Here is a 112,162-nt window from a genome sequence, read left to right as displayed (position 1 = left end):
ATGCCGAAACCAACATGATCTATGCGGGCAAATACCTGCGCGGCGCCTGGCTCGTGGCGCGCGGCAACCATGACCGCGCCCATATGTGGTATCGCCGGGGCTATTATTACGAAGCCAAGCGCATGGGCCTTCTGGAAGAGACCGGCCTGCGGTCCTAATACCACATATCGGCCATCTCGACCTTCTTCCGGGCGACGAACGCCTCCAGCGCCTCGCGCATCCCCGCCTCCATCGGCGGCGCCTCATACTCCGCCAGCCGCTGCTTCCAGGCCCGGTTGGCGCGGGTCGCGGCATCCGTCGCCCCCGCCGCCTCCCATTTCTCGAAGGGTTCGTTGTCCGACAACTCGCTGTCCCAGAAGGCCGTCTCGTAATGCGCCATCGTATGGGAACAGCCGAAGAAATGGTTGCCCGGCCCCACCTCGGCAAAGGCCTCCACCGCCAATTGGTCGTCGTCGATCTTCACCCCGTCGAGATAGGAATGAAGCGCGCCGCAAAGATCGGCATCCAGCATGAACTTCTCATAGGACATGGACAGAAGCCCATCCAGGAACCCCGCCGAATGCAGGATGAAATTCGCCCCGCACTGTACGGCGGCCAGCATGGACATCGTCCCTTCCATCATCGCCTGCCCATCCGGCAGTTTCGAGGTGGTGAAATTCCCCGAACAGCGCAACGGCAGGTTCAACCGGCGGCAAAGCTGCCCGATCACCATGGACCCGATCGCCGGTTCCGGCGTGCCAAAGGTCGGTGACCCCGACCGCAGGCTCATAGAGGACAGGAAGTTGCCGAATATCACCGGCGCGCCCTTCCGCTCCAGCTGCGTCAGCGCGCAGCCCGCCATCGTCTCGGCCAGCGATTGCGCAATGGCCCCGGCATTGGTCACTGGCCCCATCGCGCCGCCAAGGATGAAGGGCACCACCACCGCCGCCTGATTTGCCCGCGCATAGGCGCGCAAGGACCGCGTCATCGTCCCGTCCCAGACCAGCGGCGAATTGACGTTCACATTGCCAAGGATCACGCAATTGCCATCGACAAAATCCCGCCCGAACACGATCCGCGCCATGTCGATGCTGTCTTCAGCCCGCTCCTCCGCCGTGACCGATCCCATGAAGGGCCGGTCCGACAGCGTCAGATGCGCCATCACCATGTCCAGATGCCGCTTGTTCACCGCGATATCCGTCGGCTCGCAGATCGTGCCGCCCGAATGGTGGAAATTGGGCGAAGCCTGCGCCAGCTTGATGAAATTCCGGAAATCCTCCAGCGTCCCGAAGCGCCGCCCCTTGTCGAGGTCCATGACAAAAGGGCTGCCATAGGCCGGCGCAAAGACGACCGACTTCCCCCCGATCACCACCGACCGCGCCGGATTGCGCGCATGCTGCACGAATTCCGCAGGGGCGGACCGCAACACCTCGCGCAGCATCCCCGGCGGGAACTTCACCAAAAGCCCCTCGACCTCCGCCCCCGCGCGCCGCCAATGGTCCAGCGCGACGGGATCATCCCGGAACTCGATCCCCGTCTCGGCCAATATCCGATCCGCCGCCCGCTCGATCCGGATCAGGTTCTCTTCCGACAGCACGTCATAGGTGGGAATGTTCCGCAAGATATAGGGCCGCCCGACCCGCGCGCCCTTGCGCGACCGCTCCGCCGTCCGCGCCGCCCGTCCCGCCCGCTGATGCCGAACCTCGTCCATCGCCGCCTCCCTTGTCCCGTTCCCGCAGCAGACGCCCCTCCGCCGCGCCCTGCCCCCAGAAACGCGACACAGGCAGGACGATTTCCGCCCCTTCACTTTCTGTCTGCAAATATCCTCGGGGGGTGTGGGGGGCGAAGCGCCCCCAGCTATGCCTGCGCGGCGGAACGCCGCGCAGGCGAGGCAAAAGGAACGCGCCGCGCCCTTCGCGCGGCGCTCCGCTTGAAAACCGCGGCCTCAGGTCACCACGTCGGGCGATTTGCGCCCCGTGAAATCCGCGATCCGCGCGATGCCATGCGCGGCACGGATCACCGGGGCCAGCGCCGCCTGCGGATCAAGGTCCAATCCCCCCGGCCCCGGCGCGTAGCGTTCCAGATACATCCGCAGCGTGGCGCCTTCCGTCCCCGTCCCCGAGAGGCGCAGAACGAAACGCGACCCGTCCTCGAACAGCACCCGCACGCCCTGTTTCGTGCTGACCGATCCATCCACCGGATCGGTATAGGCAAAGTCATCCGCCGCCGCGATCACCATGCCCTCCACCGCCTGCCCCTTCAGCCCCGGAAGCGCGCCCCGCAGCGCGCCCATCATCGCATCGGCCTTGTCACTGGCAATCGCCTCGAAATCATGCCGGCTGTAATAGTTCCGCCCGAACCGCGCCCAATGCTCTGCCAGAATCTCCGCCACCGTCTGCTTGCGCACCGCCAATATGTTCAGCCACAACAGCACCGCCCAAAGCCCGTCCTTCTCGCGCACATGGTCGGACCCCGTGCCGAAGCTTTCCTCGCCGCAGATCGTCGCGCGGCCCGCATCCAGCAGGTTGCCGAAGAACTTCCACCCCGTCGGCGTCTCGTAACTCCCGATGCCCAGCGCCGCCGCCACCCGGTCGGCCGCCGCCGAGGTGGGCATGGACCGCGCCACCCCCTTCAGCCCCTTCGCATAGCCCGGCGCGAGATGCGCGTTCGCCGCCAGCACGGCAAGGCTGTCGGACGGAGAGACGTAAATCCCCCGCCCCACCACCATGTTGCGATCCCCGTCGCCATCCGAGGCCGCGCCGAAATCCGGCGCGCTCTCCCCGAACATCTCATCCATAAGCGTCTTGGCCCAGGTCGGGTTCGGATCGGGATGCATCCCCCCGAAATCCGGCAGCGGCACGGCATTGACGCAGGTCCCCGGCGCCGCGCCCAGACGCCGCTCCAGTATCTCCACCGCATAAGGCCCGGTCACCGCGCACATGCTGTCCATCCGCATCCGGAACCCGGACGCGAACATCGCCCGGATCGCCCCGAAATCGAACAGGCTCTCCATCAGCGCGGCGTAATCCGCCACCGGGTCCACCACATCGACCACCATGCCCGCCAGCGAGGTCCGCCCGACGCGGCCAAGGTCCACATCCTGCGCCTCGACGATCCGGTATTCCGTGATCTCGGTCGTGCGCTTGTACATCGCCTCGGTCACGCCTTCGGGGGCAGGCCCGCCATTGGGCATGTTGAACTTGACCCCGAAATCCTCCTCTGGCCCGCCGGGGTTATGCGACGCCGACATGATGATCCCGCCATCCGTCTTGTTCAGCCGGATCAGATGGCTCGCCGCCGGGGTGGAGAGGATCGCCCCCTGCCCCACGATCACCCGCGCCGCCCCGTTCGCCGCCGCCATCCGCAGGATGACCTGCGCCGCCCGGTCGTTGAAATAGCGCCCGTCGCCGCCCAGGATGAAGGTCTTTCCCTGCGCGCCGACCACGTCAAAGATGCTCTGGACGAAATTCTCCAGATAGTGATGCCCCATGAAGACCGGGGTCTTCTTCCTCAGCCCCGACGTGCCGGGCTTCTGCCCCGCGATGGGTGTCGTGGCGATGGTGCGGATCGTCATGGTCTTCCTCCCGTGGAAATCTTGGCCTTGGTCGTCACCGACCGGAACACGAGCACGGATTGCGGCGGGGCGCGGGTCCCCGGCCCGCCCGGCGCGACCTCCAGATCGGGCCGCGTGGTATCCAGGATCAACTCCCAGCCCGGCGCCGTATCGGGCAGGCGCAGCACGCATTCCCCGCCCGTGTTGAAGACGGCATAGATCGCCCCCTCCCCCGCATCCGCCCCTTCGGCCGCCATCCGCAGCTCCACACCCAGGCAGCGGAAGCCCGGATCGTGCCAATCCCCCGGGCTGGGCTTCTGCCCGTCCGCCCGCCGCCAGATCACATCCGGCACCCCGTCGGAAGGCCGCTCCTTCGCATGCAGGAACCGCCGCTGCCGCAGCACGGGATGGGCGCGGCGCAGCGCCGCCAGCCGCGCCACGAAAGCCGCCAGCCCCGCATCGCCCTTCGCCCAGTCGATCCAGGTCGTCTCATTGTCCTGCGCATAGGCATTGTTGTTGCCGCCCTGCGTATGGCCGACCTCGTCGCCTGCCAGCAGCATGGGCACCCCCTGCGCCAGCATCAGCGTCGCCAGCAGGTTGCGCTTGCGCAGATCGCGCGCCGCCCGCACCTTTGGGTCCTCCGACGGCCCCTCCACCCCCATATTGTCGGAATGGTTCTCGTGATGCCCGTCGCGGTTCTCCTCGCCATTGGCCCAGTTCCGCTTCAACGTGAAGGACACGACATCCTCCAGATTGAACCCGTCATGCGCGGTCACGAAATTGACCGAAGACGTCGCCGCCCGCCCGTGATGGTCGAACCGCTCCGCGCTGCCCAAAAGGCGGCTGGCAAGGTCCGCCGCCATCCCCGGATCGCCCTTCCACCAGCGCCGCACCCCATCGCGGAACTTGTCGTTCCATTCCAGGAAGGGATGCGGATAGGACCCAAGCTGATACCCCCCCGGCCCGATATCCCAGGGCTCGGCAATCAGCTTCACCCGCGCCAGCACCGGGTCCTGCCGGATCGCATCGAAAAAGCCGCCACTGGGATCAAACCCATGCGCCTCGCGCCCCAGCACGGTGGCAAGGTCGAACCGGAATCCGTCCACATGCATCACCTCCACCCAATGGCGCAGGCTGTCCATCACCATGCGCAGCACCATCGGATGGGTCAGGTTCAGCGTGTTCCCCGTGCCCGTGTCATTCACGTAATGCCGCCCGCCATGCATCAGGCGGTAATAGCTGGCATTGTCGAGGCCCCGGAAAGACAGGGTCGGCCCGAACTCATCCCCCTCGCCGGAATGGTTATAGACGACGTCCAGGATCACCTCGATCCCCGCCGCATGGAACCGCCGCACCATGGACTGGAATTCCCAGACCTGCCCCTTGGTCAGATAGCGCGGCTCCGGCGCGAAGAAGGCGATGGTCTGGTATCCCCAATAGTTGCGCAGCCCCTTGGCCACCAGAAACCGCTCATCCGCAAAGGCCTGCACGGGCAGCAGTTCGACACTCGTCACCCCCAGCTTCACCAGATGCTCGATCACCGCATCGGAGGCGAGGCCGAGGAAGGACCCCCGCACCCCTTTCTCCACGCCGGGATGCAGCATGGTCATGCCCCGCACATGCGCCTCATAGACCACCGTCTCGGTCAGCGGCACGCGCGGCGGCGCATCTTCCCCCCACATGAAGGAGGTATCCGCCACCACCGATTTCGGCACGGCAAAGGCGCTGTCGCGCGTGTCATAGGACATGTCCCCGCGCGGGCTGCCCACCTTGTAGCCCATCAGCGCATCCGACCATTTCAACCGCCCCTCCAGCGCGCGGGCATAAGGGTCGATCAGCAGCTTGTGGGGGTTGAACCGGTGCCCCTGTTCCGGCGCATAGGGCCCATGCACGCGGAAGCCGTAAAGCGTGCCGGGCACCAGCCCGCCCACATGCCCGTGCCAGATATCCCCGTCCCGTTCCGGCAGCGCGATCCGCGCCAGTTCCTTGCGCCCGTCCGGCGAGAAGAGGCAGAGTTCCACCTTCTCCGCATGGGCGGAAAAGACGGCGAAATTGACGCCCTCGCCGTCATAGGTCGCCCCCATCGGCCAGGGCCGCCCCGCCGTCACCGAATGCCCCACCAGTCGCGGCGGCAAAAGCGCGCGCTGCGGTGTCACCGGGCCAGCCCCTCATAAAGCGCGGCATATTCCGCCGCACTCGTCTCCCAGCCCACGGGATGGGCCATCGCATTCTTCTGCACCCGCGCCCATTGCTTCGGATCGGCATGCAGCGCCACCAACTGCCGCAGCGCCTGACCAAAGGCCACGGCATCGGTGGGGTGGAACTGCACCCCCGTCGCCACCCCGGCGGCCAGCGCGGCGGGCGAGGCATGGATCACCGTATCCGCCAGCCCCCCGACCGAGGCCACCACCGGGATCGTCCCATAGCGCAGCCCATACATCTGCGTCAGCCCGCAAGGCTCGAACCGCGACGGAACCAGCACCGCATCCGCCCCCGCAAACAGCCGATGCGACAGCGCCTCGTCATAGCCGATCCGCACCGCCACCCGGCCGGGGAAGCGTTGCTCCAGCCCCCGCATCGCCGCTTCCAGCGCCGGATCGCCCGATCCCAGCACGATCAGCCCACCCCCGGCCGCGATGAAATCCGGGATCACGGCAGGCAGCAGGTCAATCCCCTTCTGATCGGTCAGGCGGCTCACAACGATGGCCAGCGGCCCCTCCGGCTCGGCAATCCCGAATTCCGCACAAAGCGCCGCGCGGTTCGCGGCCTTCCCCTTCATCGCTTTCACGGAATAGGGCAGCGGCTCCGCCTCGGGCGACCAGACGCCGGTATCCACCCCGTTCAGGATCCCCGACACCACCGCCCCCCGCGCCGTGATGACCCCCTGCAAGCCCATCCCGAATTCCGGCCGCATCAGTTCGGCCGCATAAGAGGGCGAGACGGTCGTGATCCGGTCCGCCGTCACCAGCCCGGCCTTCAGGCTGCTCAAGCCCCCGTAATACTCCAACTGCCCCGGATGGAACGCCTCGCGCGGCAGGCGCAGCGCGTCGATCATCCCGGCATCGGCCCAGCCCTGAAAGGCGATGTTGTGGACGGTGATCACCGATCCCGTGCCGCCGGACCCGCCATAGGCCAGATAGGCCGGTGCCAGCCCCGCCTGCCAGTCATGGGCATGGAGCACATCGGCCTTCCAGCCGTCGAACCCCTCGCGCGCCATCCGCGCCGCGACCCAGGACAGCGCGGCAAAGCGCTGCGGATTGTCCGGCCAGTCGCCCGCGGCGGAATTGTAAGGCCCCCCCTCGCGGTCAAAAAGATGCGGCGCGTCAAGGAGCAGCACATCCACCCCCGCCACCTCGCCCGCATAGACCACGCCCTCGCCGCCCCACAGCCCCGGCTCGTGCCAGACCGGGCGCAGGGCCGCCAGATGGTCGCGCAGCCGCCGATAGGCCGGCAGCAGAACCCGCATCTCCCATCCGAAGGGCCGCAGCGCGGCGGGCAGCGCGCCCACCACATCGGCAAGGCCCCCCGTCTTGACCAGGGGGACACATTCCGATGCCACCGACAGCACCCGCCCCTTGATCTGCATGACCTGCCCCTTCATCTGTTCTCAAATATCCTCGGGGGGTCCGGGGGGCAGACAGCCCCCCGGGGTATCCACCGGGAGCCCTCTCAGGACAATTTCCGCGCCCGCGCGTCAAGCATGTCCTGCGTGATCAACACGATGCCCCCTTCGCTGCGCCGGAACCATTTCGCATCCTCCTCCGGGTCCTGCCCGACGACAAGGCCCTCCGGGATCACCACGCCGCTGTCGATCACAACGTTCTTCAACTCCGCCTTGCGGTTCACCACCACGCGCGGCAGGGCCACCACATATTCCAGACTGGAATAGGAATGCGTCCTGACCCCGGTGAAGAGCAGCGAATTGCGCACCTCCGACCCCGACACGATGCAATCGCCCGACACCAGCGAGGAAATCGCCATCCCCCGCCGCCCATCCTCGTCATGGATGAACTTCGCGGGCGGCACGATCTCGGAATAGGTCCAGATCGGCCAGGAATTGTCATAGATGTCCAGTTTCGGCACGAAATCCGTCAGGTCGATATTGGCCTGCCAGAAGGCGTCGATCGTTCCCACATCGCGCCAGTAGGGTTCATCCTCCAGCCCCGATTTCACGCAGGAATCCGCGAATTTATGCGCCATGGCCTTGCCGTTCTTCACGATGGCCGGGATCAGGTCATTGCCGAAATCATGGGAGGAATTCGGGTCTTCCATATCCCGGATCAGCAGATCGCGCAGGAAGGCCCAGTCAAAGACATAGATGCCCATCGAGGCCAGCGCATGATCCGGATCGCCCGGAATGCCCGGCGGGTCCTTCGGCTTTTCAAGGAAGGAGGTGATGCGCATCTCCTTGTCCACCGCCATCACGCCAAAGGCCGTGGCCTCCATCCGTGGCACGGTCAGGCAGCCGATGGTCACATCGGCCCCGGTGGAGACATGCTGTTGCAGCATGATCTCGTAATCCATCTTGTAGATATGGTCGCCCGCCAGCACGACGACATATTTGATGCCATAGCTGTCCACGATGTCGATGTTCTGCGCCACGGCATCCGCCGTCCCCAGATACCATTTCGTTTCATCCACCCGCTGCGACGCGGGCAGGATGTCCAGATATTCGTTCCGCTCCGCCCGGAAGAAGTTCCATCCCCGCTGGCAATGCCGGATCAGGCTATGCGCCTTGTATTGCGTGGCAATCGCCATCTTCCGGATGCCGGAATTCAGCGCGTTGGACAGGGCAAAGTCGATGATCCGCGTCTTGCCGCCGAAATAGACCGCAGGCTTCGCCCGCCTGTCCGTCAACTCCTTCAACCGGCTCCCCCGCCCCCCGGCAAGGACGAAGGCCATCGCCTGGCTAGACAGGCGCGCATTCGGTCTCGGTTTCAACATGGCCTTCCCCTCCCTGATGCGGCTTCGCCGCTTATGTCGTCATCCTCACGCCTGACGGAACCAGACTGCCGACAAGGGCGGCAAGGTGACAAGCGCCGATTGCGCCTGCCCGTGCCATGCCACCGCCTCGGCCGTCACCCCGCCCAGATTGCCCCGGTTGCCACCGCCATAGACGCCCGCATCCGTGTTCAGGATCTCGTCCCAATGGCCCGCCGCAGGCAGGCCTAGCCGGTAACGCCGCTCCACCGGCGTCATGTTCACCACCGCCACGACCATCGGATCGCTCGCCCCCCCCTTGCGGACCCAGGCATAGACCGAGGCCCCCGCATCATTGCTTTCGATCCAGGCAAACCCTTCCGGCCGCGTGTCATTCACATGCAGCGCCGGGTTCTCCCGATAGGCGCGGTTCAGATCGCGCACCAGCGCCTGCACCCCGCGATGTTCGGCAATCTCCAACTGATGCCAGTCGAGGCTCTGGTTATGGTTCCACTCCCGCCCTTGGGCAAACTCGCATCCCATGAACAAAAGCTTCTTGCCCGGATGCGCCCACATGAACCCGTAATAGGCGCGCAGATTGGCGAATTTCTCGGGGCCATCCCCCGGCATCTTCTCCAGCATGCTGCCCTTGCCATGCACCACCTCGTCATGGCTGATCGGCAGGATGTAATTCTCCGACCAGGCGTAATGCAGGCCAAAGGTCATCTGGTGGTGGTGATACTGCCGATAGATCGGGTCCTTCTCCATGTAGGACAGGGTGTCGTTCATCCAGCCCATGTTCCACTTGAAGCCAAAGCCAAGGCCGCCATGATCCACCGGCCGCGACACGCCGGGAAAGGCCGTGCTTTCCTCGGCCACCGTCATCACCCCCGGCACCTCGCCATAGACGGTGACATTCATCCGCCGCAGCAGGGCCGCCGCCTCGTAATTCTCGCGCCCGCCATCCTTGTTGGGGATCCACTCGCCCTCTTTCCGGCTGTAATCGCGGTAGAGCATCGAGGCCACGGCATCCACCCGCAGCCCGTCCACATGATATTCCTCCAGCCAATAGAGGGCGTTGGAGACGAGGTAATTCGCCACCTCCACCCGCCCGTAATTGTAGATCAAGGTGTTCCAATCCTGATGGAACCCCTCGCGCGGGTCGGCATGTTCATAAAGCGCCGTCCCGTCGAACCGGCCCAACCCGTGCGGATCGGTCGGGAAATGCCCGGGCACCCAATCCAGAAGCACCCCCAGCCCCTTCGTGTGCGCCGCATCCACCAGCGCGCGGAACTCGCCCGGCGTGCCGTGGCGGATGGTCGGGGCGAACATCCCCACCGGCTGATAGCCCCAGCTTCCGTCAAAGGGAAATTCGCTGATCGGCATCAGCTCGATATGGGTAAAGCCCATATCGGCCACGTAATCCACCAGTTGCTCGGCCAGTTCCAGATAGGACAGCATCCTGTCCCCCGGCGCGCGCCGCCACGATCCCAGATGCACCTCATAGACCGATATGGGGGCGTCGATGGAATGCCGCGCCGCCCGCGTCGCCATCCAGTCGGCATCGTGGAATGCCCCGTCGATCCGCCGCACGACCGAGGCATTTGCCGGCGGATGCTCCGACCCGAATCCCACCGGATCGGCCTTCAGCGGGCCGGGCGCGCCATGTTTGCCGAGGATTTCATACTTGTAGGTCGCGCCCTCGCCCAGACCGGGGATGAAGGTCTCCCACACCCCCGTCGCACCGCGCCGCCGCATCGGATGGCGCCGCCCGTCCCAGATGTTGAAATCCCCAACCACCGAGACGCGCTCCGCATTCGGCGCCCAGACGGCGAAATGCGTGCCCTCCACGCCCTCATGGGTGATCACATGCGCGCCCAGCACCTGCCAGAGCCGCTTATGCGTGCCCTCCCCCAGCAGATATTCATCCATCTCGCCCAGCACCGGGCCAAAGCGGAAGGGATCGTCGAACTCCCACACCGCCCCATGCCCTTCGGCGCGCAGCCGGTACTCGGCCTTGCGCGCCAGCCGCGCGCAGAACAGACCGTCGCAGCCCGGCACCGCCTCCGCCTCAACGGCCTTCGCCGCCTTGCCCGTCAGCAGCCACAGCCGCTCTGCCCCCGGCACAAAGGCGGTAACGACCCAGGCCCCGTCCCGCTTGTGCAGGCCCAGCACGGAAAAGGGATCGCCATGCCGCCCTTCGACAATGGCCTTGGCCGCCCCGTGGTCGATCAGGTTTTCGCCCATGGCCGCCCCCCTCCCAAAGGGCGCCACCCAGACCCGTCACAGGGCCGAGGTGACCCCCCAAATCTCGTCCATATAGCTGCGGATCGTGCGATCCGACGAAAAGAACCCGCTGCGCGCCGTGTTCATCGCCGCCATCGAAACCCAGCGGTCGCGGTCCTTGTAGGCCCGGTCCACCTCGGCCTGCGCGGCGTGATAGGCGTCGAAATCCGATGCCACGAGGAAATAGTCATGATGCCAGACCCGATGCACCAGCCCGTGATAGCGGTCGGTATTGTCGGGGCTGAACCGCCCTTCGGCGATCATCTGCAAGACATCCTGAAGCGCCTGGCTCGCCTCGATGGCCTTGCGGGCATGTTCCGGGTCTTCGCGGCGCTTCATCACCTCTTCCGCCGTCAGGCCGAAGAGGAAGAAGTTCTCCGCCCCCACCTCTTCCAGAATTTCCACATTGGCCCCGTCCAGCGTGCCGATGGTCGGCGCGCCGTTCATCATGAACTTCATGTTGCCGGTGCCGCTGGCCTCTTTCCCGGCGGTGGAAATCTGTTCCGACAGATCGGCAGCGGGGATCAGCCGCTCCGCCATGCTGACATTGTAATTCGCCGGATAGATGATCTTCAGAAGATCGCCTGTGACCGGATCGTTGTTCACCACCTGCGCCACGTCATTGATCAGGTGGATGATCTCCTTCGCCACCGCATAGCCCGGCGCCGACTTGCCGCCAAAGATCTTCACCCGCGGCACCCAGCCCGCCTTGGGGTTGGACCGGATCTGGTGCCAATGCGCGATGGTTTCCAGGATGTTCAGAAGCTGGCGCTTGTATTCATGGATGCGCTTGATCTGCACGTCGAACAGCGCGTCGGGCGATACCTTCACCCCGCATTCCGCCGCGATCCAGTTCGACAGCGCCACCTTGTTGGCCCGCTTCGCCGCGCCAAAGGCCTCGCGGAAGGCCTTGCCCTTCACATGCGGCTCCAGCCCCTTCAGACGATCCAGATCGTCCTCCCAGCCCTCGCCGATCGTGTCGGTGATCAGCTTGGCCAAAGGCCGGTTCGCCATCTTCAGCCAGCGCCGCGGCGTCACGCCATTGGTCTGGTTGATGATCCGCCCCGGATGCAGGCGCTCCAGTTCCGGAAACAGGTTCTTCTTCACCAGATCGGAATGCAGCGCCGAAACCCCGTTCACCTTATGCGCCATGATGAAGGCCAGTTCCCCCATCCGAACCTCGTGATGCTTCACGATCCCCACGTAATGGGGCCGCGACGGATAGGTGCGGCGGTGCCAACTGTCGATCCGCTCCACGATCTGCATATGGCGCGGCAGCACATTACCGAAGGTGAAGGTCGCCCAGCGTTCCAGCGCCTCGGGCAGCAGCGTGTGGTTGGTATAGCCCAGACAGCCCCGCGCCGTCTCCAGCGCATCGTCAAAGCCCATCCCGTGATCATCCATCAGAAGGCGCACGAGTTCCGGCCCCGCAATGGCCGGATGGGTGTCGTTCATCTGGATCGCCACATGTTTCGGCAGCGCCTTCAGATCGGAATGCCGCGCCAGATAGCGGCGCAGAATGTCCTGCAAGGCGGCAGAGGTCAGGAAGAATTCCTGCTTCAGCCGCAACTCCTTGCCCTGATAGGTCGTGTCATCGGGATAGAGCACGCGGCTCAGCGTCCGCGCCAGCGCCTCGGGCTCCGCCGCGGCCGCATAATCCCCCCGGTTGAACCGGTCGAGGTCAAACAGCGTCGTCGGCTTCGCCGCCCAGAGCCGCAACGTATTGGCCCATTTCCCCTGCCAGCCGATCACCGGCGTGTCATGCGCCTCGGCCAGCACGGTTTCACCCGGAACCCAGACCTCGCGCCCGTCATGTGTCTCCACATGGCCCTTGAAGGGAATGGTATAGGCGCTTTCGGGACGGGCGAATTCCCAGGGATGCGCCTGGGTCAGCCAATCCTCCGGCGTCTCCACCTGCTGGCCGCCCTCGAAACGCTGGCGGAACAGACCATGCTCATAGCGGATGCCATAGCCATAGGCGGGGCAACCCAGCGTCGCCATGCTTTCCATGAAACAGGCGGCAAGGCGGCCAAGGCCGCCATTGCCCAGCGCGGCATCGGGTTCATTCTCCACGATGGCGCGGAAATCCTGCCCGAAGCCCGCCATCGCCTCTTCCGCAATGTCGCGCAGGCCAAGATTGATCGTGGCATCCTCCAGAAGACGCCCGATCAGGAATTCCATCGACAGGTAATAGACGCGCTTGCGATCCTCCGCCCAGGTCCGGCGGGTGGAGGCGAACCAGGGCTCCACGATCCGGTCGCGGATCGCGAAGGACAGCGCCATCCGCCAGTCATAGACCGAGGCGTTCGGGGCATCCTTGCCAAGGGTAAAGGTCAGATGCCGCGCAATATCGGCTTGCAGCAGATTGGGGGTCAGGCTCAGATCATTCACGTCACTGCATCCATCTCTTGGCACCACGCCTCAACCCTATGCCCCCCATTGCGCGGGTCAAGGCCAAGAAGATGCCCCGAGCCAAGGATCGGCCCTTTCAAACCGCTTTAAATGTTACCGCAAACATCCGCAAGTTTCTTGTTCCATCGCGCAGCATTTTTGCTTTTCCGGACGATCAAAACGCTTTGAACAACAGGGCGGCGCCCCACAGGCAACAGCCCCTTCCCCCCCGCCCGCCACCGATTTTCCACCAGCAACGGCTTTTCCACCGATCTGATCTGGATCATGTCGCAGAAGCTCTGCCCTGCATAAATCTTTGGCGACAGCAACCTGCCACAGCCTGTGCAAGGCCCGGAGCCCGCGCCATGAGACTCACCACCCGCACCAACCTCGCCATGCGCACCCTGATGTTCTGCGCCGTCAATCCCGGCCGGATCGTCCGCAAGCACGAGGTCGCCGAAGCCTGCGCCGCCTCGGAGAACCACCTCGCGCAGGTGATCCACCTGCTCGCCCAGAAGGGCTTTCTGCGCACCATCCGCGGCCGCTCGGGCGGGCTGATGCTGGGGCGCAGCCCCGAGCAGATCACCGTCGGCCAGGTCTTCCGCGACTTCGAATCCGTCCTGCCCTTCACCGAATGCTTCGCCGAGGGCGAGAACACCTGCCCCCTCGTCGCCGCCTGCCGGCTGAAATGCGTCATCTCGGATGCGCTCATCGCCTTCTACGCCGAACTGGATCGCGTCACCCTCGCCGATCTCGTGACCGGAAACGGTGATCTCCAGACCCTCCTGCGCGTCGCCTGACCCGGCCCGCCGAAGAAAAGTTTTCTCCGAAAACTTTTCCCCCGGGCGCCTCAAGGCGCCCCGAAAATTCTTCGTCGAAGAATTTTCCCCCTCGGCCTTGCCGAAAATTCTTCGGAGAAGAATTTTCGGCAGCGCCGCTCACTCTCCCCAGGTGCGGCGCAGCACCGACAGCCAGTTGCCCCAGGCCAGCTTGCCGATCAGCGCTTCGCCATAGCCGTGCGCCCGCAGCGCCGCGATCAGGCGCGGCAGGCCAGTGACATCGGTGATGCCCTCAGGCACCGTCGCGCCGTCAAAGTCCGACCCGAATCCGACATGATCCTCGCCCAGCCGGTCGATCAGATGGTCCAGATGGCGCAGCACCGGCTCCCATCCCATCGCCGGATCGCGCCGCCCGTCGGGCCGCAGGAAGACCGTGGCGAAGTTCAACCCCACAATGCCGCCGCTTGCGCGGATCATGTCCAGTTGCCGGTCGGTCAGGTTGCGGGAGGACGGCGTCACCGCATGCGCGTTGGAATGGGTGGCCACCAGCGGCGCGTCGGACAGGCGGGCCACCTCGTCAAAGCCCTTCTCGTTCAGATGGCTCAGGTCGATCAGGATGCGCAGGGCGTTGCAGTCCCGCACCAGCCGCCGCCCCGCCTCGGTCAGCCCCGGCCCGGTATCGGGGCCTGACGGAAAGGCGAAGGGCACGCCATGGCCGAAAATGGTCGGGCGGCTCCAGACCGGGCCGAGCGAGCGCAGCCCCATCGCATGGAAGGCATGCAGCGCATCGCAGCCCGCGTCGATCGCCTCCGCCCCCTCCATATGCATCACGCCCGCGATCACACCCGCCGCCCGGGCCGCCTCGATCTCACCCGCCGTGCGGCACAGCCGGAACGCGCCGCCCGAGGCGCGCTCCATCCACATGAGTTGCGCCACCAGGTCCAGCGCCACCGCCTGGCTGTCGCGCAAAGGCAGGGGCGCGGGCAGGTCCAGCTCATAGGGCGGCTGGTCCATCAGGGCCTCGACCGACGCATCCTCGTCGTCCGAGGGCGAGGGGATGTAGATCGCGAACATCCCCCCGGCAAAGCCGCCCGCCTGCATCCGCGGCAGGTCCAGATGCCCCCGCCCCTCGCCCGTCAGCCAGATCGCCTCGCGCGCCTCGGGCTGCATCAGGATGCGGTAGAGGATGTCGTTATGGCCGTCGAAGACGGGGATCAGGTCGGCGATCGGATCGGACATGGGCACCTCCATCTGCCCGCGCAGACTGGCATGCCCCGCCTGCGGCTTGAAGCCCCCTCAGTGGCAGGGCTTCGTCCCGCCGCGCCCGGCGGCCGTGCCCTCGGCCAATCCGGCCAGGATGGGGCAATCGGGCCGCTGGTCGCCGGCACAGCCCGCCACCAGATCGCGCAGCGTCGCCTGCATCGCGCGCAACTCGGCGATCTTGCGCTCCATATCGTCCAGATGCGCCTCGGCCAGCGCCTTCACATCCGCACTGGCCCGCCCGCGATCCTCATAAAGCGCCAGCAGCCTGCGGCATTCCTCGATGGTGAAGCCCAGACCCCGCGCCCGCGCCAGGAAGGCCAACTTGTGCAGATCGCTCTCGCGGAAGGCGCGATAGCCATTCGCCCCGCGCAGGGGCCGGATCAGCCCGATCTCCTCGTAATAGCGGATTGTCTTTGCCGGCAGCCCCGCGCGATCCGCCACTTCCTTGATGTTCATGCCCTGCCCTCCCCGGCCCGCACACCCGGCACCGCCCGCAACCGCAAGGCATTGCCCAGAACGAAGACCGAAGACAGCGCCATCGCTCCCGCCGCCAGCATCGGCGAAAGCTGCGGCCCGCCGAAAGGCACCAGCATCCCCGCCGCCACCGGGATCAGCGCGGCGTTGTAACCGAAGGCCCAGGTCAGGTTCTGCCGGATGTTGCGCATCGTGGCCCGGCTGACCCGGACCGCATCCACCACCGCCAGCGGATCGCCCGCCATCAGCACCACATCCCCCGCCTCGATCGCCACATCCGTCCCCGTCCCCATGGCCAGCCCCACCTCTGCCGCCGCCAGCGCGGGCGCGTCATTGATCCCGTCGCCCACGAAGGCCACCCCGGCCCCCATCGCGCGCACCGCCGCCCCCTTGCCCTCGGGCAGCACCCCCGCCTGCACATCATCCATCCCCAGCCGCGCCGCGATGGCCCCCGCCGTCACCGCATTGTCCCCGGTCACCATGGCAAGCCGCAGCCCCATCCCGCGCAGGGCCCCCAGCGCCGCCAGGGCAGAGGGCTTCACCGGATCGGCCACCGCGATCAGGCCGCGCGCCACCGTCCCGTCCCCGACATAGAGCAGCCCCTTCCCCGCCGCCGCCAGCCGCGCCCCCTCGACCGCCAGATCGCCCGGCACCTCGGCAAACATCCGCGCCGATCCGACCGCCACCAGCCGCCCCCCGACATGTGCCCGCGCGCCCAAGCCCGGCACCGCCTCGAACCCCTCTGCCCCCGGCAGGACGATCCCCCGCGCCGCCGCCTCGGCCAGCACCGCCCCTGCCAGCGGATGTTCCGATCCCGCCTCCACCGCCGCCGCCTCGGCCAACAGATCCTCGCCCACCAGATCCGTCACCACAGGCCGCCCCGCCGTCAGCGTCCCGGTCTTGTCGAAGGCCACGACCCGCACCTCCGACAGCCGCTGCAAGGCCTCGCCCCGCCGGAACAGCACGCCCAGTTCCGCCGCCCGCCCCGTTCCCACCAGAATCGACACCGGCGTCGCCAGCCCCATCGCGCAGGGACAGGCGATGATCAGCACCGACACCCCCGCCACCAGCGCCGCCGCCACCCCCTGCCCCGCAATCATCCAGCCCGCGAAGGCCAGCGCCGCGATCCCCATCACCACCGGCACGAACCACAGCGTCACCCGGTCCACCACCGCCTGCACCGGCAGCTTCGTCCCCTGCGCCTCTTCCACCAGCGCCACGATGCGCGCCAGCACCGTGGCCGCGCCCACCGCCCGCACCTCCACGATCAGCGCGCCAGTCCCGTTCACCGTGCCGCCCGTCACTGCGTCGCCCGCGCCCTTGGCCACCGGCACAGGCTCGCCCGTCAGCATCGCCTCATCCACCGCCGAGGCCCCCGAAACCACCACAGCATCCACCGGCACCCGCTCGCCGGGCCGGATCTGCACCCGCATCCCCGGCACGAGCGAGGCCACCGGCACCTCCGTCCCATCCTCCAGCCGCGCCGCCTTGGGCTGCATCCCCACCAGCCGCGCGATGGCCGCCCCCGCCTGCCCGCGCGCCCGCGCCTCGAGGAACCGCCCCAGCAGGATCAGCACCACGATCACCGCCGCCGCCTCGAAATAGACGGCGCGCGACGGCGCAGGCACCAGCGCGGGCGCAAAGGTCACCACTGTCGAATAGGCCCAGGCCGCGCCCGTCCCCATCGCCACAAGCGCATTCATGTCCGGGCTCCCGCGCAGCAGCGCGGGGATGCCCTTGAAGAAGAACCGCCGCCCCGGCCCGGCCAGAACCAGCGTCACCAGCAGGAATTGCGCCAGCCACAGCGCCTGCATCGGCACCACGCCCATCAGCCAGTGATGGAAGGCCGGCACCAGATGCCCGCCCATCTCCACCACGAAGACCGGCAGGGTCAGCGCCGCCGCAACCCCCGTCTCGCGCGCCAGGCGCCGCTGCTCGGCCGCCGGGTCATGCGCCGCCGCCGCCTCCAGGGGCGCCGCCGCATAGCCCGCCTTGCTCACCGCCGCGGCCAGCGCCTCGGCCTCCGCGCCGCCCTCGAACAGCGTCACCGTCGCCCGCCGCAAGGCCAGATTGGCCACCGCCTCCTTCACGCCCGGCTGGCCGCGCAGCACCCGCTCCACCCGGCCCGTGCAGGCGGCGCAGGTCATTCCCTCCACCCCCAGCACCACCACCGTCTCCCGCGCCGGATAGCCCGCCCTGGCCAGCGCCGCCGCCAATCCCGCCGGGGTGGCCGGGGCCTGCCATGTCACATCCGCCGTCTCCGTCGAAAGATTCACCACCGCCCGCACCACCCCCGGCTGGGCCAGCAGCAGCCGCTCCACCCGCAGCACACAGGAGGCGCAGGTCATCCCCTCCAGCCGGAACCGCGCATGGCGCTCCGGCGACATGCCTGACTGGGGGGCGGGATGGGCAGGGGCAGGCATGAGGGCGGCTTCGGTCATCTGACATCTCCTTCCGCATCCACACCTAATCCTTCCTGTCACGGGAAGGTCAAGCCCCGCGCTCTACCCCGATTTTTGATCTTCCCGCCCCCCTTGACCTTCCCGCAGGGGAAAGCCCCATATCCCGGCAAAAGCTGAAAGGACGCCTGCCATGACCACCCTCGCCATCCCCGACATGACCTGCGGCCATTGCAAGGCCTCGGTCGAATCCGCCCTCGCCGCGCTTGGCGACGCAGGCACCGTCACCGTGGACCTCGCCGCCAGGACCGCCACCGCCAGCGGTTCCGCCAGCCCCGACCGCCTGCTCCGCGCGCTTGACGAGGTCGGCTTTCCCGCAACCGTGATCGGCTGAAACGGTTTCCATACCTTTGGACCTGTTGCATCTGTCGCACAGTGTGGATAACTCGTCGCAAATTCGTCATGGCCTTGTCTTGCCGCAGCCGATTTCCGCGCTCAGATAAGAACCGAGGCGAATACCTGAGCAGAACAGGACACGAGCAGGACCATGGCAAAGAAACCCACGCCGACGCAGCAGCAGGGCGGCAGCACTTCCCCCCAGCCGCAACAGGACCAATCGCAGGGCACGACCCAGCAGCAAGGGTCCACCCCGATCTTCAAGGACTGGGCCTCGATCTGACCCAAGACGGAACGAAGGCCTTCTCTTCTCACGGGGTCAGCCGCTAGGCTGGCCCCGTTTCGATTCCGGCGGTCCGCCCATGCCCACACCCGTCTCGTCCATCCGCAATCTCGGCCCCGCGACCGAGGCCGCCTTCGCCAAGGCGGGCATCCATTCCGCCGAAGAGGTGCAGGCCCTCGGCCCGGACGAGGCCTATCGCCGCCTCATCCAATCCGGCACGGCCCCGCATTTCATCGGCTATTACGTGCTGGTGATGGGCCTGCAAGGCCGCCCCTGGAATGATTGCCAGGGTGAAGAGAAAAAGGCGCTGCGCGCCCGCTTTGACGCGATCAAGGCCACGACCACGCAAAAGGGCCGCTCCGAACTGGAAGCGGCCCTCGATATGCTGGGCGTCATCGACCGACGCCGCTGACCAAATTTCTTCGAAGAAGTTTGCAAAAATCTTCGAAGATTTTTGGCCCCTTCCGCCGATCAGCCTCAGCCGACCAGTTCAAGGCCCGAGAAGAAGAAGGCGATCTCGCGCGCGGCCGAGGCCTCGCTGTCCGACCCGTGGACCGAATTCTCGCCCTTCGACAGCGCGAATTCCTTGCGGATCGTGCCATCGGCGGCGGCGGCCGGATCGGTCGCGCCCATCACTTCGCGGTTCTTCGCGATGGCATTGTCGCCTTCCAGAACCTGCACCACCACCGGCTCGGAAGCCATGAACTCGCACAGCTCGCCATAGAAGCCGCGCTCCTTGTGCTCGGCATAGAAGGCGCCAGCCTGCGCCGTGGTCAGGTGGATGCGCTTCGAGGCGACGACGCGCAGCCCCGCCTCTTCGAACTTGGCAACGATCTTGCCGGTCAGGTTGCGCTTTGTCGCATCGGGCTTGATGATCGACAGGGTGCGTTCGATGGCCATGTCAGGCGTCTCCGTTTCTGGGGCGCGCGGACTGCCCGCCGCGCCGGAATTCTCTTGCGCGGCGCTCCTAGCACGCGTCCATGACGAAGGAAAGTCGCCGCGATCAGGGCCAGCCCCACCCCCGCTCTGCCGTTGCGCAAGGCCACCCCCGACCGTTCGCTGCGTGCCCACAGTTTGCGGCACAAAAGACGGCACGGAATGCGGCACAGCCCCGTTGACGCCCCGCCCCCCATCGGGCAAGCGATCAGGCATCATGCTGAAGATCGAAGACATCACCTATTCCGTCGAAGGCCGCCCCCTGTTCGAAGGCGCCTCCGCCACCATTCCCACCGGCCACAAGGTCGGGCTCGTGGGCCGCAACGGCACGGGAAAGACCACGCTTTTCAGGCTGATACGGGGCGAGCTTGCGCTGGAGGGCGGGTCGATCACCCTCCCCTCCCGCGCCCGCATCGGCGGCGTCGCGCAAGAGGTGCCCTCGTCGGAAACCTCGCTTCTCGACACCGTCCTTCAGGCCGATGAGGAACGTACCGCGCTCCTCGCCGAATCCCTTATCGCCACCGACCCCACCCGCATCGCCGATATCCAGTCCCGCCTCGCCGATATCGACGCCTGGTCGGCAGAGGGTCGCGCCTCCAGCATTCTCAAGGGCTTAGGCTTCGACACGGATCAGCAGCGGATGCCCTGCTCCGCCTTCTCGGGGGGCTGGCGGATGCGCGTGGCGCTGGCCGGCGTCCTCTTTTCGCAGCCCGACCTCCTGCTGCTGGACGAACCGACCAACTACCTCGATCTCGAAGGCGCGCTCTGGCTGGAAAGCTATCTCCAGAAATACCCCCATACCGTCCTTATCATCAGCCACGACCGCGGCCTCCTGAACCGCGCCGTGGGCGGCATCCTGCATCTGGACAACCGGAAACTCACTTACTGGTCAGGGCCTTACGATCAATTCGCCCGCCAGATGGCCGAACGCCGCGCCGTGCAGGCCGCCGAGGCGAAAAAGCAGGAGGCCCGCCGCGCGCATCTGCAATCCTTCGTTGACCGCTTCAAGGCAAAAGCCTCGAAGGCCACGCAGGCGCAAAGCCGGGTGAAGATGCTGGAAAAAATGACCCCCATCACCGCCCCGGAAGAGGCAAAGCGCGTGGCCTTCACCTTCCCCGCGCCCGAAGAACTCGCCCCGCCCATCGTCAATCTGGAAGGCGCGGCGGTCGGCTATGGCGGCCCTCCCGTCCTGCGCAAGCTTTCCCTGCGCATCGACCAGGACGACCGCATCGCCCTTCTGGGCCGCAACGGCGAAGGCAAATCCACCCTGTCGAAACTGCTCGCCGGGAAACTCGCCGCGCAGGATGGCCGCGTCCATCGCTCGTCCAAGCTGCGCATCGGCTATTTCGCCCAGCATCAGGTCGATGAACTCCGTATCGACGAAACACCGCTCCAGCATGTCCAGCGCCTGCGCCCCGATGAAGGGCAGGCCAAGAACCGCGCCCGGCTGGCGGGATTCGGCCTGATGGCCGAACAGGCCGAAACCGTGGTCGGCCGCCTCTCGGGCGGGCAGAAGGCGCGGCTCTCACTCCTTCTCGCCACCATCGACGCGCCGCATCTTCTGATCCTCGACGAACCCACCAACCACCTCGACATCGAAAGCCGCGAGGCGCTGGTCGAGGCGCTGACCGAATATTCCGGTGCCGTCATCCTCGTCAGCCATGACATGCACCTTCTGTCGCTGGTGGCAGATCGGCTCTGGCTCGTGAAAGGCGGCGCGGTCACACCGTTCACCGAGGATCTGGAAGCCTATCGCAAACTCCTCCTCTCCGGCGAGGATGAGGTGAAGATCGCCGCGAAACCCTCTGAAAAACCAAAGAAAGCCAGCCGCGACGAAATCCTCGCCCTGCGCGCCGACCTGCGCAAATGCGAAGATCGCATCGCCAAGCTGGAAGAAATGCATGCCAAGCTTTCGGCCCGGCTGGCCGACCCGGCCCTCTATGACGAGGCGAAGATTCACGAACTGGAAAGCTGGAACCGCAAATTCGCCGAATGCGAAGAGGCGATGGCGCGGGCTGAAACCCTCTGGATGGAGGCGCAGGAAAGGCTCGATGCCGCCGAGGCGGGCTGACCGGTGCCAGTCCTGAACAGCCAGTCCTAAACATATTGTGAACTGCCAACTGCCTGCCAAACCGCTATGCGGCGAACTGACCACCGTGACAACGGCCACCCCTGCGGGACGACAAGATGCTCACCAGACGCCACTTCATCCTCACCTCCGCCGCGCTCTTCTCGCCCGCGATCACCGCGCCCTTCGCCACCCCGGCCAGCGCCCAGCAATCGCAATGGGCCGCCTGGGATGCCGAGGTGACGCCGCCGAATTACGACCCCGCCACCTCCAACCCCTGGGGTCTGCATCCCCGGCTCCTGCCCACGCGGGTCGAGGCGAAGGACGGGCTCAAGCCCGGCGACATCCATGTCGATGCCATCGCCCGCTACCTCTACCATATCCAGCCCGACGGCACCGCGATGCGCTATGGCGTGGCCATCGGGCGTGGCGGCCTGTACGAACCCGGCCTCTTCACCATCCAGCGCAAGGCGAAATGGCCCCGCTGGACGCCCACTGCCAACATGATCGCCCGCGAACCCGAGATCTACGCGCAATATGCCGACGGGATGCCCCCCGGTCCGGCCAATGCGCTGGGGGCCAGGGCGCTCTACCTCTACAAGGGCGGGCGCGACACGATGCTGCGCATCCATGGCACGCCCTTCCCCCGCTCCATCGGCTGGCGCGCCTCCTCCGGCTGCGTGCGGATGGTGATGGCCCATATCATCGGGCTTTATGAAAATGTCGATGTCGGCGTAAATGCCTGGCTCTACCCGGCCGAGGACAGCATCACCGCCGCCACCTGAGGCGCGGGCTCAGCCTTCCGCCGCCGCGCAGATCGGCCGCCCCTCGGGCGTCCGCAACGGCAGCAGTGTGCGCTCCACCTGCCCGTCATGTTCATACCAATAGCAATTGTCCTCAGGCAGCAGCCGCGCCGTCGCAAGGTTCTGCCAGGGGGCCGCCACGGCCACCACCTGCTCGGGCAGCGGCGGCAGTTCCCCCTCGGCCCCCGGCGTGGTCACGCAACCCGCAAGGGCAAGGGCAACAGGCAGGCACAGGATCGGCTTCATCGCGGCTCTCTTCCATCGGCAATTCCAACCCGACGCAATCTGACAGCCCTTCCCGCCGGGTTCAATCGCCCCCGGCACTGCCCTACACGGCGCCGTGATCGCCCCCGTGCCGCCCCGGTGACATTTGCACCGGCTTCGCCTAACCTTCCCCTCCCGCATCCAGAACCGCAGGCATCCGGCATGGCCATCACGCTCAGGGAAGTCGCAGAACGCGCCGGGGTCTCGCGCGCCGCCGTCTCGCGCAGCTTCACCGAAGGCGCCTCCGTCTCGGCCAAGACCCGCGCCAAGGTGATGAAGGCCGCCACCGAACTGGGCTACAGCCCCAACATGCTTGCCCGCAGCCTGACCACGCGGCGCACGCAGCTCGTCGGGCTGGTGTCCAACAACTTCCGCAACCCGGCCTTCCTGCAAATCTTCGACCTCTTCACCCGCGCCCTTCAGGATCGCGGCCTGCGCCCGCTGCTGGTGAACCTGTCCGATGAGAACGATCCCGACCGCTCGGTCCAGCTTCTGCGGCAATATTCCGTGGATGGCGTCATCGTCGCCTCCTCGCATCTGCCCGACGCCTTTGCCACCGGCTTCCGCGCGGCGGGCATCCCGCTGGTGCAGGCTTTCGGCCGCGCCACCACCCCCCCGGCCGTCGATGTCGTCGCCATCGACAACATCGCTGCGGGGCGCATGGTGGCCGAAACCCTGATCTCACGGGGCTATCGCCGCCTCGGCTTTCTCGGCGGCCCGGCAACGGCCTCCACCACCGAGGATCGCCTCGCCGGTTTCACCGAAGTCGCCCGCGCCGCCGGGGCCGAGGTGAGCGTCCATTTCGCCGGGGCCTACAGCTTTGCCGCAGGCCGCGCTGCCATGCAGTCCCTCCTGCCCGGCACCCGCGCCGAAGCCTGGTTCTGCGCCGATGACGTCCTCTCCATCGGCGCAATGTCCGCCATCACCGATGCGGGCCTCCGCATCCCCGAGGATATCGGCCTCATCGGCCTGAATGACATGGAGATGGCGGGCTGGGCCAACATCGCCCTAACCACCATCCACCAGCCTTTCGAGGATATCGTGACCGCCTCGGTCGATCTGATCGCCGAACGCTTCACCGATGCCGACCGCGCCCCCGACCTGCGGCTCTTCCCCTGCCACATCGTGGAAAGAAAGACCCTGCGCCCGCTCCCCTAGCGGAACAGCGCGGGTCGCGCATCCACCCAGGCCCCCTCGGCCTTGGCCGAAGCCACCGCCGCATGGATCGCCGCGATGGACCGCAGCCCATCCTCCGCCCGCGGAAACAGCGTCACCGCCGGGTCCGGCACCCGCCCCTCTGCCGCTGCCAGCAGGCTTTCGGCCAGATCGCGGTAGATATTGCCAAAGGCAAGCGGCATCCCCTCTGCATGGCCCACCGTCACCCGGCTGGCCCGATCCGCCTCGGGCGACAGGTTCCCTTCGCCCCGCTCGATCACCTGTAACCGCTGGCCCAGCGGCATGTGGTAAAGCTGGTTCGGCTGCTCCTGCGCCCAGCGCAGCCCCCCCGTCTCGCCAAAGACCTGGATCGTCAGCCCGTGCTGCCGCCCGATGGCCACCGAGGATGTCCAGAGCCGCCCCACCGCGCCGCCCTCCATGCGGAAGTTGACCATGGCGTCATCCTCCAGCACCCGCGACGGCAGGCAGGAGGCGAAATCCGACGACAGCCGCGCCACCTCCTGCCCCGTCACGAAAGACGCCATGTGCAGCGCATGGATGCCGCAGTCGGCGAATTGCGCCGATACCCCCGCCTGCGCCGGGTCATAGCGCCAGCGCACACGCGGATTGTCGGCATCCGCCGCATTGGCATGGTGGCCATGGGCAAATTCCGCCACCACCAGCCGCACCTTGCCGATATCGCCCCGCGCCACCATCGCCCGCATGTGGCGCACCAGCGCATAGCCCGTATAGCCGTAATTCACCGCGCAGATGCGCCCCATCCGGCGGGCGGTCAGTACAAGGTCCTCCGCCTCGGCCTCCGTCACCGTCATGGGCTTTTCGCACAACACGTTGATGCCAGCTTCCAGAAAGGCCTTGGAAATCTCGTAATGCGTGGCATTGGGCGTCGCCACCGTGACAAGGTCGATCCTGTCCGCCCGGCCCCGCTCCCCCTCCAGCATCTCGCGCCAGTCGCCATAGGCGCGGTCCGCCGCCACGCCCAATTCCTGCGCGAAGGCCCGGCCCGCCGCAGGATCGGCGTCCAGCGCGCCGGCCACAAAGGCGAAATGCCCGTCCAGCCCCGCCGCGATGCGATGCGCAGGCCCGATCTGGCTGCCCTTGCCGCCGCCGATCATCCCCCAGTTCAAGCGCTTCATCCTGCCTGCTCCCTCAAAACCCGATCGACGCCAGATAGTCCCGGTTCGCCCGCGCGTCATCGACAGGCGAAGTCGGCCCCGCCGGATCGCAATCCTGCTCCACCGTGCACCACCCTACGAAACCGGCCTCCAGCAGGATCTGCCGCACCGCCGGGAAATCCACATCGCCCTTGCCCAGATTGCAGAAGATGCCTTCCGCGCAGGCCTCATAGAACCCCGTCCGCGCCGCCACGGCCCGCGCCTTCACCACAGGGTCGATATCCTTGAAATGCATGTAGGAAATCCGCCCCACATGCCGCTTCATGAAGGCCACGGGGTCGTATCCCGCATAGGAATGGTGCCCCGTGTCGAAACAGATCTTCAACAGGCCTTCATCCACCTCATCCAGCAGCCGCTCCAGCTCCGGCTCGAAATCAATGAACCCCGCCGCATGGGCATGGATGCCCACGGTCAGCCCCTGATCCGCCCCCAGTTCGGCCACCCGGCGGATGCGGTCCACGAACCCGGCCCATTCCTCCGCCCCCATCTGCTCGGCCTCTGCCGCCCGCCCCGCCGTCGGCGCCCGGCGCGGCGAGATGGAATCGATCAGCACCAGATGCCGCGCCCCATGCGCCACCAGCGCCTTGCAGGTCCGGACCGAGGCATCCCAGACCTCTTCCCACTTCCCCGGATCGTGGAAGGGCCGGAACACCACCCCGCCGATCAGCGTCAGCCCATGTTCCGCCAGCCCGTCTCCCAGGGCGACCGGGTCCTCCGGCATGAACCCGATGGGGCCAAGCTCGATCCCCCGATAGCCCGCCGCCGCCGCCTCGGCCAGCACGCGCCGCCATGGCGGGTTGCGCGGGTCATCCGCGAATTCCACACCCCAGGAACAGGGTGCATTGCCGATCCGGATCATTCCATTCCCCTCACAGTTCCACCCAGGCGCCCGAGGCCGCCGAGTCCCACGCCGCCGCGATCACGCGATTGACCTCCATCCCGTCGCGGAAGGTGGGCCAGACCGCCTCCCCCGTCTCGATGGCCCGCAGGAAATCCCGCGCCTCGATGATGATCTGGTCCTGATAGCCCGTCCCATGCCCCGGCCCCTGACAGAAAGCCCGGTAATCCGGATGCTCCGGCCCCGTCAGGATCCTGCGGAACCCGCGCAAGGCTTCGGGACCCTCGGCCTTGTAAAGCCAGAGCGCATTCTGATCCTCCTGATCGAACCGGATCGCGCCCTTTGTTCCAACGATTTCATAGGCATAGCCCATCTTCCGCCCCTGCGCGACGCGGGAAAAGGACAGATGCCCCATCGCCCCATTCGCGAAACGGCACATGAACTGCCCGATATCATCGTTGATCGCCCGCCCCTCCCGGCCGGGCCGATCCGGATACACCGTCCCCACATCCGCCGAGAGCCGCGCGATGGGGCCAATCAGCGCGAGTGCCGCGTTGATCATATGCGGCGCAAGGTCCCCCATCGTCCCATTCGCCGCCCCGAAATTCCGCCATGTCGCGGGGCGGCTGCCGTCGGCATCGAAATCCTCGGTATGTTCCCCGCGAAACCAGGTCACCTCCCCGATCTCGCCGCCTGCCACCAACGCCCGGGCGAATTGCGAGGCGGGCGTGCGGATATAGTTGAACCCCACCATATTGGGCAGCCCGGCCGCCTCTGCCGCCGCCACCATCGCGCGGCTATCGGCAAGGTCCGCCCCCAGGGGCTTTTCGCAGAACACGGGCTTGCCCGCCGCAAAGGCCGCCTCGGCAATCGCCCGATGCGTTTCCTGCGGCGAGGCGATCACCACCGCCTCCACCCGTGCATCCGCCACCAGCACGCGCCAATCCGCCGTCGCCCGCGCGAATCCATATTCCGCCCGATACCGCTCCGCCGAGGCGTCCGAGGTCGCGCAGACCATCTCAAGCCTTGGCCGCAGCGCCGAGGCAAAGACCGCGCCCACCGCCGCCATCGCCACCGCATGGGCCTTGCCCATATAGCCGCCGCCGATGATCCCGATGCCGATATCCCGCATCGCGCCCTCCCTCCCGGAACTATTTGCAACCGGTTGCAAAATGCGTATCCTGAACCCCGAACCCGCGTCAATCGCAATCCGCGCCGCATCCATAGCCTAGCAGAAAGCCCGCCGATGCAACGCCTCTGGCACCGCATGTCGCTCAATCGCTTTGCCGTCCTCGGCCGCGTCGGCATGGACCTGAACGCCGATCCTCCCGGCACGCGCATCGAAGAGGCCCGCGCCTTCACCACCTCCATCGGCGGCTCGGCCGGCAATATCGCGGCGGCGCTGGCCCGCCAAGGCGCAGAGGCCATGCTGATCTCCTGCGTCTCCGACGATGCCATTGGCCGCTTCTGCGCCGCCGAACTCTCCCGCTATGGGGTGGACACCACCCATCTCCGCGCCGTCTCCGGCGAGGCACGCACGTCCCTCGCCCTCACCGAAACCCGCGCCGAAGGCTGCCAGACCGTCCTCTACCGCAACGGTGCCGCCGATTTCGCGCTCTCGCCCGAAGACATCGCGCAGGTGGACTTCGCCCCCTGCGCCGCCCTCGTCGTCACCGGCACGGCGCTGGCCCGCGATCCCTCGCGCAGCGCCGCCTTTGCCGCCCTGGCCCGCGCCCGCGCCGCGGGCGCCATCACCGTCCTCGACGTGGATTATCGCGCCTATAGCTGGGCCTCCCGCGACGAGGCCGCCACGACCTGCCTCACCGCCGCGCAGGCCTGCGACATCACCATCGGCAATGACGACGAATGGGGTCTCCTGGCCGGAAGCCATGCCGAAGGCCCCGCCCTTGCCCGCCACCTCGCCCGGCAGGGCGCGCTCTTCACCATCTACAAGCGCGGGCCGCAGGGCAGCACCACCCATACCGCCGATTACAGCTTCGACACGCCCATCTTCCCCGTCGCCGCCCTGAAACCCACGGGCGCGGGCGACGGCTTCATGGGCGGCCTGCTCGCCGCCCTCGCCCAGGGCGCCCCCCTCGATACCGCCGTGAAACGCGGCGCGGCCACCGCCGCTATCATCGTCTCCGGCGTGGGCTGCGCCCCGGCCTCGCCGGATACCGCCAGGCTTGACGCCTTCCTCCGCCGCCATCAGGGATAACCCATGCATATCGCCCCGCACGACAACCATAACCAGCCCATAATCGGGGCCGACCACCCGCTGGTGCCGCTGTGTTATTTCAACATCGTCCATCTGACGAAGGGAGAGGTCTTCACCTCCCACGTCCCCGGCTACGAAACCTGCCTCGTCCCCGCCACCGGCACCATCGACGTGGCCGTAGGGGCGGAAACCTTCCCAACCATCGGCCTCCGCCGCGCCAATGTCTGGGATGGCGAACCCGAAGGCGTCTATGTCCCCACCGGAACCCCCGCCACGATCACCTGCCAATCCGACCGGGCCGAGGTCTTCATCGCCGGCGCCCGCTCGGATGAGGTGCATACCCCCTTCGCCATCCGCGCCGCCGATATCGACCCCGTGCAATATGGGTCCGACGACACCAAGACTCACCGCAAGATCAAGCATATCCTCGGCACCAAATACCACGGCCGCGTGGGCCGCCTCTTGGTCTCGGAACTCTACACCGTCGGCGCGGGCGGCTGGTCCGGCTTTCCCAGCCACAAGCATGACACGACCCGCCTGCCGCTCGAAACAAGACATGACGAGGTCTACAACTTCCGCTTCAACCCGCCCCACGGCTCGGGCCTCCAGATGCTGCAACGCGAGGATGGGCAACCCGGCGACGCCTTCCATATCGTGGACGGCTCCACCATCGCCATCGACAAGGGCTATCACCCCTGCTGCGTCCTGCCGGGATATGAGATGTATTATTTCACCATCCTCGCCGGCGAAACGCAGCGCTCGCTCGTGCAGTTCTTCCAGCCCAGCCATGCCCATCAGATCGACACGATCCCCGGCATCAAGGACATGATCGCCAAGTTCAAATGACCCTTGCCACCCTCCGCGACGTCCTCACCCCCTGCCTGACCGACGGCACCGCCGTCGCGGGCCTTGTCGTGCTGGGCTGGGAAGATGCCGTCGCCTTCACCCGCGCGGCCGAGGCCGAGGGTCGCCCCGTCATCCTTCAGGCCGGCCCCGGCTGCCGCGCCCATACGCCGCTTTCCGTTCTCGGGCCCATGTTCCGCACCTTGGCGGAAGGCGCCTCCGTCCCCGTCGTCGCCCATCTGGATCACGGCGAGGACCTTGCCACCTGCGCCCGCGCCATCGACTGCGGCTTCACCTCCGTCATGTATGACGGCTCTGCCCTGCCGCTGTCGGAAAACATCGCCCGCACCGCCGAAATCGTGGCGCTGGCCCATGCCGCAGGCATCTCGGTCGAGGCGGAACTGGGCTATGTCGGCTATGCCGAAGGCGCCGCCTCGCAGGGCACCGATCCCGCCGAGGTGGCCCGTTTCGCCGCCGAGACGGGCATCGACGCTCTCGCCATCTCCATCGGCAACACCCATCTGATGACCGAGGCACGGGCCGAGATCGACGATGCCCGCCTCGCCGCCATCATGGCCGCCGCGCCGGGGCTTCCTCTCGTCCTGCATGGCGGGTCGGGCCTTCCCCTGCCGCTGCGCCGCCGCCTCGCCCGCGAAACCACCCTCGCCAAGGTGAATATCGGCACCGAATTGCGCATGGCCTTCGGGGCCGCCCTGCGCGCCGCCCTCGCCGCCGACCCTGCCGCCTTCGACCGAATCCGCCTCCTTGGCGCCACGCTCGGCCCGATGGAAGTGGCCGCCCGCGCCGCCATCGCCAGCCTCTGCCGCGCCTGACGCACCCCCCGAGGCACCGCCCGCCAAGCGGCCTGCGCAACGACTCTCCGCGAATCGCCACGGCTGCGAAACGCAGCGTCAACCGGGCCGGAACAACCCACAACCCATGATTGTGTCCCATGCGACCCCGGCACGGCATCCATGCAACAGTCGCGGCAGCAATCGCCAATTATGGTCAAAATGAGGCCGGAACAGACCATTTACATGGCCGGAATTTGACCGCCATAAGGCTATTAACCATTCTTAAGAATGTGACCCCCTCCCGCGCCTCCGGCGCATACCTGTTGATGGAGTTTTTCGATGCCCCTTGCCCAGCCTCCCTTTGCCCGGAACCTGGCCCTTCTGGCCGTCCTCGGCCTCTCCGCGATCCCGGTTGCGGCCCAGGCCGAACTGCGCCCGGCCCTTCTGCCGGCCGAAATCTGCCTCGTGCTCGCCAACGGCCCCTTCGATGCCGATATCGCCGCCCGCATCCAGGCCCGCGACGACTTCGCCGATATCCTGCTGGAAGCCGAAGCCACCTGCCCGGATCTGGCCGGCAACCTTGTCGGCGCCACGGCCACCATTCCCGCCACCGTCCCGAACAGCGATACGGACGGCCCGAGCAACCCGCCGGTGGTGACGGCCACCCCTCCGGTGGACACGCCCGTCCCGACCGAGGAAGAGCCCGTCGATGAAACCCCGGTCGATGAAGAACCCGGCGGCGGCACCGACCCGTCCGATTTCCTCACCCGCGCCGAATGATCCCGCGTCGCCACCCGGCGACCATCACCTGAGATATGGCGGAGGGCAGCCCTGCCCTCCGGTCACACCGTCTCGGCGGCCAGCCGTGCCTCCAGATGCGCCGCCAGATGCGCCGCATCATGCCAGACCCCCCAGATGAAGGGCGAGGCCCGCCGCGTCAGCCAGGGCAGGCCCAGAAAGCACAGCCCCGGCACTTCGGTGATCCCCTGCTGATGCCGGGGCCGCCCCTGCGCATCGAAGATGTCAAAGCCGATCCAGCCGAAATCAAGCTGATAGCCCGTCGCCCAGATCACCGCCGAAATCCCCGCCGCCTTCAGGTCCAGCGACAGGACCGGCTCGGTCACGCAGGCGGGCATGGGCTGCATCACCCGCGCCTCCGGCTCTTCCGGCAGGTCCAGCCTCTCGCGCGCCACATGGGCATCCGCCTCGTCCAGCACAGAGAGGTAATTCGCATCCCCCCGCGCAATCGTTTCGGCCAGATCGGGGGCAAAGGACAGCCGCCCCTCGGCAAAGCCCGCCGTCCGCCCCACCAGCCGCATCCCCCGATTGCCCAGGTCCCGGAAATCCACCGTATGGCCGCCCTGCGCCCCGCTGACGGCGATGGTCACATGCTCCATCCCCGGTGTCTGCGCCCGCGCATCCCATTTGCCCAGCGCGCCCAGCCACCAGACGAAATCGCGCCCCCGATAGGCGCGCGGCGGCCGGTCATGCGGGCCGACCGACAGCCAGACCTCGCGCCCCGACCGCAGCAGCTCATCCGCGATCTGGCTGCCCGACGATCCCGCCCCGATCACCAGCACCGCGCCCTCCGGCAATTGCCCCGGATTGCGGTAATGGTTGGAATGGATCTGCATCACCCCCGCGCTCTCGGGGATCATCGCCGGAAAGACCGGCTTCTGGAACGGCCCCGTGGCCACAACCACATTCCGCGCCTCGATCACGCCGTCCTGCGTCACGGCGCGGAACCCCGCGCCCCCGGCCCCGCGCGTCAGCGACGTCACCTCCACCCCACAGCGGATCGGCGCCGCGATCTGCGCTGCGAATTCCTCGAAATAGCGGACGATCCGGTCCTTCCCGGCAAAGCTGTCGGGGTCGATATCGGCAAAGGTCGCATCGGGAAAGCGGTCATGCCAGGCCGGCCCGTTCGCCACCAGCGAATCCCACCGCTCCGTGCGCCAGCGTTCGGCGATCCGCGCGCGTTCCACCACCAGATGCGGGCGCCCCGCCTTGGCCAGATGCGCACTCATGGCAAGCCCCGCCTGCCCGCCCCCGATCACCAGCGTCTCGACCGACTCGACCGCCATCGCGCATCCTCCTGTCTGCCCCGGCCTCACCGGCCCTTCCCCTGCTTAGGCGACCGCGCGGCGCGCAGAAACACGCGATTTCTTGGCCAGTGCTTAGGCCCCGCCTAAGCAGCCCCCGACAGGTCGCCCCCGCCGGGCGGCCGCAGCGCGGCTCAGCGCTCCCCGCGCCGATAGGGCTGCATCAACGCCTCCGGCACCCGCGCCCGCCGCGCCACCAGAACCAGCGCCAGGATGGACAGCACATAAGGCGCCATCAGGAACAATTGATAGGGCACCCCCTCCACCACCGTCTGCAACCGCAACTGGAACGCGTCGAACAGCGCGAAAAGCAGCGCCCCCAGCAGCGCCTTCCCCGGCCGCCACGAGGCAAAGACCACCAGCGCGATGCAGATCCAGCCCCGCCCCTGCACCATGGTCGGGAAAAAGCTGTTGAAGGCCGCCGTCGTCAGGAAGGCCCCGCCCAGCGCCATCATCCCCGACCCCGCCATCACCGCCCAGATGCGGATGCGATGCGGGTTCAACCCCTGCGCCTCCACCGCATGGGGGTTCTCCCCCGTCATCCGCAGCGCCAGCCCCGCCGGCGTCCGGTTCAGGAACCAGGCCACCAGCACCACCAGGATCAGCGCCAGGTAGGTGGGCGGCATCTGGGTAAAGACCGCCTCGCCCAGAAAGGGGATCGACGACAGACCCGGGATCGCCAGCGGCTGGAACGGCGCGATGGTCGGCGGCAGGTCCCCCACCTCCACCCATAACCTGTAAAGGTAATAGGCCAACGCCGAAGCCAGCAGCGTGATCCCCAGCCCCGACACATGCTGTGACAGGCCAAGGGGCACGGTCAGCATCGCATGCAGCCAGCCCATCGCCATCCCCGCCAGCACCGCCACCGCCAGCCCGGTCCACAGATCGCCGCCCCAATAGACCGTCAGCCACCCCACCATGGCCCCCAGCGTCATGATCCCCTCGATGCCAAGGTTCAACACCCCCGCCCGCTCGCAGATCAGCGCGCCAAGCACGCCAAAGATCAGCGGCGTCGCAATCCGCAGCACCGCCTCCCACAGGCTCGCCGTCATCAGGATGTCCAGTGCCACCGTCATGTCCGCACCCGATAGGTCGCAAAAAGCAGCGCCACCAGCATCGCCAGCAGCGCCACCGCCATGATCACATCCGCGATGAAGGACGGCACCCCCGTCGCCCGGCTCATCGCATCCGCCCCGACAAAGACCGTCGCGACAAAGACCGAGGCCGCCACCACCCCCGCCGGATGCAGCGCCGCCAGCATGGCCACCACGATCCCCGCATAGCCGAATCCCGGCGACATGGTCGTGGTCACATAGCCCACCGGCCCCAGCACCTCGATCGCCCCCGCCAGCCCGGCAAGCCCGCCCGAGAGGATCGCCACCTTGGCCAGCGTCGCCGTGATCGGCACGCCCGCAAAGGCCGCCGCCCCCGGGTTCAACCCCGCCGCCCGCGTCTCGGCCCCAAAGACCGTCCGCGCCTGCACCAGCCAGAGTATCCCCGCCACCACCACCGCCAGCACCAGCCCCACATGCAGCCGCGACCGCGGCACCAGATCGGGCAACCGCAGCCCCGCCGCCACCGGCACCGACTGCGGCCAGCCAAAGGCCATCGGGTCCTTCAGAACCCCCTCCACCATCAGCCCGACGAACAGCAGCGCCACGAAATTCAACAAAAGCGTGGTGACAACCTCATCCACCCCGAACCGCAGCCGCAGCAGCGCCGGGATCAGCAGCAGCACCGCCCCCGCCGCCATCGCGCCCCCCGCAATCACCGCCCAGGCCGCAGGCAAAGGCAGCCCCACCACCGCCGAATGGCCAAGCGCCGCCGCCGCCAGCGCCCCCATATAGAACTGCCCCTCCCCCCCGATGTTCCACAGCCGCGCCCGGAAGGCGACCGCCGCCGCCAGCCCCGTCAGGATCAGGGGCGAGGCCCGCGTCAGCGTCTCCGTCACCGCCAGCCGCGATCCGAAGGCCCCGCGCAGCATCTCGCCATAGGCGACCCAGGGACTCACCCCCGCCATGGCGATCAGCCCCGCGCACAGGACCAACGCCCCCAGCACCGCCCCGAAAGGCGCAAGGATCAGGACCGCGACCGAAACCTCCTCCCGCCGTTCAATGCGCATCCGCCGTCCCCCAGACACCCGCCATCATCAGGCCCAGCTTGCGCGCATCCGCCGCCTCCGCCGCGATGGGGGCCGACAGCTTGCCCTTCACAATGGCCTGCAACCGGTCCGCCAGCCCCACCGCCTCATCGAGGTCTTCGGAGATCAGCAAGATCGCCGCCCCCTCGGCCCTTGCCTGCAACAATTCCCGATGCACCGCCGCAATCGCCCCTTCATCCAGCCCCCGCGTCGGCTGGTTCGCCAGCAGGAAGCGCGGCCCCGCCGCAAGGTTCCGCCCCAGGATCAGCTTCTGCATATTCCCCCCCGACAGCGCCCTTGTCCGCGTCGCAGGCCCGGCCCCCCGGATGTCAAAGCGCGCAATCAGCGACGCGGCATGGGCCATCGCCGCCCGCCGCTTCACGAACCCGAAGCGCGCATAATCCCGCAGACGCTCCAGCACCGCGTTTTCCCAGACCGCCAGATCGCCCACCACGCCCTCGGCATGGCGATCCTCCGGCACCCGGCCAATCCCCATCCGAACCGCCTGCCGGGGCGTCATCCGCGCGATGTCGCGCCCCTCGAAGGTCAGGCTGCCCCCGTCGGGCCGGGCAAGGCCCGAAAGCACCCGCCCCAGCATCGCCTGCCCGTTCCCCGACACGCCGACGATCCCAAGGATTTCCCCCGCCCTCACCTCGAAATCCACGCCGTCCAGCGCCATGCCGCCGCCCTGGCTGACGCGCAGCGCCTTGGCCACCACCACCGGCGCCCCCGCCGCATGCGCCTCGCGCCTGGGCCGCGCCACCGCGCGCCCCACCATCAGCTCGGCCAGTTCCGCCGGGGTCGTCTCCGCCGTCACCCGCTCCGCCACCACCCGCCCCTGCCGCAGCACGACAACCCGGTCGGAGGCCCCCATCACCTCATGCAGCTTGTGGCTGATGAACAGGATCGACAGCCCCCCCTTGGCCATCCCCTTCAGGATGCGGAACAACTGCTCCGCCTCGGGCCGCGCCAGCACCGCCGTCGGCTCGTCCAGGATCAGGATGCGCGCCTCGCGATAGAGCGCCTTCAGGATCTCCACCCGCTGCCGCTCGCCCACCGACAGATCGCCCACCCGCGCCATCGGATCGACCGGCAGGCCGAATTGCCGCGACAGATCCTCGATCTTGCGGATCGCCCCGTCCCGGTTCATCCCCACCTTCCAGAGGGACTCCGACCCGATCACGATATTCTCCAGCACGGTCAGATTGCCCGCCAGCGTGAAATGCTGATGCACCATCCCGACCCCTGCCGCGATGGCCGCCTGCGGCCGGCCGGGGGGCAGCGCCCGCCCCATCACCCGCACCGATCCCGCATCCGCCGCGTAATGGCCGAACAGGATGTTCATCAGCGTGGTCTTGCCCGCGCCATTCTCCCCCAGCAGGGCCAGCACCTCGCCCTTCTTCAGGGACAGCGTCACCCCGTCATTGGCCAGCAGCGCGCCAAAGCGCTTGCTGATCCCCTCCAGTTCCAGAACCGGCCCGCCCGTCATGGATGCCCCGCTATGTCGAAAGGATAGGTTACCGCAGGCAGATCCCCCGCCACCCGCGCCGCCAGCGCCAGAAGCCCCCGGTCACATCCCGCCCGCGCCGCGATCTGCACCCCCACCGGGATGCCCGCCCCGACCCTTGCTCCCGCCACGGCCCCCGCCACCGGCACGACCAGCGCCGGAAAACCCGCCGCATTGGCCAGCGCCGCCCCCGGCGCCACCGCGCCCATCCGCGCGAAATGGGCGGCCACATCCCACCCGCCCATGTCGAAAGACCCGACCTCCGGCACCCCATCCCGCAGGACGGGCGAGATCACCGCATCGACCCCCGCCATCCAGTCCTCCCACCCCGCCGTCAGCACGGCCATTTCGCGGCTCAGCGCAAAAAGCTCCGCCGCCGTCATCGCCCGCCCTTCGGCCATCAGCGCCGCCGCGATGGGCGTGATCTCCGCGCCCGACACCCCCAGAAACCCCATCCATTCCGCCAGCGAGGCCGCCAGCACCCCCCGCGCCACCCGCTCCGCCCGTGCCGCCAGCGCTGCCGGAAAGGCCCGCCGCTCCACCGCGATCCTGAAACCGCGCAGCACCCCGGCCACCGCCTCCACCCCGGCCACCTGCGCCGGGGCGCAGCCTTCCGGCACCACCACCGCCACCCGCTCCGCCGCGAAGGCCCGCCCCCCGGCCCAAGGCTCCGCCACCGCGTCAAAGGCCGCCGCCACATCCCGCAGCGTGCGCGCCAGAACCAGCTCGCTCGCCAGCCCCATCAGCCAATTGCCCTGATCCGGCCCCATCGGCACCGCGCCGCGCGTGGGCTTCAACCCCACCAGCCCGCAACAGGCCGCAGGCACCCGGATCGACCCTGCCGCATCCGTGGCATGAGCGATGGCCACGATGCCCCCTGCCACCGCCGCCGCCGCCCCCCCCGACGATCCACCGGGCGAAAGCCGCGCGTCCCAGGGGTTCACGCAAGGGTCCGAAGTCAGCGCCAGCCCGAATTCCGGCACCCGCGTCAGCCCGAAAGGCACCAGCCCCGCCGCCCGGAACCGCGCGAAAAGATCGCTATCCGCCGCCTGATCGACCCGCCGCCGCGCCAGGGCCGCCGATCCCGCCACGGGTGACAACCCCGCCGCCCCCGATCCCAGGTCCTTCCCCAGAAAGGGCACCCCGGCAAAGGGCCCCGCCCCGATGGGCCCCGCCACCGTCTCCACCCGCACCACCGCGCCAAAACGATCCGCCGCCGCCCGTGCAGCCTCCATCACCCCGGATGCCGTCACGGCACCCGAGGCGATGGCGCCCGCAAGGGAAGTCGCGTCCTGCAACGCTTAGGCGGGTTCGTTGGCGTCGATCGGCACTTCGAAGGTTCCCGCCGCGATGGCGGCCTTCTTCTCCTCCATCGCGGGGATCGCATCGGCGGGCACTTCCTCGGCCACGAAGATCAACTCGTTCCCGCCATACTTCATGAAGGAATACTCGGTGTAATCCCGCCCGACCGGACGCCCCGCCACCACATCGGCCACGATGGCCTCGATGGTCGGGCGATAGTTCCAGATCGCATTGGCGAACACCGTCCCCGGATAGCGCGGCGTATAGTCGATCAGTGACCCGATCGCCTTCACCCCCCGCTCCTGCGCGGCATCCGCCGTGCCGATCCGTTCGCCGAACAGGATATCTGCCCCGCCGTCGATCTGCGCCAGCGCCGCTTCCTTGGCTTTCGCGGGATCGAACCACGCCCCGATGAAGCCGTTCAGGAACTTCGCCTCCGGGTTCACCTCCTTCACGCCCATGCGGAAAGCGTTGATCAGCAGGTTGACCTCCGGGATCGGATAGCCGCCGACCGATCCGAAGGTCCCCGTCGTCGACATCTTCCCGGCCAGCATCCCGGCCAGATAGGCCGCCTCATGGTTGCGCGTGCCGAAGACGCCGAAATTGTCGCCCTCCGGCCCGCCCGAAGATCCCATCAGGAAGGCCGTCTCGGGGTAATCCGCCGCCACCGCGCGCGCCTCGGCCTCCACGGCATAGCTTTCGCCCCAGATCAGCTTGGCCCCGCCTTCCGCATATTCCCGCATCGCGCGGGGATAGTCGGTCGCGGCCACGCCTTCGGAAAACTCGTATTCGATCAGCCCATCCGCCGCCGCCGCCTGCATCGCGGCATGGATGCGCGAGTTCCAGGCGTTTTCCACCGGCGAGGCATGGACCCCCGCCACCTTCACCGCCGTCTGGGCCTGTGCCCGGCGGATATAGGCGGGCAGCGCCAGCGTGGCCGCAGCCCCCATCAGCAGGGTCCGGCGCGTCGTTGAAAATCTCATGTCGATACTCCCCTTGTTGTGACGTTTCTTTTCAGTCTTCCGCCATCGGCGCGTAATCCGCAGGGTCGATCCCCGCCGGACGCCCCGGCAAATCCAGCCGCGCCAGACGCGGCGCCGTCTCGGCGATCACCCGGCCCGCCCGGATCACCGCGATCCGCGTGGCCTTCATCCGCACCGCCTCGATCGGGTCGCGCGCCTGCAACACCACCATCGTCGCAGGCCCGCCCACCCGCAGCGTCGGGTCCGGCAATCCCATCGCCAGATGCCCGTTCACGGTGACCGAGGTGAAACTCCACCCCATCGCCTCGCGCGAGGTCATGGGGATCGCATGCACCCCCATATGCGCCACTTCCAGCATGTCGGCCGATCCCAGCGGATACCACGGGTCCATCGTGCAATCCTGCCCGAAGGCCACATTCACCCCCGCCGCCCGCAGTTCCGGCACCCGCGTCAGCCCGCGCCGCCGCGGATAGGTGTCAGAACGCCCCTGCAAGGTGATGTTGATCAGGGGGTTCGGCACGATATGCAGCCCCGCCTCTGCAATCAGAGGGATGAGCTTGGACGCATAGTAATTGTCCACCGAATGCATGGATGTGCAATGCGACCCCACCACCCGGCCCTGCAATCCCAGCCGCACCGTCTCTGCCGCCAGCGTCTCGATATGGCGGCTCATCGGATCGTCGCTTTCGTCGCAATGCAGATCGACGGGCAACCCCCGCTCCGCCGCGATCTCGCAGAGCCGCCGCACCGACTCCGCCCCCGCCTGCATCGTGCGCTCGAAATGCGGGATGCCGCCCACCACATCCACGCCCATGTCCAGCGCGCGCAGAAGATTCGCCTCCGCCGTCGGGTCGCGGAACAGCCCGTCCTGCGGGAACGCCACCAGTTGCAGGTCGATATAGCCCGCAACCTCGCGCTTCACCTCCAGCAGCGCCTCGACCGCCGTCAGCCGGTCATCGCAGACATCCACATGACTGCGGATCGACAACAGCCCCTGCGACACCGCCAGATCGCAATAGCGCAGCGCCCGCGCCTTCACCGCCTCCACCGTCAGAAGCGGCTTCAACTCCCCCCACAGCGCGATCCCTTCCAACAGCGTGCCAGACCGGTTCAGCCGCGGCAGACCAAGGCTTAGCGTCGCGTCCATATGGAAATGCGGGTCGGCAAAGGGCGGCGCAACCAGCCGCCCGCCCGCCTCGATCACGCGGGCCGCCCCAGCCTCGATCCGGGGGGCGATCTCCACGATCTTCCCGCCCTTCATCCCGATATCGACCGGGGTCTTCCCGTCAGGAAGACGCCCCGCCCTCACCAGCAGGTCCAGCATGTCTCTCCCCAGTGCTCTCGCCGTCGCCAGTTAGCAATCCCGCGCGGCGCTTGTCGCTTGACCCAGCGTTATCCGAATTTACCCATCGGTCAAAAAAATTCGTCTGCCGCAAAAACAGGCAGCCCGCCCCGACCCTGCCGCAGTGGCGGGCAGAGGCCGCATGCGCCTCCCGTCCCCGGCGGTCTTCACGCAAAATCAACGATGCTTTCCCATCCCCGCCTCCAGCGCGCGCTGCGTGGCCACAGTTTGCGGCACAGTTTGCGGCACAGGATGCGGCCCGCCGTCCCGCAGCGCCAACCCCGCCATATCCCCCGAATCATCTTTCTGCCGTCGCGTCGCCAAACTGGTTAACGCTCGGCCCCGCCTCCGGGTCATCGTTTCCATTGCCCGATCTTTCATCCCCGCCAATGCCCATTGGTCCTTTCCCGCCCGCCACCGCCGCCTTCAGGCTTGCGAGATGGCGGCATTTCGCTAAAACTTTGGCAATCGGGGTCCTCCGCAGGCCCCGCCCGCGCCTCGGCCGGGCAAGACCGTGGCAAACCGGTGGGGGCCGGCGCGACATGGGCGGAAACCGTGTAACGATGTGCCCAAGCTGCCGGGGTGTGAAATGTTTGTGCTGGTGCCTTCCGTCGCCTGTTGCGGCCCGTCTGTCGTCCCTGCGCGGCCGCTCTTCGCGGGTCAGGGGCGCTGACCATGGGCTTCCTTCCTCCGCAAGGCGCCCCCGCCCCCGAAACCTTCGCGCAGCCGTCCAAAGACACGGCACAAGCCGTTGAAGTGACGATGTTTTCCCAAGGCCTCCGCATCCGCATCGGGCCCGCCCCCGATGATCTCTGCCGGATCGAGGAACTGTCCATCGGCGAACCCGTCTGGGACCTTGCCGCCCAACGCCTCGTGGATATCGAGGCGATGGGCTGCGCCACCCTCGACGCCGCGCAGCTTGCCGAGCTTGGCCTTCGCCCCATGGCGCTTGCCCAGGGTGGCTGGTTCGCCCTCGCCTCCGCCCGCCTCCTCGCCCCGCCGCCGCGCCTTGCCACCGATATCGGCCCCACGGTCTTCTTCCGCGTCTGGCCCGACAGCCGCGTTTTGGCCGAGGTGGAAGGTCGCCCCGTCCTCCTCCGCCACGGCTTCACCTGACCCGCCTTCCCCTGCGCCCCGTTCCGTCGCAGGATGCGCCACCGGTGACGCAAGGGGGGGAACGGTATGGATATCCGCTGGCTTCAGGATTTCCTCGCCCTTGCGCAATTGCGCAACTTCACCCGTGCGGCCGAGTTCCGCAATCTCTCGCAGGCCGCCTTTTCCCGGCGTATTCAATCGCTTGAACATTGGCTCGGCACCGCGCTGGTGGTCAAAGGCTCGCAACCCGTCCGCCTGACCGAGGCGGGCCAGCACTTCCTGGACGAGGCCGCCACCTCCGTCGATCGCCTGCTTTCCGCCCGCGCCGCCATCCGCTCCTCGCAATTCGAGGTGATGAGCCAGATCCGCCTCGCCATGACCAATGTGCTGGCCCGCAGCGATTTCCGCCGCCTGCTCGGCCTGCTCGGCCCCACCCGGCGCAGCAGTTTCTCGGTCCTCGTCGGCACCACATCCGAGGTGACCGCCCGCTTCCTCGCCGGTGATGCCGATATCCTGCTGGCCCATGACTGCCCGGCGCAACCCCTGCACGAAGGTCTGGCCCAGCATGACCGCCTCCGCCTGCGCGGCGACAGGTTCCAACCCTATGCCGCTGTTTCCGCAGGTGATTTCGGCTTTCCCGGCACCGAAAGCGCGCCCTTCCCCCTCATCGCCTATGCCCAGCGCGCCTATTTCGCCGATCTCTTCGAACATGTCCTCTCCCGCAGCGAGGATCGCCCCGCCTATCGCATGGCCGTGCAATGCGACATGTCCGATGTACTGAAAGAGGTCATCGTCGCAGGCCATGGCGTGGGCTGGCTGCCCGAAAGCGCGGTGGACCCCGCCGCCGCCGCCCTCATCACCCCCATCGGCGGCCCTGGCTGGGCGCTCCCCCTCGACATCTGCGCCTTCCGCCCGCGCCGCGCGCTGGGGCCGCAGGTCGATGCGCTCTGGCAGGCGCTGGCCGCCTCCAGCGCCTGATCCCGCCCCCCTCCCGCGTCGCCCCCCGCATGGCCCATGCAGGATTTGCATTGGACGCCAGCCCCCCCTTGGCCCCATCCCTGCGCCACGGCCCGCAGGGGCGCAGTACAGGGAACAGGCCATGCAACACGATCTCCGCCGCGAAGAAGACAGCCTCGGCGCGCTCTCGCTCCCGCGCACCTGCCTCTGGGGCATCCACACCGAACGGGCGATTCACAATTTCCCGATTTCCGGCATCCCCCTGTCGCATTTCCCCGAATTCATCCGCGCGCTGGCCTGGGTCAAGAAGGCCGCCGCCCGCGCCAACCAGCATCTTGGCGAAATTTCCATTGAAAAATCGCGGGTTATCGAAGAAACCTGCGACGAGATCATCGCCGGCCGCTGGCACGATGCCTTCCGCGTGGACATGATCCAGGGCGGCGCCGGCACCTCCACCAACATGAACGCGAATGAGGTGATCGCCAACCTCGCCCTGATGAAAATGGGTTATCTTCCAGGGGATTACGCCCATCTGCACCCGAATGACGACGTCAACCGTTCGCAATCCACCAATGACGTCTATCCCACCGCCATGCGCCTTGCCATCGTCGCACAGGTCGCCCCCCTGACCGCCGCCCAATCCCGCCTTGCCGACGCCTTCACCGACCGCGCCAAGGCCTTCTCCCACATAAGAAAAATCGGCCGGACACAGTTGCAGGACGCAGTCCCCATGACCTTGGGCCAGGAATTCGCAGGCTTCGCCACCACGATCCGCGAAGACATCGACATCCTCACCCGCCTCTCCACCCTCCTCCTCGAAGTGAACCTTGGCGGCACCGCCATCGGCACCCGCGTCAACACCCCCGACGGCTATGCCGAAGCGGCGGTCGCGGAACTCGCGCAGGTCTCCGGCCTCCCCGCCCGCCTCGCCTCCGACCTGATCGAAGCCTCCTCCGATTGCGGCGCCTATGTCACCTTTTCCGGCGCGCTGAAGCGGATCGCGGTCAAACTTTCCAAGATCTGCAACGACTTGCGCCTGCTTTCTTCCGGCCCTCGCTCCGGCTTCACCGAAATCCGCCTGCCCGCCATGCAGGCCGGATCGTCGATCATGCCGGGCAAGGTGAACCCGGTGATCCCCGAGGTTGTCAATCAGGTCGCCTTTCAGGTGATCGGCAATGACCTGACCGTCACCATGGCGGCCGAGGCCGGGCAATTGCAGCTCAACGCCTTCGAACCGGTGATCCTGCTGAACATCCTGCAATCCATGCGCATCCTGATGCAGGCGATGGACACGCTCGCCACCCGCTGCGTCGCGGGGATCGAGGCGAATGCCGATACCTGCGAAAAGGCCCTGGAAAACAGCCTCGTGCTGGCCACGATGCTGGTGCCGCACATCGGCTATGCCAAGGCGGCCAAGGTCGCGCGGCAGGCGCTGGAAACCGGCTCTTCCATCCCCGAAACCGCGCTGGCCATGGGCGTGGTCACGGCAGATGACCTCCGCCGCTTTCTCACCCCCTGACCGGCGCGCGCCCCGCGCCTCCCCGCCGCCTTGCCCCTGCGGCGCGCCCCGGCCATAGTCCGGGGCGCGCAGCAACCAAGGCACCCATGGCCCATCCCGACGATCCCCTCCGCCCCGGCGAGCTTCGCCTTTCCCCCGATCCCGGCAGCCGGAACGACGCGACGCTGGCCTTTATCGGCCGCATCCGCTCTGCCTGGTCGCCCGAGGATTGCCCCAAGAACATCGCCGAGGCGCGCGCCCGCGCCACCCCGGCACGGCTGGAAATCGACGCCCCCTATCGCCCCGCCCTTACCGGCCTTGCCCCCGGCGATGCCCTGATCCTGCTCTACTGGACAGGCCGCGCCCGCCGCGACCTCGCCATCCAGTCGCCGCGCCACAAGCCCGCGCCCACGGGCACTTTCGCGCTCCGCTCGCCCGCCCGGCCCAATCCCATCGCCCTGGGCGTGGTGCGCCTGCTGTCGGTCGATCAGGCAACCGGGCTCCTCGGGATCGACGCGACCGATGCCTTCGACGGCACGCCGCTTCTGGACATCAAGCCCTTCCTGCCCGGCGTGGATATCCCGCCCGGCTGATCCCGGCGCAGCAGTCAGACCCCGAACAGCGCCCGCAGGTTCACATCAAAGGGCGGGCGGACGATCCCCTTTTCCGTAATCAGCCCGGAAATCAGCCGGTTGGGCGTCACATCGAAAGCCGGGTTGAAGGCGCGCGCCCCTGCGGGCGCAATGCCGCCACCGTTCACCACCAGCACCTCTTCCTCGGCCCGCTCCTCGATCTCGATCCCGTCACCATCCGGTGTCCCCATGTCGATGGTCGAGGTCGGGCAGGCCACATAGAAGGGCACCCCATTGTCCTGCGCCGCCAGCGCAAGGTTATAAGTCCCGATCTTGTTCGCCGTATCGCCATTGGCCGCCACCCGGTCGCAGCCCACCACCGCGATATCGACCTTGCGCTTGCGCATGATATGGGCCGAGGCGCCATCCACCACCACGGCATGCGGTACGCCATATTCCATCAACTCGAAGGATGACAGCTTCGCCCCCTGCAACCGGGGCCGCGTCTCGTCGAGATAGGCAAAGACCGTGTGCCCCGCCTCATGCGCCCGCCGGATGATGCCCAGCGCCGTGCCCACCCCCACCGCCGCCAAGGCCCCGGTGTTGCAATGATGGAAAAAGGTCACCTCCTGCGGCAGGATCGCCCGCGCATGGGCCGCGATGGCCTCATTGACGGCCACATCCTCCGCCTCCATGGCCAGCGCCTCCTGCTCCAGCCGCGCCGCATCCGCGCCCGCCACCCACAGGGCCCGCATCCGGTCCAGCGCCCAGAACAGGTTCACCGCCGTCGGCCGCGCCGCCCGCAGCACGGCATCCGCCTCTGGCAGCACCGCGCGCATATTCGCCCCCCCGGCCTGCCGCGCCGCGATCACCAATCCGAAGGCCGCGCTCACCCCGATGGCCGGCGCGCCGCGCACTGTCATGTCGCGGATCGCCCCCGCCACCGCCTCTGTCGTGGCCAGATCGCGATAGCGCACCACCTCCGGCAAGACCCGCTGATCCAGGAGCCGCAGCACCGGACCCTCGCTTAACCATTCCATCGTCCGAAACGCCATTCTGCCCCCCGCGCGCCACCTGACGCCGAAGGCTACAGCAAGCGCCCCGCGCCGCAACCCCGCGCTAGATCGGGTCCACCACGAAAGACGGCATCTCCCCCCCAACCCGCAGAAAGGCCCGCGCCGCATCCAGCGCCTCGCGGATCGTCACATCCATGTCGAGATAGCGATAGGTCCCCAACCGCCCGACAAAGGTCACCCCCCGCACCTCCCGCGCCCGCGCCACATAGGCCCGCAGCAGCGCCTGATCCGCCACCAGCCGGATCGGGTAGAACGGCGTGTCCCCCGGCCCGCAGGCCCGCGAATATTCCCGATAGCACACCGTCCGCTCGTGGCTTTCCCAGGGCGCGAAATGCATATGCTCCGTCACCCGCGTCCAGGGGATGGAAGCATCCGGATAGTTCATCACCGCGCAGCCCTGATGATCGCCCCGGTCCGTGAAGCGTTCGAAATCCAGCGTGCGATAGCCCAGCCGCCCCAGATCATGGCCAAAGAACCCGTCCAGCGGCCCGGAATAGAAGACATGCCGCCAATCCCCTGCCTCGCCCGCCCGGAACGGCGCGCAAAGCCGGACCTCGATCAGCGGATGATCCAGCATCCGCGCCACCATCGCGGTATAGCCCTCTTCCGGCATCCCCTGATGGCGGTGGAAGAAATAGTTGTCGTTATAGCTGAACCGCAGCGGCAGCCGCTTCAGGATCGCCGCCGGAAGGGCCTCCGGCGCGATGCCCCATTGCTTCACCGTATAGCCCTTGAGAAAGGCCTCGTAGAGCGGCCGCCCCACCATCCGCAGCGCCTGCGCCTCGAAACTCGCCGCCTCGCCCTCCCCCGGCTCGGCCTGCGCGGCGATGAAGGCCCGCGCCTCTTCGGGGCGGAAGCAGCGGCCGAAGAACTGGTTGATCGTGTGCAGGTTGATGGGCAGCGCATAGACCGCCCCGCCCACCACCGCCTTGACCCGGTTCACATAGGGCCGGAGCCGCGCGAAGCGGTTCACATAGGCCCAGACCTCGTCATCATCGGTGTGAAAGATATGGGGGCCATAGACATGGACCATCACCCCCGTCTCGTCATCGCGCCGGGTATGGCAATTGCCTGCCACATGCGCCCGCGCCTCCTGCACCACAGAGGCAATACCCGCCTCGGCCAGCCCCCGCGCGATCACCGCGCCGGACAGACCGGCCCCCACCACCAATACCCGCACCACAGCACCCGAACCACCAGTCACGGCGCTCAGGATGGGAAAATTCCGCCGCCTCCGCAACCCCGTGCGACGGGCCAGCCCCGCGGCTCAGACCCGTTCCAGCGCCACCGCGATGCCCTGTCCCACCCCGATGCACATGGTGGACAGCGCCCGCCGCCCCCCCGTCAGCGCCAGTTCCAGCGCCGCCGTCCCGGTGATCCGCGCCCCCGACATGCCCAGCGGATGGCCCAGCGCGATGGCCCCGCCATTGCGGTTCACCCGCGGATCGTCATCGGCAATCCCCAGCAGCCGCAGCGTGGCAATGCCCTGCGCGGCAAAGGCCTCGTTCAGCTCGATCACGTCGAAATCCGCCACCCCCAGCCCCAGCCGCGCCATCAGCCGCTGCGAGGCGGGCGCAGGCCCGATCCCCATCACGCGCGGCGGAACCCCCGCCGTCGCCCCACCCAGCACACGCGCGATCGGCCGCAGCCCATGCCGCAGCGCCCCCGCCTCCGACGCGAGGATCAGCGCCGCCGCCCCGTCATTCACCCCGCTCGAATTGCCCGCCGTCACCGACCCGTTGGCGAAAAGCGGGCGCAGCTTCGCCAGCGCCTCCAACGTCGTGGCGCGCGGATGCTCGTCCTGCGCCACCACCACCGGCTCGCCCTTCCGGGCAGGGATCGTCACCGGCACGATCTCTTGCGCCAGCCGCCCATTCCCTTGCGCCGCCGCCGCCTTGGCCTGGCTGGCCAGCGCCATCGCATCCTGCGCCTCGCGGCTGATGCCATGCTCATCGGCCACGTTCTGCCCGGTCTGCGGCATGGAATCGGTGCCATAGGCCGCCTGCATCGCCGGGTTCACGAAACGCCAGCCGATGGTCGTGTCATGGATCTCCGCATGGCGGGAAAAGGCGCTCTCGGCCTTGGGCATCACGAAAGGCGCGCGGGACATCGACTCCACCCCGCCCGCAATCATCAGGTCGGCTTCGCCCGCCGCGATCTGGCGCGCCGCCACCAGCACCGCATCCATCCCCGATCCGCAGAGCCGGTTGATCGTCGTCCCCGTCACCCCCACCGGCAGCCCGGCCAGCAGCGCCGACATCCGCGCCACGTTGCGATTGTCCTCGCCCGCCTGATTGGCGCAGCCGAAGATCACATCTTCCACCGCCTCCCAATCCACCACCGCCTGCCGCGCCATCAGCGCCCGCAGCGGAACGGCCCCCAGATCATCGGCCCGCACCGAAGCCAGCGCCCCGCCAAAGCGGCCGATGGGCGTGCGGATATAGTCGCAGATATAGACAGGGGTCATGGTCAAAGCTCCGGCACGATCAGATCACCCACAGGGCCGGGGATCACAAGCTCCGCCCCCGTCATCGCCTGCAATTCCTCTACCGAAAGCGTGGGCAGCTTCTCGCGCAGCACGAAACGCCCGCCCTCGATGTCGATCACCGCATGGCTGGAATAGACCCGCGTCACGCAGCCCACCCCCGTCAGCGGCAGGGAACAGCGCCGCACCAGCTTGGGCCGGCCCTCCTTCGTCACATGGTCGGTGATCACCGCCACCCGCTTTGCCCCATGGACAAGGTCCATCGCCCCGCCCACCGCAGGCACGCCCTTCGGCCCGGTGGACCAATTCGCCAGATCGCCCGTCTCGGCCACCTCATAGGCGCCCAGGATCGCGACATCCAGATGCCCGCCCCGCACCATGGCGAAACTGTCCGCATGGTGGAAGAAGGCCGTCCCGGGCTTGATCGTCACTGCCTTCTTCCCGGCATTGATCAGGTCCCAATCCTCTTCCCCCGCCGGCGGCGCCTCGCCAAAGCCCAGGATGCCATTCTCGGTATGAAAGATCGCCTCCCGCCCGGGCGGCTGGAACTTCGCCACCATCTCCGGGAAACCGATTCCCAGATTGACATAGGCGCCATCCGCGATGTCCTGCGCCGCGCGCCAGGCGATCTGCGTGGGGGTCAGTTTCGCGGTCATTCGGCCACCTCCGGGTAACGGGCATTGGCGCGGTTCAGCACCTCCTCCTGCGCGGGGTCCGGCACCTCCACCACCCCCTGCACGAAGATGCCGGGGGTGATGACGGCCTCGGGGTCGATCCCGCCCGGCTCCACGATCCGGCTCACCTGCACGATGGTCGTCGCCGCCGCCATGCACATCAGCGGGTTGAAGTTCCGCGCCGCCATCCGATACGTCAGATTGCCCAGCCGGTCGCCCAGATGCGCCTTGACCAGCGCGTAATCCGCCTTCAGCCAGCGTTCCCGCACATAGGACCGCCCCTCGAACACCTCCACCGGCTTGCCCGCCGCCAGATCGGTGCCAAAACTCGTGGGGGTGTAGAAGGCGGGGATCCCCGCCCCGCCCGCCCGGATACGCTCGGCCAGCGTGCCCTGCGGCACCAGTTCCAGCTCGATCTGCCCGGCCAGATAGCGCTCAGTGAAGACCACCGGATCGGCCGAGCGCGGGAAGGAACAGATCAGCTTCCGCACCATCCCCGCCTCGATCAGCGCGGCAAGGCCCACATGCCCATTCCCGGCATTGTTGTTGACCACCGTCAGGTCGCGCGGATGCCCCGTCGCAAGAAACCGGTCGATCAGCGCATGGATCAGTTCGATCGGCGCACCCGACCCGCCGAATCCGCCGATCATCACAACCATCCCGTCGGCGATCCCCGCCACCGCGCTGGCCGGATCACGAAGCGTCTTGTCCATCGCCGCACCCCCTTCACCGCGCGGCCCATACCGCCGCGCCCCCCCATCAGCCATAGCGAGGCGCGCCCCCTTCCGTCCATCCCACTTGTGCGATATGCTGCACTTGTTCACATATCGCACAAAAAGGCAGGCCATGCCGATCACCGACCGCGACACCATGACCGGCCTCGCCAAGGGCCTTGCCGTGATCGAAAGCTTCAGCCTCGATCACCCGCGCCAGTCGATCACCGAAGTCGCCGCCGCAACCGGCCTTGACCGCGCCACCGCGCGCCGCTGCCTGCTGACGTTGGCCCATCACGGCTATGCCGACTGGGACGGCAAGTTCTTCACCCTCACCCCGCGCATCCTGCGCCTCGGCACCGCCTGTCTCGCCTCCATGCCGCTGCCGCAGATCGTCCAGCCCGCGCTTGATGCCCTGTCGGAAGAGATCGGCGAAAGCACCTCCGTCTCCATCCTCGACGGGGCGGAAATCGTCTATGTCGCCCGCGCGGCCCAGCGCAGGATCATGTCCATCGCGCTCATGCCCGGCTCGCGTCTGCCCGCCTATTGCACCAGCATGGGCCGCGTCCTGCTCGCCGCGCTCCCGGAACCGGAGATGCGGCGCATCCTCGGCCCGCATCCTTTGCCGGCCCGCACCCCCCGGACACTCACCGATCCCGACCGCATCGCCGACTGCATCGCCACCGTCCGCCTTCAGGGCCATGCCCTGATCGACCAGGAGGTGGAGCTTGGCCTCCGCTCCCTCGCCGTGCCGCTGCTGAATGCGCGGGGCAAGGTGGTGGCCGCGCTGAATGTCGGCACTGCCGCCACTGCCATGACGGTGGACGACCTCGCCGACCGTTTCCTCGACAGGCTTCTGTCGGTCCGCGACCGGCTGCGCGGCATGATCGCCTGACCGCCAGCCCCGAGGCCCGCGCCACCCCGGCCATGCGCTCAGGGAAACAGAGGCCGCTTCGGACCGCAGGGCGTCGCTGCTAAAGGGAAAACTGGTCGGGGCGATAGGATTCGAACCTACGACCTACGGTACCCAAAACCGTCGCGCTACCAGACTGCGCCACGCCCCGAACGCGCCCTCCATACCCGCTCCGTCCGGGGATGGAAAGCCGGGAAGCGTCACTCGCAGGGCCAGGCCGCCGTTTCCTGCGGGATCGCGGGATGGCGCAGTTCCGCCCCCGCCGCTATGCCCATGCGCGCCGCCAGCCCGCCGTTGATTTCCAGAACAAAGCGCACCGCATCGCCGCCGTCGATCGGCGTCGTGTCATGGGGAACCGCATTCTCATGCACCCGCGTCACGCGCCCCGTCTCGTCGGCAAAGATCATGTCCAGCGGGATCAGCGTGTTCTTCATCCAGAACGAGGCCCGCTGCGGCGCCTCATAGACAAAGAGCATCCCTGCCGAGGCGGGCATCGACTCGCGGAACATCAGCCCCTGCGCCCGCTCCGCCCCGTCATCCGCAACATCCACGGTAAAGCGCGCCATGCCCGCCGGGCCGCGCACTTCCACCGTCTCCGGCGCGCAAGCCGCCGCGGCCAGCCCCGGCAGCAGCACCGCCAGCGCGCTCAGCGCCGCAATCAGCCCGTTTGACGCGTTGCCGCTTCCCAAGACACCACCTGAACCGCCATCCGTCCCCGCTTGCCCTCGACGATGCGCAGGCAGATCGCCTCGCCCGCCTGAAGGTCGGCAAAGCCGGACACACGCAACACCTCGATATGAATGAACACGTCCTCGGGCCGACCGAAGACATTGGCAAAGCCAAAGCCCTTCGCCTTGTCGAACCATTTCACCCGCGCCGGTTCCAGCGGCAGTTGCGCGATCTCCTCGGGGTCGGCGGGCGCGCTTTCATCACCCAGCGGGAAGCTCATTCCCTGCGGCGGCTCGATGCTCAGCACCTCCACCGCCTGCACGCCCCGCTGCGTCATCTGCACCTTCACCGAAATCACCGCACCATCCGCAACCGAGTTCTGCCCGTAATTCCGCAGCACATTGGCATGCAGCAGGATATCGGCCCCTCCCTCGTCGGCGACGATGAACCCGAATCCCTTGCCGGGATCGAACCACTTTACACGGCCATGCACTTCATGCACCGGCCTATCATTCTCTGTCATTTTGAGAGCCGTTCCCCAGAGTTAGCCCTTCACAAGTCATGCCGTGAATGTGGCACTCGTTTCAAGAGGCAAATTTTAACCTCTCTAAAGAGTTTCATTCACGAAGCGCGAATTTCACGGGTTCAATCTTGTCACCGTCCAGTCTGCCTGAACCGAGTCCCGCGTCCAGCGAAATCGGTCATGCAGGCGGAAAGCCCCATCCGCCCAGAACTCGATCTCGACCGGCCGGATGCGGATGCCGCCCCAGAAGGGCGGCCGCGCCGGGTTCGGCCCCTGCTGCACCGTGACCTTCGCCACCTCTGCCATCAGCGTCGCCCGCCCGTCCAGCGGCTCCGACTGGCGCGAGGCCCAGGCCCCCAGCCGGCTCTTCAGGCTGCGGCTGGCGTAATAGGCATCCGCCGCCGGCCCCTCCTCGCGCTCCGTCACGCCCCGCACCCGGATCTGCCGCCGCAGGCTCTTCCAGTGCAGCACGAAGGCCGCCTTGCCGCTGGCCGCGATCTCCTGCCCCTTCTTCGATCCGTAATTCGTGTAAAAGACGAAGGCATCCGCCTCGATATCCTTCAACAGCACCATCCGCACATTCGGCATCCCCGCCGCATCCACCGTGGCCAACGCGATGGCATTGGGGTCGTTCGGCTCCACCGGCTCCGCCTCTGCCAGCCAGGCCCGCGCGATCGAGAACGGGTCATCCCCGGCGAATATTCCACTTCTGTCCATCACAAGTCCCTGAAAGCCTTCCTGCGACGCCGCGCCACGGGCCACCCTTGAAGCAGCCCCGATGATCGCCTACACGTCAACCTCGACACAAAGGGTGGGCGAGGGACAGGCAATGTCAACCGGACTTATGGCAGGAAAGCGCGGCCTCATCATGGGGCTCGCCAATGACAAATCCATCGCCTGGGGCATCGCCAAGACACTCGCCGACCATGGCGCGCAGATGGCCTTCTCCTACCAGGGCGAGGCGCTGAAAAAGCGTGTCGAACCGCTGGCCGCCTCCATCGGCACGCCGCTCCTCTTCGAATGCGACGTCGCCTCGGAAGAGTCGATGGATGCCCTCTTCGCCGGACTCAAGGCCGAATGGGGACAGATCGACTTTCTCGTTCATGCCATCGGCTTCTCCGACAAGAACGAACTCCGCGGCCGCTATGTCGATACGACCCGCGCCAACTTCCTGATGACGATGGATATTTCCGTCTATTCCTTCACCGCCGTCTGCCAGCGCGCGGCGGCGATGATGCCCGAAGGCGGCTCTCTCCTCACCCTCACCTATTACGGCGCCGAAAAGGTCATGCCGCATTACAACGTGATGGGTCTGGCCAAGGCCGCGCTGGAATCCAGCGTCAAATACATCGCCGAAGACCTCGGCAAGGACGGCATCCGCGTGAACGCCATCTCCGCCGGTCCCATCAAGACGCTCGCCGCCTCCGGCATCGGCGATTTCCGCTACATCATGAAGTGGAACGAATTGAACTCCCCCCTGCGCCGGAATGTCACGCAGGAAGAGGTGGGCAAGGCCGCGCTCTACCTCCTCTCCGACCTCGGATCGGGCACCACGGGCGAAAACCTGCATGTCGATGCTGGCTATCACGTTGTCGGCATGAAGGCGGTGGACGCCCCCGATATCGACGCGGTGACGGGCCGGAACGGCAAGGAATGACCCTCGCGGCCTTCCTCGCCTTCGCGGGCCTCGTGATCTTCGCCGCCGTCTCGCCCGGCCCCGCCGTGCTGATGTCCGCCCGCACCGGCCTGACCGAAGGCTTCCGCACGGGGCTGATGCTGGCCATGGGCATCGGCGCAGGGGCGGTGGTCTGGGCCTCGGCGGCGATGTTCGGCCTCAACCTTCTCTTCGCCGCCGCCCCCGCCCTGCTCTGGGCGCTCAAACTGGGCGGCGCGGCCTATCTGATCTGGATGGCCGTTGGCCTCTGGCGCGATGCCAAGACCCCGCTCATCACCGAAGACAGCCGCCCCCTGCCCCGTTCCGCCCTCTCGGCCTTCCGGCTCGGCCTCTTCACGCAACTGGCGAACCCCAAGCCCGCCGTGATGTTTTCCGCCATCTTCCTCGGCACCGTGCCGCAAGGCACGCCGCTCTGGGTCTATCTGGCGCTGCTCGCCCTGATCTTCACGGCGGAAACGCTCTGGAACAGCCTCGTCGCCCGCATCTTCAGCCTCGATCGCACCCGCGCCCGCTATATCAGCCTCAAAACCCTGATCGACCGCAGCTTCGGCGGCCTGCTCGCCCTGCTGGGGATCAAGATCGCCGCCACCTGAAAGGGAGTTGCCCATGTCTGCCGAACGCCTGCCGCATGAAAAGGGCTTCCATGTCAGTTGGGACCAGATCCACCGGGACGCCCGCGCGCTGGCCTGGCGGCTGGATGGCAAGGGGCCGGGCGAGGGCGGCACCTGGAAGGCCGTGGTCGGCATCACGCGCGGCGGCCTCGTCCCCGCGATGATCGTCAGCCGCGAACTGGATATCCGCGTCGTCGATACGATCAGCGTCAAATCCTACCACTCCGGCGGCGGCGCGCAGGACCAGCGGCGCGAGGCGCAGATCGTGAAGGCCCCGCAGGCCGAACTGATGGGCGACGGGTCGGGCATCCTGATCGTCGATGACCTCGTCGATAGCGGACGGACCCTGGAACTGATCCGCAGCCTTTATCCCAAGGCGCATTGCGCCACCGTCTATGCCAAGCCCCACGGCAAGCCGCAGGTCGATACCTATGTGACCGAGGTCAGCCAGGACACCTGGATCTTCTTCCCCTGGGACATGGCGCTGCAATACGTCCAACCCTTCCGCGGCACCGACTAGGCGTTTTCTGACGCAGAAAACGCGGCGGAATTTGACGCAAATTCCGCCCCCCTCCTGCTGCACCCTGAACCTACCGTTTTCCCCCCGCTTTCTGCGTCAGAAAGCGTCACGAAATCTGCGCCAGATTTCGCCCTCCACCACCTGCCATTCCGCACATCCCCGCCCGCCACCCTGTCGCAAACGATGCGGTCCTTGCGCAAATTGACCGTCGCAGCCCGCCATTTCCGCCCCTAGACTGCGCCCGAACCGCCAACGGAGCCTGCAATGACCCTGCCCCTGAATCCCGCCATGGCCGCCACCTTCCCGCCCCCGGTGATGGAGGCCCGCCGCTGGCTTCAGGGCGCGACCTTCCCGCCCGACCGCCCACTGATCAATGTCAGCCAGGCCGCCCCCGTCGATCCGCCCCCCCTCGGCCTGCGGCAGGCACTGGCCGATGCCGCGCTCACCAATGACGCCGCCCATCTCTATGGCCCCGTCCTCGGCCTGCCCGACCTGCGGGCCGAGATTGCGGCGCAATGGTCCGCCGCCTATGGCGGCAGCATAAGCCCCGATCACACCGCCATCACCCAGGGCTGCAACCAGGCCTTCACCGCCGTCATGTCCACCCTCGCAGGCCACGGGGATGAGGTGATCCTGCCGACCCCGTGGTATTTCAACCACAAGATGTGGCTCGACATGCAGGGGGTCAAAGCCGTGCCCCTGCCCGCAGGCCCCGGCCTCATCCCCGAGGCCGAAGCCGCCGCCCGCCTCATCACCCCCCGCACCCGCGCCCTCGTGCTGGTCAGCCCGAACAATCCCGGCGGGGTGGAATATCCGGCGGAAACTCTGGCCGCCTTCCGCGACCTCGCCCGCGCTCACAACCTCGCCCTGATCGTCGATGAAACCTATCGCGACTTCGACGCGCGCACGGGCCGCCCGCATGATCTCTTCACCGATCCCGACTGGGACGACACGCTCATCCAGCTCTACAGCTTTTCCAAGGCCTACCGCCTGACCGGCCATCGCGTCGGCGCCATCATCGCCTCTCCCGCCCGTCTGGCCGAGGTGGAGAAATTCCTCGACACCGTCGCCATCTGCCCCAGCCAACTGGGCCAGATCGGCGCGCTCTGGGGGATGCGCAACCTCGCGCAATGGGTGGCGGGGGAACGCGACGAAATCCTCGCCCGCCGCGCCGCCATGACCACGGGCTTCGCCGCCCTCCCCGACTGGAAACTCCTCGGCTGCGGCGCCTATTTCGCCTATGTCGAACACCCCTATCCCATGCCCTCCGACGAACTGGCCCGCCGCCTCGTGCACGAGGCCTCCCTCCTCATGCTCCCCGGCACCATGTTCCAGCCCGACAGCCATCCCGAAGGCGCCCGCCAGCTTCGCATCGCCTTCGCCAATATCGACAGCACGGGCATCGCGGAAATGTTCAATCGCCTCGCGGCGCTGCGCCTCTAGCCCCGCTTGCCCCCCGCGCCCTGACCCACTAGACAGTCTGCGACACATTCCCAGCCCGGACAGGCGCGCCCCATGGCCAAGAAGACGACCGAGACCGAAGACCAGCCCCGCAAGAAGAAGGGCCTCGGCAGCTATGTCGTCTGGGTGCTGCTCGTCTTCGTCATGCTGGGCCTCGGCGGCTTCGGCGTCACCAATTTCGGCGGCGGCGTCACCACCCTCGGCCGCGTCGGCGACCGCGAGATCGAGGTGAACGACTACGCCCGCGCGCTCCAGCAGGAACTCAACGCCCTCTCGGCGCAGGTGGGCCAGCCCATCCCCTTCTCGCAGGCCCAGGCCTTCGGGCTCGACACCCAGGTCCTCCAGACCGTCATCACCCGCGCCGCGCTCGACAACGAAGCCGCGCGCATCGGCATCTCGGTGGGCGATGCCACCGTGGCGGGCGAGATCACCCAGATGGGCGCCTTCCAGGGCACCGCCGGCAGCTTCGACCGCGAGGCCTATCGCTTCACCCTCGAACGCAACGACCTGACCGAGGCGCAGTTCGAACGCTCCATCCGCGAGGATGTCGCCCGCTCCATCCTGCAAGGGGCCGTGGTCGGCGGCTTCGCCGCGCCCGCCGCCCTGACCGATACGCTGACGGCCTATGCCGGCGAACGCCGCGGCTTCTCGCTCCTGACCCTGACCGAAGCCGATCTGCCCACCCCCCTCGCCGATCCGACCGAGGCCGATCTGCAAGCCTTCTACGACGCCAACATCGCCCGCTTCACCCGACCCGAGGCCAAGCGCATCACCTATGTCGCGCTCCTGCCCGAAACCCTCGCCCCGACGATGGAGGTGGACGAAACCGCCCTGCGCGACCTCTATGACCAGCGCATCGACGAATTCATGATCCCCGAAAAGCGCCTTGTCGAACGGCTCGTCTATCCGACCGAGGCCGAGGCGCAGGCCGCCCGCGCCCGCCTTGACGCAGGCGAGGTGACCTTCGACGACCTCGTCGCAGAACGCGGCCTGACGCTGGATGCGATCGACCTCGGCGATGTCTCCCGGGCCGATCTCGGCACGGCGGGCGAAGCCGTCTTCGCCCTCACCGAACCCGGCGTTGCGGGGCCTGTCATGTCGGATCTCGGCCCCGCGCTCTTCCGCATGAATGCCATCCTTTCCGCCCAGGAAACCACCTTCGACGAGGCCCGCGAAAGCCTTTCGGCCGAAATGCGGGTGGATGCCGCCCGCCGCGCCATCGGGGCGCGGATCGACGAGATCGACGATCTTCTCGCCTCCGGCGCCGATCTGGAAGAGGTCGCGCAGGATGCGGGGATGGAACTTGCCACCCTCGACTACATCCCCGGCCAGTCGAATGAGGGCATCGCCGCCTATCCCGATTTCCGCGAGGCCGCCGAGGCGCTTCAGGAAGGCGACTTCCCCGAGGCGATCCAGCTTGACGATGGCGCCCTCGTCGCCCTGCGTCTCGACGAGATCGTCCCCCCCACCCCCATCCCGCTGGACGAAGCCCGCGACGCCGTGACCGAAGGCTGGCGCACCGAGGCGCTGCAAGCCGCCCTCGCCACCCGCGCCGAGGCGGTAAAGGCCGAAGTGGCGGCCGGCGCCTCGCTGGGCAGTTTCGGCATCGTCACCGTGGGCCGCGACATCACCCGCGACGGCTTTGTCGAGGATGCGCCGCCCGCCCTGCTCGACACGCTCTTCCGCATGACCGAAGGCGATCTGCAACTGGTGCAGGCCGACGGCTTCACCGGCCTGCTCCGGCTCGATGCGATCCGCCCCGCCGAAACCGAAGGCGAAGACGCCATCGCATTGCGCGAGGCCATCTCCATCCGCGCCCAGCAGACACTGGCGCAGGACGCCTTCCAGCTCTTCACCAATGCCCTGTCGAACGAGGCCGGCATCCAGATCGACCAGACCGCCGTCAACGCGGTCCATGCCCAGTTCAACTGAAGACCCGGCGATGAAACTGGAACCCTCCTTCGAGGCATTCGAAAAAGGCTGGGCCGAAGGGCGCAACCAGCTTGTCCATGCCCGTATCGCCGCCGATCTCGATACGCCCGTCTCGCTCATGCTGAAACTGGCCGAGGCGCGCGCCGATACTTTCATGCTGGAAAGCGTGACAGGGGGCGAGGTGCGCGGCCGCTATTCCGTGGTCGGCATGAAGCCCGATCTGATCTGGCAATGCCACGGGCAGCAAAGCCGCATCAACCGCGAGGCCCGCTTCGACCCGGCCGCTTTCACCCCTCTCGATGGTCACCCGCTCGACACGCTGCGCGCGCTGATCGCGGAAAGCCGGATCGACCTGCCCGAAGGCCTGCCCGCCATCGCCTCGGGCCTTTTCGGCTATCTCGGCTATGACATGATCCGTCTGGTGGAACACCTGCCCGATGTGAACCCCGATCCGCTCGGCCTGCCCGATGCGGTGCTGATGCGCCCCTCCGTCGTGGCGGTGCTGGACGGGGTGAAGGGCGACGTGACCGTGGTCGCCCCGGCCTGGGTCGCCTCCGGCCTCTCCGCCCGCGCCGCCTATGCCCAGGCCGCCGAACGGGTGATGGACGCGCTGCGCGATCTGGATCGCGCCCCCCCGGCCCAACGCGATTTCGGCGAGGCCGCGCCAGTGGGCGAGGCCGTGTCGAACTTCACCCATGAGGGCTACAAGGCCGCCGTGGAAAAGGCCAAGGATTACATCCGGGCGGGCGATATCTTCCAGGTCGTCCCTTCGCAACGCTGGGCGCAGCGCTTCGAATTGCCGCCCTTCGCCCTTTACCGGTCTTTGCGGCGCACCAACCCCTCGCCCTTCCTCTTCTTCTTCAACTTCGGCGGGTTTCAGGTGGTCGGGGCCAGCCCCGAGATCCTCGTCCGCCTGCGCGACGGCGAAGTGACGATCCGCCCCATCGCCGGCACCCGCAAGCGCGGCGCGACGCCGGAAGAGGACAAGGCGCTGGAGCTTGACCTTTTGTCGGACAAGAAGGAACTGGCCGAACATCTGATGCTGCTCGATCTCGGGCGCAATGATGTGGGCCGCGTGGCCAGGGTCGGCACGGTGAAGCCCACGGAACAGTTCATCATCGAACGCTATTCCCACGTCATGCACATCGTCTCGAACGTGGTGGGCCAGATCGCCGAAGGCGAGGATGCGCTTTCGGCCCTGCTGGCGGGTCTGCCCGCAGGCACGGTGTCGGGCGCGCCCAAGGTGCGGGCGATGGAAATCATCGACGAGCTGGAACCCGAAAAGCGCGGCGTCTATGGCGGCGGCGTGGGCTATTTCGCCTGCAATGGCGAGATGGATTTCTGCATCGCCCTGCGCACCGCCGTCCTCAAGGACGAGACGCTTTATATCCAGGCCGGCGGCGGCGTGGTCTATGACAGCGACCCCGAGGCGGAATATCAGGAGACGGTGAACAAGTCCCGCGCCCTGCGCCGCGCGGCCGAGGATGCAGGCCTTTTCGCCCGGCGCGGCAACGGCTGACCCGGGGACCGGCGTCGCAAGGGGGGCTGTCTGCCCCCCTCGTCGCTGCGCTCCTCACCCCCCGAGGATATTTTTCGACAGAAAGTGACAGGGCCCGTCATGCGGAACACCCCGCCCGATGCAGCCGGACGGGGTGCCACTTCCTGTCACGGTCATCGGGATCCCTCCCTGTACCGCAGGGCCATCCTCCCCTTGGCGGGTTAAGGAAGCGTGAAGACAGCAGAGGGGAGCGGATGGGTCGGGAGGCCGGAGATGGGGTTGGGAAACCCCTCTGGGGGGGGGCGTTAACCTTAATGCGGGATGAACCGGCGGCTGTCGGCCAGAGGGAAGTTTCAGGCCCCTCCCCCCCGCGTTTACCTTAACGGGGGATGAGCGTACGCTGCGTGGCCACAGTTTGCGGCACAGAATGCGGCACAGGATGCGGCACGGCGGTTTTCGCCTCGCCGGCCAGGTAAATCCAGCGTTCTCAGTTGTTTGCGGGCCGATCCAGCACCGCGCTCACCGGCGCCAGCGCCACACTCGCCCCCCGCCCCTCCACCGTCCATTCCAGGATCGCCGCCACCGTCTCCGGCCTTGCCCGGCCGATCACCACGACCCGCCCCTCCTGCGCCGCCTTGAAGGCCGCACGATCCAGGTAGTTGCGCATCTTGGGGACGGATTCCCCTTCGGAATCAAGGACCCGGAAGATCACCGCCGCCGGCACGCCCTCGCGCCGCGCCACCTGATCCGCGGGGTTCAGGCCCCGGTCATAGGTGACCAGCCCCCGCCCCTGTGCGGCCACGATCGGCACCGCCTGCCGCGCCAGCACCAGATCGTCCTGGAACCCGCCCAGAGGCGCATCGACCACCGCCACCGCCTCGGGCAGGGCCAGGTCCAGCGCCTGGAAGCTCTGCTCCATATCCGCCGCCGTCGCCCCCGCCGGAAGGCCTGTCGCCAGCATCGCCACCTCCTGCCCGGCATCCCGGTAAACCCTTGCAGCCGCAGCAGTTTCCGGCTTCAGCGGATCAAGGACGAAGGTCACCGGGAAGGGCAGTTCCGCCAGTTCCGCCCGCAGCGCCGGATCGGCCCCCTCGTCGATCAGGAGCAGCGCGAAAAGCGGCTTGCCCTCCGGATTGTCAAAGGCGCGGGCAAACAGTTCCAGCGGCGTTGTCCCCTGTTCGGCGATCTCTGCCTCCGCCTCGGGCGCGGTCTCCGGCGCATCGCCGATCCGGGGCAGCCGGTCGGTCGTCACCCCTTCCGCATTCCCCTGAATCGTGCCTTCGGGCGGCAGTTGCGCCTGCCCCTCCGCCCCGTCCGGCGCATCGGGAACGATCATCAGCGGCGGCAGCTCCGCCTCCGGTTCCGGGGCGGGGCTGAGCAGGGCCTCTTCCTGCGGGGCCGGGGCAGCGGCGGGCGGGGCTTCCGCCGGGGCCGGGGCCGCCTCGCCCATCGGCACCAAGGGCGGCGCCGGAAGCGGGGCCGGGCTCGGCTCGGCCGTCGGCTCGGGCACGGTGGCCGAGGGCGCGGCCGTCTCGGGCTGCGCGGGGGCCGAAGGCGCAGTCGTGGAGGGAGTCGGAACCGCATCGGCGGACGGCGTCGCAGCCGGGGCCGTCGGCGCGGCCGCGATGATTTCCACTGGTGGCTCAACGGCTTGCGCCTCGGCCGCTGGCGGCGCATCGGTTTCTGCGGCGCTGCCATCCTGCGGCGCGGCTTCGGCCTCTTCCGGGCCGGGCTCTGCCTCTGCGGCGGGCTCCGGTCCCTTCTGAAGGATTTCCGGCTTCTCCTCCGGTTCCGCCACCTCGGGCACGGCCACCGCCTCGGGTGCAGCCTCAGCAGCATCCGGCGGGATATCGCCCGCCGCCTGCGGCAGAGGTGCCACCTGAGACATCACGGCGAGGCCCGCCGCCGCCACCACGCCCCCCCAGATCACGCCCGTCACGAAGCCCCGGATCACCGCCTGCACTCCTCTTCCCTGCGGCCCTTTGCGGGCCTTGGGGGTGCCAGTATCACTTGACGCCCCTCTTGCGCTCGGCCCATGTATAGCCCGACCCTTTCGCGGGTTCATCCCCTATCCGGCAAGGCCCTGCAAGATGCTGCTTCTGATCGACAACTATGACAGCTTCACCTACAACCTCGTCCATTATCTGGGCGAGTTGGGGGCCGAGGTCGTCGTGAAGCGCAACGATGCGCTGGACGTGCAGGCCGTGCTGGCCCTGCGGCCCGAGGCCATCGTCCTTTCCCCCGGCCCCTGCGACCCGGCACAGGCGGGCATCTGCCTGCCCCTGACGATGGCGGCGTCAGAGGCGCGCATCCCCCTCCTCGGCGTCTGCCTGGGCCATCAGACGATCGGCGAGGCCTTCGGCGGCAAGGTCATCCGCTGCCACGAAATCGTGCATGGCAAGATGGGCGCGATGCACCATGCGGGCAAAGGCGTCTTCCGCGGCCTGCCTTCGCCCTTCCTCGCCACCCGCTACCATTCGCTGATCGTGGACCGCGCCACCCTGCCCGATTGCCTTGACGTCACGGCCTGGCTGGAGGACGGCACCATCATGGGCCTGCGCCACAAGGACAGGCTGATCGAAGGCGTGCAGTTCCACCCGGAAAGCATCGCCTCGGAACACGGGCACCAGCTGCTGCGCAACTTCCTGGATGAGGCCAAGGCCGCCGCGGTGCCGGCATGAGCGACGCGCTCCGCCCCCTGATCGGCATCGCCGCCGAACGCGCCCTGACGCGGGCCGAGGCCCAGACGGCCTTCGAGGCGCTCTTCAACGGCGAGGGCACCCCCGCCCAGATGGGCGGCTTCCTGATGGCGCTGCGCACGCGGGGCGAGACGGTCGATGAATATGCCGCCGCCGCCAGCGTGATGCGGTCGAAATGCAACCGCGTCACCGCGCCCCCCGGCGCGATGGATATCGTCGGCACGGGCGGCGACGGGAAGGGCACGCTCAACATCTCCACGGCCGCGGCCTTTGTCGTGGCGGGGGCGGGCGTGCCGGTGGCCAAGCATGGCAACCGCAACCTGTCCTCCAAGTCGGGCTCTGCCGATGCGCTGACGGAACTGGGCCTCAACGTCATGGTCGGCCCCGATGTGGTGGAGCGTTGCCTCGCAGAGGCGGGCATCGGCTTCATGATGGCCCCCATGCACCACCCTGCCATGCGCCATGTCGGCCCGGTGCGGATGGAACTTGGCACCCGCACCATCTTCAACATCCTCGGCCCGCTCACCAACCCTGCCGGGGCCAAGCGGCAATTGACAGGGGCCTTTGCGCCGCGCCTCTTGCGCCCGATGGCCGAAACCCTGCTGGCGCTCGGCTCGGAACGCGCCTGGCTCGTGCATGGCGGGGACGGAACGGATGAGCTTTCCATCGCCGCCCGGTCGCAAGTCGTTGCGCTGGAAGGCGGCACGATCCGCGAATTCGAGATCGGGCCAGAGGATGCCGGGCTGCCCTATCACCCCTTCGAGTCCATTCTGGGCGGGACGCCGTCGGAAAACGCACAGGCCTTTCGGGCTCTGCTGGATGGGGAACGGGGCGCCTATCGTGACGCGGTCCTGCTCAACGCCGCCGCCGCGCTTGTGGTGGCGGACAAGGCCGCTACCCTGCGCGATGGCGTGGACAAGGCCGCCGCCGCCATCGACAGCGGCGCCGCCCGCGCCAAGGTGGCCGCTGTCGCCCGCATCACCACAGGGGGGTAAGTCCCCGCCGGGGCCTTCCCTTCCCACCCACCACCCGCTAGGGACATGGCATGAGCACCATTCTCGAACGCATCAAGGCCTACAAGCTGGAAGAAGTCGCCGCCCGCAAGGCGCAGCGCTCACTTGCCGATCTTGAAGAGGCCGCCAATGCCGCCCCCGCCCCGCGCGGCTTTGCCCGCGCTTTGACAGAGGCCGCTCAGACGGGATACGGCCTGATCGCCGAAATCAAGAAGGCAAGCCCCTCCAAGGGCCTGATCCGCCCCGATTTCGACCCGCCCGCCCTCGCCCGCGCCTATGAGGCCGGGGGGGCGACCTGCCTTTCCGTCCTCACCGACGGGCCAAGCTTCCAGGGGGATGACAGCTATCTCACCGCCGCGCATCAGGCGACGGATCTTCCCTGCCTGCGCAAGGATTTCATCTACGATCCCTACCAGATCGTTGAGGCGCGGGGGCTGCACGCCGATTGCATCCTTCTCATCATGGCCTCGCTGACCGACACGCAGGCGGCCGAACTGGAAGAGGCCGCCTTCGCCTGGGGCATGGATGTGCTGATCGAGGTGCATGACCGGGCCGAACTTGACCGGGCCGCCTTGCTGAAGTCGCCCCTGATCGGCATCAACAACCGCAATCTGCACACGTTCGAGGTCACGCTCGACACGACCCGCGATCTGGCCCGCCGCGTGCCGGAAGACCGTCTCATCATCTCGGAAAGCGGACTTTACACGCCCGACGATCTGGCCGATCTCGCCCGCTTCGGCGCGCGCTGCTTCCTCATCGGCGAAAGCCTGATGCGGCAAAAGGATGTGGAGGCCGCAACGCGCACCATCCTCTCCCGCCCCCTGACCGGCAGCAGGTAGGCCGCATGACCTCGCCCCTCACCCATTTCGACGACAAGGGCGATGCGCATATGGTCGATGTCTCGGCCAAGCCCGTGACCGACCGGACCGCAATTGCCGAGGGCCGCGTGGTGATGACGGCGGAAACGCTGGCCCTTGTCACCGAAGGCCGCGCGAAGAAGGGCGATGTGCTGGGCGTCGCGCGCCTTGCGGGCATCATGGGGGCCAAACGCACTGCCGACCTCATCCCGCTCTGCCACCCCCTGCCCATCACCAAGGTCGCGCTGGACCTGACGCCCGACCCCGGCCTTCCCGGCGTCATCGTCACCGCCACCGTCCGCACCAGCGGCCAGACGGGGGTAGAGATGGAGGCGCTCACCGCCGTCTCCATCGCCTGTCTGACGATTTACGACATGCTGAAGGCCGCCGAAAAGGGCATGCGGATCGAGGGCCTCCGCCTTCTGATGAAGGATGGCGGCAAGTCCGGCAGGTTCGAGGCCGCGCCATGATTTCCGTTGAAGAGGCGCTGGCGAAATGCTTCGCCCTCACCCGCCCGCTGGAGGCGGAAACCGTTGCCCTGCGCCATGCCGCGGGCCGCGTCCTTGCGCAGCCCGTCGCCGCCACCCGCGACCAGCCGCCCTTCCCCGCATCTGCCATGGATGGCTATGCCCTGCAAGGCGACCCGTCCCCCGGTGACAGCTTCGCCGTGATCGGCGAGGCGGGCGCTGGCCATGCCTGGACCGGAACCATCGCCCCCGGCCAGGCCGTCCGCATCTTCACCGGTGCCCCCATCCCCGATGGCGCGACCCGCGTCGTCATTCAGGAAGATGTCATCCGCGACGGTGACCACATCACGCTCCGCGAAGGGGCCGATGCCGCCACCCATATCCGCCCCGCCGGGCAGGATTTCCGCGCAGGCGCCACCGTCACCCCCCGCCGCCTGCGCCCCAACGACCTCGCCCTTCTCGCCGCGATGAACATCGCCGAGGTGCCGGTCACGCGCCGCCCCGTCGTCGCCATCATCCCCACGGGGGATGAGCTGGTGATGCCCGGCGAAACCCCGCGCGATGACCAGATCATCGCCTCGAACAGCTACACCCTCGCCGCGCTGGTGGAGGCCGAGGGGGCACAGGCCCGCCTCCTCCCCATCGCCCGCGACACGGAGGCGGAACTCTTCACCGTCCTCTCCCTCGCCGAAGGGGCCGATCTGGTGGTCACCATCGGCGGCGCCTCGGTCGGCGACCACGATCTCGTCGGCCGCGTGGCCGAAAGCATGGGGATGGAACGCGCCTTCTACAAGATCGCCATGCGCCCCGGCAAACCGCTGATGGCAGGCCGGTTGCGCGGCATCCCGATGCTGGGCCTGCCAGGCAATCCCGTCTCCTCCATCGTCTGCGGGCATCTGTTCCTGTTGCCGATGGTGCGCGCGCTGCTTGGCCTGGGGCAGACCCCGCCCGCCACAGCCCGCGCCACGCTTGGCGCCGATGTCGGCCCCACCGGTCCCCGCGCGCATTACATGCGCGCCCGCCTTGCCCCCGGCACGGGCCTGCCCCGCATCACGCCCTTCGACAGGCAGGACAGCGCCCTCATCACCATCCTGACCGAGGCGGATGCCCTCCTGATCCGCCCGCTGGGCGATGGCCCGCGCCCCGCAGGAACCGAGGTCGACTACATCCCCCTCTGACGCTGCCTGCCGTTCCGGTTGACACAAAACGGGAACACAGGTAGAACATTGAACCAACTGTTCGGTGATGGAGGGGCCTGATGCTGACCCGGAAACAACTGGAACTTCTTGATTTCATCAAGACCCGCATGGATGCCGACGGCGTCCCGCCATCCTTCGACGAAATGAAAGAGGCGCTCGACCTGCGCTCAAAATCCGGCATCCACCGCCTGATCACGGCGCTGGAGGAGCGCGGCTTCATCCGCCGCCTCGCCCACCGCGCCCGTGCGCTGGAAATCGTCAAGCTGCCCGAGGCGATGGAAAAACCGGGCTTCAAGCCCCGCGTCATCGAAGGGGCCAAGGCCGAAGCGCCGCGCAACGCCCTGCCGGTCGAGGCGGTCCATGCGCTCGAACTGCCCGTGATGGGCCGTATCGCCGCCGGCGTCCCGATCGAGGCGATTGCCGAGGTGTCCCACCACATCGCCGTGCCGGGCTCCATGCTGTCAGGGCGCGGCCATCACTACGCGCTGGAGGTGAAGGGGGACTCGATGATCGAGGCGGGCATCAACGATGGCGACATCGTCGTGATCCGCGAACAATCCACCGCCGAAAACGGCGATATCGTCGTCGCGCTGGTGGAAGACCATGAAGCGACGCTGAAACGCTTCCGCCGCCGTGGCAGCATGATCGCGCTGGAGGCGGCGAACCCCGCCTATGAAACCCGCGTCTTCCCGGATCACGCCGTCCGCGTGCAAGGGCGCCTCGTCGGCCTGATCCGCACCTACTGACCCGCCGCGAAAAAGCGGGCGGGGTCATCCACCCCGTCCCGCGACCACAGCCTGCGCCCCGGATGGGTGACACGCAGCGCCATTCCATCCCCCGTCACCATCACCGCCAGGGTGCCGCTCCGGCGCAACCGCTCCGGTGTCACCGCGAGGCACGCTCCTTGGGGCAAGGGCCCCGCCTCCATGACCACGATGGCATGGGCGCGACAGGCCGCCTCGGCCTGTTCGGGGCGCGACAGGATCACCCCCGTCCCCGTCCCCAGAGCAAAGACCGCGCCCATCGGCCCCTCGGCAAAGCCCGCACGCCCCGCCGCCACCGCCTGCCTTGCCAGATCGCCGTCATTCTCCAGCCAGTTGCGCAGCATGAACCCATCCCCCCGCGCCGCCGACAGCGCCCGCCCCTCCGGCCCCATCACACCGACAACCCCCTCCCCCCCGATCAGGACCGTGGGCCGCGCCCCCTGCATCCACAGCACCAACGCCACCATCACCGGCGCCACCCCCGCCCACCGCGCCCGCCCCTGCCAGAAGCACAACCAGCACAGGCCCAGCGTCAGCACCGGCAGCACCGCCCCCGGCGGGGCCGGGATCGCCGTCACCGCCCCTTCCAACCGCGCCACCTCATGCGCCACAAACAGGATCCAGCGGCAGCCCATCTCCAGCACCCAGAGCGCCATTGGCGCCAGCCCGAACGGCCACAAGAGCGCGGCCATCACCCCCGCAGGCATCACCACCGCCGCCATCACCGGCCCGGTCAGCAGATTGGCAATCAGCCCATAATCCGTGAACCGGTTGAAATGCGCCGCCGCAAAGGGCGCCGTGGCAAGGCCGCCAAGCAGGGATGACAGGACCAGCGTCGCCACGAATTGCGCGCCCCGCGACCATTGCCGCCGTGCCATCCGCTCGGCCCACCAGCCGAACCCGAGGATGAGCGCAATGGTGGCGGCAAAGCTCATCTGGAACCCCGGCGACAACAGCGCCTCGGGCTGCCAGAACAGGATCACCGTCCCGGCCACCGCAACCGACCGCAGCGTGATCGCGCGGCGGTCCATGAGCACCGCTCCCAGCATCACCGCCACCATGATGAAGGCCCGCTCCGTCGCGACATTCGCCCCGGACAGCAAGAGGTAGAACAGCGCCGCGCCCAGGGCGACCACCGCCGCGATCTTCTTGCCGTTCACCCGCAGGGCGGCGGGCGGGATCAGGGCCAGCCCGAACCGCAGCAGCGCAAAGACGAAGGCCGTCAGAAAGGCCATGTTCATCCCCGAAATCGCCAGCAGATGCGCCAGCGAAGAATCCCGCAGCGCCGCCACCGCCTCCACCGAAAGCCCCGACCGATCCCCCGTCATCACCCCCGCCGCAAAGGCCCCGGCATCGCCCGGAATGGCGGCCCGGATCGCGCCGGAAAGATAGGCCCGCAACCGCCCGATGCGCGCCTCCCCCGGCGCTGCCTCCTCCCACAAAAGAGCGGGGTGCCGCGTATAGCCGACCGCCCCCAGCCCGTCGAAAAAGGCATCCCGGCGAAAGTCGAAGGCCCCCGGCTCCACCGGCCCCGGCGGCGGCGACAGGAAGGCCGTCGCCATCACCACCTGCCCCGGCTGCGGATCGTGCCACAGCCGATCCCCCTGCAAGGACAGCCGCACCCGTGCAGGCGTCTCCTGCGGCGGCAACTCCGCGATCCAGACCCGGTCCAGCGTGATCCGCAACGCCCCGGCCTGCGACCGGTCGATCAGCACCACACGCCCCGTGACCGGACCATAGACCTCCCCGCCCAGGATCGGCGCCGCCACCATCCAGGCCCGCCCCCCGCAGAGCAGAAAGCCCATCCCCAGGGCCGCCGCAAAGATCAGCACGGGCCGCGCCCCTGCGGCCCACAAAACCCCCGCCGCCAGCGCGCCCACATACAGCGCCACGGCGGCGTAAAGGGCGGCAGTCGGCTCCTGTGCCAGGCCGAACCAGACCCCGATCCCGCATCCAAGCCCGACCGGAAAGAAGGGCAGCAACCGCCCGTGCTGACGGGCCAGCGCCTCGGCCAAGAACCGCATCCCGTCCGCCGCCCCGCCCACCTTGTTTCCGGCCCCGCATTTGCCTAGACAGGCGCCTGACCCTAGACCCGACCGGTTTCCGAAAGGTTAACACCTCCATGAGCGACGCCTCTTCCGCCGCCCGCCCCGGCCAAGCGCCGGTCGTCACCCGTTTCGCCCCCTCGCCCACCGGCTATCTCCATATCGGCGGCGGGCGCACGGCGCTGTTCAACTGGCTCTATGCCCGTGGCCGGGGCGGCAAGTTCCTGCTGCGGATCGAGGATACCGACCGCGAGCGGTCCACCCCTGCGGCGACCGAGGCTATCCTTCAGGGCCTGCGCTGGCTGGGCCTCGACTGGGACGGCGAGGCGGTCAGCCAGTTCGAACGCCGCGACCGCCATGCCGAAGTGGCGCATGAGATGCTCGCCCGCGGCACGGCCTATAAATGCTTCTCCACGGCCGAAGAAATCGCCGCCTTCCGCGCCGCGCAAGAGGCGCAGGGCGCCTCCTACGCCATCTTCCAAAGCCCCTGGCGCGATGCCGATCCCGCCACCCATCCGGCGGGGGCGCCCTATGCCATCCGGATGCGCGCCCCGCGCGAGGGTGAAACTCTGGTCGAGGATGCCGTTCAGGGAACCGTGCGCTTTGGCAATGACCAGTTGGATGACATGATCGTGCTCCGTTCCGACGGAACGCCCACCTATATGCTGGCCGTCGTGGTGGATGACCATGACATGGGCGTCACCCATGTCATCCGGGGCGACGACCACCTCAACAACGCCGCCCGCCAGCAGATGGTCTATGATGCGATGGGCTGGGCGATCCCGGTTTGGGCGCATATCCCGCTGATCCACGGCCCCGATGGCAAGAAGCTCTCCAAACGCCATGGGGCGACGGCGGTCGGCGACTATCAGCTTCAGGGCTATCCGGCCGCCGGGATGCGGAACTACCTCTCGCGCCTCGGCTGGGCGCATGGGGATGCGGAATTCTTCACCTCCGAACAGGCGATGGAATGGTTCGACCTGTCGGGAATCGGGCGCTCTCCGGCGCGGCTGGATTTCAAGAAACTGGAAAACATCTGCGGCCAGCATATCGCCGCTGCCGATGATGCTGCACTGCTGCATGAAATCGAGGCATTTCTCGCAGCCACCGGCAAGGCGCCGCTGACGCCCCCCCAACGCGACCTCCTGTCGCGCGCCCTCTACTGCGTCAAGGAACGGGCGAAGACCTTCCCCGAACTCCTTGAAAAGGCGCATTTCGCCCTGACTGCACGCCCCATCGTCCCGGACGCGGCCTCGGCGCCCGCGCTGGACACGGTATCCCGTGGTATACTGAAATCGTTGACGCCGCGCCTGCAAACTGCTAGCTGGACGAAGGAGGGTCTGGAGCCGATCCTGACCGAAACCGCCACGGCCCACGGCATCGGATTTGGCAAACTGGCCGCCCCGCTGCGTGCCGCCCTTGCCGGGCGCAGCGCGACACCAAGCGTCTACGACATGATGCTCGTCATCGGTCGGGATGAAACGATTGCGCGGCTTGAGGAGGCTGCGGGCTGACCCCCTGCCCCCTCGCGCCGCAATGCTGCACCCGCCGCTCCCGCTCGGCGCGGCCTAACGAGGGACGTTGAGAGATGGCCGAAGGCAAGAGAACCGCGACGCTGACACTGGACGGCAAGACCTATGATCTGCCGATCCACGAACCCACTCTCGGGCCCAGCGTCCTCGACATCCGCAAGCTCTATGGCGAGGCGGATGTCTTCACCTTCGACCCCGGCTTCACCTCCACCGCCGCCTGCGAAAGCGCCATCACCTACATCGACGGCGATGCCGGCGAATTGCTGCATCGCGGCTATCCGATCGAACAGCTTGCGGAAAAGTCCACCTATCTCGAACTCTGCTATCTGCTGCTTTACGCGGAACTGCCCACGGCGGCGCAACTGGCCGATTTCAAGGGCCGCGTGACGCGCCATACGATGGTGCATGAACAGATGCACTACTTCTTCCGTGGCTTCCGCCGGGACAGCCACCCGATGGCCACGATGGTCGGCGTGGTGGGCGCGATGTCGGCCTTCTATCACGACTCGCTCGACATCAACGACCCGTGGCAGCGCGAGGTTGCGGCGATCCGGATGATCGCGAAACTGCCGACCATCGCCGCGATGGCCTACAAGTATTCGATCGGTCAGCCCTTCGTCTATCCGAAGAACAGCCTCGATTATGCGGGCAATTTCCTGCACATGTGCTTCTCGGTCCCGGCCGAGGAATATGTGGTCGATCCGGTCCTGTCCAAGGCAATGGACCGCATCATGATGCTGCATGCCGATCACGAACAGAACGCCTCCACCTCCACGGTGCGTCTGGCGGGATCGTCGGGCGCGAACCCCTTCGCCTGCATCGCGGCGGGCATCGCCTGCCTCTGGGGCCCGGCCCATGGCGGCGCGAACCAGGCCTGTCTGGAAATGCTGCGCGAAATCGGCAGCGTGGACCGCATCCCGGAATACATCGCCCGTGCCAAGGACAAGAACGATCCCTTCCGCCTGATGGGCTTTGGCCACCGCGTCTACAAGAACTTCGATCCGCGCGCCAAGGTGATGAAGGAATCGGCGGATGAGGTGCTGGGCCTGATGGGGATCGAGAACAACCCCACCCTTCAGGTCGCAAAGGAGCTGGAGCGCATCGCGCTGGAGGATGATTATTTCGTCTCCAAGAAGCTCTATCCGAACGTGGATTTCTACTCTGGCATCATCCTTGATGCGATGGGCTTCCCCACCTCGATGTTCACGCCGATCTTCGCGCTGTCGCGGACGGTGGGCTGGATTTCGCAGTGGAAAGAGATGATCGGCGAGGCGAACCAGAAGATCGGCCGTCCGCGCCAGCTTTATGTCGGCCAGACAAAGCGCGATTACGTCGATCTGAAGCACCGCTGAACAATCGGGAAAAGACCAGAAACGGCGGCCCCTTGGCCGCCGTTCTTCATTTGGCGTCCTGCAACCACTGCCACACGCGCTGCGGGCTGAACGGCATGTCCACCCGCGCCACGCCCCGCGGGGCCAGCGCATCGCGCACCGCGTTGGAAATGGCCCCCAACGCCCCCACCGTCCCCGCCTCGCCGCAGCCCTTCATCCCGAACGGGTTCAGGACCGAGGGCACGGGTTCCGATGTGAACCCGATGAAGGGCAGGTCATCGGCGCGCGGCATCGCGTAATCCATGAAACTGGCCGTCAGCATCTGCCCCGCCTCGTCATGCACGGCGTTTTCCATCACCGCCTGACCGAAACCCTGCGCCACCCCGCCATGCACTTGGCCGATGGCCAGTTCCGGCGCGATCAGCGTGCCGAAATCATCCACCACCGTATAGCGGTCCAGCCGCACCGCCCCCGTTTCCGGGTCAATCTCCACCTCTGCCAGATGCGCGCCATTGGGGAAGGACCGCCCCTCCAGCGTGATGGTCGCCGCCCGGTCACAAAGGTCATCCCGCCCCTTCGCCCGCGCCATCTCCGCCGCCTCGGCCAGCGTCAGCCGCAGGTTCGATCCCGGCGCACCGAAGGCGAGGTCGTCGAAACGCATCCCCTCCACCCCCGTTTCCTCGGCCAGAAAGGCCGCCAGCCCCTCGGCCAGTTGAATCACCGTCGCCCGCGTCGCCGTCCCCTGCACCGTCACCGACCGTGAACCGCCCGTGCCACCCCCCGCCGGGATGGCATCGCTGTCGCCCTGCACGACGCGGATCTTGCCCTCCTCGATCCCCGTCATCCCCGCCAGCATCCGCGCATAAACCGTCTCATGCCCCTGCCCGTTCGACTGGGTGCCGACATAGAGCGTGGCCCCGCCATCGGCCTCCAGCACCACCCGCGCGGTTTCCGACGGGTCGCCTAGGATCGATTCGATATAGGTCGCCAGCCCCAACCCCCGGAGCATCCCCTTCGCCTCACTTGCCGCCCGCCGCGCGGCGAAGCCCGCCACGTCCCCCTCCACCTCGGCCCGCGACAGCACGCGGTCAAAATCACCCACGTCGATCACCTGCCCCGTAACCGTGCGATAGGGGAAGGCCCGGATGAAATTCCGCCGCCGCAGGTCAAAGGGATCGGCCCCCAGAACCCGCGCCGCCTCGTCCATCACCCGCTCGATCGTCAGGATGGCCTCGGGCCGCCCGGCCCCGCGATAGGCATCGACAGGGGCGGTGTTGGTGAACACCCCCAGCGTGTTCTGCCAGGCATTGGGGATGTCATAGACCCCGGTCAGGACCTTGGAAAACAGTTCCGATTGAATGGGTTGCCCGAATTGCGAGTTATAGGCGCCAAGGTTGGAAAGCACCGTCACCCGATAACCGGTGATCTTCAGATCGGCATCGAACCCCATCTCCGCCCGCGCGATCAGGTCGCGCCCGGCATTGTCGGACAGCATCCCCTCGCCGCGTTCGGCCATCCAGCGCACCGGACGGCCCAGCATCCGCGCCGCCTGCGCGATGACCACATATTCGGGATAGGTCATCGCCTTCATGCCGAAACCGCCGCCCACATCGGGATTGGTCACCCGCACCGCCGCCTCCGGCAGGCCCAGCATCCGCGCCAGTTCCTTCTTCTGCGTCCAGACCCCCTGCCCGTTCACCGCCAGATGCAGCCGCTCCTCCTGCCACTCGGCCCAGGCCCCGCGCGGTTCCAGCGGGTTCACGATCACCCGGTTGTGGATCACTTCCAGACGCACCAGATGGGCCGACGCTGCCAGCGCCGCCGCCGTCTCCGCCTCGCGCCCGATGCCATAGTCGAAGGCAAGGTTGCCGGGGGCCTCGGGATGGATCGCCTCCTCCCCCGGCTCCAGCGACAGCGCGACGGGCAGCTCGTCAATCTCCACCTCGATCAGCTCCGCCGCATCCCGCGCCTGATCCAGCGTCTCGGCCACCACCATAGCGATGGCCTCGCCCACGAACCGCACCCGCCCCTCGGCCAGCACAGGGCGTGCAGGCCCCGCCCCCTTGCTGCCGTCGCGGTTCGTCACCCGGGAAAACCGCATCCCCGTCTGCACCCCTGCCGCGCGCAGATCATCGGCCGTCAGCACCAGATGCACCCCGGGCGCCGCCCGCGCCGCCGTCACATCCAGCCCGGTAATCACCCCATGCGCCCGGTCAGACCGCAGGAACCATGCCCTGAGCGAATTTTCCGGCGCGATATCATCGACATAGCGTCCTTGCCCCGTCAGGAAGCGGACATCCTCGATCCGACGGGCGGGCTGCGACTGGCCGAATTTCATGGGGGATTCCTTCCACAGGTCGCCGCAAAACCTACGCCCCCGGCCGGGAATGTCCAGCCGGGGGCGCAAAAGGTTAACGCAGTGTTAAGGCGAAGGACCGTCTCAGACCTTGAGCGACAGCACCGTGGCCAGCGCCAGTTCCCCGAACCCGTTGAAGCGTGTGTTGGTCACCGTCGAATAGGCGCCCATCCCCTGCACGATCACATAATCGCCTTCGGCGATATCGGACGGCAGCGGCACCTCGCCCGGCAGGCGGTCCACGGAATCGCAGGTCGGGCCAAAGACGATGCGCGGCAGCGCCGCCCCCGTCCGCAGCACGCCCTCATCCGACAGAACCTCCACCCGGTCGATCACGCCGATCAGCGGCAGTTCGGTCAGGCTTCCATAGACGCCGTCATTCAGGAAGACATGCGTGTCATCGCGCAGCGCCTTGACGCGGGCCGCCAGCGTGAAGGCATCGCCGCACAGGCCCCGGCCCGGTTCGCAGATCAGCATCGGGCGGGCGGCACCGAAAGCCTCGGTCGCCACGCGGTCGATCAGGTCGAAGGTGGCCTCCAACTGAGGCACCACGCCCATCAGGCGGTGCGACGGGAAACCGCCGCCCACGTTCAGCCGCGCGATGGTCACACCCGCATCCCGCGCGATCTCTGCGGCGGTGCGGATATAGGCCTCCCAGGCGGCCGGATCGGTGCATTGCGTGCCCGGATGGAAGGTGACAGACGGGATAAAGCCCGCCTCGGCCACGCGGCGCAGCAGATCGGCCGCCAGTTCCGCCGTCGCCCCGAACTTCGCCCCGAAATTATAGGCCGCCCCTGCAACGGGCAGCTTGAACCGGACGGAGATTTCGCTGTCCCCGGCGGGGACATGGGCGATCAGCTTTTCCAGCTCCGACCGCGAATCGACGGACCAGGACTTCACGCCCTTCTCCACCGCATGGGCGATTTCGGCCAGCGACCGGACGGGGTTGTTGTAATGGATGGCCGCATCGGGGGCGAGGCGGCGGATCAGGTCGATCTCGAAGGGCGAGGCGCAGTCATAGCCGCGCACGCCAGCGGCAGCGAGGTTTTCGATCACCTCTTCGCCGGGATTGGACTTCACCGCATAGGTCACCATGCCGGGGAAGCCATCAATGAACCGCCGCGCCGCGGCCTGAAGCGCCGAGGGCGAAAAGAACAGCACCGGATGCTCCGGCTGCTGGTTGCGGAGGAATTCGGTCGGATTGGTCCAGATCGTTTTGGACAGTCCCATCGGCGTGATCCTTTCTGCCAACAAGACGCAAGCCCTCCCCGTTGCTCGTTCACGGGACGGCAAGGCACCTGCGCGGTTTTTCCAACCAGGCCAGGTGCGTATGAGCCGCCCTTTTCCTGCAACTGAGGATGCCGCATATGGTGTACAAACTCACCGAACAAAACTGTATAAATGAAGTGAAACGTCGTTATAATGACGAAAAGATCGGGCAGATTGCATGGACGAACTGGATCGCAACATCATCGGGCTTCTGGGGGCGGATGCCCGTATGTCGGTGGCGACGCTGTCACGACGACTAAAGGTTGCGCGGTCCACCATTCAGGCGCGGCTGGAACGGCTGGAAACGACCGGTGTCATCGCCGGATATACCCTGAAACTGGGCGAAGGGGCGCGGCAGGGGCGGCTGCGGGCCTCGGTCCTGCTCACCATCGAACCCCGCGCGCAGGCGGGAATCCTGCAACGGCTGAAGGCGATTGCCGAGGTGGAGCGGGTCTTCACCACGAGCGGAAGGTTCGACCTGCTGCTTCAGATCGCCTGCCCCAATACGCAGGTTCTGGATCAGGTGCTGGACCAGATCGGCACCATCACCGGGGTCAGATCCTCGGAAAGCCTGATCCATCTGAGCACGCGCCTGGACCGGGCAGTCTAACCTGAAACGGCTGTGCCGGACTCTGTGCCGCAAACTGTGCCGCAAACTGTGGCCACGCCGCGCACGGCAGATTGAGGAAGGATCAACCGCCCTCGCCCGTCACCGCCGGGGCAGCGCGCGGCGCAGGACGCCCGCGATCATCGCCTCTCGCGCCTCGGGCGGCAGGGTCAGCATTCCCGACAGCCGCCCGGAGGCCAGCAGATCGGCCAGCCCATGCGCCATGGCCCAGACCGCTCCCTCATCCGCCGTGCTGGTCCCCCCCGCCGCCGACACCTGATCGACCAGATGCTGAAAGGCCGCCCGCGCCGCCTGCCCCAGCTCGGCATCGCCGAAATCTGGCCGCTCTGACTGCCACAAGAGATGGAACAGCGCCGGCCGCGCCATGGCGAAATCGACATAGCCAAGGCCCGCCGCCACAAGCTGCTCTCCCGGATCGGGCGGGGCCTCTGCCTCGCGCGCCGCCTGCGCGGCGAGGAACTGGCGGAACCCTTCCGCCGCCAGCGCCGTGAGCAGGCCCTTCGCATCGCCGAAATGATGCGCCGGTGCGGCATGGCTGACCCCGGCCCGCTTGGCCACCTGCCGCAGCGAGAACCCCTCTACCCCCCGCTCGGCCAGTTCTTCCTCCGCCGCCGCCAGAAGGGCCGCGCGCAGATCGCCGTGGTGATAGGGCCGCGTCGCGCCGGGATCGGCGGGCGGCGACGGGCGCAGTCGGGGCGGTTGGTCGGTCATGACCCTGACATATCGCCCCATCTTGTCACTGGCAAGATTTTCCTTGACAGACCGCTGCCGCCCCATATCCTGACAGTGTCAAGATAAGGAGCCCGCAATGCCGACCGATCCCCATATCCTGTTCCAGTATTCCGGCCCGCTTGCGATGCTGGGCTGGCTGATCCTCGCCCTCGCCCCGCTTGCGCCCCGCCTGGCCGGGCTTGTGGCAGGGCTGGCGATCCCGGCCATCCTGTCGGTCGGCTATACCGCGCTGATCCTTGCCCACTGGGCCGATGCGCCGGGCGGCTTTGACAGCCTCGCCAATGTGATGGCGCTCTTCACCGATCCGCCTGTCGCCTTGGCGGGATGGCTGCATTACCTCGCCTTCGACCTGTTGATCGGCGCATGGATCACCCGCACCGCCCGCGCCGAAGGCATCCCGCATCTTCTGATCCTGCCCTGCCTCGTGCTGACCTTCCTTTTCGGCCCCGCAGGCTTCCTTGCCTTCCTCATCCTCCGCGCCGGTTTCACCGCCCGCGCCCGCATGACCGGAGTGTCCGCATGACCGCCGCCCTCGCCACCCCATCCGCCTCTGCCCCGGATCTGCGCCGCCTCTGGACAGATGCGCCTGCGCTGACCCTGACCTCGGTGATCCTGATCCTTGGCCTCATCCCGCTCTACGCGGCCATGTCGCTCGACCTGCGGGACTTTCAGGGCAACAGCCCCTGGACGAAGCCGGTGAAGTTCCACTACGCCCTGGCGATCTATGCGATCAGCCTTGCCTTCTTCGCCCGCTACATGCCCGAGGCCACCCGCAAGGGCCGCCCCTGGCGCTGGTTCACGGGCGCGGTGGTCTTTGCCATCCTTGCCGAATGTGTCTGGCTCTGGGGCGCGGCCAGCCTGAACACGGCGGCGCATTTCAACACCGACCACCCGGTCTTTTCCGCCATCTATTCCCTGATGGGCGCCTTCGCCGTGCTGCTGACCTCGGCCAGCCTCGTGATGGGGCTCTCCATCTGGCGCAATCCGGCGACAGGACTGCCCCCTGCGGTCAAGCTGGCCGTCGCGCTCGGCCTGATCCTGACCTTTGTGCTGACCGTGCCGACCGCGGGCTACCTCTCCTCGGCCGGGGGGCATTTCGTGGGCACGCCCGTCACCGGGGCCACCCTGCCCCTCTTCGGCTGGTCGCGCGAGGTGGGCGATCTGCGGGTGGCGCATTTCCTGTCCACCCATGCGCTGCATGGCCTGCCGCTCTGGGGCCTGATCGCCACGCGCATGGGCGATGCGCGCGGGGGGCTGACGCTGGTCTGGGGTGGCGCTGCGCTTTACATGATCCTTGTCGGCGCAACCTTCATCCAGGCGCTGAACGGGCAGCCCCTGTTCTGACACCCGGCCAGGGGCATCTGCCGCTTTCCCTCGCCGCGCACGCGCGCTAGAACCCCCGGCGACAGTCAGGGATGCATGCGATGCCGATGGAAAAGACCTTCAACGCCGCCGAGGCCGAAGCGCGGATTTCCGCGAAATGGATCGAGAGCAAGGCCTTCCGCGCCGGGGCGAATGCCAGGCCCGGCGCCGAAAGCTTCTGCGTCATGATCCCGCCGCCCAATGTGACCGGCTCGCTCCATATGGGCCATGCCTTCAACAACACCTTGCAGGACATCCTGACGCGCTGGCACCGGATGAAGGGGCATGACACGCTCTGGCAGCCGGGAACGGACCATGCCGGGATCGCCACCCAGATGGTGACCGAACGCGAGATGGCCCTGCATCAGGAACCCGACCGCCGCAGCATGGGGCGCGAGGCCTTTACCCGGCGCGTCTGGGAACAGAAGAAGAAATCCCGCGGCACCATCATCGGGCAGTTGCAGCGTCTGGGCTGTTCCTGCGACTGGGACCGCGAGGCCTTTACCATGTCGGGCGCACCCGCTGCGCCTGCGGGGGAAGAGGGCAATTTCCATGACGCGGTGATCCGGGTCTTCGTCGATCTCTACAACAAGGGCTTCATCTATCGCGGCAAGAGGCTGGTGAACTGGGACCCGCATTTCGAGACCGCGATCTCCGACCTTGAGGTCGAGAACACCGAAGTTGACGGCCATATGTGGCATTTCAAATACCCGCTCGCCGGGGGGGCCACCTATCGCTATGTCGAGAAGGATGCCGAGGGGCGCGTGGTGGTGGATGAGGTCCGCGACTACATCTCCATCGCCACGACCCGGCCTGAAACCATGCTGGGCGATGGCGCAGTGGCGGTGCACCCGTCCGATGAACGCTATGCCGCCATCGTCGGCAAGCTCTGCGAGATCCCGGTGGGGCCGAAGGAACACCGCCGCCTGATCCCGATCATCGCGGATGAGTACCCGGACCCCGCCTTCGGCTCCGGCGCGGTGAAGATCACCGGCGCGCATGACTTCAACGATTATGGCGTGGCCAAGCGCGGCGGCATCCCCTGCTATCGCCTGATGGACACCCGCGCCTGCCTGCGCGCGGATGGGGTGCCTTATGCCGAGGCGGCGGCCATCGCGCAGGCCGTGGCGCGGGGCGAGCGGGTGTTGTCGGAGGCCGAGGCGGATGCCCTGAACCTCGTCCCCGATCACCTGCGGGGGCTGGACCGGTTCGAGGCGCGGAAGCGCGTGGTGGAAGAGATCACCGCCGAGGGTCTGGCCGCGATGACGCGGGCGGATGATGCGCGACTGGGCAAGGCGGCGGTCAAAAAGGACGCCGAAGGGGCGGATGAACTCGTGCCGCTGGTCGAAGCCAAGAAGATCATGCAGCCCTTCGGTGATCGTTCGAAAACTGTAATTGAACCCATGCTGACGGACCAATGGTTCGTCGATACTGTTCGAATTGTGCAACCCGCTTTGGACGCCGTCCGCAACGGAACGGTGAAGATCATCCCCGAAAGCGGCGAGCGGACGTACTACCACTGGCTCGACAATATCGAACCCTGGTGCATCTCGCGCCAGCTCTGGTGGGGGCATCAGATCCCGGTGTGGTATGACGAAGAGGGCAAGCACTATTGCGCCCCGACCGAGGCCGAGGCGCAGGCCATGGCCCCCGGCAAGACCCTCACCCGCGACCCCGACGTCCTCGACACCTGGTTCTCCTCCGGTCTCTGGCCCATCGGCACGCTGGGCTGGCCCGAGGAAACGGACGCGCTGAAGCGCTATTTCCCGACCTCCGTCCTCATCACGGGCCAAGACATCCTCTTCTTCTGGGTCGCCCGGATGATGATGATGCAACTCGCCGTGGTGAATGAGGTGCCGTTCAGGACGGTCTACCTCCATGGCCTCGTGCGCGACGCAAAGGGCAAGAAGATGTCCAAATCCCTGGGCAATGTCATCGACCCGCTGGAGATCATCGACGAATACGGCGCCGATGCGCTGCGCTTCACCAATGCGGCGATGGCGAGCCTTGGGGGCGTGCTGAAACTCGATACCCAGCGCATCGCGGGCTATCGCAATTTCGGCACCAAACTCTGGAACGCCTGCCGCTTTGCCGAAATGAACGGCGTCTGGGAGGGCCACGCCACCCAATCCGCCCCGCCCCAGGCCACCGCCACCGCCAATCGCTGGATCATCGGGGAAACCCTGCGCACGCTGGCCGAAGTCGATGCCGCCCTGACCGACTACCGCTTCGATCAGGCGGCGGATGCGCTTTACAAATTCGTCTGGGGCAAGGTCTGCGACTGGTATGTGGAATTCGCCAAGCCCCTCTTCGACGGCGGCACCGCCACCGAGACCCGCGCGGTGATGGCCTGGGTGCTGGATCACTGCATGATCCTGCTGCATCCGATGATGCCCTTCATCACCGAAGAGCTTTGGGCCACCACCGGGAAACGCGCGAAGATGCTCGTCCATACCGACTGGCCCGCCGCCGACCTCTCCCTCGCCGATGCCGCCGCCGACCGCGAAATGGGCTGGGTCACCACCCTGATCGACGAGATCCGCTCCGCCCGCGCCCAGATGCATGTCCCGGTGGGCCTGAAGATCGACCTCGTCGCCACAACCCTTTCGGACGAGGCCCGCCAGGCCTGGGCGCGCAACGAGGTGCTGATCAAGCGCCTCGCCCGCGTGGAAACCCTGACCGAGGCCGCCACTGCCCCGAGGGGCAGCGTCTCCCTCGCCCTCGAAGGCGCGGCCTTCGCCATGCCGCTGGACGGCATCATCGACATCGCCGAAGAAAAGGCCCGTCTTTCCAAGGCGTTGGACAAGCTCGCCAAGGAAATCGGCGGGTTGAAGGGCCGCCTCAACAACCCTGCCTTCATCGCCTCCGCCCCGGAAGAGGTGGTGGACGAGGCCCGCAGCAACCTCGACGCGCGCGAGGATGAGGCCGCCAAACTCGATGCCGCCCTCAAGCGCCTGGCCGAGATCGGCTGACACTTTCTGTCGAAAAGTATCCCGAGGGGGTGAGCCCCCCGCAAGGGGGGCGAGGGGGGCGAGCAGCCCCCCTTTTCTTTGGCCGCCATCGGCACCACACTCGGCGCAAAGGAGACACCCGATGTCCTGGCTCAGCCGCCTTGCCGAACGTCAGATGCAGAAGGCCCGCCTGAAGGGCCAATTGCAGGGCTTGGAGGGCGAGGGCAAACCCCTGCCCGACCGCCCCGGCGATGCCTTCATCAGCCCCGGCGATGCCGTCGGATTCCGCATCATGGCCGAAGCAGGCGTTCTTCCCGAAGAAATCGTCCACAAGAAGGAAGCCGTACGCCTGCGCGATCTTCTTGCAGCCGAAACGGATGAAACCAGGCGCAAGGCGATCATGGCTGAACTCGCGCAGGTCGAGATGCGGCAGGCCATGGCCGAAGAGGCCCGCCGCCGTTTTCTGCGCGACTGATCCGACCTAAGCGAAAGCCCAGGAATTTTCCCGAAAATTCCTGGGCGTCCCGACCCGAAGAATTTTCGGCGAAAATTCTTCGGGTAACGGCGGGCAAGAATTTTCGGATGAAAATTCTTGCCCCCTTGCGCTCCCGCGCGGCGCTTGTTTCCCTGCGCCGCATGACCGGACCCCGCCTCACCCCGCTTGCCGCCCGCCTGCCCGACACTGTGCCCTTCGTCGGCCCCGAGACGCAGGAACGCGCCCTCGCGCGGCCCTTCCGTGCCCGGCTCGGCGCGAATGAAAGCCGCTTCGGCCCCTCGCCCCGCGCCGTGGCCGCGATGGCCGCCGCCGCGTCCGAGGCCTGGATGTATGGCGATCCCGAAATGCACGACCTGCGGGCCGCCATTGCCGCCCATCACGGGGTGACACCGGCCCATGTGATGGTCGGCGAAGGGATCGACGGGCTTCTTGGCACGCTGGTCCGCCTCACTGCCGGGCCGGGCGATGCCGTGGTCACCTCGCTTGGGGCCTATCCCACCTTCAACTTCCATGTCGCAGGCTTCGGCGCCGATCTCCACCGCGTCCCCTATCGCGACGACCGCGAAGACCCCGAGGCGCTGCTGGCCAAGGCAGGCGAGGTCGGGGCAAAGCTGATCTACCTCGCCAATCCCGACAATCCGATGGGAAGCTGGCATGAGGCCCCGGTGATCGAGGCGATGGTCGCCGCCCTGCCCGACGGCGCGCTGCTGGTGCTGGACGAGGCCTATGCCGACCTCGCCCCCGCCGACGCGATCCCCCGCCTTGCGCCGGATGATCCGCGGGTGATCCGGCTGCGCACCTTTTCCAAGGGGTATGGTCTGGCCGGGCTGCGGGTGGGCTATGCGCTGGCCGCGCCCGATCTGATCCGCGCCTTCGACAAGGTGCGCAACCATTTCGGCATGGGCCGCATCGCACAGGCCGGCGCCATGGCGGCGCTGGCCGATCAGGATCATCTGCGCTTGGTTCAGGCGCAGGTGGCCGCCGCGCGCGACCGCATCACCGCCATCGCCAGGGCAAACGGCCTTGCAGCCCTGCCCTCTGCCACCAATTTCGTCACCGTGGATTGCGGCCGCGACGGCGATTTTGCCCGCGCAGTGCTGCGCGGCTGCATCGCGCGCGGGCTCTTTATCCGGATGCCGGGCGTTGCCCCGCTGGACCGCTGCATCCGCATCAGCGCGGGCACCGGGGCCGATCTCGACGTGCTGGAGGAGGTGCTGCCGCAGGCCCTGACCGCCGCCCGGGCCGAGGCTTAGGCCAGGTTCATTCCGCCCGCCCCAGGGTCGGGGCGGGGCCCGGCACCGGCTCCACCGCCGGGCCGAGGCGCGGGGTCGGCACGGCCTCTGCCGCGGTCAGGCGCAGCGCGCCGGGCTCTGCCGGGGCGGCGACAAGCGCCCCCGGCCCTGCCAGGCTGCGGCGGAAGATCAGCACCGTCTGCTCCACCACCCGCGTCTTGGTGAATCCGGCACGTTCCTCGGTGGGCAGCGTCTCGGCGCGAACATATTCCCAGCCGTCGCGGCCCAGATCGTTCATCACATTGGACAGGGTCAGCGCGAAGCGGTCCTCGCTCGTCTTGGCCTCGCGCGATTTCGTGCCGCGGCGGGGGGCGGGGATGACCTTGTATTCGTGGCGCGGCATGGGGCTGGCTCCGGTCGATTGCGCGGGGAAAGTAGCGGTGGGCGGCGGGTCTTTGAAGGGGCAGACGCGCGGCAGCGGGCTTTCCCGCCGACGGCGCCTTGATCGGGGGCCCCGGTCAGAGCCCCAGCTTCGCGGCCACCATCTGGTTCACCACCGCCGGATTGGCCTTGCCCCCGGTGGCCTTGAGCACCTGCCCCGTGAACCACCCTGCCAGCTTGGCATTGACCTTGGCCTTCTCCACCTGTTCCGGGTTCGCGGCGATCAGGGCGTCCAGCGCCCGCTCGATCTCGCCCGTATCGGTGACCTGCTTCATGCCATGCTTGGCGGCCTGTTCCGCCGGGTCGCCACCTTCGGACCAGAGGATCTCGAACAGGTCCTTGGCCATCTTGGTGGTGATCTCGCCCGATGCGATCAGATCCAGCACGCCGCCGATCTGGGCGGGCGAAAGGGGGCTGTCCGCCACGCCCTTGCCTTCCTTGTTCAACCGGCCGAACAGCTCGTTGATGATCCAGTTCGCCGCCTGCTTGCCGTCGCGGCCCTTGGCCACCGCCTCGAAGAAGGCCGCGTTGTCCAGTTCGGCGGTCAGCACATTGGCATCATAGTCGGTCAGCCCGAAATCGGCCATGAAGCGGGCCTTCTTGGCATCGGGCAGTTCCGGCATCCGGGCCGCGATGTCATCCACCCAGGCCTGTTCGATCTCCAGCGGCAGCAGGTCCGGGCAGGGGAAATAGCGGTAATCATGCGCCTCTTCCTTGCTGCGCATCGACCGCGTCTCGCCCTTGTCGGGGTCGTAAAGCCGGGTTTCCTGATCGACCTTGCCGCCATCCTCCAGAATGGCGATCTGGCGCCGCGCCTCATAGTCGATGGCCGCCTGGATGAACCGCAGCGAGTTCATGTTCTTGATCTCGCAGCGCGTGCCGAGGTGCGAAAAGTCCTGGCTGGCCTGATAGCGTTCGTAATCGCCCGGACGGCAGACCGACACGTTGACATCCGCCCGCAGGTTGCCGTTCTGCATGTTGCCGTCGCAGGTGCCGAGATAGCGCAGAATCTGGCGCAACTTGGCCACATAGGCCGCCGCCTCTTCCGGGCCGCGGATATCGGGGCGGCTGACGATTTCCATCAGCGCCACGCCCGTGCGGTTGAAATCGACGAAGGACATGTTGGGGTCCATGTCATGGATCGACTTGCCCGCATCCTGTTCCAGATGGATGCGCTCGATCCGCACATGGCGGGCGACGCCCGGCCCCATCTCGACGATCACCTCACCCTCGCCCACGATGGGGTGGTAAAGCTGGCTGATCTGATAGCCCTGCGGCAGGTCGGGGTAGAAATAGTTCTTCCGGTCAAAGGCCGAGCGCAGGTTGATCTGCGCCTTCAGGCCAAGGCCCGACCGGACCGCCTGTTCCACGCAGAATTCGTTGATCACGGGCAACATGCCGGGCATCGCCGCATCGACGAAGGCCACGTTGGAATTGGGCTCCGCCCCGACGGCGGTGGAGGCGCCCGAGAAGAGCTTCGCGTTCGAGGCGACCTGGGCATGGATTTCCATCCCGATCACCAGTTCCCAATCGCCCTTCGCCCCGGCGATGACCTTGGGCTTCGGGGCCTCATAGCGGATGTCAAGCATGGGCTGCCGTCCTGTTTCCGGTTCGACGGCCTGTCTAGGGCGTCACGGGCCGGGCTTCAAGTCGCCTTGGGCCCGTCGCGCCGCCATTGCAGGCAAGGCCCGCGCCCGCCCCGACTCGGGGCCCTGCGGCATCAGGGCGGCGATGACCAGGATGAAGGGCAGAAGAAGGATGAAAAGCAGCAGGTTGAAAAACCTGCCGCACAGGTCGGCTGTCACCGACCGGGCAAGAATACGCGACATGGCAGTGTCACACCATTTACAGGGGCCCCGTCACAGCAGCGTTCAGGGGCCGTTACAAGTGATGGCAGAATTGCAGTCCAATTGTGGCAAAAGCGAGGCAGCCCATCGCCGGACAGGCGCCCTCCGCCCCGAAAAGGCGGTTTTCTGCCGATGATCTGTGGAAACAATTCGTTTCCGTGGACAGGCGCGGCAGCGATTGATCAAAGGCAGAGGTCGCGCATGGGGGCGCGTCGCTGCCGCTACGGAACCTGATGAGACTGAGTCACGCCTTTCCGGCCCTGTGCCTTGCTGCCGTCACGCTGACCGCCTGCGTCAAGCCCGAGGGCGAGACCAGCCTCTCCACCAGCGGCCAGATGCCGCCGATGCAATGGGATGTGCGGCCCGAAGGGCGGGAATGGACGCAGGATACGCTGGTGGCGCTGGCACAGCATGACACGGTTCTCGCCTCGTCCGTCCCCGCCGATGTCCAGAGCTGGTGCCCCGGCTATGCCGAAGCCTCGCTGACCGACCGCCGCGCCTTCTGGGCGGGACTGATGTCCGCCGTGGCGCGCTATGAATCCACCTGGAACCCGCAGGCCGCGGGCGGTGGCGGGCGCTATATCGGCATCATGCAGATCTCGCCGGTTTCGGCGGATTATCACCAATGCGAGGCCGATACGGTATCCGAACTGAAGGACGGTTCGGAAAACCTGGAATGCGCGGCGCAGATGATGGCCAAGGCCGTGGCGCGCGACGGTCTGGTGGTGGGCGGCGGCAATCGCGGCATCGGGCGCGACTGGATGCCCTTCCGCGACGCCGAAAAACGCGCCGCCATGGCGGAATGGACCCGGGCGCAGCCCTATTGCCAGGTCCAGGACGGCGGCGGCCTCTTCACCCCGCGCCAGAGCACCACGGTTTCGACGAAGGGCTGACGGCCTATCCCGCAAGGCGCACCGGACACTTTCCGGGCGCGTTGGGCTTTACAGGAGGTGCCCGATCATGCCCGGCACCGGGTCACTCCCCCCGCATCCGCCCCACCATCTCGCCCAGATCGCGGCTCAGGCCCGGCGCGGCTGCCATGCGCGCCAGTTCCGCCTGCACCATCCCCTGCCGGTCGGCATCATAGCGCGGCCAGGTGTCAAAGGCGGTGGACATGCGCGCCGCCGTCTGCGGGTTCAACGGATCAAGCTTCAGCAGCCAGTCCGCCACCAGCCGATACCCCGCCCCCGAGGCGTGGTGGAACCCGGCATGATTGGCCGACAGCGCCCCGATCACCGCCCGGAACCGGTTGGGGTTCTTCCAGTCGAAATCGGGGTGCCGCGTCAGGCCTTCCGTCACCGCGACCGCCCGGTCGGGATGGGCATAGGCGATCTGGAGCGCGAACCACTTGTCCATCACGTTGCGGTCCTTGGCCCAGCGCGCCTCGAAGAGGCGCAATTCCTCCTGCCCCGCGCCGATGTCGAGAAGCGCAACCAGCGCCCCCACCTCTTCCGTCATGTTGTTGGCCGCCGCATAGGCGGCCCGCGCCGCCTTGCCGCCATCAAGGCGCGTCAGAAGGTTCAGTGCCGCGATCCGCAAGGCCCGCCGCCCCGCCGCCCGTGCATCCGGCGTGAAAGGCCCCGGCTCCGCCAGCGTCTCGATCAGCCCCGGCAATTGCGGGCCAAGACGGCGCGCCAGCGCCTCGGCCATCCGCCGGCGTTCGGCCCAGAGCCGCGCGGGATCGGGCGCCACGCCCGCAGCGTGCAGCGTCGCTGCCATGTCATCCTCGCCCGGCAGGCGCAGCGCCAGCGCGCGGAAGGCAGGGTCCAGCGTTTCGTCAAAGGTCACACGGGCGATGGCATCCAGCCAGTCCGGCCCCGGCGCCGCGCCCTCCGTCACCATCCGGGCCAGCAGGTCCTTGGCCAGCGCCCGCCCCGCCTCCCATTTGTTGAAAGGGTCGGTGTCATGGGCCAGAAGGAAGGCGCGTTCCTCGGGGGAAACCTCGCGCTCCAGCACCACGGGGGCGGAAAAGCCGCGCAGGATCGACGGCACGGGTCGCGTCGCGGCGGGAAAGCGGAAGCTCTGCCGTCCTTCCGTCAGTTCCAGCATCGTCGTCGGCAGCACCTCGTCGCCATTGGGGTTCAGCAACCCCACGGCAATCGGGATGACCTTCGCGCCCTTCTCGGGTTGCCCCGGCGTGGGCGGGTTCTCCTGCTCGAAGGTCAGGGAATAGGTCGCGCCATCCCATTCCTCCCAGACCTTCACCCTTGGCGTCCCTGCCTCGGTGTACCAGCGCTTGAACTGCGTCAGATCGCGGCCCGTGGCATCCTGAAACACCGTCAGCCAATCCTCGATCGTCGCCGCCTGCCCGTCATGGCGGGTGAAATAGAGGTCGAGCGCCTTGGCATAGCCCTCCTCCCCCACCAGACGTTTCAGCATCCCGATGACTTCGGCGCCCTTCTCATAGATGGTCGCGGTGTAGAAATTGTTGATCTCGACATAGCTGTCGGGCCGCACCGGATGCGCCAGCGGCCCGCCATCCTCGCGGAACTGCCGCGCGCGCAGCAGAAGCACATCCTCGATCCGCTTCACCGCATGGGACCGCATGTCGCCGCTGAACTGCTGATCGCGGAAAACGGTCAGCCCTTCTTTCAGGCAAAGCTGGAACCAATCGCGGCAGGTGATGCGGTTGCCCGTCCAGTTGTGGAAGTACTCATGCGCGATGATCGCCTCGATCCGGGCGAAATCGTCATCCGTCGCGGTTTCCGGGCTGGCCAGCACGAATTTGGAGTTGAAGATGTTCAGCCCCTTGTTCTCCATCGCGCCCATGTTGAAATCATCCACGGCGACGATGTTGAACACGTCCAGATCATATTCGCGGCCATAGACCTCTTCATCCCAGCGCATCGACCGGATCAGACTGTCCATCGCATAGGCACAGCGGTCCTGATCGCCCGGACGCACCCAGATGTTCAGCGCGACATCCCGCCCGGATGCGGTGCGGAAGGGCGCGGAATGGGCGACAAGCTCCCCCGCCACCAGCGCGAAAAGATAGGCGGGCTTCGGCCAGGGATCGACCCATTCCGCCCATCCCTTGCCCTGCCCCGCCGGATTGCCGTTGGACAGAAGGACCGGCAGATCGGACTCGATCCGCACCCGGAACGGGGCCATCACATCGGGCCGGTCGGGATAGAAGGTGATCTTGCGGAACCCCTCCGCCTCGCATTGCGTGCAATACATGCCGCGCGACATGTAAAGGCCTTCCAGCGCCGTGTTCCCCTCGGGGTCGATCTCCACCTCGGTTTCCAGCGTGAAGGGCCCGTCGGGCAGCAGCGCGGCGGGGATCGTCAGCCCCGTATCATCGGGCGCGCAGTCCAGCGCCGCCCCGTTCAGCCGCAGGGACAGAAGCCGCAGGTTTTCCCCATCCAGCCGCAGGCCATGCCGGCCGGGGCGCGCCGGATTGGGCGCAAGGCGCAAGCTGGCCGCCACCCGCGTGGCCCTTGGGGCAAGGTGGAAGACCAGCGCCACCTCCTCCACCCGATGCGTGAAGGGCAGGTAGTCGGACAGATGGATGGCGCGGGGTTCGGCGGTCATGGGGGCACTCCTTTGGCAGGAAAGCTATGGACCGCGCCGCGTGAAGGCAAGCGGCCCGCTCAGGCCAGCGGCACCCGCAGGGTGAAGGTGCTGCCCTGCCCTTCATGGCTTTCATAGCTGATGCTGCTGCCCGTCAGATCGGCCAGACGGCGGCAGATCGCCAGCCCGATGCCAGTGCCGGAGATTGTGCCATTCTCATGCCCCAGCCTGTCAAAGGGCGTGAACAGCCGCGCCTGCCGGTCGGGCGGGATGCCGATGCCCGTATCCTGCACCCGGATCGCCAGACGCCCCGGCTCTTGCCGGAAGGACAGGGTCACCGACCCGCCGGCGCGGTTGTACTTCACCCCGTTCGACACGAGATGCGTCAGGATGCGCAGCAGGATCTCGGGATCGGCCATCGCCTGGGGAAGCGGGGTCTCCGGCATTTCCACCGACAGCGTCACGTCATGCGACCGCAGGCCGGGCCGCGCGGCCTCTACCGCCTGCTGGGCCAGCGGGATGATCTGGATGGGCTGGCGGTTGTTGCGCACCTCGCCGCGTTCGATGCGGCTCAGTTCGATCACCCCTTCCACCAGTTGCAGCAATTGCCAGCCGGCATCCGAAATGGCCTGCACCTGCCGCCCCGCCTCGGGCGGCAGAGGATGGGCGGGATCGTTCTTCAACAGTTCGGAAAAACCGAGGATCGCATTCAGCGGCGTGCGCAATTCATGGCTCATGGCCGACAGGAAATTCGCCTTGGCCGCATTGGCCGCCTGCAACCGCGTGCCCATGTTCACAAGGTGATCGCCCACCGCCTGCAATTCGGCCACGCCATAGCGGTGATCGGCCGCCACCGTGCCGCCTTCGGTGATCCGCGCCATGTTCCCCTCGATCTCGGCCAGAGGCTGCGCCACGCGGGCCGACATGGCGATGGACCGCCGCCAGAGGAACAGGAAGAAGATGCCGTAGAACAGGATCAGGATGCCCAGCATCGCCCAGGAGACGAAGGTCAGTTCATCGCGCAGCGTGGTCGCCGCGGCCAGCAGGCTCTCTTCGCTGGTCAGCACCATCAGCTTCCATTGCGGCCCCGCGATGGTGGCCCAGGCCGCCATCATCGGGCGGCCCAGATCGACCCGCGCATCCCCCTCCGGCGCCGATTGCAGCGCCTGCGCCAGATCGAACAGTTCCGCCCGGCGATAGATGTTGAAGCTGTCGGGCTTGAACGTGTCCTGAAGGATCGCCTCCTCATAGCTGTGTTCCAGCAGCGCGCTCACCCCCAGATCGCCCTCCGCCTCGGGCGGCAGGGCGAGGATCGTGCCGTCGCGGCTGACAAGGATCGCATAGCCATCGCCCTTGAAGTCGATGTCCAGCACCTGATCGACAATGGCCTTCGTGGTGATGTCCAGCCCCACCACGGCATCCAGCCGGTCCGGATCATCCGCGCCATAGACCGGCGCGATGGCCGAAACCATCCAGCCCGCCCCGGCCGGATCGACATAGGCATCGGTCCAGACCACCCCGCGTCCGGGGTTATGCACGGCATCCGCCTCATAATAGAAATTGTAGCTCGGGATATCCATCCGGGGCGGATAGATGGCCAGCACGTCAAACCACGGATAGATGCGGTTCAGCGAATCCGAGGTGTTGACGTAAAGCTGCGCGATCAGCGGGTCGGCAGCGCGGATCGACTTCATCACCGGGTCCAGCCGCAGCGTGCGCCAGACCTTGTCCTCCTGCACCGGGCCGACCGGCACGACCCCACTGACGAAGACGGCCGATCCGCCCCGGTCGGTCTTGCTGTGAAACACCCCCTCCGGCGAAAGGGCATGGTTCGCCCGTTCCGCCTCCGGCACCTCGGGCGCAGGCAGGGCCAGCGCCCGCCCCGTCTCCTCGGCATAGACGCCGGTCAGCGCCGCGATCGTCTCCAGCCGCCGCGCGATCACATCCGCCTCGCGCAGCGCCGCATCGCCCAGCGCGGCAGTGGAAATCTCGGTGATCGCGCCCGCGCTGCGGTCATAGACGACGCGGCTCGTGCCCCAGTAGAGCGCCACGAAGGTCAGTTCGATCAGCAGAAGCGGCACCAGCGCCGCCCGCAGATAGGACCGCCACAGCCACGCCTTCAGCGGCGGCGGGCCTTTCGCGGCGGTCTCGGCGGCACGGTTCATGGATGAAGGCCCAGGGGAGACGTCCCCCTCCGTCAGGATGTATCGGCAGGATGCCGTAATCCCGTGCCATGGCGAAGCAATGTGTGGCAACCCCGGCGAAGGATAGGGGCCACCCATCCGAAAGGATGGGTCCGAAAGGACACAGCCCGCAGCCGCGCCGCGCCCTCCGCCCTGGCGGAAGGCGCGCGCCGCACAGGAAAGAGGCGCTCAGGGTGCAGGGACCGGGCAGCCCAGAGGCCGCCTCCCGGAGCCGCGTGGCGGGGCTTTACGAATCCCCCGCGATGGCTAGATTGATGTTCCATGAATGTTCTCGTCTGGTTCAAGCGCGACCTGCGCCCGCATGACCACCCCGCCCTCGCCCGCGCGGCGGGGTTGGGGGCGGTCATGCCGCTCTACATCGTGGAACCGGAGTACTGGCACCTGCCCGACACCTCCGCCCGCCAATGGGCCTTCACCGCCGAGGCGCTGGCCGATCTGCGCGAGGGTCTTGGGGCGCTGGGCGCGCCGCTGATCCTGCGGGTGGGCGAGGCGGTTTCGGTGCTGGACCGGCTCTGCCGCCAGCACCACATCGCCCGCATCCTCAGCCATGAAGAGACGGGCAATCTCTGGACCTATGCCCGTGACCGGCGCGTGGCGGCATGGGCGCGCGGGGCGGGGGTGATCTGGGAGGAATTGCCGCAGCAGGGCGTCATCCGCCGCCTCGGCAGCCGCAACGGCTGGGCCGGCCAGCGTGACGCATTCGTGGGCGGCCCGCAGGTCGCCGCGCCCGCGGCGCTGCGGGCCGTGCCGGGGGTGGAACCTGGGGCGATTCCCTCGGCCCGCGCGCTGCGCCTGGCCGATGACCCCTGCGCGCATCGTCAGGCGGGGGGACGCCAGCACGGGCTGGCGCTTCTCGACAGTTTCCTCACCCAACGGGGCGAACCCTATCGCGCGGCCATGTCCTCGCCCCTCACCGGCGAACGCGCCTGTTCGCGGCTGTCGGCCCATCTGGCGCTGGGGACGCTTTCCTCACGCGAGGTGGTGCAGGCCGCCGCCGCCCGCGCCGCCGAACGCCCCGGCGGGCGCTGGCCCGGCGCGCTGGCCTCGTTCCAGTCCCGCATGGCCTGGCGCGACCATTTCATCCAGAAGCTGGAAAGCGAACCGCGGATCGAGATCCGCGCCCTCCACCGCGCCGCCGATCAGCTCCGCCCCCTTGCCCCGGATGCCGCGCGCCTTGCGGCATGGGAGGCGGGGGAAACCGGCCTGCCCTTCCTCGATGCCTGCATGCGCTATCTGCGCGCGACAGGATGGCTGAATTTCCGGATGCGCAGCATGGTGATGGCGGTGGCCTCCTATCACCTCTGGCTTGACTGGCGGGCGACGGGCGCGGTGCTCGCCCGCCGCTTCACCGATTATGAACCGGGCATCCACTGGCCGCAGGTGCAGATGCAGGCGGGGGTGACGGGGATCAACACGATCCGCATCTACAACCCCGTGAAACAGGGCCATGACCAGGACCCGACCGGGGCCTTCACCCGCCGCTGGGTGCCGGAACTGGCCGCCGTCCCCGATCCCTTCCTGCAAGAGCCGTGGAAATGGCCCGGCGCCCGCGCCGTGCTGGGGCGGCTTTACCCCGAACCCATCGTCGATGTCGCCGCCGCCGCCCGCGCCGCGCGCGAGGCCTGCTGGGGCCTGCGCAAGGAACGCGGCTTCCGCGAAGAGGTGGCCGAGGTGATCGAACGCCATGCCAGCCGCGCCGATCCCCGCTTCGTCAATGACCGCAGCCCCCGGCCCCGCCGCCGCGCGGATGCGGCGCAGATGAGCCTCGACCTCTGATGGCGAAGATGCGCAAGAAGGGCGATCTGCCCGAAAAGACCTGCGCCACCTGCGGGCGGCCCTTCGCCTGGCGGAAGAAATGGGAAAAGGTCTGGGACGAGGTGCGCTATTGCTCCGACCGCTGCCGGGCCGAGCGGAAATCCGGCGCGGGCCAGACGGCGGAAAGAAAGCCTTAACCCCGACCTGCGAGCCTGGCGGGATGACCGCCTATCGCCGCCTGCGCCTCCCCGGGGGGACCTATGCCTTCACCCTCTGCCTTGAGGCGCGGGGCAGTTCCCTGCTGACCGACCGGATCGACCTGCTGCGCCTCGCCTGGCGGGATGCCTTCCGCGATTTCCCCGCCACGGTGCAGGCCGTGGTGATCCTGCCCGACCATCTGCATGTCGTGCTGACCGAGGCGGAGGGAAGCGTGCAGTTCTCCGAACGCTGGCAGCGGATGAAGGGCCGTTTCAGCCATGCCATCAGAGACCGCAGCGCGGTCCGCCCCAGCCTTGCCCGCAGGCGCGAGGCGGGCATCTGGCAGCGGCGGTTCTGGGAACATGCCCTGCGCTCGCCCGATGCGGTGGCCGAGGCCGTGGCCTATTGCCGGACCGACCCGGTCCGCCACGGGCTGGTGCGCGATCCGGCCGACTGGCCCTATCTGACGATCCGGCATCCGTAGGATGGGCGATACCGCCCATCCTACCCGACCGACCTTTCAACAGTAGGATGGGCAATCCTGCCCATCCTACCCAGCCACCACCACCGCCAGCTTCCCCAGCGTCTGCAAGCCCAGCGCCTCGGCCCCGAAACCCTTCGCCCCCTGCCAGGCCTCGACCGTATCGAACACCATCCCCAGCGTGACCTCCGTCCCGCCCTCCACCGGCGCGAACATCGCCCAGGCGTCGGCATGTTTCGGCCCGCCCTCCCCCGCATGCAGCGCATAGTCGATCCGCGACCCCGGCAGCACCGCGCCATAGCGGTGATGGTTCGGCCAGACCGTCCCGTCCGGCCCGATCATGTCGAAGACCCACTCGCCCCCCGCCCGCAGGTCGATCCGCGCCGTGCGGCAGGAAAACCCCTCCGGCCCCCACCAGCGCGGCAGGCTCTCGGCATTCCACCACGCCCCCCAGACCGCCGCCACCGGCGCGGCGATCACGCGCCGGATCACCATCATCCGCCCCGCCACCTGCGCCAGATTCCCGACCCCCGCATCGAACCCCGCGCGATAGCCCGCCGCCATCCCCCCCGACAGATCGGCAAGCTGCACCGTGACCTCGATCCGCGCCCCCTCGCCCTCCGCCGCCACCTCCGCCGTCACCAGCGCCGCCGACAGCGTCACCCCCGCGCGCGAGATCACCTCGGAATTCACCGCGCGCCGTCCCGGTTCCAGCACCAGCCAGCCCACCTCGCAGCGGATATCCGCCTCGCCCGTCACATGACAAAGCGACACTTCCCGCCCGCCTTCGCGGCTGTCGGCCTCCAGAAACTCCACCACCACCTCCGGCGACGGGGCCGCCCAGAGCGCCCGCGCCGCAGGGGCCGTCCAGCCCTGCCAGAGCGTCCCGGCCGGCGCCGCGACCGACCGGGAAAAGCTCAGCGTGGCGAAACCGCTCATCGCGCGAGGCCCTGCGCATAGGCCTCCAGTTGCGTCGCCACCGTCCCCCAGCCCTCCTGAAAGCCCATCTCGGCATGGGTCTTCGCCGTCTCGGCATTCCGGTGCCGCGCCACGGCGGTATAGCGCGTCCGCCCGCCGCCCAGATCCTCGAAGGTCACGATGGCGGTCATGAAAGGCTCCGCCGCCGGTTTCCACCCCTCGGTATAGGTATCGGTGAAGACCAGCCGCTCCTGCGGGACCACTTCCAGATAGACGCCCCGGTTTTCCATCACATTCCCTTCCACATCGAAGGTCGTGTTGCAGGCCCCGCCCACGCGCAGATCCAGATGGCAGGCCGTCACCCGATGCGGGCGCGGCACGAACCAGTGGACCAGATGTTCGGGCTTGGTCCAGCAGTCCCAGATCACCGCCCGCGGCGCGGCAAGCTCGCGCACCAGAACCAGATCGAGCTCCGGATCGAACTCCGGCAGGTCTTCCGCTTTCATCTCTCGCGCTCCTTCATCAGCCGCGTCACGTAATCCTCCAGCCGGTCCAGCCGCGCCTCCCACAGGGCGCGCTGGGCCTGAAGCCAGTCCTGCATCGGCACCAGCGCCTCGGGGCGCAGCGCGCAAGACCGCACGCGCCCATCCTTCGCCGTGGCGATCAGCCCCGCCGCCTCCAGCACCGCCAGATGCCGCAGGATGGTGGGCAGGCGCAGCCCCGACGGCCCCGCCAGTTCCGTCACCGCCGCAGGCCCCTGCGCCAGACGCTCCAGCATCGCCCGCCGCGTCGGGTCGGACAGGGCGTGGAACAGGAGCGAGAGGTCAGGTTCATGCTTAGCCATATCGCTAACTATCACCCGCACCCGAGTCGCGGAAGCGAAAACTTAGCCAATTGGCAAACCATTCTCATTCCGCGCGAAAAGCTGAAGGTGATGTTCGGGATTTCCGGCAAATCCCCGCCCGCACGATGTTGCGACCGCTCCGCCGCCGGATATATTGTGTGCCATCGCATACCAAAGACGGGAGAGGCAGATGGAACGGCTGGAACGCCACGGCTTGCAGGTCGATGCCCGCATGGCGGCCTTCCTCGAAGACAAGGCCCTTCCCGGCACCGGCGTCACGGCCGATCGCTTCTGGAACGGGTTCGCCGCCGCCGTGGCGGAGCTCGGCCCCGTCAACCGCGCCCTGCTGGACACCCGCGCCCGGATGCAGGCGCAGATCGACGACTGGCACCGCGCCCGCAAGGGCCTGCCCCATGACGCCCAGGCCTATACCGCCTTCCTGCGCGAGATCGGCTATCTGCTGCCCGAAGGCCCCGATTTCACAATCCGCACCACTGGCACCGACCCCGAGATCGCCACCATGCCCGGCCCGCAACTCGTGGTCCCGGTGATGAACGCGCGCTATGCGCTCAACGCCGCCAATGCGCGCTGGGGGTCGCTCTACGATGCGCTTTACGGCACCGATGCGCTGGGCGATGCACCGCAGGGGAAGGAATATGATCCCGCCCGCGGCGCCCGCGTCATCGCCTGGGCCAAGGCCTTTCTCGATGATGTGGCCCCGCTGGCACAGGGCAGCCATGCCGATGTCACCCGCTATGCCGTGGTGGATGGCCAGCTTTCCCCCGCCCTCCGCGACCCGGCCCAATTCGCAGGCTTCCGCGGCCGCGCCCAGGCCCCTTCGGCGATCCTGCTGAAGAACAACGGCCTCCACCTCGTCCTGCGCATCGACCCCGGCCACCGCATCGGCGCCGACGATCCCGCAGGCCTGGCCGATATCCGGATGGAATCGGCGCTCTCGGCCATCATGGACCTGGAAGACAGCATCGCCGCCGTGGATGCCGAGGACAAGGTCGCCGCCTATGGCAACTGGCTGGGCCTGATGAAGGGTGATCTGGTCGAGATGGTCACCAAGGGCGACCAGACCCTCGAACGCCGCCTGCGCGACGATTATGCCTTCACCGCACCGGATGGCATGCCCCTCCTCTTGAAGGGCCGCGCGCTCATGCTGGTGCGCAATGTCGGCCATCTGATGACCAACCCCGCCATCCTCGATGCCGAGGGGCGCGAGGTCGGGGAAGGCCTGATGGATGCCTTCGTCACCACGCTCTGTGCGCTGCATGACCTGCAAAAGACCGATGGTCCGCGCAATTCGCTGCATGGCTCGGTCTATGTGGTGAAGCCCAAGATGCATGGGCCGGAAGAGGTGGCCTTCGCCTGCCGGATCTTCGACCGGGTCGAGGCGGCGCTGGGCCTTCCTCCTTTCACCGTCAAGCTCGGCATCATGGATGAGGAACGCCGCACCAGCGCGACCCTCAAGGAATGCATCCGCGCCGCCGCCGACCGCATCGCCTTCATCAATACCGGGTTCCTCGACCGCACCGGGGACGAGATCCATACCTCGATGGAGGCCGGCCCCATGATCCGCAAGGGCGACATGAAATCCGCCGCCTGGATCAGGGCCTATGAAGACCGCAATGTCGATATCGGCCTGGCCTGCGGGCTGAAGGGCCGCGCCCAGATCGGCAAGGGGATGTGGGCCATGCCCGACCGGATGGCCGCGATGCTGGAGGCGAAGATCGCCCATCCGCAGGCGGGCGCGACCTGTGCCTGGGTCCCCTCGCCCACCGCCGCCACGCTGCACGCCACCCATTACCACCGCGTCGATGTTCTGGCCCGTCAGGCAGAGATCGCCACTGCCGGCCCGCGCGGGCGGCTGGAAGACCTGCTCACCCTCCCCCTCGCCGAAGGCGTGAACTGGTCCGACGCCGACATCCGCGACGAGGTGGAAAACAACGCCCAGGGCATTCTCGGCTATGTCGTGCGCTGGGTGGATCAGGGCGTGGGCTGCTCCAAGGTGCCCGATATCCATGACATCGGTCTGATGGAAGACCGCGCCACCTGCCGCATCTCGGCCCAGGCCCTGGCCAATTGGCTGCATCACGGCGTGGTGTCAGAGGCGCAGGTCATGGCCGCCCTGCGCAAGATGGCCGCCGTGGTCGATCGCCAGAACGCCGCCGACCCCGCCTATCGCCCGATGGCCCCGGCCTTTGACGGCCCGGCCTTCAAGGCCGCCTGCGATCTGGTCCTTGCCGGCCGCGCGCAACCCTCGGGCTATACCGAACCCGTCCTGCACCGCCGCAGGCTGGAAGCGAAGGCCCGCGACCGCCTGCATCTCGTCTGACGCTTGCAAAGCGGCGCGGGCATGCGCCCGCATTCCTTTTGTCTCGCCTCCGCGCTGCCGCGCTCCGGCTTGGTGTTTTTTTGAGTATTTATGGCCAAGATGAAGACCCTGCCGCTTCATCTTGGCCCAAATACTCGCGGGGGGGCCGCCCGGAACGGGCGGTGGGGGCGGCAGCCCCCCATCGAGCCGAAGCGCGGCACGCGCGGAGGCGAGGGGAAAGGCTTGCGCAGCCCCCTGTTGGGGGCAAGCTCCGTTCAATCAGCCGATATCCAGCGCCAAGGCATGGATGCGGGTGTTCAGGTCCCCCAACGCCTTCTGCACGGCGCGGTGGCGGTCCAGCCGCCCCATCGGGCCGAAGGCGGCGGCGCGGATCCTCACCTTGAAATGGCTTTCCCCGGTCCCGTCATCCCCGGCATGGCCCGCATGGCGGTGGCTTTCATTCACCACTTCCAGCTCCGTCGGCTGAAAGGCCTGTGTCAGCCGTTCGATGATTTCGTCGCTCACGGCCATTTTTCGCTGCCCCCTCTTCTCTCTGCTGCGAGAACCCCTAAACTCTCGCCTCCGAGTCGGAAAGGCCTGCCCCAGAATGACCCAACGCCCCCCCTTCGAGTTCGATCTTCGCGTCTCCGCCGACAAGAAGCGCCGCAAGACCGGGCGCAGGGGCATGTCCGGCGCTTTCGAGACCTCGCAGAAACGCTGCGACTATCCGGGCTGCGCCGAACAGGGCGCCTATCGCGCCCCGAAATCGCCCGACCACCTCGATGAATATTTCTGGTTCTGCAAGGACCATGTCCGCGAATACAACCTGAAGTGGAACTTCTTCCAGGGCACCACCGATGAGGAATTCCAGAAGTTCCTCGAAAAAGACCGGCTCTGGGGCCGCGAGACGCAGCCCTTCGGCAAGAAGCCCGACGAGGGTCGCGCCTGGGCGCGGCTGGGCGTGGATGATCCCATGGCCATCCTGGGCGAAAAGGCCACGCTCAACCCCGCCAAGCCCAGCGGCGCCGCCACCCGCAAGCTGCCGCCGACCGAACGCAAGGCGCTGGAGATTCTCGACTGCCGCGACACCATGACCAAGGCCGAGATCCGCAAGCAGTACAAATCGCTGGTCAAGGACCTGCACCCCGACATGAACGGTGGCGACCGGTCCGACGAAGACCGCCTGCAAGAGGTGGTCTGGGCCTGGGATCAGATCAAGGACAGCCGCTACTTCCGCGACTGATCACCACCGCCGCGCCCCTGCCGCAGCGCCACCACCTGCGCGGCGGCGGCCCCGGCCAGCGCCGCCCCCCAGGACAGCGGCCAGCGCGGCACCTCGGCCAGAAGCGACAGCGCGCCCCCGCCAACCCCGCCCAGCAGCGGCAGCAGGACCGGCACCACCAGCCCCACCCCCACCAGCAGCCCTGCCGCCGCAATCCCGGCCCGCACCCATCCCGCAACACCCGCGCGCCCGAACTGCCCCGCCACGGCCCATCCCCCGGCAAGGGCCAGCGGCAGCGCCGCGGCAAAGGCCGGGGTGAAGATCGCCGCGGCCTCCGTATCCGCCCCAAGCTCGGCCCGGGCCAGCGTCGCGGCGGTAAAGAGGGTCAGGATCAGGCTGCGGATCAGGCGGTGCTTTGCGGTCATGCCCCCCAGATAAGGCCGCGCCCCGCCCTGCGCCAGCCCCGCAGACCGCGCCATATCGCCTGCAAAGACCCTGCCGCGCTGCCCTTCCCCTTGCACCCCCCCGCGATATGTTCCACACATCCCAGACGCCCGAGGGGCGCGCGAAAATGACCATGATGGCGGACGGTATGCTGGACACTGTGATGAAACCCACCGAAGAAATCTCTGTCCGCGACGTGTTCGGCATCGACACCGAGATGAAGGTCAAGGCCTTCGCCGACCGCACCGATCGCGTGCCCGAGATCGACCCCACCTACAAGTTCGACCCGGACACCACCCTCGCCATCCTCGCCGGTTTCGCCTACAACCGCCGCGTGATGATCCAGGGCTATCACGGCACCGGCAAATCCACCCATATCGAACAGGTCGCCGCCCGTCTGAACTGGCCCTGCGTGCGCGTCAACCTCGACAGCCATATCAGCCGGATCGACCTGATCGGGAAAGACGCGATCAAGCTGCGCGATGGCAAGCAGGTCACCGAATTCCACGAAGGCATCCTGCCCTGGGCGCTGCGCAACCCCGTCGCCATCGTCTTCGACGAATATGACGCAGGCCGCGCCGATGTGATGTTCGTCATCCAGCGCGTGCTGGAACATGACGGCAAGCTCACGCTGCTGGATCAGAACGAGATCATCACCCCCCACCCCTCCTTCCGCCTCTTTGCGACGGCGAATACGGTGGGTCTGGGCGATACGACCGGCCTCTATCACGGCACCCAGCAGATCAACCAGGCGCAGATGGACCGCTGGTCGCTCGTCGCCACGCTGAACTACCTGTCCCACGATGCCGAAGCCGCCATCGTTCTGGCCAAGAACCCGCATTACAACACCGAGAAGGGCCGCAAGACCATCAACCAGATGGTCACCGTGGCAGACCTGACGCGCACCGCCTTCATGAATGGCGACCTTTCCACCGTCATGTCGCCCCGGACCGTCATCAACTGGGCCCAGAATTCGGAGATTTTCCGCAATGTGGGCTATGCCTTCCGCCTCTCCTTCCTGAACAAATGCGACGAGCTGGAGCGTCAGACGGTGGCCGAATTCTACCAGCGCTGCTTCGGCGAGGAACTGCCCGAAAGTGCGGCTTCCATGGCGATGAAATAGGGCCGCGACAGCCCCGCCCCTTGCAAAAGCCCCGCGCAGCCTGCGCGGGGCTTTTTTCATGCCGCCGGTTTCAAGCCCAGGCCCCCCGGTTTCCAACCCCGCGCCCGTGACGGAGGTCGATCCTGCGAACGGATCGCAGTTTCCCCGTAAACATCCGCGACATTCTGTCGTCCTGAAGGTGAGGATTGCTTCCGAAACGCCCCTTCCGGAGACCGGACCATGAAACTCACCTCCCGACTGTCCCTCAAGACGCGGCTCCTTGCCGTGCTTGTCACTGCGATGGCCGTGGTCAGCGGCGTGCTTCTGGCCGCCGTCCTGTCGCAAAAGGAAAGCGACCTGCGCGCCTCGACGGCGCAGCGGGTTGATGCCGCCGTCTGGGCCTTCTCCCGCAGCCTGCCTCATGAAGCGTCGGGCTTTGCCATCGGCACCGCCGCCGATGGCCGCCTCAACGCCCTGATCGGCGATGGCAGCGAGGTCAAGATCGGCGAAGCGGTCGTCGATTCCGTCCTCACCGGCATGGATGTGCATGTCACCTACTTTACCTTCAAACCCGACACGCAGGAATTCATCCGCGTGATGACCAGCATCACCGCAGCCGACGGCACCCGCGCCGTGGGCACGCCGCTCGATCCGAAAGGCCCGGTCATGCCGGTTCTGATGCGCGGCGAGGTGTTCGTCGGCGATGCCACGATCCTCGGCGAACCCTATCTCACCCGCTATGAGCCGGTCTTCGATGCCTCGGGGGCCATCGTCGGTGCCGTCTTCGCGGGCCGGTCCATCGCGCAGATCAACGCCGTCTACATGGAAACCGTCACCTCGCTTGGGTCCATCACCCTGGCGCTGATCCTCGTGGCCTCGGTCATCTGCTTCTTCCTGATCTATCGCACGATGCGCCCGGTCCGCACCCTGGCCGATCGCGTCAACCGCCTGAAGGATCGCGATTACGATGTGGAAATCCGCCCCGTCGCCACGAAGGATGAGGTGGGCGAACTGACCACCGCCTGCATCAAGCTGCGCGACGACCTGCGCGAGGCCGCGCATCTGGCGCAGATCGCCGAAGCCCAGGCCGCCGAACGCGAACAGCGCCGGGCCGAGATGGATCGCCTGATGGCCCAGCTCAGCCGCGGCGCGACGGAACAGGCCGCTGCCGCCGAAAAGGCCAGCGCCTCGATGGAAGAGATGCGCGCCAATATCCGCCAATCCGCCGCAAACGCGGCTGAAACCGAACGGATCGCCCTGATGGCCGCCAATGATGCGGCGGAAACCGGCGCCGTGGTCAGCGATGCCGTCACGGCCATGTCCAGCATCGCCGAGCGGATCACCATCATCCGCGAAATCGCCCGCCAGACCGACCTCCTCGCCCTCAACGCGGCGGTCGAAGCCGCACGGGCCGGCCAGCACGGCCAGGGCTTCGCCGTCGTCGCCGCCGAGGTGCGCAAGCTTGCCGAACGCAGCCAGCAGGCCGCCGCCGAGATCGGCCAGCTTTCCGGCACCACCCTTCAGGTCAGCCGCAAGGCGGGCGAGAAACTGGCGGCGCTGGTGCCGGCCATCCAGCAGACCGCCGCCCTCGTGCAGGCGATCAACACCGCCTCCAGCGAACAGAGCATCGGCGTGGAACAGATCAACGAGGCGATCCGCGACCTCGACGCCGTGATCCAGCAGAACGCCTCGGCGGCGGCCAAGGTCGGCATGACCTCCGACGACACATTCGCCCCGGAGGAGGAATATCTGAGGGCGGCGTGACGGTGGCGGGCAGGCGGGGCGATGGGCAGCGCCCTCTCCTCCGCCTGCCGGCACCTGCTCTGGCAGTTTTCAAACTGCATACTTGATTGGCGTAAAAAATCTGCTCATGCTGCTTTCATGGGCGGTTTGAAAACATATCTCCGCGTCCCGGCGCTGCTCTGCGCCCTCTCTGCCCCCCTGGCGGCGCAGGCCCAGCCCGACATTCCCGACGATCCCCTCCGCTTCTTCGCCACCTGCGCGGGCCGCATGTCGGCGCTGATGGAACATCAGTGGATCGTGGACGGCCCTGCCTCCGATGTCACCAAGCTGCACCGCGCCGCCGTGCTTGACCTTGTCGCCGCCCTCACCCCGCCGGGCGACGAGGCGCGGGTCATGACCTGGCGGATCGAGGCCAAGGCCGCCCATGCCGCCCTTCTAGGCCAGTCCCGCCACGGCGACCACAGCGGTACCGCCCGCGCCGCCCGGCAGGCCAGCGCGCTTCAGGATCAGTGCATGGCGCTTCTCTCCTGACCCGCCTCTGTTCCTTTCCGCCGCATTAACCTTAACGCGTTGCCACCGCGCGCTGCGTGGCCACAGTTTGCGGCACAGATTGCGGCACAGGATCCGGCACAGCCGTTTTCGGCCAAACCACGGGCGTTAAAGGCGTTTTCTCACAGCCGCAAAGAAAAAGGGGCGGCGAAACGCCACCCCTTCCCGACAGAGAGATGCCGGTCAGATCAGCCGCGCGCGGCCTTGGTCGCCTTGGCCCACCACACCAGATCATCCAGCGAGGCGGTGGCGGCGGGCAGCAGGTTCGCTTCGACATCGGCCATATTGCCCGACCCGCCCATGCCCGGATGGACCTTGAAGAAATCCCCCATCCCCAGATGCACGGCATTCCGCGTGGGAACCATCTGCAACTCCACAGCGATATTGCGCAGATGCTCCAGCGCGCGGGTGCCGCCGACCGAGCCATAGGCCATCGCCGTCATCGGCTTCTTCGCCCATTCCACATAGGCCTGATCCAGCGCGTTCTTCAAGGCGCCGGTGATCGACCGGTTGTATTCGGCCACCACGAAGATGTAACCGTCGAATTCTGCAATCTTCTTCTGCCACTTGACGGCAGCCGCCGATTGCGACGGGGCCCAGGCGTTGGAGGCCACTTCGTTGAACAGCGGCAGGTCAAAGTCGCGCAGATCGACCAGTTCCACGTCCATATCCGTGCGCGCCTTGGCCTGGGCGAGCATCCACTGTGCCGGGATGTCGGCAAAGCGCGAGTCGCGGGTCGAACCGATGATGAGGGCGATCTTGGGGTTGCTCATGGCGTTGTTCCGTTCCCTAGAGGAGGCTGTGAATTCTGTCCGCAACAGATGGACCCCTGCCGCCCTTCGAACAATTCGGCGCGGACGCAAGGGACCTGTGCGCCCATGCACCTTTTCCCCCTGCCGCAGCCGAAAGGCCAAGCCCGCCCTTGCCCCTGTCCGCCCCAAGTGCAAATCTGCCCCAGACACGCGCGGCACCCTGCAACGCGCGCCCGGATGCCCGAAGCGATGACCAAACCGAACGACAACCCCGCCGATCCCTTCAAGAAGGCGCTGGCCGAAGCCACCCGCACCATGGCCGATGACCCGGACATGACGGTACAATATTCGGTAGATCCCCCCGGCATGAACCGCGAGGGGGTGCGTCTGCCGCAGGTGTCCCGCCGCATGACGCGGGATGAGGTGATGCTGGCGCGCGGCACCGCCGATGCCTTCGCGCTGCGCCGCAAGTTCCACGATGACGGCGTCGCCGCCCGCTATGCCCCGCAAGGCAACCTTGCCCGCGAGATCTACGAGGCGATGGAAACCGCAAGATGCGAGGCGGTGGGCGCCCGCGCCATGCCCGGCACGGCGGTCAACATCGACGCCAAGATCGCGCATGAGGCGGAACGCAAGGGATATTCCCAGATCACCAGCATGCAGGACGCGCCCCTCTCGGTTGCGGCCGGCTACCTTGTCCGCCACCTCGCCACGGGCCGCGACATGCCGAAAGGCGCGGGCAATGTGATGGACCTCTGGCGCGGCTTCATCGAGGAACAGGCCGGCGGCACGCTGGAAAACATCGACCATGTGCTGGAAGATCAGGCCGCCTTCGCGCGTCTGGCCCGCAAGGTCATTTCCGACCTCGGCTATGGCGATCAGCTTGGCGACGACCCGGATCAGGACGAACCCGACGATCAGGAAGGCGAGGCCGAAGAGGATCAGGACAGCCCCGACAGCGCGGGCGACGAGGAACAGGAGAGCGACGACTCCGAAGCCGCGCCCGAACGCAGCCAGGAGGAACAGCAGGACCAATCCCAAGCGCAGGTCACGATGGAAGACAGCGCCGATATGGAACAGGGCGACGAGGCCGAACTGCCGGAAGGCGAGGCCCCGCTGGAACCGCCGCCCCCGGCCCCCTATTCCGACGCCGACCCGAACTACACCGTCTATACCACCGATTTCGATGAAGAAATCCGCGCCGAGGATCTGGCCGAGGCGGCCGAACTGGAACGGCTGCGGGCCTATCTGGACCAGCAGCTTGAACCCCTGAAAGGCGCCGTATCGCGGCTGGCGAACAAGTTGCAGCGCCGCCTTCAGGCGCAGCAGAACCGGTCCTGGCTGTTCGATCTGGAGGAAGGCACGCTGGATGCGGGCCGCCTGGCGCGGGTGGTGGCGAACCCCACCACGCCCCTCTCCTTCAAGCAGGAGAAGGACACCGAATTCCGCGACACTTGCGTGACGCTGCTTCTGGACAATTCCGGGTCCATGCGGGGCCGCCCCATCTCCATCGCCGCGATCTGCGCGGATGTGCTGGCGCGCACGCTGGAACGCTGCTCGGTCAAGGTGGAAATCCTCGGCTTCACCACCCGCGCCTGGAAGGGCGGGCAGTCGCGCGAACGCTGGCTCGCCCAGGGCCGCCCGCAGGGCCCCGGTCGCCTGAACGACCTGCGCCACATCATCTACAAGGGCGCCGATGCGCCCTGGCGGCGGGCGCGGCCGAACCTCGGGCTGATGATGAAGGAAGGGCTCTTGAAGGAAAACATCGACGGCGAGGCGCTGGAATGGGCGCATCGCCGCATGATGGCCCGGCCCGAAGCGCGCAAGATCCTGATGGTGATTTCCGACGGCGCGCCGGTGGACGATTCAACTTTGTCCGTCAACCCCGCGAATTTCCTGGAAAAACACCTGCGCGACGTGATCGCCATGGTGGAACGGCGGCGGCAGGTGGAACTCATCGCCATCGGCATCGGGCATGACGTGACCCGCTATTACCAGCGCGCGGTCACCATCACGGATGTGGAACAATTGGCGGGGGCCATGACCGAACAGCTTGCCGGTCTCTTCGAAAGCGACCCGAAGAAACGGGCCAAGGCCGGCCTGCGGCGGGCGGGATAAGGGGCTGGTCCGGCGACGGCGGCAGAACGGGGAAGACGCATGTTCCAGAGCTTCGAGACCACCGCCGATCCTTCCGCCGGTCCGGGCCGTCTGGCCCGCCTGCGCGATCATCTGCGGGCCGAAGGGCTGGCCGGGTTCCTGATCCCGCGCGCCGACGTCCATCAGGGCGAATATGTCGCCGCACGGGATGAACGGCTGCAATGGCTGACGGGCTTCACCGGATCGGCGGGCTTTGCCATCGTGCTGCCCGAAACGGCGGGCGTCTTCATCGACGGGCGCTATCGGGTGCAGGTGAAGCATCAGGTCGATCTCTCTGTTTTCACCCCCGTTCCCTGGCCCGAGGTGAAGCCGGGGCCATGGATCAGGGAGCATCTGGCCGAAGGCATCCTCGGCTTCGACCCCTGGCTGCACACGGCGGATGAGGTGGGCCGCCTGGAAGAGGCGCTGAAGGGGTCACCCGTCACCCTCCGCGCCGTGGCCAATGCCGTCGATGCGATCTGGCCGGACCAGCCGCCCCCGCCCATGGGCGCGGCCTTTCCCCATCCCGTCACGCTGGCGGGTGAGACGTCCGAGGCCAAGCGCGCAAGACTGGCCGACACCCTGCGCAAGGCCGGGCAGGCGGCGGCGGTGATCACCCTGCCGGATTCGCTCTGCTGGCTGCTGAACCTGCGGGGCGCGGATGTACCGCGCAACCCGATCCTGCACGGCTTTGCCATCCTGCGGGCGGATGCGACGGTGGATGTCTTCGCCGCGCCCGCCAAGCTTGGCCCGGGCGTGCTGGCCGCACTCGATGCGGGGGTGCGGCTGCACCCGGCAGAAGCCTTTGAAACCAAGCTGAAATCGCTGACCGGCAGCATCCGGGTGGACCGTGCCACCGCGCCCCTTGCCGTGTCCCGCCTGATCGAAGGCGCGGGTGGGACCGTGGTCTGGGGCGATGATCCCTGCCGCCTGCCCAAGGCCGCCAAGAACGAAGCCGAAGTGGCAGGCATGCGCGAGGCGCATCTGCGCGACGGCGCGGCGGTGGTCGAATTCCTGGCCTGGCTGGACGCCACCACCCCCAAGGGCGGGCTGACCGAGATCGACGTCGTCACCGCGCTGGAAGGCTATCGCCGCGCGACCAATGTGCTGCATGACATCAGCTTTGACACGATCTGCGGCGCGGGGCCGAATGGCGCGATCATGCATTACCGCGTCACGCGCGAGACGAACCGTGCCGTCGGAAGCAACGAATTGCTCCTGGTGGACAGTGGCGCGCAATATGCGGATGGCACGACCGATATCACGCGCACCATCGCCATCGGCGATCCCGGAGAAGAGGCGCGGGATTGCTATACCCGCGTCCTACAGGGCCTCATCGCCATTTCCCGCGCCCGCTGGCCGCGCGGCATCGCGGGGCGCGATCTCGATGCGCTGGCGCGCTTCCAGCTCTGGGTGGCGGGGATGGATTTCGACCATGGCACCGGGCATGGCGTCGGGGCCTTCCTGTCGGTGCATGAAGGGCCACAGCGCCTGTCACGCGCGTCGGAGGTGCCGCTGGAACCGGGGATGATCCTGTCGAATGAGCCGGGTTATTACCGCGAAGGGGCTTTCGGCATCCGGCTGGAAAACCTGATCGTGGTGCAGGAAGCGCCCAGCCTGGGCGACAAGCGCGACCAGCTTTGCTTCGAAACGCTGACCTTCGCCCCTTTCGACCGCCGCCTGATTCTGGCCGCGCGGCTGTCGGAGGATGAGCGGGCCTGGCTGAACGCCTATCACGCCGAGGTGCTGGCCAAGCTGTCACCACGCCTGAGCGCCGAGGCCGGGGCCTGGCTGAAGGCAGCCTGTGCGCCGATCTGATGCATCCTTGGGCTGCTTGCCGCCGATCACGGCGCCGTGACCGGCAAGTCAGCGCCGACCCCAGCCCACAGGCTTGCCGCAAGGTCAACTCGGGCGCATTCTGGTGCCTTGGCAAGGGAGGCTGACATGACACTTACCCTGGAAATCCGGCCCGTGCCGGGCCGCTACATCGTGCGAGCAAGTGGCACCATCATCGGCGAGACGGAACGCGCGGTGGAACTGGTCGAAGGCGCACGCCCGCCCGTGATCTACGTCCCGCGCGAGGATGTGGCGATGGCCCTGCTCGACCCGACCGACCGCCAATCCACCTGCCCGCACAAGGGCGAGGCGAGGTATTACAGCGTCGTCACGCCCGAGGCGCGGCTGGAAAACGCCGTCTGGTCCTATGAACGCCCCATCGCAGGGGCCGAGGCCATCGCGGGCCATCTGGCCTTCTATCAGGAAAAGGTGCGGGTGGAGCCGCGCTAGGCGGCCGCCGCCGCCACCGCGCGGATACGCTCCACCATCGCGCGCAGGCCGTTTGACCGCTGCGAGGAGAGGTGTTCATTCAACCCCAGCCGCGCCAGTTCGGCGGGGGCATCCACCTTGCCGACCTCGGCCAGGGGCAGGCCTGCGTAAAGGGCATGAAGCACCGCGATCAGCCCCTTCACGATCATCGCGTCGCTGTCGCCCTGAAAATCGAAGCGGCCTTCGGTGATGACCGGCTGTAGCCAGACCTGGCTCGCGCACCCCTGAACCTTGGTCGCGGGCACCTTGAAGGCCTCGTCCATCGGAGGCAGGGCCTTGCCAAGCTCGATCACATGCCGATAGCGGTCTTCCCAATCATCGAGGAAGTCGAAGGTTTCGGCGATCTCTTCAAAGGCGGGGGTGGCCATCACGCTCTCCGATGCTGTGGCCATGACCTAGGGCCTTGGCGGGAAAAGGTCCACCCCGCGCGGCGGGGTGCTTTTCAAAGCCCGCGCCATCGGCTACCCAAGGGGCAACAGACGGGGGACCGAATGAAACGACGGGTGGTTCTGGCTTTGGGCGCGGCTTTCCTGGTGACGGGCTGCGGCGCGGTGCGTGACTCGCGGCTGAACCCGTTCAACTGGTTCGGGGGCGCCCGCCGCCGCCAGCGCGTGGAAACCACGGCCGAAGCCGCCCGTGACCAGCGCCTGCTGGTCAGTGACGTCACAAAACTCTCCGTTGATCCTTATTCCAGTGGCGCCATCGTCCGCGCGACCGGCATCGCCCCGACCCAGGGCTGGTGGGATGCCGAACTCGTGGCCCGCCCGATCGACGAGAACGGCGTCCTCGTCTATGACTTCCGGGTCTTCCCGCCGCTGACGAACACCCCATCCGGAACGCCGCGTTCGCGTGAGATCACGGTGGCCTCCTCCCTGTCCACCGTACGGCTTGAACAGGTGCGCGAAATCGTGGTGCAGGGCGCCAACAACGCGCTGTCCTCGCGCCGCTGAACGGTCACAGGCGGACGACGCGCACCTCGTTGCCCTTAGCCGACAGGGCGATCTCACCCCGGCAGAGCCGAAGCGCGTCTTCGCCAAAGGCTTCGAACCGCCAGCCCGACAGCGCCTCGACCTCCCGCTCGCCGGCAGCGATGGCATCCAGATCGGCCGCCGAGGCGATCAGCTTGGACGCGACGCCCAACTGTTCCGATTTCGCCTTCAGCAGCACGCGCAGAAGATCGGCCAGCGCCGGGTTGACCTGGATCTGGTCGCGCGACAGATCGGGCTTGGGCAGGTCATCGGGCCGCATCTCCAGCCCTGCCTTGATGGCGGCAAGGATGCCTTCCGCGATCTCCGGCTTGCGACCCTCGCGCAGAAGCAGGCGGGAGCGGCCCAGTTCCTCCATCGAGGCGGGGCGGGTCGAGGCCAGTTCAAGCAGCGCGTCATCCTTCATCACCCGCGACCGGGGAACGTTCTGCCGCTGTGCGTAATCCTCGCGGAACCGGGCCAGTTCCTTCACGATGGCAAGGAAACGCCCCGATGTCGTGCGAGTCTTGACCCGCAGCCAGGCCTCTTCGGGATGCACGGTATAGGTCTGGGGATCGGTCAGGATGGACAGTTCCTCTTCCACCCATTTCGTGCGGCCGTTCTTTTCAAGCTGCGCCGCCAGCCATTCATAGATCACCCGCAGATGCGTGACATCGGCCAGTGCATATTCCTGCTGCGCCGCCGAAAGCGGCCGGCGCGACCAATCCGTGAAGCGCGAGGTCTTGTCGAGGTTCTGCTTCGCGATCTTCTTCACCAGCGTCTCGTATCCGACCTGCTCGCCAAAGCCGCAGACCATTGCGGCAACCTGGGTGTCGAACAGCGGCTCGGGGAAGACCTTTCCCTCGACAAAGAAGATTTCCAGATCCTGCCGCGCCGCGTGAAAGACCTTCACCGTCGCCTTGTGGCGAAACAGGTCGTAAAGCGGTTCCAGGCTCATGTCCTCGCCTTCGATCGGGTCCACCAGGACGGCCTGGCCGCTCTTTCCGGGCAGGGCCATCTGGATCAGGCAGAGCTTCGACCAATAGGTCCGTTCCCGCAGGAATTCGGTGTCGATGGTGACATAGGGCTGGGATTTGGCGGCGTCGCAGAAGGCGGCGAGGTCGTCAGTCGTGGTAATCGTGCGCATCTTGCGATCCATCCTGCCAGAGGGGCACGGGTTCATCCCGCAAATCCGCTATAGGCAAGGGCGCGGGAAATGGAAAGAGACCACCCGAAACCGCGGCGCCTTCCGGCGCGGGCATGGATCACAGGAAAAGCGGTGTCCGGTCCCCGGCCGCAAAGCGGCGCAGCACGGCCGGATAAAGCCGGTGCTCCTGCACCAGAACGCGCGCCGCAAGCGTATCTGCCGTATCCCCCGGCAACACCGGCACCCGCGCCTGGCCAAGGATCGGGCCGTCATCCAGAACCGGCGTGACCTCATGCACGGTGCAGCCCGCCTCGGCATCACCAGCCTCCAGCGCACGCTGATGGGTGTGCAGCCCGGGATAAAGCGGCAGGAGCGACGGGTGAATGTTCAGCATCCGCCCGGCAAACCGGTCCACGAAGCCCGGCGTCAGCACACGCATGAAACCTGCAAGGCAGAGGATGTCTGGCCGGACCGCAAGCAGCGGCTCCAGCAGCGCCGCTTCAAAGGCCGCGCGGTCGCCGCCGAAGGGGCGATGATCCACGGCAGCGACCGGAACGCCAAAGTCAGCCGCCTTGGCAAGCCCTGCCGCCGCCGGGTCGTTGGAGGCAACAAGCACGGGGCTGGCCGGATGGTCGCCGCTGGCCATGTCGCGCAACAGGGCCAGCATGTTGGAGCCGCCACCGGAAATCAGGATGGCGACCCGTTTCGTCACAGAAGGCGGCCCCGGTAGATGACCCCCTGCCCTTCCACCACGCGGCCAAGCCGCGTGACGGTTTCCCCCGCCTCGGCCAGCAGTGCAGACAGCGCCTCGGCCCGGTCCTCGGCCACGACAAGGATCATCCCGATCCCGCAGTTGAAGGTCTTGAGCAGTTCCGGTTCCGCCATATTCGCCGTGGTGGCGAGCCAGCGAAAGACCGGCGGCAGGGTCCAGGCGCCAAGGTCGATCTCGCAGGCCAGGCCGTCGGGCAGGACACGCGGCGGATTCTCGGTCAGCCCGCCCCCGGTGATATGGGCAAGGCCATGCACCCCGCCCGCCCGGATCGCGGCCAAGGCTTGCTTGACATAAAGCCGCGTCGGGGCAAGCAGCGCCGCACCGAGATTTCCGTCCGAGAAGGGCGAAGGCGCGTCCCAGGTCAGACCCGAAAGCTCCACCACCTTGCGCACGAAGCTGTAGCCGTTGGAATGCACCCCGTTGGAGGCCAGGCCGAGCAGCACGTCACCCGCCTGCACGCCGGCGGGCAGATCCTGCCCCCGCTCCATCGCGCCGACGGCAAAACCGGCAAGGTCGAAATCGCCCTTGTGATACATGCCCGGCATCTCTGCCGTCTCGCCCCCGATCAGGGCGCAGCCGGAGGCGGCGCAGCCCTCGGCGATGCCTTCGATGATGCGGGCGGCCTGATCGACCTCCAGCTTGCCGGTGGCGAAATAGTCCAGGAACAGCAGCGGTTCCGCCCCCTGGCAGACCAGATCGTTCACGCACATCGCGACAAGGTCGATGCCGATCGTATCGACATTTCCGGTGTCGATGGCGATGCGCAGCTTCGTTCCCACCCCGTCGGTCGCGGCCACCAGGATAGGGTCACTGTATCCGGCCGCCTTCAGGTCGAACAGCGCGCCGAAACCGCCAAGACCGGACATGGTGCCGGGGCGGGTGGTGCGCTTTGCCGCGGGTTTGATCCGTTCGACCAGTTCGTTGCCTGCGTCGATATCCACCCCCGCCTGCGCATAGGTAAGGCCGTTCGTCATCGCACCGCTCCGCCGCTGTCCCGCATTGCGGCGCGGCATATACCACCCCTGCCCGCGCCGCAACGCCGGATGCCGCGCCTTGATGCGGATCAAGGCCGGAAAGGCCGTTTCATGGCATGGCAAGGCCAGGACGCGCGTAAAGGAGGATATGCCATGTCGCGGCTGTTCATGCTTCTCTTCGCCCTGATCGGGCCCTCGCTCGCCGGTGCGGGCGTCATCATCGTGCTCTCGGCCGGGCTGGTGACGCTGAAACCCATCCTCGCGGCGGCGGCCCTGGGCATGGCTTTGGGTGTGCCCGTCTCCTGGGCCGTGATGCGACGATTGACAGCGGGGGGCACTGCCTGACCGGCCAAGCGGACCTCTGGCCTGCGCCTCCTCTTGACCGGGGAACGGCGAAGCCTTACCCCCTTCGCCCATGGGGCTGTAGCTCAATGGTTAGAGCCGGGCGCTCATAACGCCTTGGTTGGGGGTTCGAGTCCCTCCGGCCCTACATGATTTCCCGAACACCATCCCTGACGCAGGCGGCGATGCGGCCGGCCCAGCCCGCAGGTCCTGCCAAATGCAAACAGGCCGGGCTGTCACACCCGGCCTGTCAAACCTCTGGTTCTTGACGTCAGAAGGACGCGAAGCCGCGACGATCCCGGTCGCTCGACACCAGCTTGAGGTCGGATTTCGCGGGCGCCCCGCGATTGGCGACCATCGCCTGGATCTGCGAGAACAGTTCCGGCGGCAACCCGTCGAGGGACAGCGTATTGCCCCCCTTGCGCTCGGCCAGCTTGAAACGTCCGACCGCCGCGCGGACGGAGTCGAGCGCGCTGCGCATCTCCGCCGAAGAGGCTGCAAGCTGGTCCGCCTGGCTCGACGTGGACATCGCCGCCTTGGCCACTTCGCCAATCGCGATGTTGATCTGCGCCACGCCCCGCGCCTGTTCCAGACTGGCGGTCGCGATGGAGGAGACGAGCGTTTCCGACTTCTTCACGTCGCGGGCGATGACAGAGAAGGCCGCCTGCGCCTCGCTGGAAATCTTGACGCCCGACTGGACGCGGACGGTTGCATCCTCGATCAGGTCCGATGTCTCGCGGGCCGCGCGGGCCGACCGGCCGGCAAGGTTGCGGACCTCCTGCGCGACGACGGCGAAACCGCGGCCATGCTGCCCGGCCCGTGCCGCCTCCACCGCGGCATTGAGCGCGAGGAGGTTGGTCTGGAAGGCGATCTCGTCGATCACCTTGATGATCTTCGCGATATCCTCGCTGGACGAGCGGATGCCCTCCATCGCGCCGACCATTTCGCCGATCTTCTGATGGCCGTCATCGGCGGCACGCGAGGCCGAGATGATCAGTTCCTTCGCGCTATCGGCAGCCGAGGCATTGGCCTTGACCTGCATGTCGGTCTCTTCCGAAGAGGAGGAAACCTCATCGACCGAGGCCGAGGTGATCTGCGAGCTCTTTGCCAGATCGAGGCTGCTTTCCGACACCTGCCCGACCGTGTCGGCGATCTGTTCGATCTGCGCCGAGATGGTCGCGAAGGCGCTGTTCAGGCTGGCATAGGCCTCGGAGAAGGCTTCGATGATTTCGCGGAACTCGCCCGAGAAGGCGCCGGGGTCGATGGCCCGATCCAGATGCCCATCCACGATGGCCCGTGACAGACCCTTGATTTCGCCCACAACCTTGCGGAAGCTGTCGCGGACGGCATCCATCGCCTGATTGATGAAGGCCCGATCCCCGTCGAACCGCTCCATTTCATAGCTGAAGTCGCCTTCGGCATAGGCCTTCGCGCAGGCGATGATCTTCTTCTTGGTCGCGATATGGTTCTGCACCATCTCGTTGACCCGCGACGCAAGGTCGGCCAGGTCTTCGCGATACTTGGACGGATCGAGGCAGACGGAGATGCGCCCTTCGGCATGGGCAACGGCCATGTCGCGGATCTCGCCGATGATCGTCTCGATCTGACGCTTGCCCTCGACGGCAGCGGTCATGTCCTTCCATTCGACCCAGACCGATTGCAAGGCGCCACCCGGCCCGAATTTCGGCGTGGCGCGGAATTCCAGGTCCCTGCCGCCGATGCTGAACTTGCCGTCATGCGGCTTGGACAGGCTGGCCATGAGACGGCGCTGATAGATCGGGTTCTTGTGGAAGACGTCGATGGGTTTCCCCACAACCTCACGCGCGCGGAAATGCGGCAGGTCGGTCTGGATGTCTGCCTCGATGGCTTCGAACATCTTGTAGGCCGCCTCGTTCACGAAGCGGATCACCATGTCGTTGTCCGCCAGCATAATCGGGCTGGAAAGAATTCCCAGAGCCTCACGCGCCGACGCCCCGCCGAAGACCGGATCAAGGTCTTGCCCTTCGCCTGCCAACATTTCCGTCTCCAAATAGGTCACACTGCGACAATAAGACGTTCAGGATCACGAAACTGTTAGGCCATGCGGCGGATCAGGCTGCGCGACTGCCCGCAGCCTCGGCTGCGATCCAGTCACGGAAGGCAGACAGGG

At 67.3% G+C, this 112,162-nt stretch carries 103 protein-coding genes and 2 tRNA genes (2 of these 105 running past the window's edge); 52 read left to right on the top strand and 53 right to left on the bottom strand.

Going from position 1 to position 112,162, the window contains the following annotated elements; all coding sequences use genetic code 11:
- Nucleotides 1-158, top strand: partial view of a transglycosylase SLT domain-containing protein gene (locus tag C0V75_RS06460; protein WP_101920102.1) — the 3' end only. It extends 301 nt beyond the left edge of the window; the window shows 158 of its 459 coding nt (coding positions 302-459); its start codon lies off the left edge, out of view; it ends in the stop codon at nt 156-158.
- On the opposite strand, the gene C0V75_RS06455 is transcribed toward C0V75_RS06460, so the two are convergent.
- The 7 genes from C0V75_RS06455 to C0V75_RS06425 form a co-directional block, all read right to left on the bottom strand.
- Nucleotides 155-1,690, bottom strand: a complete 1,536-nt coding sequence (locus tag C0V75_RS06455) for a trimethylamine methyltransferase family protein (RefSeq protein ID WP_101920101.1) — start codon at nt 1,688-1,690, stop codon at nt 155-157. The two genes, C0V75_RS06460 and C0V75_RS06455, sit on opposite strands and share 4 nt — an antisense overlap.
- A gap of 234 nt (nt 1,691-1,924) precedes the next feature.
- Nucleotides 1,925-3,553: an alpha-D-glucose phosphate-specific phosphoglucomutase gene (locus C0V75_RS06450; RefSeq protein ID WP_101920100.1), complete on the bottom strand. Its 1,629-nt coding sequence runs from the start codon at nt 3,551-3,553 to the stop codon at nt 1,925-1,927.
- Nucleotides 3,550-5,688, bottom strand: coding sequence for a glycogen debranching protein GlgX (gene glgX / locus C0V75_RS06445; protein WP_256377154.1), 2,139 nt, complete (start codon nt 5,686-5,688; stop codon nt 3,550-3,552). Before glgX ends, C0V75_RS06450 begins: the two co-directional genes overlap by 4 nt.
- Nucleotides 5,685-7,118: a glycogen synthase GlgA gene (glgA, locus tag C0V75_RS06440; protein WP_254216394.1), complete on the bottom strand. Its 1,434-nt coding sequence runs from the start codon at nt 7,116-7,118 to the stop codon at nt 5,685-5,687. Before glgA ends, glgX begins: the two co-directional genes overlap by 4 nt.
- A gap of 83 nt (nt 7,119-7,201) precedes the next feature.
- Nucleotides 7,202-8,476, bottom strand: coding sequence for a glucose-1-phosphate adenylyltransferase (glgC, locus tag C0V75_RS06435; protein WP_371410669.1), 1,275 nt, complete (start codon nt 8,474-8,476; stop codon nt 7,202-7,204).
- A gap of 45 nt (nt 8,477-8,521) precedes the next feature.
- Complete coding sequence (glgB, locus tag C0V75_RS06430) at nt 8,522-10,699, bottom strand: 1,4-alpha-glucan branching protein GlgB (RefSeq protein ID WP_101920098.1); 2,178 nt, start codon at nt 10,697-10,699, stop codon at nt 8,522-8,524.
- A gap of 36 nt (nt 10,700-10,735) precedes the next feature.
- Nucleotides 10,736-13,129 carry a glycogen/starch/alpha-glucan phosphorylase gene (locus C0V75_RS06425; RefSeq protein ID WP_101920097.1) on the bottom strand — a complete coding sequence of 798 codons (2,394 nt, stop codon included), beginning with the start codon at nt 13,127-13,129 and terminating at the stop codon, nt 10,736-10,738.
- A gap of 365 nt (nt 13,130-13,494) precedes the next feature.
- Between C0V75_RS06425 and C0V75_RS06420 the strand changes: the two genes are divergently transcribed.
- Nucleotides 13,495-13,929: an Rrf2 family transcriptional regulator gene (locus C0V75_RS06420; RefSeq protein ID WP_101920096.1), complete on the top strand. Its 435-nt coding sequence runs from the start codon at nt 13,495-13,497 to the stop codon at nt 13,927-13,929.
- A 138-nt stretch (nt 13,930-14,067) separates the two neighbouring features.
- On the opposite strand, the gene C0V75_RS06415 is transcribed toward C0V75_RS06420, so the two are convergent.
- The 3 genes from C0V75_RS06415 to C0V75_RS06405 all read right to left on the bottom strand — a co-directional run bounded on the left by C0V75_RS06415 (nt 14,068) and on the right by C0V75_RS06405 (nt 18,032).
- Nucleotides 14,068-15,135 carry a dipeptidase gene (locus C0V75_RS06415; RefSeq protein ID WP_101920727.1) on the bottom strand — a complete coding sequence of 356 codons (1,068 nt, stop codon included), beginning with the start codon at nt 15,133-15,135 and terminating at the stop codon, nt 14,068-14,070.
- A gap of 69 nt (nt 15,136-15,204) precedes the next feature.
- A complete protein-coding gene (cueR, locus tag C0V75_RS06410; protein ID WP_101920095.1) occupies nt 15,205-15,627 on the bottom strand; it encodes a Cu(I)-responsive transcriptional regulator in 423 nt (140 codons plus the stop codon).
- Nucleotides 15,624-18,032, bottom strand: coding sequence for a heavy metal translocating P-type ATPase (locus tag C0V75_RS06405; RefSeq protein WP_216821434.1), 2,409 nt, complete (start codon nt 18,030-18,032; stop codon nt 15,624-15,626). The genes cueR and C0V75_RS06405 overlap by 4 nt, the downstream gene beginning before the upstream one ends.
- Before the next feature lie 205 nt (nt 18,033-18,237).
- On the opposite strand from C0V75_RS06405, the gene C0V75_RS06400 reads away from it, so the two are divergent.
- The 3 genes from C0V75_RS06400 to C0V75_RS06395 all read left to right on the top strand — a co-directional run bounded on the left by C0V75_RS06400 (nt 18,238) and on the right by C0V75_RS06395 (nt 19,135).
- Nucleotides 18,238-18,438 (top strand): heavy-metal-associated domain-containing protein, encoded by a 201-nt coding sequence (locus C0V75_RS06400; protein ID WP_101920093.1) that lies wholly within the window; start codon nt 18,238-18,240, stop codon nt 18,436-18,438.
- 153 nt (nt 18,439-18,591) lie between these two features.
- A complete protein-coding gene (locus tag C0V75_RS23925) occupies nt 18,592-18,723 on the top strand; it encodes a hypothetical protein (protein ID WP_256377153.1) in 132 nt (43 codons plus the stop codon).
- Nucleotides 18,724-18,802: 79 nt separating this feature from the next.
- Nucleotides 18,803-19,135: a TfoX/Sxy family protein gene (locus C0V75_RS06395; protein ID WP_101920092.1), complete on the top strand. Its 333-nt coding sequence runs from the start codon at nt 18,803-18,805 to the stop codon at nt 19,133-19,135.
- 65 nt (nt 19,136-19,200) lie between these two features.
- Here C0V75_RS06395 and ndk read toward each other — a convergent pair whose 3' ends face one another.
- Nucleotides 19,201-19,623: a nucleoside-diphosphate kinase gene (gene ndk / locus C0V75_RS06390; protein ID WP_101920091.1), complete on the bottom strand. Its 423-nt coding sequence runs from the start codon at nt 19,621-19,623 to the stop codon at nt 19,201-19,203.
- Nucleotides 19,624-19,876: 253 nt separating this feature from the next.
- Between ndk and C0V75_RS06385 the strand changes: the two genes are divergently transcribed.
- Together C0V75_RS06385 and C0V75_RS06380 are read left to right on the top strand one after the other, a co-directional pair.
- Complete coding sequence (locus tag C0V75_RS06385) at nt 19,877-21,730, top strand: ABC-F family ATP-binding cassette domain-containing protein (protein WP_101920090.1); 1,854 nt, start codon at nt 19,877-19,879, stop codon at nt 21,728-21,730.
- Between the two features lie 116 nt (nt 21,731-21,846).
- On the top strand, nt 21,847-22,512 hold the full coding sequence (locus C0V75_RS06380; protein WP_101920089.1) for a L,D-transpeptidase: 666 nt from the start codon (nt 21,847-21,849) through the stop codon (nt 22,510-22,512).
- A gap of 9 nt (nt 22,513-22,521) precedes the next feature.
- On the opposite strand, the gene C0V75_RS06375 is transcribed toward C0V75_RS06380, so the two are convergent.
- A complete protein-coding gene (locus tag C0V75_RS06375; protein ID WP_101920088.1) occupies nt 22,522-22,776 on the bottom strand; it encodes a hypothetical protein in 255 nt (84 codons plus the stop codon).
- Between the two features lie 180 nt (nt 22,777-22,956).
- On the opposite strand from C0V75_RS06375, the gene C0V75_RS06370 reads away from it, so the two are divergent.
- Complete coding sequence (locus C0V75_RS06370; protein ID WP_101920087.1) at nt 22,957-23,952, top strand: LacI family DNA-binding transcriptional regulator; 996 nt, start codon at nt 22,957-22,959, stop codon at nt 23,950-23,952.
- On the opposite strand, the gene C0V75_RS06365 is transcribed toward C0V75_RS06370, so the two are convergent.
- Genes C0V75_RS06365 through C0V75_RS06355 form a run of 3 tightly spaced genes read right to left on the bottom strand, consistent with a single transcriptional unit; the run spans nt 23,949 to nt 27,115 of the window.
- Nucleotides 23,949-25,106, bottom strand: a complete 1,158-nt coding sequence (locus C0V75_RS06365; RefSeq protein ID WP_101920086.1) for a Gfo/Idh/MocA family protein — start codon at nt 25,104-25,106, stop codon at nt 23,949-23,951. The genes C0V75_RS06370 and C0V75_RS06365 overlap by 4 nt on opposite strands.
- Before the next feature lie 13 nt (nt 25,107-25,119).
- Nucleotides 25,120-26,004: a TIM barrel protein gene (locus C0V75_RS06360; RefSeq protein WP_101920085.1), complete on the bottom strand. Its 885-nt coding sequence runs from the start codon at nt 26,002-26,004 to the stop codon at nt 25,120-25,122.
- 10 nt (nt 26,005-26,014) lie between these two features.
- Nucleotides 26,015-27,115, bottom strand: coding sequence for a Gfo/Idh/MocA family protein (locus C0V75_RS06355; protein ID WP_101920084.1), 1,101 nt, complete (start codon nt 27,113-27,115; stop codon nt 26,015-26,017).
- A 114-nt stretch (nt 27,116-27,229) separates the two neighbouring features.
- Here C0V75_RS06355 and iolC point away from each other — a divergent pair, with 114 nt between their 5' ends.
- From iolC to C0V75_RS06335, 4 genes are all read left to right on the top strand, one after another.
- Nucleotides 27,230-28,201: a 5-dehydro-2-deoxygluconokinase gene (gene iolC / locus C0V75_RS06350; protein WP_101920083.1), complete on the top strand. Its 972-nt coding sequence runs from the start codon at nt 27,230-27,232 to the stop codon at nt 28,199-28,201.
- Between the two features lie 3 nt (nt 28,202-28,204).
- Nucleotides 28,205-29,047 (top strand): 5-deoxy-glucuronate isomerase, encoded by an 843-nt coding sequence (locus tag C0V75_RS06345; protein WP_101920082.1) that lies wholly within the window; start codon nt 28,205-28,207, stop codon nt 29,045-29,047.
- Nucleotides 29,044-29,877 (top strand): class II fructose-bisphosphate aldolase, encoded by an 834-nt coding sequence (locus C0V75_RS06340; protein WP_101920081.1) that lies wholly within the window; start codon nt 29,044-29,046, stop codon nt 29,875-29,877. Before C0V75_RS06345 ends, C0V75_RS06340 begins: the two co-directional genes overlap by 4 nt.
- Before the next feature lie 300 nt (nt 29,878-30,177).
- A complete protein-coding gene (locus tag C0V75_RS06335; RefSeq protein WP_101920080.1) occupies nt 30,178-30,618 on the top strand; it encodes a hypothetical protein in 441 nt (146 codons plus the stop codon).
- A 62-nt stretch (nt 30,619-30,680) separates the two neighbouring features.
- Here the strand turns inward: C0V75_RS06335 and C0V75_RS06330 are convergent, their stop codons facing one another.
- The 7 genes from C0V75_RS06330 to C0V75_RS06300 all read right to left on the bottom strand — a co-directional run bounded on the left by C0V75_RS06330 (nt 30,681) and on the right by C0V75_RS06300 (nt 39,196).
- The gene (locus C0V75_RS06330; protein WP_101920079.1) at nt 30,681-31,922 is read right to left on the bottom strand and encodes an NAD(P)/FAD-dependent oxidoreductase; all 1,242 of its coding nucleotides are present in this window, start codon (nt 31,920-31,922) and stop codon (nt 30,681-30,683) included.
- Nucleotides 31,923-32,074: 152 nt separating this feature from the next.
- Nucleotides 32,075-33,016 (bottom strand): ABC transporter permease, encoded by a 942-nt coding sequence (locus C0V75_RS06325; RefSeq protein ID WP_101920078.1) that lies wholly within the window; start codon nt 33,014-33,016, stop codon nt 32,075-32,077.
- Nucleotides 33,013-34,062, bottom strand: a complete 1,050-nt coding sequence (locus C0V75_RS06320) for an ABC transporter permease (RefSeq protein ID WP_101920077.1) — start codon at nt 34,060-34,062, stop codon at nt 33,013-33,015. Before C0V75_RS06320 ends, C0V75_RS06325 begins: the two co-directional genes overlap by 4 nt.
- Nucleotides 34,052-35,569: an ABC transporter ATP-binding protein gene (locus C0V75_RS06315; protein WP_101920076.1), complete on the bottom strand. Its 1,518-nt coding sequence runs from the start codon at nt 35,567-35,569 to the stop codon at nt 34,052-34,054. The genes C0V75_RS06320 and C0V75_RS06315 overlap by 11 nt, the downstream gene beginning before the upstream one ends.
- Nucleotides 35,566-36,885 carry an amidase family protein gene (locus C0V75_RS24035; RefSeq protein WP_101920075.1) on the bottom strand — a complete coding sequence of 440 codons (1,320 nt, stop codon included), beginning with the start codon at nt 36,883-36,885 and terminating at the stop codon, nt 35,566-35,568. The genes C0V75_RS06315 and C0V75_RS24035 overlap by 4 nt, the downstream gene beginning before the upstream one ends.
- 3 nt (nt 36,886-36,888) lie before the next feature.
- Entirely contained in the window at nt 36,889-37,872 is a 984-nt protein-coding gene (locus C0V75_RS06305; protein ID WP_101920074.1) for a BMP family protein, read from the bottom strand.
- A gap of 31 nt (nt 37,873-37,903) precedes the next feature.
- The gene (locus C0V75_RS06300; RefSeq protein ID WP_101920073.1) at nt 37,904-39,196 is read right to left on the bottom strand and encodes an amidohydrolase family protein; all 1,293 of its coding nucleotides are present in this window, start codon (nt 39,194-39,196) and stop codon (nt 37,904-37,906) included.
- A 693-nt stretch (nt 39,197-39,889) separates the two neighbouring features.
- On the opposite strand from C0V75_RS06300, the gene C0V75_RS06290 reads away from it, so the two are divergent.
- The 4 genes from C0V75_RS06290 (at nt 39,890) to C0V75_RS06275 (ending at nt 43,357) form a co-directional block, all read left to right on the top strand.
- Nucleotides 39,890-40,330, top strand: a complete 441-nt coding sequence (locus C0V75_RS06290) for a hypothetical protein (RefSeq protein WP_101920071.1) — start codon at nt 39,890-39,892, stop codon at nt 40,328-40,330.
- Nucleotides 40,331-40,396: 66 nt separating this feature from the next.
- The gene (locus C0V75_RS06285) at nt 40,397-41,287 is read left to right on the top strand and encodes a LysR family transcriptional regulator (protein ID WP_101920070.1); all 891 of its coding nucleotides are present in this window, start codon (nt 40,397-40,399) and stop codon (nt 41,285-41,287) included.
- Nucleotides 41,288-41,408: 121 nt separating this feature from the next.
- Nucleotides 41,409-42,785 (top strand): aspartate ammonia-lyase, encoded by a 1,377-nt coding sequence (locus tag C0V75_RS06280; protein WP_101920069.1) that lies wholly within the window; start codon nt 41,409-41,411, stop codon nt 42,783-42,785.
- Between the two features lie 86 nt (nt 42,786-42,871).
- Nucleotides 42,872-43,357, top strand: a complete 486-nt coding sequence (locus tag C0V75_RS06275) for a TrmO family methyltransferase (protein ID WP_101920068.1) — start codon at nt 42,872-42,874, stop codon at nt 43,355-43,357.
- 14 nt (nt 43,358-43,371) lie between these two features.
- Here C0V75_RS06275 and mtnA read toward each other — a convergent pair whose 3' ends face one another.
- The 5 genes from mtnA to C0V75_RS06250 form a co-directional block, all read right to left on the bottom strand.
- A complete protein-coding gene (gene mtnA / locus C0V75_RS06270; RefSeq protein ID WP_101920067.1) occupies nt 43,372-44,391 on the bottom strand; it encodes an S-methyl-5-thioribose-1-phosphate isomerase in 1,020 nt (339 codons plus the stop codon).
- Nucleotides 44,392-44,455: 64 nt separating this feature from the next.
- Complete coding sequence (locus tag C0V75_RS06265; RefSeq protein WP_371410668.1) at nt 44,456-45,616, bottom strand: UDP-galactopyranose mutase; 1,161 nt, start codon at nt 45,614-45,616, stop codon at nt 44,456-44,458.
- A gap of 63 nt (nt 45,617-45,679) precedes the next feature.
- On the bottom strand, nt 45,680-46,879 hold the full coding sequence (gene pcaF, locus C0V75_RS06260; protein ID WP_101920066.1) for a 3-oxoadipyl-CoA thiolase: 1,200 nt from the start codon (nt 46,877-46,879) through the stop codon (nt 45,680-45,682).
- Nucleotides 46,880-46,881: 2 nt separating this feature from the next.
- Nucleotides 46,882-47,553, bottom strand: a complete 672-nt coding sequence (locus C0V75_RS06255) for a 3-oxoacid CoA-transferase subunit B (RefSeq protein WP_101920065.1) — start codon at nt 47,551-47,553, stop codon at nt 46,882-46,884.
- Complete coding sequence (locus C0V75_RS06250; protein WP_101920064.1) at nt 47,550-48,284, bottom strand: 3-oxoacid CoA-transferase subunit A; 735 nt, start codon at nt 48,282-48,284, stop codon at nt 47,550-47,552. Before C0V75_RS06250 ends, C0V75_RS06255 begins: the two co-directional genes overlap by 4 nt.
- 133 nt (nt 48,285-48,417) lie before the next feature.
- Between C0V75_RS06250 and C0V75_RS06245 the strand changes: the two genes are divergently transcribed.
- Nucleotides 48,418-49,179 (top strand): IclR family transcriptional regulator, encoded by a 762-nt coding sequence (locus tag C0V75_RS06245; RefSeq protein ID WP_101920063.1) that lies wholly within the window; start codon nt 48,418-48,420, stop codon nt 49,177-49,179.
- A gap of 92 nt (nt 49,180-49,271) precedes the next feature.
- Here the strand turns inward: C0V75_RS06245 and C0V75_RS06240 are convergent.
- The 4 genes from C0V75_RS06240 to pdxH form a co-directional block, all read right to left on the bottom strand.
- Nucleotides 49,272-49,348 (bottom strand) — tRNA-Pro (locus C0V75_RS06240).
- 49 nt (nt 49,349-49,397) lie between these two features.
- Entirely contained in the window at nt 49,398-49,886 is a 489-nt protein-coding gene (locus C0V75_RS06235; protein ID WP_371410667.1) for a DUF192 domain-containing protein, read from the bottom strand.
- Nucleotides 49,856-50,389, bottom strand: coding sequence for a cold-shock protein (locus tag C0V75_RS06230; RefSeq protein ID WP_101920062.1), 534 nt, complete (start codon nt 50,387-50,389; stop codon nt 49,856-49,858). The genes C0V75_RS06235 and C0V75_RS06230 overlap by 31 nt, the downstream gene beginning before the upstream one ends.
- A 114-nt stretch (nt 50,390-50,503) precedes the next feature.
- Entirely contained in the window at nt 50,504-51,106 is a 603-nt protein-coding gene (gene pdxH, locus C0V75_RS06225; RefSeq protein ID WP_101920061.1) for a pyridoxamine 5'-phosphate oxidase, read from the bottom strand.
- A gap of 112 nt (nt 51,107-51,218) precedes the next feature.
- On the opposite strand from pdxH, the gene fabI reads away from it, so the two are divergent.
- From fabI to trpE, 6 genes are all read left to right on the top strand, one after another.
- Nucleotides 51,219-52,046 carry an enoyl-ACP reductase FabI gene (fabI, locus tag C0V75_RS06220; RefSeq protein WP_101920060.1) on the top strand — a complete coding sequence of 276 codons (828 nt, stop codon included), beginning with the start codon at nt 51,219-51,221 and terminating at the stop codon, nt 52,044-52,046.
- Complete coding sequence (locus tag C0V75_RS06215; protein WP_101920059.1) at nt 52,043-52,657, top strand: LysE family translocator; 615 nt, start codon at nt 52,043-52,045, stop codon at nt 52,655-52,657. Before fabI ends, C0V75_RS06215 begins: the two co-directional genes overlap by 4 nt.
- Nucleotides 52,658-52,670: 13 nt before the next feature.
- Nucleotides 52,671-53,195: a xanthine phosphoribosyltransferase gene (gene gpt / locus C0V75_RS06210; protein WP_101920058.1), complete on the top strand. Its 525-nt coding sequence runs from the start codon at nt 52,671-52,673 to the stop codon at nt 53,193-53,195.
- A gap of 264 nt (nt 53,196-53,459) precedes the next feature.
- Complete coding sequence (locus C0V75_RS06205; protein WP_101920057.1) at nt 53,460-54,638, top strand: aminotransferase; 1,179 nt, start codon at nt 53,460-53,462, stop codon at nt 54,636-54,638.
- Between the two features lie 72 nt (nt 54,639-54,710).
- Entirely contained in the window at nt 54,711-56,588 is a 1,878-nt protein-coding gene (locus C0V75_RS06200; protein WP_101920056.1) for a peptidylprolyl isomerase, read from the top strand.
- Nucleotides 56,589-56,598: 10 nt separating this feature from the next.
- Nucleotides 56,599-58,107: an anthranilate synthase component I gene (gene trpE / locus C0V75_RS06195; RefSeq protein ID WP_101920055.1), complete on the top strand. Its 1,509-nt coding sequence runs from the start codon at nt 56,599-56,601 to the stop codon at nt 58,105-58,107.
- Nucleotides 58,108-58,573: 466 nt separating this feature from the next.
- On the opposite strand, the gene C0V75_RS06190 is transcribed toward trpE, so the two are convergent.
- Nucleotides 58,574-60,040 carry a divergent polysaccharide deacetylase family protein gene (locus C0V75_RS06190; RefSeq protein WP_101920724.1) on the bottom strand — a complete coding sequence of 489 codons (1,467 nt, stop codon included), beginning with the start codon at nt 60,038-60,040 and terminating at the stop codon, nt 58,574-58,576.
- 136 nt (nt 60,041-60,176) lie between these two features.
- Here C0V75_RS06190 and C0V75_RS06185 point away from each other — a divergent pair, with 136 nt between their 5' ends.
- From C0V75_RS06185 to lexA, 6 genes are all read left to right on the top strand, one after another.
- The gene (locus tag C0V75_RS06185) at nt 60,177-60,767 is read left to right on the top strand and encodes an aminodeoxychorismate/anthranilate synthase component II (protein ID WP_101920054.1); all 591 of its coding nucleotides are present in this window, start codon (nt 60,177-60,179) and stop codon (nt 60,765-60,767) included.
- Nucleotides 60,764-61,780, top strand: coding sequence for an anthranilate phosphoribosyltransferase (gene trpD / locus C0V75_RS06180; protein WP_101920053.1), 1,017 nt, complete (start codon nt 60,764-60,766; stop codon nt 61,778-61,780). Before C0V75_RS06185 ends, trpD begins: the two co-directional genes overlap by 4 nt.
- 50 nt (nt 61,781-61,830) lie before the next feature.
- On the top strand, nt 61,831-62,637 hold the full coding sequence (gene trpC / locus C0V75_RS06175; RefSeq protein ID WP_101920052.1) for an indole-3-glycerol phosphate synthase TrpC: 807 nt from the start codon (nt 61,831-61,833) through the stop codon (nt 62,635-62,637).
- Nucleotides 62,638-62,642: 5 nt separating this feature from the next.
- Entirely contained in the window at nt 62,643-63,125 is a 483-nt protein-coding gene (gene moaC / locus C0V75_RS06170) for a cyclic pyranopterin monophosphate synthase MoaC (protein ID WP_101920051.1), read from the top strand.
- Nucleotides 63,122-64,300 (top strand): gephyrin-like molybdotransferase Glp, encoded by a 1,179-nt coding sequence (gene glp, locus C0V75_RS06165; RefSeq protein ID WP_101920050.1) that lies wholly within the window; start codon nt 63,122-63,124, stop codon nt 64,298-64,300. The genes moaC and glp overlap by 4 nt, the downstream gene beginning before the upstream one ends.
- An 80-nt stretch (nt 64,301-64,380) precedes the next feature.
- Nucleotides 64,381-65,067 carry a transcriptional repressor LexA gene (gene lexA, locus C0V75_RS06160; protein WP_101920049.1) on the top strand — a complete coding sequence of 229 codons (687 nt, stop codon included), beginning with the start codon at nt 64,381-64,383 and terminating at the stop codon, nt 65,065-65,067.
- Here the strand turns inward: lexA and C0V75_RS06155 are convergent.
- Nucleotides 65,061-67,109 carry a ComEC/Rec2 family competence protein gene (locus C0V75_RS06155; RefSeq protein WP_101920048.1) on the bottom strand — a complete coding sequence of 683 codons (2,049 nt, stop codon included), beginning with the start codon at nt 67,107-67,109 and terminating at the stop codon, nt 65,061-65,063. The genes lexA and C0V75_RS06155 overlap by 7 nt on opposite strands.
- A gap of 98 nt (nt 67,110-67,207) precedes the next feature.
- On the opposite strand from C0V75_RS06155, the gene gltX reads away from it, so the two are divergent.
- Nucleotides 67,208-68,644, top strand: a complete 1,437-nt coding sequence (gene gltX / locus C0V75_RS06150; protein WP_101920047.1) for a glutamate--tRNA ligase — start codon at nt 67,208-67,210, stop codon at nt 68,642-68,644.
- A 74-nt stretch (nt 68,645-68,718) separates the two neighbouring features.
- The gene (gltA, locus tag C0V75_RS06145; protein WP_101920046.1) at nt 68,719-70,014 is read left to right on the top strand and encodes a citrate synthase; all 1,296 of its coding nucleotides are present in this window, start codon (nt 68,719-68,721) and stop codon (nt 70,012-70,014) included.
- Between the two features lie 46 nt (nt 70,015-70,060).
- On the opposite strand, the gene C0V75_RS06140 is transcribed toward gltA, so the two are convergent.
- The gene (locus C0V75_RS06140) at nt 70,061-72,331 is read right to left on the bottom strand and encodes a xanthine dehydrogenase family protein molybdopterin-binding subunit (protein WP_101920045.1); all 2,271 of its coding nucleotides are present in this window, start codon (nt 72,329-72,331) and stop codon (nt 70,061-70,063) included.
- A gap of 102 nt (nt 72,332-72,433) precedes the next feature.
- Nucleotides 72,434-73,579, bottom strand: coding sequence for a type III PLP-dependent enzyme (locus C0V75_RS06135; RefSeq protein WP_101920044.1), 1,146 nt, complete (start codon nt 73,577-73,579; stop codon nt 72,434-72,436).
- 217 nt (nt 73,580-73,796) lie between these two features.
- On the opposite strand from C0V75_RS06135, the gene C0V75_RS06130 reads away from it, so the two are divergent.
- Nucleotides 73,797-74,228, top strand: coding sequence for an Lrp/AsnC family transcriptional regulator (locus tag C0V75_RS06130; protein WP_101920043.1), 432 nt, complete (start codon nt 73,797-73,799; stop codon nt 74,226-74,228).
- 99 nt (nt 74,229-74,327) lie between these two features.
- On the opposite strand, the gene C0V75_RS06125 is transcribed toward C0V75_RS06130, so the two are convergent.
- On the bottom strand, nt 74,328-74,957 hold the full coding sequence (locus tag C0V75_RS06125; RefSeq protein ID WP_101920723.1) for a TetR/AcrR family transcriptional regulator: 630 nt from the start codon (nt 74,955-74,957) through the stop codon (nt 74,328-74,330).
- A gap of 97 nt (nt 74,958-75,054) precedes the next feature.
- Between C0V75_RS06125 and C0V75_RS06120 the strand changes: the two genes are divergently transcribed.
- The 5 genes from C0V75_RS06120 to C0V75_RS06100 all read left to right on the top strand — a co-directional run bounded on the left by C0V75_RS06120 (nt 75,055) and on the right by C0V75_RS06100 (nt 81,040).
- Nucleotides 75,055-75,501, top strand: coding sequence for an ABA4-like family protein (locus C0V75_RS06120; protein ID WP_101920042.1), 447 nt, complete (start codon nt 75,055-75,057; stop codon nt 75,499-75,501).
- Entirely contained in the window at nt 75,498-76,322 is an 825-nt protein-coding gene (locus tag C0V75_RS06115) for a hypothetical protein (protein WP_101920041.1), read from the top strand. Before C0V75_RS06120 ends, C0V75_RS06115 begins: the two co-directional genes overlap by 4 nt.
- An 80-nt stretch (nt 76,323-76,402) precedes the next feature.
- Entirely contained in the window at nt 76,403-79,312 is a 2,910-nt protein-coding gene (locus C0V75_RS06110) for a valine--tRNA ligase (protein ID WP_101920722.1), read from the top strand.
- Nucleotides 79,313-79,433: 121 nt separating this feature from the next.
- Nucleotides 79,434-79,766: a DUF1992 domain-containing protein gene (locus C0V75_RS06105; RefSeq protein ID WP_101920040.1), complete on the top strand. Its 333-nt coding sequence runs from the start codon at nt 79,434-79,436 to the stop codon at nt 79,764-79,766.
- Between the two features lie 161 nt (nt 79,767-79,927).
- Nucleotides 79,928-81,040, top strand: coding sequence for a pyridoxal phosphate-dependent aminotransferase (locus C0V75_RS06100; protein ID WP_101920721.1), 1,113 nt, complete (start codon nt 79,928-79,930; stop codon nt 81,038-81,040).
- Nucleotides 81,041-81,047: 7 nt separating this feature from the next.
- Here the strand turns inward: C0V75_RS06100 and C0V75_RS06095 are convergent, their stop codons facing one another.
- The 3 genes from C0V75_RS06095 to C0V75_RS06085 form a co-directional block, all read right to left on the bottom strand.
- Complete coding sequence (locus C0V75_RS06095; RefSeq protein ID WP_101920039.1) at nt 81,048-81,422, bottom strand: DUF4177 domain-containing protein; 375 nt, start codon at nt 81,420-81,422, stop codon at nt 81,048-81,050.
- Between the two features lie 115 nt (nt 81,423-81,537).
- The gene (gene gatB, locus C0V75_RS06090) at nt 81,538-83,049 is read right to left on the bottom strand and encodes an Asp-tRNA(Asn)/Glu-tRNA(Gln) amidotransferase subunit GatB (protein ID WP_101920038.1); all 1,512 of its coding nucleotides are present in this window, start codon (nt 83,047-83,049) and stop codon (nt 81,538-81,540) included.
- A gap of 42 nt (nt 83,050-83,091) precedes the next feature.
- Nucleotides 83,092-83,289, bottom strand: a complete 198-nt coding sequence (locus tag C0V75_RS06085; protein WP_101920037.1) for a hypothetical protein — start codon at nt 83,287-83,289, stop codon at nt 83,092-83,094.
- A 251-nt stretch (nt 83,290-83,540) separates the two neighbouring features.
- Between C0V75_RS06085 and C0V75_RS06080 the strand changes: the two genes are divergently transcribed.
- Entirely contained in the window at nt 83,541-84,200 is a 660-nt protein-coding gene (locus C0V75_RS06080) for a transglycosylase SLT domain-containing protein (protein ID WP_101920036.1), read from the top strand.
- Nucleotides 84,201-84,282: 82 nt separating this feature from the next.
- Here the strand turns inward: C0V75_RS06080 and pepN are convergent, their stop codons facing one another.
- Together pepN and C0V75_RS06070 are read right to left on the bottom strand one after the other, a co-directional pair.
- Nucleotides 84,283-86,841 carry an aminopeptidase N gene (pepN, locus tag C0V75_RS06075; RefSeq protein WP_101920035.1) on the bottom strand — a complete coding sequence of 853 codons (2,559 nt, stop codon included), beginning with the start codon at nt 86,839-86,841 and terminating at the stop codon, nt 84,283-84,285.
- A gap of 59 nt (nt 86,842-86,900) precedes the next feature.
- Nucleotides 86,901-88,985, bottom strand: coding sequence for a sensor histidine kinase (locus C0V75_RS06070; protein WP_101920034.1), 2,085 nt, complete (start codon nt 88,983-88,985; stop codon nt 86,901-86,903).
- A 300-nt stretch (nt 88,986-89,285) separates the two neighbouring features.
- Here C0V75_RS06070 and C0V75_RS06065 point away from each other — a divergent pair, with 300 nt between their 5' ends.
- The 3 genes from C0V75_RS06065 to C0V75_RS06055 are packed head-to-tail and all read left to right on the top strand — an operon-like array spanning nt 89,286 to nt 91,461.
- Nucleotides 89,286-90,800: an FAD-binding domain-containing protein gene (locus C0V75_RS06065; RefSeq protein WP_101920033.1), complete on the top strand. Its 1,515-nt coding sequence runs from the start codon at nt 89,286-89,288 to the stop codon at nt 90,798-90,800.
- Nucleotides 90,800-90,976 (top strand): DUF2256 domain-containing protein, encoded by a 177-nt coding sequence (locus C0V75_RS06060; protein WP_173861045.1) that lies wholly within the window; start codon nt 90,800-90,802, stop codon nt 90,974-90,976. The genes C0V75_RS06065 and C0V75_RS06060 overlap by 1 nt, the downstream gene beginning before the upstream one ends.
- 23 nt (nt 90,977-90,999) lie before the next feature.
- Nucleotides 91,000-91,461, top strand: a complete 462-nt coding sequence (locus C0V75_RS06055; protein ID WP_158241789.1) for a transposase — start codon at nt 91,000-91,002, stop codon at nt 91,459-91,461.
- A gap of 66 nt (nt 91,462-91,527) precedes the next feature.
- Here the strand turns inward: C0V75_RS06055 and C0V75_RS06050 are convergent, their stop codons facing one another.
- From C0V75_RS06050 to C0V75_RS06040, 3 genes are read right to left on the bottom strand one after another with little or no spacing between them, the layout of a single operon-like run.
- Complete coding sequence (locus C0V75_RS06050; RefSeq protein WP_101920031.1) at nt 91,528-92,397, bottom strand: SRPBCC domain-containing protein; 870 nt, start codon at nt 92,395-92,397, stop codon at nt 91,528-91,530.
- Nucleotides 92,394-92,882: an SRPBCC family protein gene (locus C0V75_RS06045; protein ID WP_101920030.1), complete on the bottom strand. Its 489-nt coding sequence runs from the start codon at nt 92,880-92,882 to the stop codon at nt 92,394-92,396. Before C0V75_RS06045 ends, C0V75_RS06050 begins: the two co-directional genes overlap by 4 nt.
- Nucleotides 92,879-93,220, bottom strand: coding sequence for a helix-turn-helix transcriptional regulator (locus C0V75_RS06040; RefSeq protein ID WP_173861044.1), 342 nt, complete (start codon nt 93,218-93,220; stop codon nt 92,879-92,881). The genes C0V75_RS06045 and C0V75_RS06040 overlap by 4 nt, the downstream gene beginning before the upstream one ends.
- Before the next feature lie 190 nt (nt 93,221-93,410).
- Here C0V75_RS06040 and C0V75_RS06035 point away from each other — a divergent pair, with 190 nt between their 5' ends.
- Nucleotides 93,411-95,561, top strand: a complete 2,151-nt coding sequence (locus tag C0V75_RS06035) for a malate synthase G (RefSeq protein WP_101920029.1) — start codon at nt 93,411-93,413, stop codon at nt 95,559-95,561.
- Between the two features lie 258 nt (nt 95,562-95,819).
- Here the strand turns inward: C0V75_RS06035 and C0V75_RS06030 are convergent, their stop codons facing one another.
- Nucleotides 95,820-96,071, bottom strand: a complete 252-nt coding sequence (locus C0V75_RS06030; RefSeq protein WP_101920028.1) for a BolA family transcriptional regulator — start codon at nt 96,069-96,071, stop codon at nt 95,820-95,822.
- Between the two features lie 76 nt (nt 96,072-96,147).
- Between C0V75_RS06030 and C0V75_RS06025 the strand changes: the two genes are divergently transcribed.
- Nucleotides 96,148-96,783, top strand: a complete 636-nt coding sequence (locus C0V75_RS06025; RefSeq protein ID WP_101920027.1) for a J domain-containing protein — start codon at nt 96,148-96,150, stop codon at nt 96,781-96,783.
- Here C0V75_RS06025 and C0V75_RS06020 read toward each other — a convergent pair.
- Complete coding sequence (locus tag C0V75_RS06020) at nt 96,768-97,241, bottom strand: hypothetical protein (RefSeq protein ID WP_101920026.1); 474 nt, start codon at nt 97,239-97,241, stop codon at nt 96,768-96,770. The two genes, C0V75_RS06025 and C0V75_RS06020, sit on opposite strands and share 16 nt — an antisense overlap.
- A gap of 101 nt (nt 97,242-97,342) precedes the next feature.
- Here C0V75_RS06020 and cobS point away from each other — a divergent pair, with 101 nt between their 5' ends.
- The 3 genes from cobS (at nt 97,343) to C0V75_RS06005 (ending at nt 100,582) form a co-directional block, all read left to right on the top strand.
- Nucleotides 97,343-98,329, top strand: a complete 987-nt coding sequence (gene cobS / locus C0V75_RS06015) for a cobaltochelatase subunit CobS (RefSeq protein ID WP_101920718.1) — start codon at nt 97,343-97,345, stop codon at nt 98,327-98,329.
- A 219-nt stretch (nt 98,330-98,548) separates the two neighbouring features.
- Nucleotides 98,549-100,072, top strand: a complete 1,524-nt coding sequence (locus C0V75_RS06010) for a methyl-accepting chemotaxis protein (protein ID WP_101920025.1) — start codon at nt 98,549-98,551, stop codon at nt 100,070-100,072.
- A 117-nt stretch (nt 100,073-100,189) separates the two neighbouring features.
- Nucleotides 100,190-100,582 carry a hypothetical protein gene (locus tag C0V75_RS06005; RefSeq protein ID WP_101920024.1) on the top strand — a complete coding sequence of 131 codons (393 nt, stop codon included), beginning with the start codon at nt 100,190-100,192 and terminating at the stop codon, nt 100,580-100,582.
- Nucleotides 100,583-100,788: 206 nt separating this feature from the next.
- Here C0V75_RS06005 and C0V75_RS06000 read toward each other — a convergent pair whose 3' ends face one another.
- The gene (locus tag C0V75_RS06000) at nt 100,789-101,373 is read right to left on the bottom strand and encodes an NADPH-dependent FMN reductase (RefSeq protein ID WP_101920023.1); all 585 of its coding nucleotides are present in this window, start codon (nt 101,371-101,373) and stop codon (nt 100,789-100,791) included.
- Nucleotides 101,374-101,601: 228 nt separating this feature from the next.
- On the opposite strand from C0V75_RS06000, the gene cobT reads away from it, so the two are divergent.
- From cobT to C0V75_RS05985, 3 genes are all read left to right on the top strand, one after another.
- A complete protein-coding gene (gene cobT, locus C0V75_RS05995) occupies nt 101,602-103,470 on the top strand; it encodes a cobaltochelatase subunit CobT (protein WP_101920717.1) in 1,869 nt (622 codons plus the stop codon).
- A 39-nt stretch (nt 103,471-103,509) separates the two neighbouring features.
- Entirely contained in the window at nt 103,510-105,306 is a 1,797-nt protein-coding gene (locus tag C0V75_RS05990; protein WP_101920022.1) for an aminopeptidase P family protein, read from the top strand.
- Between the two features lie 126 nt (nt 105,307-105,432).
- On the top strand, nt 105,433-105,774 hold the full coding sequence (locus C0V75_RS05985) for a DUF427 domain-containing protein (RefSeq protein WP_101920021.1): 342 nt from the start codon (nt 105,433-105,435) through the stop codon (nt 105,772-105,774).
- On the opposite strand, the gene C0V75_RS05980 is transcribed toward C0V75_RS05985, so the two are convergent.
- Complete coding sequence (locus tag C0V75_RS05980; protein ID WP_101920716.1) at nt 105,771-106,181, bottom strand: SufE family protein; 411 nt, start codon at nt 106,179-106,181, stop codon at nt 105,771-105,773. The genes C0V75_RS05985 and C0V75_RS05980 overlap by 4 nt on opposite strands.
- 123 nt (nt 106,182-106,304) lie before the next feature.
- Here C0V75_RS05980 and C0V75_RS05975 point away from each other — a divergent pair, with 123 nt between their 5' ends.
- Complete coding sequence (locus C0V75_RS05975) at nt 106,305-106,763, top strand: hypothetical protein (RefSeq protein WP_101920020.1); 459 nt, start codon at nt 106,305-106,307, stop codon at nt 106,761-106,763.
- 4 nt (nt 106,764-106,767) lie between these two features.
- Here C0V75_RS05975 and rnd read toward each other — a convergent pair whose 3' ends face one another.
- From rnd to purM, 3 genes are all read right to left on the bottom strand, one after another.
- Entirely contained in the window at nt 106,768-107,925 is a 1,158-nt protein-coding gene (rnd, locus tag C0V75_RS05970; RefSeq protein ID WP_101920715.1) for a ribonuclease D, read from the bottom strand.
- A gap of 118 nt (nt 107,926-108,043) precedes the next feature.
- The gene (gene purN / locus C0V75_RS05965) at nt 108,044-108,637 is read right to left on the bottom strand and encodes a phosphoribosylglycinamide formyltransferase (protein WP_101920019.1); all 594 of its coding nucleotides are present in this window, start codon (nt 108,635-108,637) and stop codon (nt 108,044-108,046) included.
- Complete coding sequence (gene purM, locus C0V75_RS05960; protein ID WP_101920018.1) at nt 108,634-109,671, bottom strand: phosphoribosylformylglycinamidine cyclo-ligase; 1,038 nt, start codon at nt 109,669-109,671, stop codon at nt 108,634-108,636. Before purM ends, purN begins: the two co-directional genes overlap by 4 nt.
- A gap of 153 nt (nt 109,672-109,824) precedes the next feature.
- Between purM and C0V75_RS05955 the strand changes: the two genes are divergently transcribed.
- Nucleotides 109,825-110,016: a hypothetical protein gene (locus tag C0V75_RS05955; RefSeq protein ID WP_101920017.1), complete on the top strand. Its 192-nt coding sequence runs from the start codon at nt 109,825-109,827 to the stop codon at nt 110,014-110,016.
- 72 nt (nt 110,017-110,088) lie between these two features.
- Nucleotides 110,089-110,161 (top strand) — tRNA-Ile (locus tag C0V75_RS05950).
- Nucleotides 110,162-110,284: 123 nt separating this feature from the next.
- Here C0V75_RS05950 and C0V75_RS05945 read toward each other — a convergent pair.
- Both C0V75_RS05945 and C0V75_RS05940 read right to left on the bottom strand, forming a co-directional pair.
- A complete protein-coding gene (locus C0V75_RS05945; protein WP_101920016.1) occupies nt 110,285-112,030 on the bottom strand; it encodes a methyl-accepting chemotaxis protein in 1,746 nt (581 codons plus the stop codon).
- A gap of 73 nt (nt 112,031-112,103) precedes the next feature.
- On the bottom strand, nt 112,104-112,162 hold the 3' portion of the coding sequence (locus C0V75_RS05940) for a LysR family transcriptional regulator (protein WP_101920015.1). 841 nt of this gene lie beyond the right edge of the window; only the last 59 of its 900 coding nucleotides appear in the window; the start codon falls outside the window, past its right edge — the gene reads right to left on this strand; it ends in the stop codon at nt 112,104-112,106.

Origin of the sequence: Tabrizicola sp. TH137 (assembly GCF_002855575.1) — a bacterium.
Lineage (GTDB): Bacteria > Pseudomonadota > Alphaproteobacteria > Rhodobacterales > Rhodobacteraceae > Paragemmobacter.
This window is presented reverse-complemented; position numbering and strand designations above follow the sequence as displayed.

What these genes read in the sequence shown, in the direction of transcription:
- C0V75_RS06455 (WP_101920101.1), bottom strand. Translation starts at nt 1,690, where the DNA reads ATGGACGAGGTTCGGCATCAGCGGGCGGGACGGGCGGCGCGGACGGCG.
- C0V75_RS06450 (WP_101920100.1), bottom strand. Translation starts at nt 3,553, where the DNA reads ATGACGATCCGCACCATCGCCACGACACCCATCGCGGGGCAGAAGCCC.
- glgA (WP_254216394.1), bottom strand. Translation starts at nt 7,118, where the DNA reads ATGCAGATCAAGGGGCGGGTGCTGTCGGTGGCATCGGAATGTGTCCCC.
- glgC (WP_371410669.1), bottom strand. Translation starts at nt 8,476, where the DNA reads ATGTTGAAACCGAGACCGAATGCGCGCCTGTCTAGCCAGGCGATGGCC.
- glgB (WP_101920098.1), bottom strand. Translation starts at nt 10,699, where the DNA reads ATGGGCGAAAACCTGATCGACCACGGGGCGGCCAAGGCCATTGTCGAA.
- C0V75_RS06420 (WP_101920096.1), top strand. Translation starts at nt 13,495, where the DNA reads ATGAGACTCACCACCCGCACCAACCTCGCCATGCGCACCCTGATGTTC.
- cueR (WP_101920095.1), bottom strand. Translation starts at nt 15,627, where the DNA reads ATGAACATCAAGGAAGTGGCGGATCGCGCGGGGCTGCCGGCAAAGACA.
- C0V75_RS06405 (WP_216821434.1), bottom strand. Translation starts at nt 18,032, where the DNA reads ATGTCGCCGGAGCGCCATGCGCGGTTCCGGCTGGAGGGGATGACCTGC.
- C0V75_RS06400 (WP_101920093.1), top strand. Translation starts at nt 18,238, where the DNA reads ATGACCACCCTCGCCATCCCCGACATGACCTGCGGCCATTGCAAGGCC.
- C0V75_RS23925 (WP_256377153.1), top strand. Translation starts at nt 18,592, where the DNA reads ATGGCAAAGAAACCCACGCCGACGCAGCAGCAGGGCGGCAGCACTTCC.
- C0V75_RS06395 (WP_101920092.1), top strand. Translation starts at nt 18,803, where the DNA reads ATGCCCACACCCGTCTCGTCCATCCGCAATCTCGGCCCCGCGACCGAG.
- ndk (WP_101920091.1), bottom strand. Translation starts at nt 19,623, where the DNA reads ATGGCCATCGAACGCACCCTGTCGATCATCAAGCCCGATGCGACAAAG.
- C0V75_RS06385 (WP_101920090.1), top strand. Translation starts at nt 19,877, where the DNA reads ATGCTGAAGATCGAAGACATCACCTATTCCGTCGAAGGCCGCCCCCTG.
- C0V75_RS06380 (WP_101920089.1), top strand. Translation starts at nt 21,847, where the DNA reads ATGCTCACCAGACGCCACTTCATCCTCACCTCCGCCGCGCTCTTCTCG.
- C0V75_RS06375 (WP_101920088.1), bottom strand. Translation starts at nt 22,776, where the DNA reads ATGAAGCCGATCCTGTGCCTGCCTGTTGCCCTTGCCCTTGCGGGTTGC.
- C0V75_RS06370 (WP_101920087.1), top strand. Translation starts at nt 22,957, where the DNA reads ATGGCCATCACGCTCAGGGAAGTCGCAGAACGCGCCGGGGTCTCGCGC.
- C0V75_RS06365 (WP_101920086.1), bottom strand. Translation starts at nt 25,106, where the DNA reads ATGAAGCGCTTGAACTGGGGGATGATCGGCGGCGGCAAGGGCAGCCAG.
- C0V75_RS06360 (WP_101920085.1), bottom strand. Translation starts at nt 26,004, where the DNA reads ATGATCCGGATCGGCAATGCACCCTGTTCCTGGGGTGTGGAATTCGCG.
- C0V75_RS06355 (WP_101920084.1), bottom strand. Translation starts at nt 27,115, where the DNA reads ATGCGGGATATCGGCATCGGGATCATCGGCGGCGGCTATATGGGCAAG.
- iolC (WP_101920083.1), top strand. Translation starts at nt 27,230, where the DNA reads ATGCAACGCCTCTGGCACCGCATGTCGCTCAATCGCTTTGCCGTCCTC.
- C0V75_RS06345 (WP_101920082.1), top strand. Translation starts at nt 28,205, where the DNA reads ATGCATATCGCCCCGCACGACAACCATAACCAGCCCATAATCGGGGCC.
- C0V75_RS06340 (WP_101920081.1), top strand. Translation starts at nt 29,044, where the DNA reads ATGACCCTTGCCACCCTCCGCGACGTCCTCACCCCCTGCCTGACCGAC.
- C0V75_RS06335 (WP_101920080.1), top strand. Translation starts at nt 30,178, where the DNA reads ATGCCCCTTGCCCAGCCTCCCTTTGCCCGGAACCTGGCCCTTCTGGCC.
- C0V75_RS06330 (WP_101920079.1), bottom strand. Translation starts at nt 31,922, where the DNA reads ATGGCGGTCGAGTCGGTCGAGACGCTGGTGATCGGGGGCGGGCAGGCG.
- C0V75_RS06325 (WP_101920078.1), bottom strand. Translation starts at nt 33,016, where the DNA reads ATGACGGTGGCACTGGACATCCTGATGACGGCGAGCCTGTGGGAGGCG.
- C0V75_RS06320 (WP_101920077.1), bottom strand. Translation starts at nt 34,062, where the DNA reads ATGCGCATTGAACGGCGGGAGGAGGTTTCGGTCGCGGTCCTGATCCTT.
- C0V75_RS06315 (WP_101920076.1), bottom strand. Translation starts at nt 35,569, where the DNA reads ATGACGGGCGGGCCGGTTCTGGAACTGGAGGGGATCAGCAAGCGCTTT.
- C0V75_RS06305 (WP_101920074.1), bottom strand. Translation starts at nt 37,872, where the DNA reads ATGAGATTTTCAACGACGCGCCGGACCCTGCTGATGGGGGCTGCGGCC.
- C0V75_RS06300 (WP_101920073.1), bottom strand. Translation starts at nt 39,196, where the DNA reads ATGCTGGACCTGCTGGTGAGGGCGGGGCGTCTTCCTGACGGGAAGACC.
- C0V75_RS06290 (WP_101920071.1), top strand. Translation starts at nt 39,890, where the DNA reads ATGGGCTTCCTTCCTCCGCAAGGCGCCCCCGCCCCCGAAACCTTCGCG.
- C0V75_RS06285 (WP_101920070.1), top strand. Translation starts at nt 40,397, where the DNA reads ATGGATATCCGCTGGCTTCAGGATTTCCTCGCCCTTGCGCAATTGCGC.
- C0V75_RS06280 (WP_101920069.1), top strand. Translation starts at nt 41,409, where the DNA reads ATGCAACACGATCTCCGCCGCGAAGAAGACAGCCTCGGCGCGCTCTCG.
- C0V75_RS06275 (WP_101920068.1), top strand. Translation starts at nt 42,872, where the DNA reads ATGGCCCATCCCGACGATCCCCTCCGCCCCGGCGAGCTTCGCCTTTCC.
- mtnA (WP_101920067.1), bottom strand. Translation starts at nt 44,391, where the DNA reads ATGGCGTTTCGGACGATGGAATGGTTAAGCGAGGGTCCGGTGCTGCGG.
- pcaF (WP_101920066.1), bottom strand. Translation starts at nt 46,879, where the DNA reads ATGACCCCTGTCTATATCTGCGACTATATCCGCACGCCCATCGGCCGC.
- C0V75_RS06255 (WP_101920065.1), bottom strand. Translation starts at nt 47,553, where the DNA reads ATGACCGCGAAACTGACCCCCACGCAGATCGCCTGGCGCGCGGCGCAG.
- C0V75_RS06250 (WP_101920064.1), bottom strand. Translation starts at nt 48,284, where the DNA reads ATGGACAAGACGCTTCGTGATCCGGCCAGCGCGGTGGCGGGGATCGCC.
- C0V75_RS06245 (WP_101920063.1), top strand. Translation starts at nt 48,418, where the DNA reads ATGCCGATCACCGACCGCGACACCATGACCGGCCTCGCCAAGGGCCTT.
- C0V75_RS06230 (WP_101920062.1), bottom strand. Translation starts at nt 50,389, where the DNA reads ATGACAGAGAATGATAGGCCGGTGCATGAAGTGCATGGCCGTGTAAAG.
- pdxH (WP_101920061.1), bottom strand. Translation starts at nt 51,106, where the DNA reads ATGGACAGAAGTGGAATATTCGCCGGGGATGACCCGTTCTCGATCGCG.
- fabI (WP_101920060.1), top strand. Translation starts at nt 51,219, where the DNA reads ATGTCAACCGGACTTATGGCAGGAAAGCGCGGCCTCATCATGGGGCTC.
- C0V75_RS06215 (WP_101920059.1), top strand. Translation starts at nt 52,043, where the DNA reads ATGACCCTCGCGGCCTTCCTCGCCTTCGCGGGCCTCGTGATCTTCGCC.
- gpt (WP_101920058.1), top strand. Translation starts at nt 52,671, where the DNA reads ATGTCTGCCGAACGCCTGCCGCATGAAAAGGGCTTCCATGTCAGTTGG.
- C0V75_RS06205 (WP_101920057.1), top strand. Translation starts at nt 53,460, where the DNA reads ATGACCCTGCCCCTGAATCCCGCCATGGCCGCCACCTTCCCGCCCCCG.
- C0V75_RS06200 (WP_101920056.1), top strand. Translation starts at nt 54,711, where the DNA reads ATGGCCAAGAAGACGACCGAGACCGAAGACCAGCCCCGCAAGAAGAAG.
- trpE (WP_101920055.1), top strand. Translation starts at nt 56,599, where the DNA reads ATGAAACTGGAACCCTCCTTCGAGGCATTCGAAAAAGGCTGGGCCGAA.
- C0V75_RS06185 (WP_101920054.1), top strand. Translation starts at nt 60,177, where the DNA reads ATGCTGCTTCTGATCGACAACTATGACAGCTTCACCTACAACCTCGTC.
- trpD (WP_101920053.1), top strand. Translation starts at nt 60,764, where the DNA reads ATGAGCGACGCGCTCCGCCCCCTGATCGGCATCGCCGCCGAACGCGCC.
- trpC (WP_101920052.1), top strand. Translation starts at nt 61,831, where the DNA reads ATGAGCACCATTCTCGAACGCATCAAGGCCTACAAGCTGGAAGAAGTC.
- moaC (WP_101920051.1), top strand. Translation starts at nt 62,643, where the DNA reads ATGACCTCGCCCCTCACCCATTTCGACGACAAGGGCGATGCGCATATG.
- glp (WP_101920050.1), top strand. Translation starts at nt 63,122, where the DNA reads ATGATTTCCGTTGAAGAGGCGCTGGCGAAATGCTTCGCCCTCACCCGC.
- lexA (WP_101920049.1), top strand. Translation starts at nt 64,381, where the DNA reads ATGCTGACCCGGAAACAACTGGAACTTCTTGATTTCATCAAGACCCGC.
- C0V75_RS06155 (WP_101920048.1), bottom strand. Translation starts at nt 67,109, where the DNA reads ATGCGGTTCTTGGCCGAGGCGCTGGCCCGTCAGCACGGGCGGTTGCTG.
- gltX (WP_101920047.1), top strand. Translation starts at nt 67,208, where the DNA reads ATGAGCGACGCCTCTTCCGCCGCCCGCCCCGGCCAAGCGCCGGTCGTC.
- gltA (WP_101920046.1), top strand. Translation starts at nt 68,719, where the DNA reads ATGGCCGAAGGCAAGAGAACCGCGACGCTGACACTGGACGGCAAGACC.
- C0V75_RS06140 (WP_101920045.1), bottom strand. Translation starts at nt 72,331, where the DNA reads ATGAAATTCGGCCAGTCGCAGCCCGCCCGTCGGATCGAGGATGTCCGC.
- C0V75_RS06135 (WP_101920044.1), bottom strand. Translation starts at nt 73,579, where the DNA reads ATGGGACTGTCCAAAACGATCTGGACCAATCCGACCGAATTCCTCCGC.
- C0V75_RS06130 (WP_101920043.1), top strand. Translation starts at nt 73,797, where the DNA reads ATGGACGAACTGGATCGCAACATCATCGGGCTTCTGGGGGCGGATGCC.
- C0V75_RS06125 (WP_101920723.1), bottom strand. Translation starts at nt 74,957, where the DNA reads ATGACCGACCAACCGCCCCGACTGCGCCCGTCGCCGCCCGCCGATCCC.
- C0V75_RS06120 (WP_101920042.1), top strand. Translation starts at nt 75,055, where the DNA reads ATGCCGACCGATCCCCATATCCTGTTCCAGTATTCCGGCCCGCTTGCG.
- C0V75_RS06115 (WP_101920041.1), top strand. Translation starts at nt 75,498, where the DNA reads ATGACCGCCGCCCTCGCCACCCCATCCGCCTCTGCCCCGGATCTGCGC.
- C0V75_RS06110 (WP_101920722.1), top strand. Translation starts at nt 76,403, where the DNA reads ATGCCGATGGAAAAGACCTTCAACGCCGCCGAGGCCGAAGCGCGGATT.
- C0V75_RS06105 (WP_101920040.1), top strand. Translation starts at nt 79,434, where the DNA reads ATGTCCTGGCTCAGCCGCCTTGCCGAACGTCAGATGCAGAAGGCCCGC.
- C0V75_RS06100 (WP_101920721.1), top strand. Translation starts at nt 79,928, where the DNA reads ATGACCGGACCCCGCCTCACCCCGCTTGCCGCCCGCCTGCCCGACACT.
- C0V75_RS06095 (WP_101920039.1), bottom strand. Translation starts at nt 81,422, where the DNA reads ATGCCGCGCCACGAATACAAGGTCATCCCCGCCCCCCGCCGCGGCACG.
- gatB (WP_101920038.1), bottom strand. Translation starts at nt 83,049, where the DNA reads ATGCTTGACATCCGCTATGAGGCCCCGAAGCCCAAGGTCATCGCCGGG.
- C0V75_RS06085 (WP_101920037.1), bottom strand. Translation starts at nt 83,289, where the DNA reads ATGTCGCGTATTCTTGCCCGGTCGGTGACAGCCGACCTGTGCGGCAGG.
- C0V75_RS06080 (WP_101920036.1), top strand. Translation starts at nt 83,541, where the DNA reads ATGAGACTGAGTCACGCCTTTCCGGCCCTGTGCCTTGCTGCCGTCACG.
- pepN (WP_101920035.1), bottom strand. Translation starts at nt 86,841, where the DNA reads ATGACCGCCGAACCCCGCGCCATCCATCTGTCCGACTACCTGCCCTTC.
- C0V75_RS06070 (WP_101920034.1), bottom strand. Translation starts at nt 88,985, where the DNA reads ATGAACCGTGCCGCCGAGACCGCCGCGAAAGGCCCGCCGCCGCTGAAG.
- C0V75_RS06065 (WP_101920033.1), top strand. Translation starts at nt 89,286, where the DNA reads ATGAATGTTCTCGTCTGGTTCAAGCGCGACCTGCGCCCGCATGACCAC.
- C0V75_RS06060 (WP_173861045.1), top strand. Translation starts at nt 90,800, where the DNA reads ATGGCGAAGATGCGCAAGAAGGGCGATCTGCCCGAAAAGACCTGCGCC.
- C0V75_RS06055 (WP_158241789.1), top strand. Translation starts at nt 91,000, where the DNA reads ATGACCGCCTATCGCCGCCTGCGCCTCCCCGGGGGGACCTATGCCTTC.
- C0V75_RS06050 (WP_101920031.1), bottom strand. Translation starts at nt 92,397, where the DNA reads ATGAGCGGTTTCGCCACGCTGAGCTTTTCCCGGTCGGTCGCGGCGCCG.
- C0V75_RS06045 (WP_101920030.1), bottom strand. Translation starts at nt 92,882, where the DNA reads ATGAAAGCGGAAGACCTGCCGGAGTTCGATCCGGAGCTCGATCTGGTT.
- C0V75_RS06040 (WP_173861044.1), bottom strand. Translation starts at nt 93,220, where the DNA reads ATGGCTAAGCATGAACCTGACCTCTCGCTCCTGTTCCACGCCCTGTCC.
- C0V75_RS06035 (WP_101920029.1), top strand. Translation starts at nt 93,411, where the DNA reads ATGGAACGGCTGGAACGCCACGGCTTGCAGGTCGATGCCCGCATGGCG.
- C0V75_RS06030 (WP_101920028.1), bottom strand. Translation starts at nt 96,071, where the DNA reads ATGGCCGTGAGCGACGAAATCATCGAACGGCTGACACAGGCCTTTCAG.
- C0V75_RS06025 (WP_101920027.1), top strand. Translation starts at nt 96,148, where the DNA reads ATGACCCAACGCCCCCCCTTCGAGTTCGATCTTCGCGTCTCCGCCGAC.
- C0V75_RS06020 (WP_101920026.1), bottom strand. Translation starts at nt 97,241, where the DNA reads ATGGCGCGGTCTGCGGGGCTGGCGCAGGGCGGGGCGCGGCCTTATCTG.
- cobS (WP_101920718.1), top strand. Translation starts at nt 97,343, where the DNA reads ATGGCGGACGGTATGCTGGACACTGTGATGAAACCCACCGAAGAAATC.
- C0V75_RS06010 (WP_101920025.1), top strand. Translation starts at nt 98,549, where the DNA reads ATGAAACTCACCTCCCGACTGTCCCTCAAGACGCGGCTCCTTGCCGTG.
- C0V75_RS06005 (WP_101920024.1), top strand. Translation starts at nt 100,190, where the DNA reads ATGGGCGGTTTGAAAACATATCTCCGCGTCCCGGCGCTGCTCTGCGCC.
- C0V75_RS06000 (WP_101920023.1), bottom strand. Translation starts at nt 101,373, where the DNA reads ATGAGCAACCCCAAGATCGCCCTCATCATCGGTTCGACCCGCGACTCG.
- cobT (WP_101920717.1), top strand. Translation starts at nt 101,602, where the DNA reads ATGACCAAACCGAACGACAACCCCGCCGATCCCTTCAAGAAGGCGCTG.
- C0V75_RS05990 (WP_101920022.1), top strand. Translation starts at nt 103,510, where the DNA reads ATGTTCCAGAGCTTCGAGACCACCGCCGATCCTTCCGCCGGTCCGGGC.
- C0V75_RS05985 (WP_101920021.1), top strand. Translation starts at nt 105,433, where the DNA reads ATGACACTTACCCTGGAAATCCGGCCCGTGCCGGGCCGCTACATCGTG.
- C0V75_RS05980 (WP_101920716.1), bottom strand. Translation starts at nt 106,181, where the DNA reads ATGGCCACCCCCGCCTTTGAAGAGATCGCCGAAACCTTCGACTTCCTC.
- C0V75_RS05975 (WP_101920020.1), top strand. Translation starts at nt 106,305, where the DNA reads ATGAAACGACGGGTGGTTCTGGCTTTGGGCGCGGCTTTCCTGGTGACG.
- rnd (WP_101920715.1), bottom strand. Translation starts at nt 107,925, where the DNA reads ATGCGCACGATTACCACGACTGACGACCTCGCCGCCTTCTGCGACGCC.
- purM (WP_101920018.1), bottom strand. Translation starts at nt 109,671, where the DNA reads ATGACGAACGGCCTTACCTATGCGCAGGCGGGGGTGGATATCGACGCA.
- C0V75_RS05955 (WP_101920017.1), top strand. Translation starts at nt 109,825, where the DNA reads ATGTCGCGGCTGTTCATGCTTCTCTTCGCCCTGATCGGGCCCTCGCTC.
- C0V75_RS05945 (WP_101920016.1), bottom strand. Translation starts at nt 112,030, where the DNA reads ATGTTGGCAGGCGAAGGGCAAGACCTTGATCCGGTCTTCGGCGGGGCG.